This is a genomic window from Nocardia gipuzkoensis (genome assembly GCF_021183645.1).
In the GTDB taxonomy this organism is placed as follows: Bacteria; Actinomycetota; Actinomycetes; order Mycobacteriales; family Mycobacteriaceae; genus Nocardia; species Nocardia abscessus.
On sequence record NZ_CP089225.1, the window covers coordinates 6,115,893 to 6,229,869 of the forward strand.

General features: G+C 69.0%; 105 protein-coding genes and 1 pseudogene (2 of these 106 only partly in view). 50 read left to right on the top strand and 56 right to left on the bottom strand.

Features of this window, described 5'->3' with window-relative positions; all coding sequences use genetic code 11:
- From LTT66_RS27965 to LTT66_RS27985, 5 genes are all read left to right on the top strand, one after another.
- Positions 1–526, top strand: the 3' portion of a protein-coding gene (locus LTT66_RS27965; RefSeq protein ID WP_233061502.1) for a mycofactocin-coupled SDR family oxidoreductase. Its footprint begins 311 nt before the window's first position; only the last 526 of its 837 coding nucleotides appear in the window; its start codon lies off the left edge, out of view; the stop codon is at positions 524–526.
- 107 nt (positions 527–633) lie between these two features.
- A complete protein-coding gene (locus LTT66_RS27970) occupies positions 634–1,524 on the top strand; it encodes an LLM class flavin-dependent oxidoreductase (RefSeq protein WP_233061504.1) in 891 nt (296 codons plus the stop codon).
- 41 nt (positions 1,525–1,565) lie between these two features.
- On the top strand, positions 1,566–2,447 hold the full coding sequence (locus tag LTT66_RS27975) for an acyl-CoA thioesterase (protein WP_233069423.1): 882 nt from the start codon (positions 1,566–1,568) through the stop codon (positions 2,445–2,447).
- Positions 2,448–2,480: 33 nt separating this feature from the next.
- A complete protein-coding gene (locus LTT66_RS27980; protein WP_233061506.1) occupies positions 2,481–2,906 on the top strand; it encodes a DUF427 domain-containing protein in 426 nt (141 codons plus the stop codon).
- Positions 2,907–3,084: 178 nt separating this feature from the next.
- Entirely contained in the window at positions 3,085–4,149 is a 1,065-nt protein-coding gene (locus LTT66_RS27985) for an NAD(P)H-dependent amine dehydrogenase family protein (RefSeq protein WP_233061507.1), read from the top strand.
- A gap of 6 nt (positions 4,150–4,155) precedes the next feature.
- Here LTT66_RS27985 and LTT66_RS27990 read toward each other — a convergent pair whose 3' ends face one another.
- The 5 genes from LTT66_RS27990 to LTT66_RS28010 all read right to left on the bottom strand — a co-directional run bounded on the left by LTT66_RS27990 (position 4,156) and on the right by LTT66_RS28010 (position 8,157).
- Positions 4,156–4,929: a PaaI family thioesterase gene (locus LTT66_RS27990; RefSeq protein ID WP_233061509.1), complete on the bottom strand. Its 774-nt coding sequence runs from the start codon at positions 4,927–4,929 to the stop codon at positions 4,156–4,158.
- A gap of 111 nt (positions 4,930–5,040) precedes the next feature.
- A complete protein-coding gene (locus LTT66_RS27995; RefSeq protein WP_332909643.1) occupies positions 5,041–5,808 on the bottom strand; it encodes an alpha/beta hydrolase in 768 nt (255 codons plus the stop codon).
- 263 nt (positions 5,809–6,071) lie between these two features.
- On the bottom strand, positions 6,072–6,992 hold the full coding sequence (locus LTT66_RS28000) for an LLM class flavin-dependent oxidoreductase (protein WP_233061511.1): 921 nt from the start codon (positions 6,990–6,992) through the stop codon (positions 6,072–6,074).
- A 204-nt stretch (positions 6,993–7,196) separates the two neighbouring features.
- Positions 7,197–7,463, bottom strand: a complete 267-nt coding sequence (locus LTT66_RS28005) for a cold shock domain-containing protein (protein ID WP_269821975.1) — start codon at positions 7,461–7,463, stop codon at positions 7,197–7,199.
- A gap of 274 nt (positions 7,464–7,737) precedes the next feature.
- Positions 7,738–8,157, bottom strand: a complete 420-nt coding sequence (locus LTT66_RS28010; RefSeq protein ID WP_181724646.1) for an Hsp20/alpha crystallin family protein — start codon at positions 8,155–8,157, stop codon at positions 7,738–7,740.
- A 145-nt stretch (positions 8,158–8,302) separates the two neighbouring features.
- Here LTT66_RS28010 and LTT66_RS28015 point away from each other — a divergent pair, with 145 nt between their 5' ends.
- On the top strand, positions 8,303–8,656 hold the full coding sequence (locus LTT66_RS28015; RefSeq protein WP_181724647.1) for a MerR family transcriptional regulator: 354 nt from the start codon (positions 8,303–8,305) through the stop codon (positions 8,654–8,656).
- A gap of 9 nt (positions 8,657–8,665) precedes the next feature.
- Here the strand turns inward: LTT66_RS28015 and LTT66_RS28020 are convergent, their stop codons facing one another.
- From LTT66_RS28020 to LTT66_RS28045, 6 genes are all read right to left on the bottom strand, one after another.
- Complete coding sequence (locus LTT66_RS28020) at positions 8,666–9,157, bottom strand: ATP-binding protein (protein ID WP_233061512.1); 492 nt, start codon at positions 9,155–9,157, stop codon at positions 8,666–8,668.
- Positions 9,158–9,421: 264 nt separating this feature from the next.
- Positions 9,422–9,868: a response regulator gene (locus LTT66_RS28025; RefSeq protein ID WP_043691385.1), complete on the bottom strand. Its 447-nt coding sequence runs from the start codon at positions 9,866–9,868 to the stop codon at positions 9,422–9,424.
- Positions 9,865–11,490, bottom strand: coding sequence for a sensor histidine kinase (locus tag LTT66_RS28030; RefSeq protein ID WP_233061514.1), 1,626 nt, complete (start codon positions 11,488–11,490; stop codon positions 9,865–9,867). Before LTT66_RS28030 ends, LTT66_RS28025 begins: the two co-directional genes overlap by 4 nt.
- Complete coding sequence (locus LTT66_RS28035) at positions 11,487–12,728, bottom strand: PP2C family protein-serine/threonine phosphatase (protein ID WP_408638681.1); 1,242 nt, start codon at positions 12,726–12,728, stop codon at positions 11,487–11,489. Before LTT66_RS28035 ends, LTT66_RS28030 begins: the two co-directional genes overlap by 4 nt.
- A gap of 241 nt (positions 12,729–12,969) precedes the next feature.
- Positions 12,970–13,134 carry a hypothetical protein gene (locus LTT66_RS28040; RefSeq protein WP_233061516.1) on the bottom strand — a complete coding sequence of 55 codons (165 nt, stop codon included), beginning with the start codon at positions 13,132–13,134 and terminating at the stop codon, positions 12,970–12,972.
- Positions 13,135–13,296: 162 nt separating this feature from the next.
- Entirely contained in the window at positions 13,297–14,346 is a 1,050-nt protein-coding gene (locus LTT66_RS28045; RefSeq protein ID WP_233061518.1) for a fused (3R)-hydroxyacyl-ACP dehydratase subunits HadA/HadB, read from the bottom strand.
- Between the two features lie 352 nt (positions 14,347–14,698).
- On the opposite strand from LTT66_RS28045, the gene LTT66_RS28050 reads away from it, so the two are divergent.
- On the top strand, positions 14,699–16,219 hold the full coding sequence (locus tag LTT66_RS28050; protein WP_233061519.1) for a catalase: 1,521 nt from the start codon (positions 14,699–14,701) through the stop codon (positions 16,217–16,219).
- Between the two features lie 635 nt (positions 16,220–16,854).
- Here the strand turns inward: LTT66_RS28050 and LTT66_RS28055 are convergent.
- The 8 genes from LTT66_RS28055 to LTT66_RS28090 all read right to left on the bottom strand — a co-directional run bounded on the left by LTT66_RS28055 (position 16,855) and on the right by LTT66_RS28090 (position 24,999).
- A complete protein-coding gene (locus tag LTT66_RS28055; protein WP_233061521.1) occupies positions 16,855–18,333 on the bottom strand; it encodes a hypothetical protein in 1,479 nt (492 codons plus the stop codon).
- A gap of 207 nt (positions 18,334–18,540) precedes the next feature.
- Positions 18,541–19,395, bottom strand: a complete 855-nt coding sequence (locus tag LTT66_RS28060) for a helix-turn-helix transcriptional regulator (protein WP_233061523.1) — start codon at positions 19,393–19,395, stop codon at positions 18,541–18,543.
- Positions 19,396–19,556: 161 nt separating this feature from the next.
- On the bottom strand, positions 19,557–19,961 hold the full coding sequence (locus tag LTT66_RS28065) for a zinc ribbon domain-containing protein (RefSeq protein ID WP_233061525.1): 405 nt from the start codon (positions 19,959–19,961) through the stop codon (positions 19,557–19,559).
- 317 nt (positions 19,962–20,278) lie between these two features.
- Complete coding sequence (locus LTT66_RS28070; RefSeq protein ID WP_233061527.1) at positions 20,279–20,881, bottom strand: phosphotransferase-like protein; 603 nt, start codon at positions 20,879–20,881, stop codon at positions 20,279–20,281.
- A 139-nt stretch (positions 20,882–21,020) separates the two neighbouring features.
- Positions 21,021–21,773, bottom strand: coding sequence for a 3-oxoacyl-ACP reductase FabG (fabG, locus tag LTT66_RS28075; protein WP_233061529.1), 753 nt, complete (start codon positions 21,771–21,773; stop codon positions 21,021–21,023).
- Between the two features lie 13 nt (positions 21,774–21,786).
- Positions 21,787–22,935, bottom strand: a complete 1,149-nt coding sequence (locus LTT66_RS28080; protein ID WP_233061531.1) for an acyl-CoA dehydrogenase family protein — start codon at positions 22,933–22,935, stop codon at positions 21,787–21,789.
- 302 nt (positions 22,936–23,237) lie between these two features.
- On the bottom strand, positions 23,238–23,858 hold the full coding sequence (locus LTT66_RS28085; protein ID WP_233061532.1) for an HAD family hydrolase: 621 nt from the start codon (positions 23,856–23,858) through the stop codon (positions 23,238–23,240).
- A 190-nt stretch (positions 23,859–24,048) separates the two neighbouring features.
- Positions 24,049–24,999, bottom strand: coding sequence for an Lrp/AsnC family transcriptional regulator (locus LTT66_RS28090; protein WP_233061534.1), 951 nt, complete (start codon positions 24,997–24,999; stop codon positions 24,049–24,051).
- A gap of 85 nt (positions 25,000–25,084) precedes the next feature.
- Here LTT66_RS28090 and LTT66_RS28095 point away from each other — a divergent pair, with 85 nt between their 5' ends.
- A complete protein-coding gene (locus LTT66_RS28095) occupies positions 25,085–25,960 on the top strand; it encodes a VOC family protein (protein WP_233061536.1) in 876 nt (291 codons plus the stop codon).
- A gap of 1 nt (position 25,961) precedes the next feature.
- Here LTT66_RS28095 and LTT66_RS28100 read toward each other — a convergent pair whose 3' ends face one another.
- Complete coding sequence (locus tag LTT66_RS28100; RefSeq protein WP_233061538.1) at positions 25,962–27,377, bottom strand: amino acid permease; 1,416 nt, start codon at positions 27,375–27,377, stop codon at positions 25,962–25,964.
- 133 nt (positions 27,378–27,510) lie between these two features.
- Positions 27,511–28,656 (bottom strand): LLM class flavin-dependent oxidoreductase, encoded by a 1,146-nt coding sequence (locus tag LTT66_RS28105; RefSeq protein WP_233061540.1) that lies wholly within the window; start codon positions 28,654–28,656, stop codon positions 27,511–27,513.
- Positions 28,657–28,994: 338 nt separating this feature from the next.
- On the opposite strand from LTT66_RS28105, the gene LTT66_RS28110 reads away from it, so the two are divergent.
- On the top strand, positions 28,995–30,503 hold the full coding sequence (locus LTT66_RS28110) for a flavin-containing monooxygenase (RefSeq protein WP_233061542.1): 1,509 nt from the start codon (positions 28,995–28,997) through the stop codon (positions 30,501–30,503).
- Positions 30,504–30,558: 55 nt separating this feature from the next.
- Here LTT66_RS28110 and LTT66_RS28115 read toward each other — a convergent pair whose 3' ends face one another.
- The gene (locus LTT66_RS28115; RefSeq protein WP_233061544.1) at positions 30,559–31,167 is read right to left on the bottom strand and encodes a TetR/AcrR family transcriptional regulator; all 609 of its coding nucleotides are present in this window, start codon (positions 31,165–31,167) and stop codon (positions 30,559–30,561) included.
- 35 nt (positions 31,168–31,202) lie between these two features.
- On the opposite strand from LTT66_RS28115, the gene LTT66_RS28120 reads away from it, so the two are divergent.
- Positions 31,203–34,406, top strand: coding sequence for an acetyl-CoA carboxylase family protein (locus LTT66_RS28120; RefSeq protein WP_233061546.1), 3,204 nt, complete (start codon positions 31,203–31,205; stop codon positions 34,404–34,406).
- A gap of 30 nt (positions 34,407–34,436) precedes the next feature.
- On the opposite strand, the gene LTT66_RS28125 is transcribed toward LTT66_RS28120, so the two are convergent.
- Entirely contained in the window at positions 34,437–34,544 is a 108-nt protein-coding gene (locus LTT66_RS28125; RefSeq protein WP_233061548.1) for an SAM-dependent methyltransferase, read from the bottom strand.
- A gap of 1,176 nt (positions 34,545–35,720) precedes the next feature.
- Between LTT66_RS28125 and LTT66_RS28130 the strand changes: the two genes are divergently transcribed.
- From LTT66_RS28130 to LTT66_RS28160, 7 genes are all read left to right on the top strand, one after another.
- On the top strand, positions 35,721–36,149 hold the full coding sequence (locus LTT66_RS28130; protein WP_233061550.1) for a DoxX family protein: 429 nt from the start codon (positions 35,721–35,723) through the stop codon (positions 36,147–36,149).
- A 263-nt stretch (positions 36,150–36,412) separates the two neighbouring features.
- Positions 36,413–36,991, top strand: a complete 579-nt coding sequence (locus LTT66_RS28135; RefSeq protein ID WP_233061552.1) for a TetR/AcrR family transcriptional regulator — start codon at positions 36,413–36,415, stop codon at positions 36,989–36,991.
- Positions 36,992–37,017: 26 nt separating this feature from the next.
- Positions 37,018–37,803 (top strand): pentapeptide repeat-containing protein, encoded by a 786-nt coding sequence (locus LTT66_RS28140; protein WP_233061554.1) that lies wholly within the window; start codon positions 37,018–37,020, stop codon positions 37,801–37,803.
- 186 nt (positions 37,804–37,989) lie between these two features.
- Entirely contained in the window at positions 37,990–39,030 is a 1,041-nt protein-coding gene (locus LTT66_RS28145; protein WP_233061556.1) for an AraC family transcriptional regulator, read from the top strand.
- 268 nt (positions 39,031–39,298) lie between these two features.
- On the top strand, positions 39,299–40,324 hold the full coding sequence (locus tag LTT66_RS28150; RefSeq protein WP_233061558.1) for a PP2C family protein-serine/threonine phosphatase: 1,026 nt from the start codon (positions 39,299–39,301) through the stop codon (positions 40,322–40,324).
- A 35-nt stretch (positions 40,325–40,359) separates the two neighbouring features.
- Complete coding sequence (locus LTT66_RS28155; RefSeq protein WP_043691426.1) at positions 40,360–41,220, top strand: SDR family oxidoreductase; 861 nt, start codon at positions 40,360–40,362, stop codon at positions 41,218–41,220.
- A gap of 79 nt (positions 41,221–41,299) precedes the next feature.
- Positions 41,300–41,827 carry an AAA family ATPase gene (locus LTT66_RS28160; RefSeq protein ID WP_233061560.1) on the top strand — a complete coding sequence of 176 codons (528 nt, stop codon included), beginning with the start codon at positions 41,300–41,302 and terminating at the stop codon, positions 41,825–41,827.
- Positions 41,828–41,857: 30 nt separating this feature from the next.
- Here LTT66_RS28160 and LTT66_RS28165 read toward each other — a convergent pair whose 3' ends face one another.
- The 5 genes from LTT66_RS28165 to LTT66_RS28185 all read right to left on the bottom strand — a co-directional run bounded on the left by LTT66_RS28165 (position 41,858) and on the right by LTT66_RS28185 (position 45,723).
- The gene (locus LTT66_RS28165; protein ID WP_233061562.1) at positions 41,858–43,363 is read right to left on the bottom strand and encodes an FAD-dependent oxidoreductase; all 1,506 of its coding nucleotides are present in this window, start codon (positions 43,361–43,363) and stop codon (positions 41,858–41,860) included.
- Positions 43,364–43,415: 52 nt separating this feature from the next.
- Positions 43,416–44,351, bottom strand: coding sequence for a glycosyltransferase family 9 protein (locus LTT66_RS28170; protein WP_233061564.1), 936 nt, complete (start codon positions 44,349–44,351; stop codon positions 43,416–43,418).
- A gap of 227 nt (positions 44,352–44,578) precedes the next feature.
- The gene (locus tag LTT66_RS28175) at positions 44,579–44,905 is read right to left on the bottom strand and encodes a hypothetical protein (protein WP_233061566.1); all 327 of its coding nucleotides are present in this window, start codon (positions 44,903–44,905) and stop codon (positions 44,579–44,581) included.
- Complete coding sequence (locus tag LTT66_RS28180) at positions 44,902–45,360, bottom strand: hypothetical protein (protein WP_233061568.1); 459 nt, start codon at positions 45,358–45,360, stop codon at positions 44,902–44,904. The genes LTT66_RS28175 and LTT66_RS28180 overlap by 4 nt, the downstream gene beginning before the upstream one ends.
- Before the next feature lie 27 nt (positions 45,361–45,387).
- Entirely contained in the window at positions 45,388–45,723 is a 336-nt protein-coding gene (locus tag LTT66_RS28185) for a hypothetical protein (RefSeq protein WP_233061570.1), read from the bottom strand.
- Between the two features lie 195 nt (positions 45,724–45,918).
- On the opposite strand from LTT66_RS28185, the gene LTT66_RS28190 reads away from it, so the two are divergent.
- A complete protein-coding gene (locus tag LTT66_RS28190; protein ID WP_181725256.1) occupies positions 45,919–46,335 on the top strand; it encodes a CBS domain-containing protein in 417 nt (138 codons plus the stop codon).
- An 11-nt stretch (positions 46,336–46,346) separates the two neighbouring features.
- Here LTT66_RS28190 and LTT66_RS28195 read toward each other — a convergent pair whose 3' ends face one another.
- From LTT66_RS28195 to LTT66_RS28205, 3 genes are read right to left on the bottom strand one after another with little or no spacing between them, the layout of a single operon-like run.
- Positions 46,347–47,066, bottom strand: a complete 720-nt coding sequence (locus tag LTT66_RS28195; RefSeq protein WP_233061572.1) for a metallophosphoesterase family protein — start codon at positions 47,064–47,066, stop codon at positions 46,347–46,349.
- A gap of 5 nt (positions 47,067–47,071) precedes the next feature.
- Entirely contained in the window at positions 47,072–47,341 is a 270-nt protein-coding gene (locus LTT66_RS28200; protein ID WP_181725252.1) for a BON domain-containing protein, read from the bottom strand.
- Positions 47,342–47,905 (bottom strand): nucleotidyltransferase family protein, encoded by a 564-nt coding sequence (locus LTT66_RS28205; protein WP_043691449.1) that lies wholly within the window; start codon positions 47,903–47,905, stop codon positions 47,342–47,344.
- Positions 47,906–48,036: 131 nt separating this feature from the next.
- On the opposite strand from LTT66_RS28205, the gene LTT66_RS28210 reads away from it, so the two are divergent.
- On the top strand, positions 48,037–48,462 hold the full coding sequence (locus tag LTT66_RS28210; RefSeq protein WP_233061574.1) for a ChaB family protein: 426 nt from the start codon (positions 48,037–48,039) through the stop codon (positions 48,460–48,462).
- Positions 48,449–48,955 carry a DUF6328 family protein gene (locus tag LTT66_RS28215; RefSeq protein WP_233061576.1) on the top strand — a complete coding sequence of 169 codons (507 nt, stop codon included), beginning with the start codon at positions 48,449–48,451 and terminating at the stop codon, positions 48,953–48,955. Before LTT66_RS28210 ends, LTT66_RS28215 begins: the two co-directional genes overlap by 14 nt.
- A gap of 1 nt (position 48,956) precedes the next feature.
- Here the strand turns inward: LTT66_RS28215 and LTT66_RS28220 are convergent, their stop codons facing one another.
- The gene (locus LTT66_RS28220; RefSeq protein WP_233061578.1) at positions 48,957–50,168 is read right to left on the bottom strand and encodes a glycosyltransferase; all 1,212 of its coding nucleotides are present in this window, start codon (positions 50,166–50,168) and stop codon (positions 48,957–48,959) included.
- Positions 50,169–50,550: 382 nt separating this feature from the next.
- On the opposite strand from LTT66_RS28220, the gene LTT66_RS28225 reads away from it, so the two are divergent.
- From LTT66_RS28225 to LTT66_RS28240, 4 genes are all read left to right on the top strand, one after another.
- The gene (locus LTT66_RS28225; RefSeq protein ID WP_233061580.1) at positions 50,551–50,964 is read left to right on the top strand and encodes an STAS domain-containing protein; all 414 of its coding nucleotides are present in this window, start codon (positions 50,551–50,553) and stop codon (positions 50,962–50,964) included.
- A gap of 81 nt (positions 50,965–51,045) precedes the next feature.
- A complete protein-coding gene (locus LTT66_RS28230; protein ID WP_408638682.1) occupies positions 51,046–51,729 on the top strand; it encodes a PAS and ANTAR domain-containing protein in 684 nt (227 codons plus the stop codon).
- Between the two features lie 163 nt (positions 51,730–51,892).
- The gene (locus LTT66_RS28235; protein WP_233061582.1) at positions 51,893–52,324 is read left to right on the top strand and encodes an ATP-binding protein; all 432 of its coding nucleotides are present in this window, start codon (positions 51,893–51,895) and stop codon (positions 52,322–52,324) included.
- Positions 52,314–53,099, top strand: a complete 786-nt coding sequence (locus tag LTT66_RS28240) for an RNA polymerase sigma factor SigF (protein ID WP_195102052.1) — start codon at positions 52,314–52,316, stop codon at positions 53,097–53,099. The genes LTT66_RS28235 and LTT66_RS28240 overlap by 11 nt, the downstream gene beginning before the upstream one ends.
- A gap of 10 nt (positions 53,100–53,109) precedes the next feature.
- Here LTT66_RS28240 and LTT66_RS28245 read toward each other — a convergent pair whose 3' ends face one another.
- Complete coding sequence (locus LTT66_RS28245) at positions 53,110–53,400, bottom strand: hypothetical protein (protein ID WP_233061584.1); 291 nt, start codon at positions 53,398–53,400, stop codon at positions 53,110–53,112.
- Positions 53,401–53,608: 208 nt separating this feature from the next.
- Between LTT66_RS28245 and LTT66_RS28250 the strand changes: the two genes are divergently transcribed.
- The 7 genes from LTT66_RS28250 to thpD all read left to right on the top strand — a co-directional run bounded on the left by LTT66_RS28250 (position 53,609) and on the right by thpD (position 59,473).
- Positions 53,609–53,953 carry a hypothetical protein gene (locus tag LTT66_RS28250; protein WP_233061586.1) on the top strand — a complete coding sequence of 115 codons (345 nt, stop codon included), beginning with the start codon at positions 53,609–53,611 and terminating at the stop codon, positions 53,951–53,953.
- 445 nt (positions 53,954–54,398) lie between these two features.
- Positions 54,399–55,109, top strand: coding sequence for a response regulator transcription factor (locus LTT66_RS28255; protein ID WP_233061588.1), 711 nt, complete (start codon positions 54,399–54,401; stop codon positions 55,107–55,109).
- The gene (locus LTT66_RS28260) at positions 55,096–56,205 is read left to right on the top strand and encodes a sensor histidine kinase (RefSeq protein ID WP_233061590.1); all 1,110 of its coding nucleotides are present in this window, start codon (positions 55,096–55,098) and stop codon (positions 56,203–56,205) included. Before LTT66_RS28255 ends, LTT66_RS28260 begins: the two co-directional genes overlap by 14 nt.
- Before the next feature lie 226 nt (positions 56,206–56,431).
- A complete protein-coding gene (ectA, locus tag LTT66_RS28265; RefSeq protein ID WP_228820790.1) occupies positions 56,432–56,890 on the top strand; it encodes a diaminobutyrate acetyltransferase in 459 nt (152 codons plus the stop codon).
- Positions 56,887–58,164, top strand: a complete 1,278-nt coding sequence (ectB, locus tag LTT66_RS28270) for a diaminobutyrate--2-oxoglutarate transaminase (protein WP_233061592.1) — start codon at positions 56,887–56,889, stop codon at positions 58,162–58,164. Before ectA ends, ectB begins: the two co-directional genes overlap by 4 nt.
- Positions 58,161–58,559 carry an ectoine synthase gene (locus tag LTT66_RS28275; RefSeq protein ID WP_233061594.1) on the top strand — a complete coding sequence of 133 codons (399 nt, stop codon included), beginning with the start codon at positions 58,161–58,163 and terminating at the stop codon, positions 58,557–58,559. The genes ectB and LTT66_RS28275 overlap by 4 nt, the downstream gene beginning before the upstream one ends.
- Before the next feature lie 8 nt (positions 58,560–58,567).
- Positions 58,568–59,473, top strand: coding sequence for an ectoine hydroxylase (gene thpD, locus LTT66_RS28280; protein WP_233061596.1), 906 nt, complete (start codon positions 58,568–58,570; stop codon positions 59,471–59,473).
- A gap of 99 nt (positions 59,474–59,572) precedes the next feature.
- Here the strand turns inward: thpD and LTT66_RS28285 are convergent, their stop codons facing one another.
- From LTT66_RS28285 to LTT66_RS28295, 3 genes are all read right to left on the bottom strand, one after another.
- Entirely contained in the window at positions 59,573–60,736 is a 1,164-nt protein-coding gene (locus tag LTT66_RS28285) for a lactate 2-monooxygenase (protein WP_233061598.1), read from the bottom strand.
- 67 nt (positions 60,737–60,803) lie between these two features.
- Complete coding sequence (erm, locus tag LTT66_RS28290; protein WP_233061600.1) at positions 60,804–61,616, bottom strand: 23S ribosomal RNA methyltransferase Erm; 813 nt, start codon at positions 61,614–61,616, stop codon at positions 60,804–60,806.
- Positions 61,617–61,938: 322 nt separating this feature from the next.
- Positions 61,939–64,230 carry a tetratricopeptide repeat protein gene (locus LTT66_RS28295; RefSeq protein ID WP_233061602.1) on the bottom strand — a complete coding sequence of 764 codons (2,292 nt, stop codon included), beginning with the start codon at positions 64,228–64,230 and terminating at the stop codon, positions 61,939–61,941.
- A gap of 345 nt (positions 64,231–64,575) precedes the next feature.
- Here LTT66_RS28295 and LTT66_RS28300 point away from each other — a divergent pair, with 345 nt between their 5' ends.
- Together LTT66_RS28300 and LTT66_RS28305 are read left to right on the top strand one after the other, a co-directional pair.
- Entirely contained in the window at positions 64,576–65,658 is a 1,083-nt protein-coding gene (locus LTT66_RS28300) for an NAD(P)H-dependent amine dehydrogenase family protein (protein ID WP_233061604.1), read from the top strand.
- Complete coding sequence (locus LTT66_RS28305; RefSeq protein ID WP_233061606.1) at positions 65,655–66,146, top strand: carboxymuconolactone decarboxylase family protein; 492 nt, start codon at positions 65,655–65,657, stop codon at positions 66,144–66,146. Before LTT66_RS28300 ends, LTT66_RS28305 begins: the two co-directional genes overlap by 4 nt.
- 16 nt (positions 66,147–66,162) lie before the next feature.
- Here the strand turns inward: LTT66_RS28305 and LTT66_RS28310 are convergent, their stop codons facing one another.
- Positions 66,163–66,870: a hypothetical protein gene (locus tag LTT66_RS28310; protein WP_233061607.1), complete on the bottom strand. Its 708-nt coding sequence runs from the start codon at positions 66,868–66,870 to the stop codon at positions 66,163–66,165.
- Between the two features lie 78 nt (positions 66,871–66,948).
- On the bottom strand, positions 66,949–68,511 hold the full coding sequence (locus tag LTT66_RS28315; RefSeq protein WP_233061609.1) for an amino acid permease: 1,563 nt from the start codon (positions 68,509–68,511) through the stop codon (positions 66,949–66,951).
- Positions 68,512–68,663: 152 nt separating this feature from the next.
- Here LTT66_RS28315 and LTT66_RS28320 point away from each other — a divergent pair, with 152 nt between their 5' ends.
- Entirely contained in the window at positions 68,664–70,037 is a 1,374-nt protein-coding gene (locus LTT66_RS28320; protein ID WP_233061611.1) for an FAD-dependent oxidoreductase, read from the top strand.
- A 6-nt stretch (positions 70,038–70,043) separates the two neighbouring features.
- On the opposite strand, the gene LTT66_RS28325 is transcribed toward LTT66_RS28320, so the two are convergent.
- Together LTT66_RS28325 and LTT66_RS28330 are read right to left on the bottom strand one after the other, a co-directional pair.
- Complete coding sequence (locus tag LTT66_RS28325; RefSeq protein WP_181725176.1) at positions 70,044–70,436, bottom strand: ankyrin repeat domain-containing protein; 393 nt, start codon at positions 70,434–70,436, stop codon at positions 70,044–70,046.
- A gap of 29 nt (positions 70,437–70,465) precedes the next feature.
- A complete protein-coding gene (locus LTT66_RS28330; RefSeq protein WP_233061613.1) occupies positions 70,466–71,092 on the bottom strand; it encodes a UdgX family uracil-DNA binding protein in 627 nt (208 codons plus the stop codon).
- A 165-nt stretch (positions 71,093–71,257) separates the two neighbouring features.
- Between LTT66_RS28330 and LTT66_RS28335 the strand changes: the two genes are divergently transcribed.
- Complete coding sequence (locus tag LTT66_RS28335; RefSeq protein ID WP_233061615.1) at positions 71,258–72,565, top strand: glycosyltransferase 87 family protein; 1,308 nt, start codon at positions 71,258–71,260, stop codon at positions 72,563–72,565.
- Between the two features lie 34 nt (positions 72,566–72,599).
- On the opposite strand, the gene LTT66_RS28340 is transcribed toward LTT66_RS28335, so the two are convergent.
- Both LTT66_RS28340 and LTT66_RS28345 read right to left on the bottom strand, forming a co-directional pair.
- Entirely contained in the window at positions 72,600–73,046 is a 447-nt protein-coding gene (locus LTT66_RS28340) for a nuclear transport factor 2 family protein (RefSeq protein ID WP_233061617.1), read from the bottom strand.
- Between the two features lie 73 nt (positions 73,047–73,119).
- Positions 73,120–73,311 (bottom strand): hypothetical protein, encoded by a 192-nt coding sequence (locus LTT66_RS28345; protein WP_220136093.1) that lies wholly within the window; start codon positions 73,309–73,311, stop codon positions 73,120–73,122.
- A gap of 113 nt (positions 73,312–73,424) precedes the next feature.
- Between LTT66_RS28345 and LTT66_RS28350 the strand changes: the two genes are divergently transcribed.
- Entirely contained in the window at positions 73,425–74,618 is a 1,194-nt protein-coding gene (locus tag LTT66_RS28350) for a GNAT family N-acetyltransferase (protein ID WP_233061620.1), read from the top strand.
- A gap of 59 nt (positions 74,619–74,677) precedes the next feature.
- On the top strand, positions 74,678–75,442 hold the full coding sequence (locus tag LTT66_RS28355; protein ID WP_233061622.1) for a trans-aconitate 2-methyltransferase: 765 nt from the start codon (positions 74,678–74,680) through the stop codon (positions 75,440–75,442).
- Between the two features lie 116 nt (positions 75,443–75,558).
- On the opposite strand, the gene LTT66_RS28360 is transcribed toward LTT66_RS28355, so the two are convergent.
- Positions 75,559–75,843: an ANTAR domain-containing protein gene (locus LTT66_RS28360; protein WP_051169338.1), complete on the bottom strand. Its 285-nt coding sequence runs from the start codon at positions 75,841–75,843 to the stop codon at positions 75,559–75,561.
- Positions 75,844–76,019: 176 nt separating this feature from the next.
- Here LTT66_RS28360 and LTT66_RS28365 point away from each other — a divergent pair, with 176 nt between their 5' ends.
- Entirely contained in the window at positions 76,020–76,301 is a 282-nt protein-coding gene (locus LTT66_RS28365) for a hypothetical protein (protein ID WP_181725188.1), read from the top strand.
- A 63-nt stretch (positions 76,302–76,364) separates the two neighbouring features.
- On the opposite strand, the gene LTT66_RS28370 is transcribed toward LTT66_RS28365, so the two are convergent.
- The 4 genes from LTT66_RS28370 to LTT66_RS28385 all read right to left on the bottom strand — a co-directional run bounded on the left by LTT66_RS28370 (position 76,365) and on the right by LTT66_RS28385 (position 78,530).
- On the bottom strand, positions 76,365–76,565 hold the full coding sequence (locus LTT66_RS28370; protein ID WP_195068397.1) for a hypothetical protein: 201 nt from the start codon (positions 76,563–76,565) through the stop codon (positions 76,365–76,367).
- A 173-nt stretch (positions 76,566–76,738) separates the two neighbouring features.
- Positions 76,739–77,164: a MerR family transcriptional regulator gene (locus LTT66_RS28375; RefSeq protein ID WP_233061623.1), complete on the bottom strand. Its 426-nt coding sequence runs from the start codon at positions 77,162–77,164 to the stop codon at positions 76,739–76,741.
- A 9-nt stretch (positions 77,165–77,173) separates the two neighbouring features.
- Positions 77,174–77,725 (bottom strand): class I SAM-dependent methyltransferase, encoded by a 552-nt coding sequence (locus LTT66_RS28380; RefSeq protein ID WP_233061625.1) that lies wholly within the window; start codon positions 77,723–77,725, stop codon positions 77,174–77,176.
- A 52-nt stretch (positions 77,726–77,777) separates the two neighbouring features.
- The gene (locus LTT66_RS28385) at positions 77,778–78,530 is read right to left on the bottom strand and encodes an SDR family oxidoreductase (RefSeq protein ID WP_233061627.1); all 753 of its coding nucleotides are present in this window, start codon (positions 78,528–78,530) and stop codon (positions 77,778–77,780) included.
- Between the two features lie 894 nt (positions 78,531–79,424).
- On the opposite strand from LTT66_RS28385, the gene LTT66_RS28390 reads away from it, so the two are divergent.
- The 3 genes and pseudogenes from LTT66_RS28390 to LTT66_RS28400 all read left to right on the top strand — a co-directional run.
- Positions 79,425–80,189, top strand: coding sequence for a hypothetical protein (locus tag LTT66_RS28390; protein ID WP_233061629.1), 765 nt, complete (start codon positions 79,425–79,427; stop codon positions 80,187–80,189).
- A gap of 78 nt (positions 80,190–80,267) precedes the next feature.
- Positions 80,268–81,884, top strand: coding sequence for an FAD-dependent monooxygenase (locus LTT66_RS28395; protein WP_233061631.1), 1,617 nt, complete (start codon positions 80,268–80,270; stop codon positions 81,882–81,884).
- Positions 81,885–81,987: 103 nt separating this feature from the next.
- Positions 81,988–82,644, top strand: a pseudogene (locus LTT66_RS28400) (dienelactone hydrolase family protein); the annotation flags it as partial.
- On the opposite strand, the gene LTT66_RS28405 reads toward LTT66_RS28400, so the two are convergent.
- The 3 genes from LTT66_RS28405 to LTT66_RS28415 all read right to left on the bottom strand — a co-directional run bounded on the left by LTT66_RS28405 (position 82,625) and on the right by LTT66_RS28415 (position 85,964).
- Positions 82,625–83,746, bottom strand: a complete 1,122-nt coding sequence (locus tag LTT66_RS28405; RefSeq protein WP_233061633.1) for a CapA family protein — start codon at positions 83,744–83,746, stop codon at positions 82,625–82,627. The pseudogene LTT66_RS28400 and the gene LTT66_RS28405 sit on opposite strands and share 20 nt — an antisense overlap.
- Complete coding sequence (locus tag LTT66_RS28410; protein WP_233061635.1) at positions 83,743–85,236, bottom strand: enoyl-CoA hydratase-related protein; 1,494 nt, start codon at positions 85,234–85,236, stop codon at positions 83,743–83,745. The genes LTT66_RS28405 and LTT66_RS28410 overlap by 4 nt, the downstream gene beginning before the upstream one ends.
- Positions 85,237–85,433: 197 nt before the next feature.
- A complete protein-coding gene (locus tag LTT66_RS28415) occupies positions 85,434–85,964 on the bottom strand; it encodes a hypothetical protein (RefSeq protein WP_157229855.1) in 531 nt (176 codons plus the stop codon).
- Between the two features lie 480 nt (positions 85,965–86,444).
- Between LTT66_RS28415 and LTT66_RS28420 the strand changes: the two genes are divergently transcribed.
- Both LTT66_RS28420 and LTT66_RS28425 read left to right on the top strand, forming a co-directional pair.
- Positions 86,445–87,194, top strand: a complete 750-nt coding sequence (locus LTT66_RS28420) for a TetR/AcrR family transcriptional regulator (RefSeq protein ID WP_233061637.1) — start codon at positions 86,445–86,447, stop codon at positions 87,192–87,194.
- On the top strand, positions 87,109–88,272 hold the full coding sequence (locus LTT66_RS28425) for an oxygenase MpaB family protein (RefSeq protein ID WP_332909696.1): 1,164 nt from the start codon (positions 87,109–87,111) through the stop codon (positions 88,270–88,272). Before LTT66_RS28420 ends, LTT66_RS28425 begins: the two co-directional genes overlap by 86 nt.
- 29 nt (positions 88,273–88,301) lie before the next feature.
- Here LTT66_RS28425 and LTT66_RS28430 read toward each other — a convergent pair whose 3' ends face one another.
- Positions 88,302–89,018, bottom strand: a complete 717-nt coding sequence (locus LTT66_RS28430; RefSeq protein WP_233061639.1) for an oxygen-binding di-iron domain-containing protein — start codon at positions 89,016–89,018, stop codon at positions 88,302–88,304.
- Between the two features lie 376 nt (positions 89,019–89,394).
- Between LTT66_RS28430 and LTT66_RS28435 the strand changes: the two genes are divergently transcribed.
- Together LTT66_RS28435 and LTT66_RS28440 are read left to right on the top strand one after the other, a co-directional pair.
- Entirely contained in the window at positions 89,395–90,171 is a 777-nt protein-coding gene (locus tag LTT66_RS28435) for an MHYT domain-containing protein (protein WP_233061641.1), read from the top strand.
- A gap of 186 nt (positions 90,172–90,357) precedes the next feature.
- On the top strand, positions 90,358–91,326 hold the full coding sequence (locus tag LTT66_RS28440) for a TIGR03557 family F420-dependent LLM class oxidoreductase (protein WP_233061643.1): 969 nt from the start codon (positions 90,358–90,360) through the stop codon (positions 91,324–91,326).
- Between the two features lie 91 nt (positions 91,327–91,417).
- Here LTT66_RS28440 and LTT66_RS28445 read toward each other — a convergent pair whose 3' ends face one another.
- A complete protein-coding gene (locus LTT66_RS28445) occupies positions 91,418–91,876 on the bottom strand; it encodes a MarR family winged helix-turn-helix transcriptional regulator (protein WP_233061645.1) in 459 nt (152 codons plus the stop codon).
- 112 nt (positions 91,877–91,988) lie between these two features.
- Between LTT66_RS28445 and LTT66_RS28450 the strand changes: the two genes are divergently transcribed.
- Positions 91,989–92,639, top strand: coding sequence for a nitroreductase family protein (locus LTT66_RS28450; protein WP_233061647.1), 651 nt, complete (start codon positions 91,989–91,991; stop codon positions 92,637–92,639).
- Positions 92,640–92,654: 15 nt separating this feature from the next.
- Here LTT66_RS28450 and LTT66_RS28455 read toward each other — a convergent pair whose 3' ends face one another.
- The 3 genes from LTT66_RS28455 to LTT66_RS28465 form a co-directional block, all read right to left on the bottom strand.
- Positions 92,655–93,266, bottom strand: coding sequence for a TetR/AcrR family transcriptional regulator (locus tag LTT66_RS28455; RefSeq protein ID WP_233061649.1), 612 nt, complete (start codon positions 93,264–93,266; stop codon positions 92,655–92,657).
- Entirely contained in the window at positions 93,263–94,894 is a 1,632-nt protein-coding gene (locus tag LTT66_RS28460) for an FAD-binding oxidoreductase (RefSeq protein WP_233061651.1), read from the bottom strand. The genes LTT66_RS28455 and LTT66_RS28460 overlap by 4 nt, the downstream gene beginning before the upstream one ends.
- A 109-nt stretch (positions 94,895–95,003) precedes the next feature.
- Positions 95,004–96,086 (bottom strand): cupin domain-containing protein, encoded by a 1,083-nt coding sequence (locus LTT66_RS28465; protein ID WP_408638683.1) that lies wholly within the window; start codon positions 96,084–96,086, stop codon positions 95,004–95,006.
- Positions 96,087–96,392: 306 nt separating this feature from the next.
- Here LTT66_RS28465 and LTT66_RS28470 point away from each other — a divergent pair, with 306 nt between their 5' ends.
- On the top strand, positions 96,393–105,518 hold the full coding sequence (locus LTT66_RS28470) for a non-ribosomal peptide synthetase (protein ID WP_233061655.1): 9,126 nt from the start codon (positions 96,393–96,395) through the stop codon (positions 105,516–105,518).
- Here the strand turns inward: LTT66_RS28470 and LTT66_RS28475 are convergent.
- Positions 105,508–106,644, bottom strand: a complete 1,137-nt coding sequence (locus LTT66_RS28475; protein WP_233061657.1) for an NAD(P)/FAD-dependent oxidoreductase — start codon at positions 106,642–106,644, stop codon at positions 105,508–105,510. The genes LTT66_RS28470 and LTT66_RS28475 overlap by 11 nt on opposite strands.
- Positions 106,645–106,970: 326 nt before the next feature.
- Here LTT66_RS28475 and LTT66_RS28480 point away from each other — a divergent pair, with 326 nt between their 5' ends.
- The 3 genes from LTT66_RS28480 to LTT66_RS28490 form a co-directional block, all read left to right on the top strand.
- A complete protein-coding gene (locus LTT66_RS28480; RefSeq protein ID WP_233061659.1) occupies positions 106,971–108,356 on the top strand; it encodes a wax ester/triacylglycerol synthase family O-acyltransferase in 1,386 nt (461 codons plus the stop codon).
- 153 nt (positions 108,357–108,509) lie between these two features.
- On the top strand, positions 108,510–108,962 hold the full coding sequence (locus LTT66_RS28485; protein ID WP_181720416.1) for a pyridoxamine 5'-phosphate oxidase family protein: 453 nt from the start codon (positions 108,510–108,512) through the stop codon (positions 108,960–108,962).
- 1,358 nt (positions 108,963–110,320) lie between these two features.
- A protein-coding gene (locus LTT66_RS28490) for a non-ribosomal peptide synthetase (protein WP_233061661.1) crosses the window boundary here: on the top strand, positions 110,321–113,977 show its start. Its footprint extends 20,805 nt past the window's final position; 3,657 of the gene's 24,462 nt are visible here — the first part of the coding sequence; its start codon is at positions 110,321–110,323; the stop codon falls past the right edge of the window.

Below are 113,977 nucleotides of genomic sequence, written 5' to 3' on the forward strand. Positions count from 1 at the left end.
GGGTATCGGCAACGAGGGCGGGCAACTGCTCGACCTCGAGGAGAATCTGTGGGACGACATGATCGATGTCAACCTCGGCGGGGTATGGAAGACCGTGAAAGCCGGTGCGCCGCATCTCATCGCCGGTGGACGCGGTGGTTCGATCGTGCTCACCAGCTCCGTCGGCGGGCTCAAGGCGTACCCGAACGTGGGGCACTACGTCGCCGCGAAGCACGGCGTCGTCGGTCTCATGCGGACCTTCGCCGTGGAACTGGGCCAGCACTCGATCCGGGTCAACTCGGTGCATCCGACGCACGTGAACACGCCGATGGTGATGAACGAGGGCACCTACAAGCTGTTCCGTCCGGACCTGGAGAACCCGGGCCCGGCCGATCTCGAGCCGATCTGCCGGATGTTCCACACCCTGCCGATACCGTGGGTGGAGCCGGTCGACATCAGCAACGCGGTGCTCTACCTGGCCTCCGACGAATCCCGTTTCGTCACCGGTGTTCCGCTGCCGATCGACGCGGGCAGCATGCTCAAGTAGGCAGCGGCGGTGTCGCACCGGTTCCCTGGCAAGCGTCCGCAGCCGCTCCAGGAGCCGGTGCTCCGCTGTCACCGAAATCCTCAGCTACGCCCGGGGGCGAGAACGCTATGCGATACGGCCTGTGTGTGCCCTGCCTCGGCGAGTTCGCCGAGCCGCGTCAGGTCGCCGACCTGGCCCGGCGTGCCGAGGAGGCGGGGTGGGACGGGTTCTTCGTCTGGGACCACGTGGTGTTCCCCTACGGCGCCGTCGACGTCGCCGACCCCTGGGTGCTGCTCACGCTGGTCGCCGCCGCGACGGAGCGGATCCGTCTCGGCCCGTTGGTGACTCCGGTCGCCCGCCGCCGTCCCGGCACGCTGGCGCGGCAGACGACCTCGGTGGACCGGCTCTGCGGCGGCCGCCTGGTGCTCGGCGCCGGACTCGGCTTCACGCTGGAAGCCGAGTACGGCACCTGGGGCGAACCGGCCGAGCCGCGTGAGGTGGCCGAACGGCTCGACGAAGGGCTGGCTCTGCTCACCGAACTGTGGTCCGGCGAGAAGGTCGACTTCCACGGCGCGCACCTGTCCGCTACCGGCGTCACGTTTCTGCCGACCCCGGTGCAGCGCCCCCGTCCGCCGATCTGGATCGGCTGCAACTGGCCCAACCGGCTGCCGCTGCGGCGTGCCGCCCGCTGGGACGGCATCGCCCCGATGATCGTCGGCTCCGACGGCTCCTTCGGCCCGACCCCGGAAATCGTCACCGAACTGATCGACGCCCTCGCCGAACATCGCGCGGACGCAACTCCTTTCGATGTCGTCATCACCGGGCGCACGCCCGCCGACCGGCCCGGCACGGCCAGTGCCACGGTCGAAGCCATCGCGGCGGCAGGCGCCACCTGGTGGCTGGAGGGCTTTCATCCCGGCCCGGGGGAGTACGTGCAGGCGCTGCGCCGGGTGACGGCGGGCCCGCCGCGCCGGGGCAGGGCCGCTGGGCCGCGGCGCCGCAGAGAGGGAACGAGATGACGCACACCGAGCACGACCGGATCGTCCTGGGCGCCGACGCGATGAGCGCCACGGAGCAGACCTCCGCGCCCGGTGAGTCCTCCGTGACGCGGATGCTCGAGATCTTCGACGTCGCTCCGGTCGGCGCGAACACCTTCACCGGTAGCAGTGACGGCGGACCGCGCAAGGTGGTCGACGGCACCCAGCTACTCGCCCAATCCGTCGTCGCGGTCGCGAAACGACTGCCCGGCAGATCGATTCGGTCGGCGCACGCCGCCTTCGTCCGGGTCGCGGATCCGGACGAGCCCCTGGAGTTCGTCGTCGACGTGACCCACGAGGGGCGTTCGATAGCCGCCGCGTCGGTGGCGGTGAATCAGCACGGGCGGCGCTGCGCATCGGTCTCCGTCCTGGCCGACACGGCGGCGTCGGACGTCATCCGGCATCACGCGCCGCGCCCGCGAGTAGCCGGGCCTGCCGAGTCGATCCAGGCCGATATGCCGATGGCGGGCCGCGAATTGCGCATCGTCGGCGTCGCCGACGTGAACGATCCCGCGGAGGTCGGCCCGCCCGAGTTGTTCGCCTGGCTGCGCTACGAACCGATTCCGGTCCGCGACGATCTCGCCAAAGCCCTGCTCGCCCACTTCACCGGCCACCTGTCGGTGTCGACGACCATGCGCGCGCACGCCGGCGTCGGCACCAGCCAGGCGCACCACACCATCTCCACGGCGGTCATGACCGTCACGGTGAGCTTCCACGAGCCGGCCGGGTGGGACGGCTGGTTGCTGTATTCCCACGAGAGCACGCAGGTGGGCGCGGGCATGTCCTATGTCCGTGGTCAGGTGCACACCGAGGACGGTCGGCTGATCGCCTCGTTCACGCAGGAGGCGATGATCCGCCCGCTGCGCCGGGAACATTCCGCGATCCCCGCGAACGCGCGGCTATAGGACGACGTGGGTCTTTTGGGAAGGAGTCTTCGGATGGGTGAACAGCGGGCGGCCGCGGACGTCGAGGTCTCCGGCTTCGCGGCCAGACCCGACTATCGCGTCGACATCCACCGCCGCCGCAACCTCGTCACGGCCCGTCTCGGTGACCTGCTCGTCGCCGAGACGACCCGGCCCCTGCTCGTCGACGAACAGGATCACGGGCTCGTGTTCTATTTTCCGCGCGAGGACGTGCGGGTCGCGCTTCGGCGCGACGACGCGCGCAGCAGCCGATGCCCCTTCAAAGGGGAGGCGACCTACTGGCGTTTCGACGGCGACGGCGCTGCGGCGTGCTGGAGCTACGACGACCCGGTCGGCCAAGTGGCGCTTCTGCGCGGGCACGTCGCCTTCTATCAGGACAGGGTGCAGGTCTGCGTCGGTGTGGCGACGCCGGCGGTACTCGGCGTGCCCGCCGCGGTCTAGGACGGCGGTACCCTCCTCTACCGCGTCCTCGCTCGCCGTCCACCGTTGCCGCACGAGGGCGCCGACGGCCTGCTCGACGTCCTACTTCTCGGGCTGGCTCGCGACCGAACTGAAAATCGAATTCTCGAATTCGAGAATTTCGCTTCTGGGAGCGGTCCGGGCCGCCTATGCTGAGCGCGTGCCAAACACAGCTACCTACAGGGTCGTCCAGTGGACGACCGGCAACGTCGGGAAGAGTTCGGTGCGGGCGATCGTGGCGAACCCCCTGCTCGAACTGGTCGGCTGCTACGCGTGGTCGCCGGACAAGGTGGGGCGCGATGTGGGCGAGCTGTGCGGTATCGAACCCCTGGGTGTCACCGCCACCGGCGACGTCGACGCGCTGCTGGCGCTGAAGCCGGACTGCGTGGTCTACAACCCGATGTGGATCGACGTGGACGAGCTGGTCCGCATCCTGTCCGCTGGTGTCGATGTCGTCGCGACCGCTTCGTTCATCACCGGCCACAACCAGGGGGAGGGGCGTGAGCGGATCGCCGAGGCATGCCGCCACGGCGGGTCGACCATGTTCGGTTCGGGCATCAGCCCCGGTTACATCAATCTGCTGGCCATCTTGTCGGCGAGCATCTGCGACCGGGTCGACAAGGTGACCGTCAACGAGGCCGCCGACACCACGTTCTACGACTCGCCGGAGACGGAGAAGCCGGTGGGGTTCGGCGGGCCGATCGACGATCCCGGCCTGCCCGCGATGACCGCACGCGGCACCGGGGTGTTCGGCGAGGCCGTGCGGCTGATCGGCGACGCGCTCGGTGTCGAACTCGACGAGGTGCGCTGCGACGCGGAATACGCGCAGACGACAGCCGATCTGGATCTCGGATCGTGGACCATCCCGGCGGGATGTGTGGCCGGCGTGCGTGCGAGCTGGAAAGGGCGGGTCGGAGACCGGACCCTTGTCGAGATCGACGTCCGCTGGCGCAAAGGGCAGACGCTCGAGCCCGATTGGAAGATCGAGCAGGACGGATGGGTCCTGCAGGTCGACGGGCGCCCGACGGTGAAGAACGTCGTCAGCTTCCTGCCGCCGCCGGATTTCCAGGCCGAGACGATCGCCGATTTCATGACCCTCGGGCACATCATGACCGCGATGCCGGTGATCAACGCCATTCCCGTCGTCGTGGCCGCCGACCCCGGCATCGTGACCTACAACGACCTGCCGCTCACGCTGCCGCGCGGCGTCGCGCGGCAGGGCTGAGGCCGTTCAGCCGCCGAAGGTGCGGGCCGTCGCCAGCGTGGTGAGCCGGTTGGCGTTGCCGCTGTCGCGGAGCTCGACCCGGCCGAGGCCCTCGTGCAGCCGGGCCTGCGCGACCACCGGTCCCACCCGCGCACCGAGCAGATAGCGCAGGCCGAGAGAACTGAGAGTGCCGCCAGGGGCGAGTGAGAGCACGGCCTCCTCGGCGGCCAAGGCGATCAGGCCGCCGTTGATGGTGTCCGAGGCGTTCAGCCCCTGCATCGATCGCGGGAGCACCACCGTGCCCGGCGCGACGCGCTCGCAGCGGGCCCGTTCGGCCAGTGGCATCGGCAGCCGCTCGGCGGTGGCGGGCAGTTCGACGCTCAGCTGCGGCGGCAGCTGCACGTCCGGATCCGGCGCCACCATGAAGGAAGCCGCCCCGAAGGCGATCGGCTCGGCCTCGACGCTGAATTCGAACTCGGCCACGAACACCGAGCGGCCCACCTTCACCGTCCGTCCGACGGCGCGGACCTCGCCCGTTCCGGGGGCGGGGCGGTAGAGGCCGACATCGAGTTCCAGCGTGACCGGCACGCGCGGGCCCATCACGAGCGAGGCGAGGAGGCCGGAAACGGTGTCTGCCCAGGTCGCGAGCACAGACGTGCGCAGCACGGTGGTGCCCGGGACGTGCATCTCGGGCGTGATCTCGGCGCGACCGTGCAGTTCCTCGCCCACCCGGCGGGTCGCGAAGCCCAGTTCGCGCAGGATGCGACCGCGTTCCTCCAGGCTGCTCGGCACGATCGTCACGGTTCCTCCTGCTCGGCGCCTGCGGTCCCGGGCTCGGATGTGCTGCCTCGGACACTCTGCGTGGTAATTCCATTCTCGCATGTGAGAATATCAATTCCGAAGATAGCACGTTCAGGTGCGGCCGAGGCCGTTGAGCGCCTTGTCGAGCGCTGTCATCCGGGCTCGGGCGAAGGCGCGTGCGACCGGCGTCCGATGCTCGATCAGGTCGAAGCCGTGGTAGCCGCCGTGCACTTCGTGCACGGTGCACGGGACACCCGCCTTGCGCAGCCGGTCGGCGTAGGCGATGTTCTCGTCGTGGAACAAATCGTTGGTGCCGACGCCGATCCAGGCCGGCGCTGCCGCTGAGAGATCCTCGTAGCGAGCCGGGGCGGCCAACGGCGGTACCGCGTCGGTGGCGGTCCGGCCGAGATAGGCGCGCCATCCCAAGCGGTTGTTCTGCTGGCTCCACATGCGCAGGCTTCGCGGCGCGATGTCGGTGCGTGCCGCGGTCCGGTCGTCGAGCATCGGGTAGGACAGCGCCTGGAATACCGGGCGGACCTCGGCGCGTTCGACGGACAGCAGCGCCAGGGCGGCGGCCAGGCCCCCGCCCGCGCTCTCCCCGGCGATCGCGACGCGTTCGGCGTCGACGTCGGGTTGCCCGGCGAGCCAGCGCAGCGCGGCGTAGCAGTCTTCGAGGGGCGCCGGATACGGATATCGCGGTGCCAGACGGTATTCCACCGATGCGGCGACGGCGCCGAGCCGCCCCGCCACGTGGCGGCAGAAGCGATCACCGAGCGCGGCCGAGCCGATGACGTATCCGCCGCCGTGAATGAACAGCACCGCGGGTGTCGGGTCGCGCGGCCTGCTGCGGCCGGAACACGCGCACGGAAACATGCGCATCGATCTGCGCGATCGTCCCGCCCGAAGGCCGGCTGTTCCCCGCGAGGCGGGTCAGCCGCCTGGAGAGGGCGAGCGTGCGTGGACCGCCAACGGAACGGGGCAGAAAGCGCGCCATGCGTAAGTCGGGGTGAAATGCGTGCTCGGCAGGCATTTATCGATCCTCCGTTCTGTCCGGGCCGGCGACGGTCGAGTCAGCCGACCGCGGCCGAGGCGTGGAAGGCCGCGCCGACGCCGCCGTCGGTTTCGGCTCGGGAGCGCCGCGCTCACAGCTGTGGCATGACCTCGGCGGCGAAAAGCTCCATCGTCGCGGCGGCCTGTTTCGCACCGGTCATGAACACGAAGGACGAGATGCCTTGCTGCGCTCGTTCACTCAGGCGGTCCACCAGCATGGCGGGCGTGCCGATGTAACCGTCGTCGACGCCGAACGCTTCCGCGGCGAAGCGGTGCCGGATTCGCGAGTGCAGTTCAGGGAGGTCACGCTCGTGCGGGGCCACCGCCAGGACGGCCTGGTGCGATCTGCGGATATCGCCCGGATTCCGGCCCTGGCGTGCGCATTCCGTCTCGAGCACCCCGGTGAGCGCCGTCCAGTCGCGCAGCCCATAGGTGGGGACATTCCATACGTCGGCATAGCGAGCGACCAGCGGAATGGTGTATTTCGGCCCCGCGCCTCCGATGTGGATCGGCGGCCGCGGCTGCTGAATCGGTCGCGGCCGGTTGGGCATGTCGCTCACCTGGTAGTGGCGGCCCCGGAATGTCGTGCGCTCCGAGGCGAACATGCGGGTGATGATCTCGAGCGCTTCACCGAGCCGCTCCGATCGCTCCGCGGCCGAGCCCCAGGGCAAGCCCGCCTGCTGGTGCTCCGCTGGGATCGAACCGCTACCGAGCCCGAATTCGAGCCGGCCCCGGGAGATCACATCGAGTGTGGTGGCCATGCGGCCGAGCAGCACGGGGTGCCGGAAGTTGTTGCACAGGACCAAAGCTCCGACACGCAACGTCGTGGTTTCGGTGAGCAGGGCGGTGGCCGTGGTCCAGGCCTCGAGCGCCGGGTGGTCGGGGAGTCCGGGAGCGTAGAGGTGGTCGAACAACCACAGCGTGTCGAAGCCGGTGCGCTCGGCCGTTCGAGCGAGCCCCGACAACGTCTCGTAGTCCGAGACGATCTGGGGAACGTAGATCCCGAACTCCATCCCGCCGGAAGTTCTGACCCTCCCGGGCGGCGTAACCGGACCAGGGCGCGGCAAGTCCGTCGTCACGCGACCACCTCCGAAGGGATCTTTGGCTACAGATCCGGCCTGGCACCGGACATATATGTCCGGTATAGCACTGTCCGGTAGCGGCCGAGGTCGGCCCCGCGTGATCTCGGCTCGCGTCCGCTCTTCGAGCTGGGTCGCTCAAGCGTTCGGAAGGAGGGGGCGCACCGCTGTGGCCTCGGGGCCCCGCTTGCGCATGGTGGCGCGGAAAAGGACGGGTTGGCCCGCCATCAGTGACTTGTAACCGGTGGTCTCGATGCTGGTGTACTCGACGAAGACCGGCACGGGGTGGTCGTCCGGCTGAAGGAATCCGAAGCCCTTCTCGATGTTGAACCAAGTCACCGTGCCGCGGCGCCAGAAATCCGCCGCGGTGCGGTGATCGGTCCCGGGGCGATGAGGCCGGGTCACGCGGCGCTGCGGTGCATAGGATCGGAATGCATGATCCGGTGCCACCAAGCGTCCAGGGGGCTGGGGTCCGGCCAGACAACCGCTGCTTCGGGCAATACTTCGACTGCGTGCTCGGCGGGTGTGAGCAGAGGGTCGCGTACTTCGGTGGATGCCATGATCGGGTTCTCCATCAGGTGTTCCGTAGCTCGAGAGTAGCCTCTGTGCGGCAACGCCTTACGCGTTCCGGTCAGGAGCGGGCCCGGAACTCCGGGCCCGCCCGGTCGGCGCGGCCTGGTCAGGCGTCGATCGCTTTGTGCCCGTTGCCGCGACCGATCTCGATCTTGCGCGGCTTGGCCTTCTCCGCCACGGGAATCGTCAGGCGGAGGACGCCGTCGGTGTAGTCGGCGCGGATATTGTCGGTGTCGAGGTTCTCGCCCAGGAACAGTTGACGGCTGAACACGCCGCGGGAACGTTCCGCGGCGATCATCTCGCGGCCCGCGTCGAGCTCCGGACGACGCGCACGCACGGTCACCACGTTGCGCTCGATGTCCAGGTCCAGGGACTCGGGGTCGATTCCGGGCAGATCGAACTCGACGACGAACTCCTCGCCCGCGCGCCAGGCATCCATCGGCATCACCGCTGGATGTGCCTTCGTGCCGAACACCTGCTGCGTCAGACGGTCCAGATCGCGGAACGGATCGGTGCGCATCAGCATGGTCGCCACCTCCACCTCACTCCATTCTTAGTAGTAGGGGCTAGATAACCTCTGTCATCTAGTACAGATTTTTTATAGCATCGAGAGAAGTTGAGCGCAAGGCGCTAAACTAGGAAATCTGTTGGACGACGCGAAGTGAGGATGGATGGCGCAGGAGAGGGGCGACTCGGGGCATCTGCCGGATCCCGGCCAGGCCGTGTACGGGATCTCGGTGGCGGCTGGACTGGCGGGAATCGGCGTGCAGACGCTCAGACTGTACGAGCGCCACGGGTTGCTGACTCCCGCGCGCAGCGACGGAGGCACCCGCCGCTACAGCGGCGATGATCTGGCCCGCCTGCGGCGGATCACCGACCTGGTCGCCACCGGCGTGAATCTGGCCGGGATCCGCCGCATTCTCGACTTGGAGGATGCCAATGCCGACCTGCACGCCGACAACAACCGGCTGCAAGCCGACAATGTCCGTCTACGGGACGCGCAGGACAGCCCGTCGGAGTTGTAGGTCCGCCGATCACTCCGTGAAGCGTGTGCGCAGATCCACGACCGTGCCGGAATCGCTGGTGATGACGTCGACCTCTGGAATGAGCGCGCGAATCAGCGGCATGCCGCGCCCGCGCATCGAATCGGCTTGCGGATCGGGTTGTTTCCAACGCCCGCTGTCGGCGATGGTCACCCGGAGTTCGTTTCCGCTGATCGAGGCCCGCAAACGGACCACACCCCCGTCCCCGCGATGACCGTGCTCGACGGCATTGGTACACGCCTCACCGACGGCGAGCAGCACATCGTAGGCCGGACCCGCCGCCATTCCGGAGTCGGTGAGCCATTCCTGGAGCGCGTGCCGGACGGTTGCCAATTGCACGGCCTCGGCGGGGAAATCCAACTCCAGCGGCGCCAGGGCGCTGGGTAGCGGGACCCGGTCGCCCGCGCTCACGAGCGCGTACCAGCCGCCGTAGTCGTCGTGCGTCTCTCGCGGCCCGCGCTTCCCGTCGTCGTGCCGTCCCAAGGGCGTCGATGCGCCGTCACCTCGTTACCTCCCTGTCGGGGATCGGTGCGCTGTATCCGCGCCACGCCGAGCACGCGGGCCGTCGTCGGGCTCGGCTGCCGTGTTCGCCGTGCGTGTGCCATGTTCCCCGAAGCTATACCCAGTCGATCAACCGGCATTCACTTCCGTGGTTCCGCTCGTGGCAACCCCGCCCAGCGTAGCGTTCGGCGATCTCGTAAAGCGCTGTGCCGCAGCCCCGACGACGCGGTGCCGGGCCCGGGGACGCTACTGGCTCTGGCGGGGGAGCCGGACCACCTGGACGAAGAAATCGTCGATCTGCTTGATGGCGGCGACGAACTGGTCGAGGTCGACCGGTTTGGTGACGTAGGCGTTGGCGTGCAGCCGGTAGCTGCGCAGTATGTCCTCTTCGGCCGCGGACGTGGTCAGCACCACCACCGGAATGTGCGACAGATCGGGATCGGCCTTGATCTTCTCCAGCACCTGCCTGCCGTCGTACTTGGGCAGGTTGAGGTCGAGCAGGATCAGGTCCGGTTGGGGCGCGTCCGCGTGCGCCCCTTGGCGGTAGAGGAAGTCGAGGGCCTCCTCGCCGTCCCTGGCCACGTGCAGGTTGTTGCCGATCTTGTTGTCCTCGAACGCCTCTCGCGTCATCAGCTCGTCGCCCGGGTCGTCTTCGACGAGCAGGATGTCGATGGGCCGGCCGGGGTTGGTCATGCGGTGACTCCTTCGTGGGCGGGGGCGTCGGCGGTACGGGCGGTGCTGTCGGCATCGGCGGCGCGCAGCGTGAAGCAGAAGCGGGTGCCCGCGGTGTACTCGGTGTCGATCCAGATCCGGCCGCCGTGGTACTCCACGATCTTCTTGCAGACGGCCAGCCCGATGCCGGTTCCGCTGTACTCCTCCCGATTGTGCAGGCGCTGGAAGATGACGAACACCTTCTCGGCGAATTCGGGTGCGATCCCGATGCCGTTGTCGGAGACCGACAGCAGCCAGCCGCTGCCGTGCTCGGCCAGCTCGCAGGCGATCTCGATCTCCGGGCTGCGGTCGGGCTCGCGGAACTTGACGGCGTTGGCGATCAGGTTCTGCCAGAGCATCGTCAGCAGTGTCGGATCACCGATGATCTCGGGAAGCTCGTCGGGGCGCCGGACGAGCGCGCCGGTGTCGTCGATCGCCGAGGAGAGATTGGTCAGCGCCTTGTCCAGGGTCTGGGTGAGGCCGATCGGGACGTTGCGGTCGGTGATCCGGCCCACGCGGGAGAAGGCGAGCAGATCGTTGATCAGCACCTGCATCCGTTTGGCGCCGTCGACGGCGAAGTCGATGTACTGCTTGCCGCGCTCGTCGAGCTGATCGCCGTACCGCTTCTCCAGCAGCTGGCAGAACGCCGCCACCTTGCGCAGCGGCTCCTGCAGATCGTGCGAGGCGACGTAGGCGAACTGCTCCAGCTCGGTATTGGACCGGCGCAGCTCCTCGGCCTGCAGGTCCAGATCGGTCTTCTGCCCGGCGAGCACGGCTTCCTGAGCACGCGAGGAACTCAGCTCGGCGACGATGCGGCGGCGCATGCCCTCCACCGCGTTCGCGACGCTCGCGAGGTCGGCCGGGCCGTGCGCGTCGATGTGATGATCGAAGTCGCCGCCCGCGACCCGCAACGACGCATCCGTCAGAGAGCCGAGCGGGCGGGCGATCAGGCGCCGGACCAGCACGGTCAGCAGCACGCCGGTCAGCAGGAACGCGATGACCATCCCGGCCAGCACCGCGTCCCGGACCGCGCGGGTGTGCGCGAGCTGATCTTCGTCACGCGTGATGGCCGCCGCGAGGCTGTCGTTCTGGATTTCGAAGCGCGCGCGCAGTTCGTCGAACAGCGGTTTGCCGCGGCTGGGGGCGGCGGGATCGATGCCACGGGCCGAGCCGGAGGCCAACGCCGCGACCAGCGGCTCGGCGTACTCGGTGCGCCACCGCCGCGCGGCGGAGTCCACGGCGTCGAGCTCGTCCAGCAGGGGTTGCCGGTCGGCGAGCAACTCCCGCAGGCGGGCGACCGACTGGGACTCCTCACGGGTACCGTCCCGGTAGGGCTGCAGGAACTGCGGGTCGGCGGTGATCCCGTAGCCGCGCAGACCGGTCTCCTGATCCACCAGTGCGTTCTGCAACCGGTAGGCCTCCGTCGCCGCGGGCATGGACTTGTCCAGCAGCCGATCGGTCACCCGGTTGGTCTGGGCGATCACCTGGGCGCCCGCAACGGTGCCGATGATCACCACCAGCACCATCGCGGCCAACACCAGCTGGAACCAGGCCTGGGCGGTCAACCGCGCGCTCAGGGGCGTCCGGCCGGTCTCGGTGGTCATTGCTTTTCGTCCTCTTCTCGAGCGTCGCGGTTCCACCCCAGATACAGGATCGCGACATCGTCGTCCAAACCACCCGACGCGCTCGCCAGCGACTCGACCCGTCCGATCAGCTCGTCGACGAACCAGTCGGGATCGGCGGCTCGGACGGCGCGCGCGACCTCCATCAGGCCCTGCTCGCCGAGTCGTTCCTGGTCCGTGCCGACTCGCCCCTCGAACAGCCCGTCGGTGAACACCATGAGCCCGGAGCCCAGCGGCAGGTCGAGGTCGTGGACGGGCCACTCGGCGCGTCCGGGAAGGAAGCCGAGCGCGGGCCCGCCGGGGACCTCCACCCAGGTCAGTTCGGTGGCCGAGCGCAACAGCATCCCGGGGTGCCCGGCGCGCAACACCTGCGCGCGTCTCCGGCCGGGATGCAACCTCAGGCTGGTGACCGTCGCGAAGGTCTGCCTGCGGGTGCGCTCGGCCAGGAGGACCTGTTCGAGCAGCCGCAGCTGCCGGTCGCCGGTCACCCCGCTCAGCACCAGGGTGCGCCAGGCCAGGCGCAACGCCACACCGGTAGCCGCCTCGTCCGGCCCGTGTCCGGAGACGTCACCGATGACGGCGTGCACGGTGCCGTCCGCGTCCTGCACCACGTCGTAGAAATCGCCGCCCAGCAGTGAATGCGCCCGGCCGGGACGGTAGCGCGCCACCACGTCGACTACGCGCTGTTCGCGCAGCAGTGGGGTGGGCAGCAGGCCGCGTTCCAGCCGCGCGTTCTCCTGTGCCCGCATGTTGCTCGCCTGCAACGCCGCGCTGGTGCGCTCGGCCTGCTTGCGCTGTATCGCGTAGCGCACCGCGCGCCCGAACAGTTCGGGCTCGACCCGCCCTTTGACCAGGTAGTCCTGAGCTCCCGCCGCGACCGCGGCCAAACCGGTGTGCTCCTGGTCGAGGCCGGTCATCACTACGATCGCGACCTGATCGGTGTGCTGGCGGATGCGCTCCACCGCCTCCAGCCCTTGGGCATCGGGGAGGTGCAGGTCCAGCAGTACGCAATCGGGTTCCGCCGCAGCCAGATGCTCGGCGGCCTCCGCCAGCGACCGCACCCAGTGCAGCCGCAGGCCCGGAGCGCCGTCCAGGACCAGTTCCTCCACCAGCAGTGCGTCCCCGGGATCGTCCTCGATCAGCAGCACCGAAGGTTGCTGCCACGGCCAATCGGCGTTCACGATCACCTCGGGATCGTCGTCCGTCCCGTCACGCCGCACGGGGACCACCGGTCGCGGGTCCAGTCGTGGCGGAGCGAATGGCAGCACTACTGCCGACGTCGGCCGACACCGACAACCCGGTCTCCGATCACCCAGGGGCGGCACGAGCGCACGCCGACTGTCTCAGCGGCCGTTTGCTGGACCGAGAGCCAGCCAAGATCGTATCGGATCTTTTATCCGATCGAGACATGAGGCGTTGACCTGCGTGGAAGGGAAGGACGGCGAACGGTGCCGCCGAGAATCAGACCGAGGTGCCCGTGAGCCGCGCGGTGTCCCGCACGTCCTCCCGCGCCGCGGCGGCGCGGCGCGGGGAGCGAAGTTCCGCCAAGCTGCGTGCGACGACCGTGGCATGGACCGCGATCACGGCAAGGGAAGCCGAGCCGATCACAGCAAGAAGCACAACCACGACAGATACCGGTCCTTTCGGGTGCGAGCGGGCCTGCTGCCCACTCGATCGGGTGCCGAGTTCGCATCCGCCGATCCCGGCGGCCGCGCGCTCCGTACTCCAACGTGCCCCGGCGTCTCCGGACCAAACCCATGATTCCGGTGCCGCGAACAGTTGCTGGGATCACGCGAGGACGACCTCGGCCGTCGCGCGACCGAAGATCCTGCGTCCGTCGTGCTCGGCGGTGATCGCGAGGGTGGCGGTGCGTGTCCGCGCATCCAGGTGTTTCACCCGGCCCGAGAATTCGATGCTGCCGCCGGTCACGCCTACGTGGACGGGATTGGTCAGGCGCACGTTGTAGGAGCGCAGGCCGACGGGGTCGCCCAGCCACGACGTGATCAAGTCCACACTGAGACCGATAGTGTACATGCCCTGGGCGACAACGGTTTCCAGCCCCATCCGCGCGGCCGTCTCGGTACTCCAATGGATGGGATTGGGGTCGCCGGCGACTCCGGCGTAGTTGACCAGGTCGCCCCGGCTCACCGTGAGGGTGCGCGGGGGAAGCTCCGCCCCGGGAGCCACCGCGTCGAACCGGAGCAGCCGCTTGCCCGCCGGTGCGGTGCGCGCCGCGCTCACCGGCTCGGTGTCGTTTCCCACGTATCGCGGCTGCGGCGCCCGGCGAGCCCGCTGTGCTTCCGGGCGCGCGCCGTGCATCACTACCGCGTCGAACCACGGCGGAAGAGCCTCGTCGGACCGTCCGACCAAACTGGTCCGAGAGGTGAGGACGGGCTGATCGTCCTGGTCCAGCATGGTCTGGCGCAAACCGATGAGATCGCCGCCGAACGCGTGCCGGAACGAGTCCAGGCACATCTCGAAGCCGATCCGGTCACCGGCCAGGAGCGGGCGGTGGAATTCGATCATCTGATCGGTTTGAATGGTCCGGCTCAGGTCGTAGCCGGGCAGGATCGTGTCGAACACTTCGGCGTAGGCCAGGTAGCCGGGCACCGCCCCGAAGGTCGGGGGAGCGAGCAGGCCGTCGTAGCCGAGGTCTGCGGCGGCGTCCTCCGACCAGTGCGCGGGATGATGATTGCGCACCGCGCGGGCGTACTCGCGGATCTTCTCGCGACCGACCTCATAGTGATCGCCGCTGCGATACCGGCGCCCGACCATCGAGGCGGGAACCGCGGGATCGGTCACTTCGTTCGCACCCGATGGGGCAGGGATTCTGGACATCGCGGGGGAATCTACCCAACCGAGGCCGGAATTCCGGTCACCCCGCAACGCACGCCGTTTCGCGCCCGACGGCCTCGGCGAACAGGTCGCGTCCGCCCGCCGCTCGAACTGGCGCTGCCCCGGTCAACGGCAGTTTGAGGAGCGGGCCCCTGGGAAGTCGATCGACAGAACCGACGGAACGGCCATCGCGGCATTCGGTCGGCGAGGGCTGCGGCAGTCCGGCTCCAAGAGCCGACCGGCATCAGCGTCCCGCCGACCCCTGAACCATCGCCGCCACGCACCGCGGTACCGCGCCGCCCGTCCCGACGATTGGCCGCCGGGCTTTCGCCCGTGCTCGGAGGAGAGGAGAGAAATGCCTGTTCCGAACTACACCACCGACGACGCCGGAATCCCGGTTCCCAGCGACGAGCATTCGCTGACCGTCGGGCCGGATGGACCGATCCTGCTGCAGGACTGGTATCTCATCGAGAAGATGGCGGCGTTCAACCGCGAACGGGTGCCAGAGCGTCAGCCGCACGCGAAGGGCGGCGGCGCGTTCGGCGTCTTCGAGGTCACCCACGACGTGAGCGCGTACACGATGGCCGACGTGTTCCAGCCGGGCAAGAAGACCGAGATGCTGGCCCGGTTCTCCACCGTGGCGGGCGAGCGCGGCAGCCCGGACACCTGGCGGGATCCGCGCGGGTTCGCCCTGAAGTTCTATACCGAGCAGGGCAATTTCGACATGGTCGCCAACAACACGCCGATCTTCTTCGTCCGCGACCCGATGAAGTTCCAGGATTTCATCCGTTCCCAGAAGCGCCGCGCCGACAACAATCTGCGCGACCACGACATGCAGTGGGACTTCTGGACGCTCTCGCCCGAATCCGCCCACCAGGTGACCTGGTTGATGGGTGACCGCGGCATCCCACGTACCTGGCGGCACATGAACGGCTATTCCAGTCACACCTATATGTGGGTGAACGCCGCCGGGGAACGCTTCTGGGTCAAGTACCACTTCAAGACCGATCAGGGCATCGAGTTCTTCACCCAGCACGAAGGCGATCAGATGGCCTCGATGGACACCGACTACCACACGCGCGACCTGTGGGAGTCGATCGAAGGCGGCAACTATCCGAGCTGGACGCTGAAGATGCAGATCATGCCGTTCGACGAGGCGAAGACCTACCGGTTCAACCCCTTCGACCTCACGAAGGTCTGGCCGCACCGCGACTATCCGCTGATCGACGTCGGCAGGATGACGCTCAACCGCAATCCGGCGGACTACCACACCGAGATCGAGCAGGCGGCGTTCGAGCCGAGCAATTCGGTGCCGGGCACCGGTCCGAGCCCGGACAAGATGCTGATGGCCCGCTGGTTCTCCTACCCCGACGCCCACCGGTACCGCATCGGCGCCAATTACAAGGAGGTGCCGGTCAATACGCCGCACGCCACCACCGTCCGTTCCTACAGCAAGGACGGCGCGCTGCGCCACCACAACCCGGGCGACCCGGTCTATGTGCCGAACTCGAAGGGCGGCCCGCACGCCGATCCCGCCGCCGCGGGCCCGCCCGCGACCTGGTACGCCGACGGCGAGCTCGTGCGCTCGGCGTACACCCTGCACCGCGACGACGACGATTGGGGTCAAGCCGGGACCATGGTCCGCGACGTGCTCGACGACGCGGCGCGCGAGCGGCTGGTGGACAACATTGTCGGACACCTGCTCAACGGTGTCTCCGCGCCCGTGCTGGAGCGAGCGTTCGAGTACTGGCGCAACGTCGACAAGGATCTCGGCGACCGGGTCGAGTCCGGGGTGCGCGCGAAGCAGGACGAACGCGACCCGAAGGCGGCCGCCCAGGCCAATCCGGCTCGCTCGTCGGCGCAGGCCAAAGCCTGATCGACGCCTCCGTCGAGCGTGACGGCGGTCGCTTCGGCGTGCCCGCTTGCCGCCCGGCCCGGCGAGCGGGCACGCCCGTGTGACGTGGCAAGACGGTTTGTGATCGCTTCGTTATCGCCCGTGCGTGTGTCTCGTTCGGGCGTTCCGGTTTCCTGCGGAAGCATGACTGCCGGATCCAGTGGACCGACAGCACCGTGGTGTATCGAATCATTTCGAGGCTCGGTGACGTCCCTGTGGCACCCCATGGGTCGCGCCGGGCCTGCCGACGGAGATCGGAGGACCGCGCCATGGCGTTCGACGCCGATATTCGATCTGATCGACGCTCGCACCGAAGTTCGTGGCGGGCCGTCGCGGCGGGCGCTGTCGCCCTGGCCGTCGCGGCAGCGCTCGGCGCCGCGCCCGCGAGCGCGCACCCCGCGTCGAGCGGGGCACCCGATAGTCCGGCGGAGGTACCCATACCCGGTGGATTCCCGGGCTTCTCCGGAATCCTGCGATTCCTTCCGCCCGCGCCGCCCCAGCCGCAAATGCCGCTCGGCCGACTGATTCCCGATCACGGCCCACGAACCGCTCCGACGGCATAGCGATAGGCGTCCCGCGATCGCGGCCTTGCCTGCGACGTCGACCATCGGCGCCGGTCATGAAACGTTGTGGTCACCATGTCTTCGCGCTACCCACAACGCGCGCCGGGCAACTCGGTTCGACGAGTTCGGCTCGGGCGGCCGCCATCGCTTCGGGACCACTTGGCCGTTGATCAGGCCGTATCGCCGCTGCGGCTGCAGCACGGCGATCCGAGAGGGGTAGTTCTTCGGCACGGCGCGGATCGCGAGGCCGATCGCGCAGCCGACCACGATGGCGAACGCCGCCCATCCCGAACCGGAGACCACGGTAAGGGGGCCCCAGTCGCCGAGATACCGCGGCGGAACCATCGTCCAGTCGAAGGACTCGGTACGAATCGGCGCCACGGTGGACGGCCGCCACAGGACCGCGATCGCCAGGATGCTGCCCGCGGTTCGCGGCCGGATGAAGGCCGCGCAGTATCCCGCGGCGCAGGCGAGCGCGGCCGTGGTGAAGTTGCGCACGCCATCTGCCGGAGCGATGGCGGCGAGTAGCGCGACAGCCGCGAGCAGCCCCGCACCGACCAGCGGATTCGGTAAACGGATTCGAGCAGGCGGCTTCCCCGACCGGGTTCCGGACGGCCGATTCCACCTTCGGATTCCGGCCAGGTAACCCAGCACGATCAGCCCCAGCAGCAGGGGCACGCTCCATGCCGGTCGCGGCCCGTTGCCCACCGCGCTGCCGGTGGCGCTGAGCGCGACCGCGAGATAGACCGCGATCCCGTCCCGGCGCGGCAGCAGCCATGCCGCGACGGTCGCGGCCAGCAGGGTGCACAGTGCCGTCACGAGTAGCTCGACGCCGCCGTCACCGTGGCGGAAGCGCCACTGCACGACGGCCAGTTCCGTCATCACCAGCACGATCGCGGCGATCACCGGACTGAGCGGCAGCTCCGGGTAGATCGGTGCCGGCGTGAACCGTTCTCGCGTGACCAGCTGACACGCCAGGATCAGCACGACCACCGCCGCGAGCAACCAGAGGGGCTGCGTTCCGAATACCGACCACACGTGCGGTTCGGACGTCGCGCGATGCGGATTCCCCAGCAGGCCCGAGGCCTGCGAGAGCGTGATGACGACGAAACCGCCCACGCCGCCCAGCACGAAACCGGTCGCGGGAATGCGGCGGCCGAGCACCGCCACGCCCGTCGCGCCGAGCAGGATTCCACTGCCGATCGCGTCGAGGTATGCCGCGGTCGTCAAGATATCCGGTGAGGCGCTGTGCGCTTCGATGGTGTAGGTGATCAACAGCAGCAGTGTGGCCCCCAGCGCGATCCACCACGCGGTGCGCGAGCGGGCCAGACTGACCGCCACCACGGCCGTGACCGCCGCGACCAGCACCCCGATCGTCGCCTCCCGGGGCACGCTGAGGACCAGTCGGTTGACCTGGTAGGGCGTGCAAAGGCAGGTCCGGTCGTAGCTGACCGGCACGACCAGCAGCAGCCCGGCCACCGCGGTAGCCAGGAACGCCGTTCCGCCCTCGAGCGCTTCACTCCGTCGGGCCACGTCACAGTCGTACCCAGCGAGGACGAACCGAACATCGCGCCCGCGCCCATGCTCTACCGGCCGCAGCGGGACAGCTCGACGCCGAGGGCAAGACCCCGGAACACATGCGGCGATTCCGCATCCAAGGGCGTCCGTGGGAGCTGCGCGGGCGCCCGGCGACGCGGACACGCTGCCGGTGCTGATGGACGGTCCGGTCGAGCGCGGTAGTTACCCGGAGGGCTCCGCCGTGAACCTTTGGGTGCCGGTCACCCGCAACACCTCCAGCGCCGAGGCTTCCCGGCTCCCGGGCGCCGCCGAGTAGACCACGACGGCTTGGTCGGTGTCCGGGACCAGCAAGGTGTCGCAGTCCAGCCGCAGGGATCCGAAATCTGGGTGGTCGATCGTCTTGGTCGCACTGCGCCACTGCCCGGACCGTCGCGCGGTCCACAACTGCTCGAATCGTGGACTGCGCGAACGGAGTTCGGAGACCAAGCGCAGGAGGCCGGGATCATCCGGGTAGCGTGCGCGGGCGCTGCGCAGGCCGGCGACCGAGAAGGACGCGGCGTTGTCCGCTTCGGCGGGCGACATGGCGACCCGGCCCGGCTCGGTGCCGAGGAAACGCTGCCAGATGATGTTGCGCTGGGCGGGCGGCCATGCGGAGAAATCGCCCAGCAGCGCGGCCGCCATCGGATTCCACGCCAGCACATCGGCTTTCGCCGACAGCACCAGCGCGGGCAGGTCCGCCATCCGGTCCAGCAGACGTAAGACGCTCGGCCGCACCACCATATCGATGCGGCCCTGCTGCGGGGGAGCCGCGCCCGCGAACTGGAACAGCAAGGCGCGATCTTCGTCGTTGAGCCGCAGCGCGCGGGCGAGCGCGGCCAGCACCGAGCTGGACGGACGGGGCCCGCGCCCCTGCTCCAAGCGCACGACGTAGTCGACGCTGACCCCGGCCAGCTGGGCGACCTCTTCGCGGCGCAGCCCCGGCACCTGTCTGCGCGGCCCCGCGGGCAGGCCGACATCGCCCGGACGCACTCGGTCGCGTGCCAGTTTGAGCAACGCGGCCAGCTCGGTTCGATCCACATCTCGATAATGCCGCAGGCGGTCGTCGCCGGGCCGGGATCGCTGCTCCCAGGCGCTGACGGCCCTGGTGCCCCGATGCCGGGCACACCTGGCCGGCCGGCGTACCGGCTGACCAGGTTACTGCGGCGCGAACTGCTGTTGGGGAGCGTGGGTTGCCCGGGTCAGCGCTGCTGCCAGTACGCGTTGGGGGTGTGGGTGGGCTGCGGCGAGTGGAAGTTGGGCGCACCGGGCGCGGGCTGCTGCGGCCATGGGGCATCAGGTGCTCCGGCGGTGGGTTGTTGCTGCCATTGGGGGATGGGTGCGCCGGGGGCGGGCTGCTGCCGGTGCGCGTTGGGGCCGCCGGGGGCCGAGTGGCCGGGACTCATCGTCTCGGCGTTGGCGCGGGCGACCAAGCCGGGGACCTGAGGTGCGGCGATCGGTGACGATGCGCCGCACCAGGTGCATTCCAGGTAGTGCTTGGTGCTCAGTGGGAGGAGCGGGATGAAGAACAGCGTGAACTTGGTGACGAGTTTGCGCAGCGCGTGTGCGGCGGGATTGCCGCAGCGGCCGCAGACCGCAGTGATCATGACGAGCGTGTGGATACGCCTCTGCCAGCCGAATATCAGCATGGGAAACCCCCGAAAATAGCGAATCTGATGTCGGTCACAGTAGTAGATCGACCAGACAGCGGCTCGAGTTAACGGACCGGTTACTCGAACATCTGAATGGCGCGTCTCGAATCCTGTTATTCCACCTGGAGTGAGGTGCCCACCGCATTGCTTTCCGATCGCTGTGGCCGACGAGCGGACGCCGGCGGAGTCCGGAAGACGACCGTCGGACATCGCGCCGTCGGCAGCCTGTGGAACTGCCGCGCGACAGAATCGAACTCGGCGAGAGGACGGCGTCACTCGTGCGTGGTCCGCTGTCGTCGCAGTACGGCTCTGGCGAGTTCGGCGGGCGTTCCTGTGGTCGTGTCGACAATCGTGTCGTAGGTGTATCCGTGGTCGTGAACCGTGCGGAAGTGGCCTCGGGCCAGCCCGTTTTCGTTGCGGCGAGTCAGTTCCCGCTGTTGCGCGACGGCCAGTGGGCAGGTGACGTGGACCAGCTGAACGTCCAGGCCGGCCAGCGCATCCATCCAGACCGGCAGTAGATCGGGAGTCAGCAGCATCTCATCGATGACCAGATGGTCACCGCGGTGGGCGAATTCGGCGGCCGCGGCGCACGCGGATAGCAGCATGCGCCGTCCCACGTGGCCGTAGCGGATGACCACGCACGGGTCGCCGTCCACGTCGCAGCTGGTGCGGTCGTACCAGAATCCGTGGCGGCTGAGTGGGCCGTCGCGGCCACCGCCCCAGTTCGGCGGCACCATGCTGAACAGGATGTCGATGCCCCAGTAGACGAACGGGGTGTGGCTCTCGTCCTGGATGGCGCGGGCCAAGGTGGTTTTGCCGGAGCTCGAGGTTCCGTTGAGGAAAATGACTCGGCTGGGGCGTTCTGCGCTGGGCATCCGGCCAGATTATGCGGCCGATCAGGGGTGTGCACTCGGCTGCTCACCAGGTACGCGCGAGGCCGGGCAGCGGGGGCATGGCATCGGCGCGTTGCCGCTGGACCGGGACGGGCGCCTCGGTCCGAGCGGTCGGCGTCGGTCAGCGGGCGCCGCCGTTGACGTACAGGGTCTGGCCGCTGACGTAGCCGGCCTCGTCGCTGGCGAGGAAGGCGATCACCGCGGCGACCTCCTCGGGCTGTCCCACCCGGCCCAGCGGGGTACGTTCCGCGGCGGCCTTCTGGTGGTCCTCGGCGTTCAAGCCGACGCGGTTCGCGGTGGCGGCGGTCATCGCGGTGGCGATATAACCGGGCGCCACCGCGTTGACGGTGACACCGTACGGGCCGAGTTCGAGGGCGAGCGTCGCGGTCAGTCCCTGGATGCCCGCTTTGGCGGCCGCGTAATTGGCCTGGCCGCGATTGCCGAGCGCCGACCGGCTCGACAGCGACACGATCCTGCCGTAACGCTGGGCCACCATGAACCTCTGGGCGACCTGCGCGCAGTGGTAGGCGCCGGTCAGATTCACGGCGAGCACCGCGTGCCAGTCCGGTTCGGACAGGCGGAAGAACAGGTCGTCGCGGGTGATGCCCGCGTTGTTCACCAAGATCTGCGGGCTGCCCAAATCGGTGGCGACGCGGTCGAACGCGGTCTGCACCGATTCGCGCTCGGTGACATCGCAGATGTAACCGCGCGCCACGCCGCCCGCCGCGGTGATCTGCGCGGTGGTCTCGTCCGGAGCGTTGCGGTCCAGTACGGCGACGGCCGCGCCCTCGCGGGCCAGGCGCAGCGCGGTGGCCGCGCCGATACCCTGGGCCGCGCCGGTGACGACGGCGACCCGATCGGTGAAGCGATGCATCGAAATCCTCCGGTCAGAACGCGGCGACGCCGGTGAGGGCGCGGCCGATGAGCAATTTCTGGATCTGGCTCGTCCCCTCGTAGAGGGTCATCACCTTGGCGTCGCGGAGGTACTTGCCGACGGGGAACTCGTCGATGTAGCCGTACCCGCCGAACACCTGCACCGCGCGGTCGGCCGCACGGACCGCGGCCTCGGAAGCGAACAGCTTCGCCTGCGAGGACGCCACGGCGAAGTCCTCGCCGCGGTCGATGAGATCGGCGACCCGCCACACCAGCAGCCGCGCCGCGTCCACATCCAGTGCGATGTCGGCGAGCAGTTCCTGGACGAGCTGGTGTGCCGCGATCGGCTTACCGAATTGTTCGCGCTGGGTGGCGTAGCCCACCGCGGCGTCGAGGCACGCCTTGGCCAAGCCGACACATCCGGCCGCGACCGACATGCGGCCCTTGGCCAGGGCGGCCATCGCCACGGTGAAGCCTTTGCCCTCGGCGTGTAGCCGGGCGCTGTCGGGCACCCGCACCCCGTCGAGCACGAGCTCGGCGGTGGCCTGCCCCCGCAGCCCCAGCTTGCCGTGGATCTCGCGTGCGGTGAATCCCGGCGAGTCGGTCGGCACCAGGAACGCGGTGATGCCCCGGTGTCCTTCGCCGCCGGTGCGCGCGAATACCAGCGCCACCTCGGCCCAGGTGCCATTGGTGATGAACATCTTGGTGCCCGACAGGATCCAGTCCGAGCCGTCGCGCACGGCACGGGTGCGCAACTGTGCGGCGTCGGACCCGGTGCCCGGCTCGGTGAGCGCGAAACAGCCGAGTGCCTCGCCCGCGACGAGCCGCGTGAGCCAGCTCTGCTTCTGCTCCTCGGTGCCGAAGTGGTGAATCGACTTGGCGACCAAGCCCAGGGAGACCGAGACGATGCCGCGCACAGCCGAATCGCCACGCCCCAACTCCTCCAGGACCAGGCAGTAGGTGAGGTGGTCGCCCCCGCTGCCGCCGTACTGCTCGGGAATGGTGAGCCCGAGGAATCCCAGGGCACCGAGGCGGCCGACGATCGCCCGGTCCACGCCTTCCTCGCGGTCCCACCGGGCGGCGTGCGGGGCGACTTCCCGGTCGACGAAATCGGCCGCGAGCTGCCGTGCCGCCGTCTGCTCGTCGGACAGTTCGAGGTTCATGAGCAGTAGGCTAGCGACAGCTAAACTAGCACCGCAAGTTTTGACGGAAGAATGCTGCGGAGCGATCGAGTTCCGCTGCTCGGTTGAGGTGCGTGAAATCTCGGCCGCGACGGCAGGGCGTACTCGAAAAGCCCGCCCGAAATCTCGGGCTCGGGCAAGCGCCCTCCGATCGGATGTGCGGGGTGCCTCGTTCCGGAACGGAGGCGGACACCAGGAATCTCTCGGTTCGACGGCCGATACGGCCAGGTCGACACCGCATTCCGCGCCGGGTGTACGCGCCGCCGAACGGGCTGACGCTGCGGTCAACCGGTGGTGACCGCCCGGAATTCGGTCGCGAGCCAGGCGGGGAACTCGGTGAGGCTCGTGAGCACCACGTCCGCGCCGGCCGCGCGCAGTTCCTCGGCCGTGCACGGCCCGGTGCTGACGCCCACCGCGAACACCTCCGCGGCCCGCGCGCCGTTCATGTCGCCGACGTGGTCGCCGACGAACAGATCCGCGCCCTGTTCGCGCAGCGTCGCCGCCTTGCCCGCCGACCAGAGGTCACCCGCGAGATGGTCCACGCGCCAACCGAGTTCGGCGATGTGCAGCTGAGCCAGCGGGGCGTGCTTGCCGGTGACCACGAGCACCCGTCCGTCGTTGCCCGCGACGGCCGCCAGCGCGGCCTGCGCGCCCGGCATCGGGGGAATGGTCGAGACCAGCGTCGGATAGAGCGCTCGGTAGCGGGTCACCAGGGCGGGAACCAGTTCCTCGGGCGCGCCCGCTTCGACGAGCAAGGTGGCCAGCGGCGGGCCGAGCCGATCGGCGAACGTCGTCCCGCACAGCGGCAGATCGAACTCGGCGCCGAGCAGGTCGATGGCTCGAGCGACACCCGGCCGGGAATCGATCAGCGTCATGTCGAGGTCGAAGCCCACGGTCCAGGTCACCCACACGACCCTAATCGCCTGCGCTCCGGTGCGCCGGGTCGGCTGTTGTGATTCACAACTCCGCGGCGGGAGCATGCGGGCCGATGGACAGCAGGGGGCCGCGGCCGTGATTCACGTGGAACCCAGGTTGCACTCGATGTCGCGAAAGTAGCTGTTGCCCTTCGGATTCGGCAGCGAGTGCAAACGTGCGTCAGGTGCGCCGCGGTGGCGCCGCGCGCTTGGCGTAGCCGCTGATCGGCCCGATCTCCATCCGATCGATCCCGCGCAGCGCGCCGAGCCGCTCGGTGGTGTAGCGGAACAGGGCGTCCGCGTCGCGGCAGACGACGCACGCCAGCAGATTGTGCGGTCCGGTGGTCGCGGCGACGAACGCCGCCTCCGGATCGTCGGCCAGCGCGGTCGCGACGGCGAGCAGATGCGCGGGGGCGACGGTCAGCCACAACAGGCTCTGCACGGTGAACCCGAACAGCGCGGGATCGATCTCGACGTCGAAACCGAGCACCCGGGCGTCGCGCAGTTCCTCGACCCGCCGCCGCACCGCGGATTCCGACCAGCCGACGGTCCGCGCGAGTCGCGGATAGGTCGCCCGCCCATCGGCGGCCAGCGCGGGAATCAGACGCTGATCCAGTTCGCTCGGCGTCACCGGTGCGGGTGGGTCCGCCGCGGGCGCACGCAGGGCCGCGCTCTGCTCGGTGGACAGCGCCGACATCCGGCCCTGCCAGCGACGTTGCATGATGTGCCGCAGCACGCGGTGGGCGTCCACGGTCCCGACGGCCGGGTGGCGGGCGAGTTCGGGCAGGGGAGCGTCGCCGGGGACGCGGAACAAGCAGACCAGTTCGGCGCCACCGGCGATGACCGTCACCCAGGCGGTGTCGGCGCGGCCGGCCAGCGCGCGGGCCAATGCGGCGGTGGCCTCCGGCCGGACCCGCAGGCGGACCAGCCACTCGGCGTGACCGACGCGTCCGGTATCGGCGATCCCGGTGACCCGCAGTCCTCCGGTGTCGAGCAGGCGCCGGTAGCGGCGCGCCAGTGTGCGCTCGGAGACGTCCAGCACCGGTGCGAGCCTGCTGAACGGCGCACGACCGTCGAGCTGCAAGGCGTGCAGCAAACTTCGGTCGATGTCGTCCAAGCTGACCGAATCCACCACGTCAGGGTAGGGCAATGTCGGAATCCGGCGGATCCGCCGTGGTGACGGGCAGGCGCGCCGGGGCCGGACGAGCATCGTCGGCGTGCAGAAACCGATCGACGCCATCCACCACACCGGAATCCTGACTCGTGATCTGGACGGTCTGGAACGCCGCTACCTCGACCTCGGCTTCACCCTCAGTCCCCGCTCCCGGCACCTGCTGAGCGCGCGACCGGGCGAACCGCCCACACCCGGATGCACGGCCAACCGCTGCGCGCTGTTCGGGGGTTCCTACCTCGAACTGCTCGGCATCGTGGACGAGTCCGCGCCGGACCCGTGGCACACCAGGGCGATGGCCGACCAGTACGAGGGCTTCCGCCTGCTCAATTTCGAAACCGTCGACGCGGAGTCGGCGCTGCGGCAGCTCACGGCGGCGGGCGTGCGCGCGACCGGCGTGCTCGACCTGGAGCGCGACGTCGAGACCGAGGACGGCATCCGCACGGTGCGCGCGCGGGCCGTGCACGTCGACCCGGCGTCGACACCGGAGGCGCTGCTGGGCGTCGCGCAACATCTCACCCGCGAATACGTTCACCAGCCGCGCTATCTGTCGCATCCGAACGGCGCCCGCGCCATCGCCGCCGTGCTGATCGTGGTGGACGATGACGCGTTCGACGCGACCGTCGAACGCTACGGTCGCATCCTGGCCGTGGCCGCCGTGCGAAAAGGGCCGCTGACCGTGTTGGAGATGGGCTCGGGACGGCTGGAGCTGGTGCGCGCGTCCCAGGCGGGCGCCGTGTTGCCGGACGAGGCGGCGCCCGCACCGTCCTACCTGGCCGCCATGACCATCGCCGTGCACGATCTGGCCGTCGCGCGCGCGGTCATCGGGAAGGCGGGTGTGCCGGTCCGCGCGACCGACGAGGGCTTCTTCGTTTCCGCGCGGGACGCCTACGGCGCAGGGCTGTTCTTCGTGACGGACTGACTCAGGCAGGAGGCGGGCCGGGGCGGGGTTCGGCGAGGGTGGAGCGCTTGCGGCCGTATCCGAGGTAGACGGCGATACCCACCAGCACCCAGACACCGAACCGCACCCAGGTCAGCGCCTCGAGGGTGGTCGCCAGCAGGACGCAGCCGATCAGCGCGAGGATCGGAACCAGCGGCACGAGCGGAGTGCGGAACGGGCGTTCGCGCTCGGGTTCCACCCGGCGCAGCACCAGCACGCCCACGCATACCACCGCGAACGCCGACAGGGCGCCGATGTTGACCAGTTCGACCACGATATCGATCGGCAGGAGCCCGGCGATGATCGCGCCGATCGCCCCGAGCAGCACCGTCAGCCGCACCGGAGTCGAGCGTTTCCCGGTCGCCGCGAGGCGGTAGGGGAGCAGCCTGTCGCGGCACATCGCGAACATCAATCGAACCTGCGCGTACACGATCAGCAGCAGGCCCTTGGTCAGCGCGACGATCGAGGCGATCACGATGACGTCGCCGATCCATCCGATGCGCACCGCGCCGAACGCGGTCGCGATCGGCGCGCTGTTGTTCAGCGTCGCGAACGGCACCATGCCGGTGAGCACGACGCTGACCAGCGCGTAGAGCGCGGTGGCGATGAGCACCGTGCCGATGATGGCGAACGGGACGTCGCGGCGCGGGTTGCGGGCCTCCTCCGCCGAGGCGGCGACCACGTCGAAACCGAGGAAGGCGAAGAAGGCGATCGCCGCGCCCCCGACTACGCCCCCGACCCCGAACGGGGCGAACGGGGTCCAGTTGTCCACCTCGACGTGCGGTGCGCCGACGGCGATCACCAGCACGAGCACGCCGATGGTCACGCCCACCAGCACTTTGGTGATGCGCGCGGTGAAGGTGACCTCACCGGCCAGCACCGCGACGACGACGGCGACGATCAACACGGCGGGCAGATTCACCACGCCGCCTTCGGCGGGCCCCGCGGCGATTGCGTGCGGAACGGTGAGGCCGAACAGCGAGTCCAGCGCGGACACGGTGGTGCCGGACCAGCCGATCGCCACCGCGGCTCCCGCGATGACGAACTCCAGCAGCAGGTTCCAGCCGACCAGGAACGCCGGTCCTTCGCCGAGGGTCGCGTACGTATAGGTGTAAGCGCTGCCGGAGACCGGCACCATCGCCGCGAGTTCGCTGTAGCACAGCGCCACCAGCACGCACACCGCTCCCGCCAGCGCGAACGACAGCACGATGGCGGGCCCGGCCTTCTCGGCGGCGGCGACGCCGGTGATGACGAAGATTCCCGCACCGACGATGGTGCCGACGCCCATGGCGGTGAGGTCGAGTCGCCCGAGCCTGCGCGCCAGCGTGGGCGCGCCCGCCTCGGTTGTGGCGGTGTCGGGCAGGCGGCGGCGCCATCGCCGGGCTGATGCGGTGGTCATGACTCCCTTACGAGAACGGTCCGTCGGTCGCGGCCCGGTATGCCGAACCGATGGACCATTCTCGCCGCGTAGCCGCGGCTGGGAATAGCTGGGGTGTTGCGGGTGGTGCGTTCCCGCACCGGCCGCGGGTCGCTCAGCTGCTGGGGGACGTGGCGAAGGGCGTGGCGGCGGCGACGCGGGCCACGCGGTGGGGATGCCGCCACAGGCCCTTGCGCTCCAGGATCGGCAGCACGCCTTCGCCGAACCAGTACGCCTCTTCCAGATGGGGGTAGCCGGAGAGGATGAAGTGCTCGATGCCCAGCTCGGCGTATTCGGCCAGCCGATCGGCGACTTCGGCGTGCGAGCCGACCAGCGCGGTGCCCGCGCCACCGCGGACCAGGCCGACGCCCGCCCAGAGGTTGGGCGCGATCTCCAGCCGCTCGGTGCTGCCGCCGTGCAGTTCCGCCATCCGTCGCTGGCCTTCGGATTCGCTGCGCGCCAGACTGGCCTGCACCCGCTCGATGTCGGCGGGATCGATGCCGGCCAGCAGACGATCGGCCTCGGCCCACGCCTGCTCGGAGGTGTCTCGGCTGATCACGTGGATGCGCAGGCCGTAGTCGAGCACGCGCCCGTGGCCGACCGCCAGGTGGCGGATCCACTCCAATTTCCTGCGCACCGCGGGCAGCGGTTCGCCCCAGGTCAGATAGGTGTCGCTGTAGCGGGCCGCGATCGGGCCCGCCGGTTCGGAGGAACCGCCGAAGAACACCGGCGGCACCGGGTCCGGACGGTTGCTCAGCAGTGCCTGCCGCACCCGGATGTGCTCGCCCTCGAAGGTCACCGGCTCGGTGGAGGTCCACAGTTCGCGCACCACGTGCAGGAATTCGCCGGTGCGGGCGTAGCGCTGGGTCTTGTCCAGGAAGTCGCCGTAGGCCTGCTGCTCGTGTGGCTCGCCGCCGGTCACCACGTTGAGCAGCAACCTGCCCCGGGAGTGGCGCTGGAACGTCGCCGCCATCTGCGCCGCGAGCGTCGGGCTGACCAGCCCGGGGCGGAAGGCCACCAGGAACTTCAGCGTCTCGGTGGTCTCGACCATCATCGCGGTGGTCAGCCAGGCGTCCTCGCACCACGCGCCGGTGGGGGTGAGCACGGCCTCGAAGCCGTTGTCCTCGGCCGCGGCGCCGATCTGGTTCAGATACCGCAGGCCGGCCGGGCGGTCACCGGACATGAACGTGCCGTGCCCGCCCGCGACCAGCCCGCGGGAATCGCCGTAGGTGGGGAGGAACCAGTGGAACGACAGACTCATGCGGAGCCAACTCCCTTCCGGAGACCGCGGCCGGGCCACCGTGGTGACCGCCGCGCACGCGAAGCGACCCGAACCGGCTCCCGGTCCGCAGCGATGACGGACACGCGACACCTCGGGGTAGCGGGACAGATCGAGGCGGTGCGCCGTGTGGGCGCGCCGCAGTGATCCATGCTCGGCGCTCGACCGGCCGGGGTCACGGTTTGGAACCAGGCCGGTTTTTATTCGTGCGTCCGTACGTGCCACTATTCGGTGCTAGACGTAACCACGGATAACACGTAATCTGGCCTCAGCACGCACCCCCTCGGTGTGCGAGGCGGACGGACGAAACGAGTACCTCAATGACGCGGCATGTCGACGTACTGATCATCGGCGCTGGGCTGTCCGGAATCGGCATGGCCTGCCATCTCACCAAGGAGCAGACGGGACGCAGCTACGCGATCCTGGAACGCAGGACCGCCATCGGCGGCACATGGGACCTGTTCCGCTACCCCGGCATCCGATCCGACTCGGACATGTACACCTTCGGCTACGGCTTCCGTCCGTGGAACGGCACGAAGGTGCTCGCCGACGGGCCGAACATCCGCCGGTACATCGAGGAGACCGCGGCCGAGTACGGCGTCACCGAGCACATCCGGTTCGGCCGCAAGGTGACCACGGCGCGCTGGTCCAGCGACACGGCCACCTGGACGGTCGAGGCGCTCGACGAACAGACCGGCGAGACCGAGGTCCACACCAGTAATTTCCTGGTCGGCTGCACCGGTTATTACGACTACGACAACGGCTACCGTCCGAAGTTCCCCGGCGAGGAGGACTTCAGCGGGCAGATCGTGCACCCGCAGCACTGGCCCGAAGACCTCGATTACTCCGGCAAGCGAGTGGTGGTGATCGGTTCCGGCGCCACCGCGATCACCCTGATCCCGGCCATGAGCGAGGCGGCCGCGCACGTCACCATGCTGCAGCGCTCTCCGACCTACATCACCGCGCTGCCCGCCGACGACCCGGTCGCGGTGGGGATGAAAGCCGCCAAGGTGCCCGCCAAGCTCGCCTACCGGATCGGGCGGGCGCGCAACATCGCCTTGCAGCGCGCCAGCTTCCAGCTCTCCCGCACCAATCCGGAGGCGGCCAAGAAGCTGCTGCTGGCCGCGGTGCGAATGCAGGTCGGCTCGGGTATCGACATGCGCCACTTCACCCCTTCCTACAACCCGTGGGACCAGCGCCTGTGTGTGGTGCCCAACGGTGACCTGTTCAAGGTCCTGCGCAGTGGCAAGGCGTCCATCGCCACCGACCGCATCGAGACGTTCACCGAGAACGGCATCCGCCTGGCCTCCGGTGCGGAACTGCCCGCTGACCTGGTCATCAGCGCCACCGGTCTGAGCGTGCAGATGCTCGGCGGCATGAGCCTGGAGGTCGACGGCGAGCCGGTGGTCACCCGGGACCGGGTGGTCTACAAGGGCGCGATGCTCGACGGCATACCGAACGCGATGATGGTGCTCGGCTACACCAACGCCTCCTGGACGCTGAAGGCCGACCTCGCGGCCGAGTACTTCTGCCGCGTGCTCAACCACATGAAGGAGAACGGTTTCACCCGGGTCGAGCCGGTGGCCACCGACCGCGATCGCGGTACCGACTCCGTGATGGGCGGCGCGCTGACCTCCGGTTACATCCAGCGCGGCGACGCGGTGATGCCGCGGCAGGGCACCAACGGCCCATGGCAGGTGATCAACAACTACTTCCGCGACCGCAAGCTGCTGCGCAAGGGCGCGCTGGAGGACGGGGTGCTCTCGTTCGGTCGTGCCGTGCAGGCGCCGACCGGCGTACGCCCGCTGGAAGGTTCGCGCAGCGCCTGAGCGCCGCCAGGCGGTTCACCGCGGTGGCACGACGAGTTGCGCGCGTCTTCGTTCGCTACAGACCCAGCAGAGTCTCCGCGACTGTCAGCATGGCGTCGCGGTACTCGGCGCGGCTGGGTGCGTCGGCGTCGCGGCGGGCCAGCACGCCTGCGGTGAGGGCGTAGCCGATGGTTTCCGCGATCACGCGCGGCGCCACCGCCGGGGTGATGCGGCCCGCGTCGAGCTGGCGTTGAAGGTACCGGGTGAAGCGGCGAATCGGGCGCTCGGTGATCTCCGCGGACAGTGCGGCCACCTGGGGGTCCACCGCTCCGCGTTCGTCGATCAGGCGCAGCAGCGGTCCCGCCGTCGCGACCGCGCCGGCGAACGAGTCGATGGTGGCCCGCAACATCGTTCGCGGGTCGTCATCCTCGATACCCGGTTCCTGGGCGGCGAGGAAGTCGTCGCGCACCCGCTCGGCCAGCGCGAAGAAGATCTCTTCCTTCGAGGCGAAGTAGACATACATCGTCGCGCGGGAGACACCCGCCTCCGCGGTGATGGCGGCGACCGTGGTGTTGTCGTAGCCGCGCTCGGCGAACACCCGCGCCGCGGCGTCGAGGAGGTCGCGGTGCCGGGAGGTCTGTGAGCGCTCCCGCGCCGCGCGCACCGACCAGGTGGACTGGGTCACGCCGGTCATCGTCGCGCATATTGACGTTGACGTCAATGTCAACGACACTGGGCGCCATGCAGGTCGTCGTGGTGAACAGGGGAGAAGTGGCGGTTCGCGTGCTGCGCACCGCCCGGGAACGGGGTTGGCGGACCCTGGCGGTGTACACGGCCGAGGAACAGCACGCGCTGCACGTCCGTCTGGCCGACGAGGCCGTGGTGTTGCCGGGCGTCGGAGCCGCCGCCTACCTCGACGTGGCGGCCGTCGTCGCGGCGGCCGGGAAGGCGGCGCCGGGCGCGCTCGTGCATCCGGGCTACGGATTCCTCAGTGAGAGCGCGGAATTCGCGCGCGCGTGCGCGGCGGCCGAGCTGGTGTTCGTCGGTCCGTCACCCGAGGCGCTCGGCGTGTTCGGCGACAAGACCGCGGCCCGCGCGGCGGCCGGGCGCGCGGGGGTCCCGGTGATTCCGGCCACCCGCCGCGGCGCGGGCGCCGCCGAGATCGAGGCGCTGCTCACCGCTCATCCCGACGGGGTGATGGTGAAGGCCACGGCCGGTGGCGGAGGGCGCGGGATGCGGGCGGTGCGCGACGCGGCGTCTCTCGCGGAGGCGTTCGAGCGCTGCCGCGCGGAGGCGCTGGCCGGATTCGGTGACGCGGGGGTCTACGCGGAGGCGCTGGTCACCGCCGCGCGCCACGTGGAAGTGCAGATCGTCGCGGACGGCCGAGCGGCCACGGCCGTCGGTGACCGCGATTGCAGCGTGCAGCGCAGGCAGCAGAAGCTGGTCGAGGTGGCGCCCGCTCCCGAGCTGTCGGCGGCGCTGCGCGAGCGATTGCACGGCTGGGCCGTGCGGGTCGCCGAATCCGTCGGTTGTCGCGGCGTCCTCACCGTCGAGTTCCTGGTGCGCGGCGAGGACGCGTGGTTTCTCGAGGTCAATCCGCGACTGCAGGTCGAACACACTGTCACCGAAGCGGTCACGGGAATCGACCTGGTCGCCGTGCAATGCGATCTCGCCGGTGGCGCGACACTGGCCGATCTGGCGCTGCCCGGCCCCGGGGCCGCACGCGGCTACGCGGTGCAGGCGCGCCTGAACGCCGAAATCCTCACCGCGGGCGGCGAAGTACTGCCCGGCACCGGCACACTGGCTCAGTTCGCCCCGCCGACCGGCAGCGGCGTGCGGGTCGACACGGCCGCGTTCGCCGGGATGCGGCAGGACGCGCGTTTCGATTCTCTGCTGGCGAAGATCATCGCCTCCGGTCCGTCGTATCCGGCCGCGCTGCGCCGGTGTGCGGACGCGCTGGCCGAGACCGTGGTGGCCGGGGTGGACACCAATGCCGCGGTGCTGCGCGCGGTCCTTGCCGAGCTCGCCGATGGTCGCGTCGTGCCGACCACCTGGTTCGAGCGGCACATCGATGAATTGGTCGGGCGTGCCGGGGATTTCCCGAGCCCAGTGTCTGTGTCGCCTATCGCGGAAGGCACCGCGACGGCGGTGACGTTGGCAGACGGCGAACAGGCGGTGCTGTCGCCGATGGGCGGCACGGTGGTCGTCATCGCCGAGCCGGGTGCGATCGTTCCCGCGGGCGGCGAGGTCGCGGTGCTGGAGGCCATGAAGATGCAGCACGTGGTGCGCGCCGAGCAGGACTTGCGGGTGCACCGCCACGTCGTCGCGCCGGGCGCGGTCGTCGATCCACATGCGCCACTGTTGGTCTTCGTCGCCGCCGAACACGACGGAGCGGTCATCGATGAGGTCGCGGTCGACTTGGACGCGATACGCGCCGATCTCGCCGAGGTGCACACCCGTCACCGCGCCGGCCTGGACGAATCCCGGCCGGAGGCGGTCGCGAAGCGGCACCGGCTGGGGCGGCGCACCGCGCGCGAGAACATCGCCGACCTGGTGGATGCGGACAGCTTCGTCGAGTACGGCGCGCTCGCGGTCGCCGCGCAACGACTGCGCCGCAGCCAGGAGGATCTGATCGCGAACACCCCGGCAGACGGGCTGATCGCGGGCGTGGCGACCATCGATGCCGAGCGATTCGGTCCCGACCGATCCCGCGCGGTCGTGCTGTCCTACGACTACACGGTGCTGGCGGGCACCCAGGGCATGCGCAACCACGTGAAGACCGATCGCATGCTCGAACTCGCTCGCGAGCAACGACTTCCGGTGGTCTTCTTCACCGAGGGCGGCGGCGGCAGACCGGGCGACACCGACTACCCCGGCATCTCCGGGCTGGACGTCACCACTTTTCGCGCGATGGGCGCGCTCTCGGGCCGGGTTCCGCTGATCGGCATCGTATCGGGACGTTGCTTCGCGGGTAACGCGGCGCTGCTGGGCATGTGTGACGTCGTGATCGCCACTCCCGACACGAATATCGGCATGGGCGGTCCCGCCATGATCGAGGGCGGCGGGCTCGGCGTGTACGCGCCGGAGGACATCGGGCCGATCGAGGTGCAGCGCCGCAACGGCGTCGTGCACGTGGTCGCGGCGGATGAGGCGGACGCAGTGGCCACCGCCCGCCGCTATCTCGCCTACTTCCAAGGCGCGATCGAGGATTGGGCCGCGCCGGACCCGCGCTCGGCGCGGCACGTGGTCCCGGAGAACCGCCTGCGCGCGTTCGACATCCGCGCCGCGATCGAGTCCGTCGCGGATGTCGGGTCGGTACTCGAGTTGCGCCGGGACTGGGCGGTGGGGATCGTCACCGCACTGATCCGGGTGGAGGGACGACCGTTCGGCTTGATCGCCAACAACTGCCACCACCACGGTGGCGCGATCGACGCTCCCGCCGCGGACAAGCTCAGCATGTTCCTGCGCTTGTGCGACACCCACGGATTGCCGATCGTCTCCTTGTGCGACACACCGGGCTTCATGGTCGGTCCGGACGCGGAAAAGGACGGCACCGTCACGAAATTCAGTCGCCTTTTCATCGACTCGGCTGCGCTCTCGGTCCCGCTGGGAACCGTCATCGTGCGCAAGGGTTACGGTCTCGGCGCTCAGGCCATGGCCGCGGGCTCGTTTCGTGCGCCCCGATTCGTCGTCGCCTGGCCGACCGGCGAAATCGGCGGCATGGGCTTGGAAGGCGCTGTCCGTCTCGGGTTCGCCAAGGAGCTTGCCGCGATCGATGATCCGGTCGAAAGGCAGAAGGCTTTCGACAATCTGGTCCAACTCGCCTACGCCAACGGCAAGGCCCTCACCGCCGCCACCGTGCTCGAAGTCGACGACGTCATCGACCCCGCCGACACCCGCCGCTGGATACGCACCCTGTGCTGACCCGCGACGCGTGTGGGGCGGCTGGGGACGTCAGGGTTTTCGAGCGACCGCGCCGTAAGCCGAGACCGGCCTGACCTCGCCGACCTCGGTCTCGGGCGTGCGCCACCGAGTGATCGGAACGAAGCCCGGCTCGACCATCTCCAACCCTTCGAAGGCGGCCTCGATCCGATCGCGCGGGCGATCATCCGCATCAGCGTCTCGTAGGCCGCGCGTACACCGGCGGCAGTCGGCTGTTCATCGATCGTGCCGCTCGTCCTGACCGGCGAGAACGCGACGTACCGGCTCCCACAGCTCGACGGTTTCGGCGTCGGTATGTCCGGCTTGCCGCGTCGACGTGCGTGTGCGCAGGGCGACCGCAAGGTTCTGGAACGTTTTCGAGCGGGTGGCCGCGCGGTTGCTCGACTGTGCGCTATGACAATGCCTTTGCTCCGCAGCGATCCTCTGAGCCCGCGATGTCATCGCTCCACCGTCCGGCGCTGACGGCACCGATATCCGTTGGTGCCGTTTCGGCCAGTCCGGTTAAGATCATCATTCGCACCCGCGCCCGATCAGGCGCCGTGCCAGGACGGTCCGTCCTCACCACGGGATCGCGGACCGGCGAGCCGGGCAACGCCCGAGGCACATCCACGGCAGAGAGACCTGCCGGAACCAGCCGATGTGTCGTTGCGGGCACGGCTTTCCCCCGATCATCGGCGTCAGCGTGCGCGAAATCCGGATTGCCCCAGCGGCGTCCGCGCGTGGGCAGCCCGCCGATTCGGCGGCGCCGTACATGCCCTGACCGTCACCACCGGCCCGGCGCCCGGTACGTCGCGGATGAGTGTCACGCTGAACGGCGACGACGCGACGACCGCGCGGATCGCCGCCCACCTGACCGCACTCGTGGAGGTCCACGCAATCGTGCACTGAACATCGCTGCCACCGAGATGCCCGGGCCCGCAAGCGCCGACCGGTCACCACGACCCCGTGGGCTGGCGCACGCCGTGCACCGCGCTGCACCACCCGATGCGTCATGGTGGCGACGAGCCGCGGCGGCGATCCTTCGATTGCCATGCCACGCGGCATGTAGCGACCGTTGGATCTGGCTTGGTCGCTGGGTTCCGGGTGCCGCCGGCGGTGGTCGTCTTCGCGCTGATCGTGCTCCTGTAGCTGCCAACCCGACGTCGCAGCCCAATGCGGCGGTGGTGGGCCTGCTTCGTCGTGATGCAGTAGCGGGTCCGAAAATTCTTCGCGGACAGCGATGAGTCTTCGGACGGTGCTCCGTCCTCTCTGTTGAACGCGCTACCAATCCGGCGCGACCGACCAGAAGGACCAGAAATGACCACCGCCAACCCCTCCGCCACCATCTCCACCGACCGTCCGGGCAAAATTCGCAACCGCGTCCTGTGGACCCTGCAGATCGTGCTCGGCCTGTTCTTCATCATCGCCTCCGGCGGGCCGAAGCTCGTGATCCCGAACACCTTGGCGGACAACGCCCCCGAGAATCTGACCATCCCCCTCGGGCTGCTCATCTTCATCGGAGTCGCGGAGGTCGCCGGCGGTATCGGGCTGATGGTGCCACGGCTCAGCGCCCTTGCCGCCGCGGGCCTGTCCGTTCTCACCGTGCTCGCCGCCGGGACGCAGGCTTTCATCGCCGACAAGCCCGTGATGGGGATCTTCCCGCTGGTGCTGGCCGCGATCTTCGCCTGGATCGCCTACGAGCGCCGCGCCACCATCACCGATCTGCGTAATTCGCTGTCGCGATGACCAATCCATGAGCACGACCGGCGATCGGTAGCCGAACCCACCGATCGCCGCTCGTGCGTTCCCGGATCGATCGCCTGTCGGGTTGGCGGCGATCGATCCAGCGGCCATCTGGTCCGCGGCGCCCGGCCCGGGCGCCGCACCAGGTGGCCCGCGTCGCGTCCGGGCGTACATCAGGACGGAGCCGGGCGAGGCAGTTGCTCTCGCGGCATTATTGGCATGCCCACTGAGCAATAATGCCGGTGACTCGACGCCGGAGAGGATCTGTGAGTGCCGACTGGGTGCACCTTCGCGATGCGCGGCAGCAATTGTTCGACGCTGCCGAGCGTGTGCTGCTGCGTGCGGGGCCGAACGGGCTGACCAGCCGGGCGGTGACCGGGGAGGCGGGGTGTGCCAAAGGTGTTCTGCATCGGCATTTCACCGACTTCGACGCTTTTCTTGCCGATCTTGTGCTCGACCGGGCTGCGCGGCTCGAGGCGCGGGGGAGTGCGTTGCGCGCGTGCGCGGGCGCCGGTACGGTGGCCGCCAATCTGAGCGGTGCGTTGATCGATCTGTTGGGGCCGGTGGCGATGGCGATCATTCCGTTGATCACCTTCCGTGACGAGTTGCGGGTACGACTGCGTCGGGCCAGGCCGGGTGGCGGGATGGCGATTCTCGCCGAGGTGACGTCCGCGATCTGCGCGTATTTGACCGATGAGCGGGAATTGGGCCGTATCGCCGCTGATGCCGACCTGGAGTCACTCACTTTGCTGTGCAACGACGACCGGTCTGAGCATCTTCCAGCAACAGCTGCCACTGGGCTTCCCGACCACACCGCCGGTCGAACCCGATCGAGTGTCCGATAGGGCGACTGCCACTGGAACACCTGACGATGAGCGCCACGCAGCAGCGCTACCTGCGCTCCCGCCTGCCCGTGAGCGCCGCCCGATCTCGCCGAAGCGCGGCCGGACCTGTCGTGGCGCACCGCCATACTCGGCGTCGACCGATCTTCGTGGACGAACTGGAGGTGCGCATGGCGCGCGAACTCGACGACCTGCCCTACGCGCGGTATCTGACCGCCCTGGACGGCGATCTCGAGGCGGAAGGCGACTACGACTGCGTCCGGGTGGACGGCGGCGAACTGGACGACCTCGACGTCCGGCACGCGCGATTCAGCGAGTCGGTGTTCACGATGGTCGCGTTCACCCGGGGAAGCCTCCGCTACAGCCGGTTCGCCGACGTATGGCTGCGTCACGTGCGCTGGGTGGGCACCGAACTGGCCGACACAGGATGGATCGACGGCGAGGTGGTGTCGGGGGCGATGTCCGGCGTCGACTTCGCGGGCGCGAACCTGCGACGAGTCCGGTTCGAAGGATGCAAGTTCGACTCGGTCAACTTCCGCGGGGCTCAGCTGCGCGAGGTGTCGTTCGTCGACTGTGTGCTGCGCGATTGCGATTTCGCCGACGCCGCGCTGACCGACATCACGGTGCCCGGCTCGGAATTGCTCCGGCTGTCGTTGCGCCAGGCCCGGCTGGCGAAGGTGGACCTGCGCGGGGCGACCGCGCTCGACTTCACCGAGGGGCTCGACAGCCTGCGCGGTGCGACGATCACCACGTTGCAGCTGCTGGATCTCGCGCCCGCCTTCGCGCGTTCCGTCGGCATCACCGTGCAGGATTGAACCCGGCCCTGGCGTCGTCGAAAAGGGCTCTGTGGCTGGTGCAGCCGCCCACTATCCACGGGCATGAAAAGGACTGTGCGCCAGCGGCTGCCGGAACGCCATTTCGGCGAAGCGCCGATGCGCCGCACACCTGATTGATACATTGCGCCGATACCGCGCAGTACCGCTTCATCGAGGATGCGAGCCATGGTCGATCCGGATTCCCTCCGCAGCACCGTCGGCGTGCGCGCTCTGGTGCGCATCGCCGGAGAGCGGGGCATGGCGCCCGCGGAGTGCCTGGCCGGTACGGCGCTGGCGCCTGCCGAACTGGGTGACCCGTCCGCCGAGATCACCGCGCACGACGAATTGCGGATCGTGCACACGGTGCTCGGCCGCTTCGGCGACGAGCCGGGGCTCGGCTTGGCCGCGGCGGCCCGCCACCACCTGCGCTCGCGCGGGCCGTGGGGGCTCGCGCTGCTGGGCAGCCGGACCCTGCGCGAGCTGATCGAGGTGGGGTTGCGCTGCGTCGGCCGCACGGTGCCGTTCGGGCGGTTGACGGTCGAGGAAGCCGGCGGCGAAGCGCGACTGGTGTTCCAGGACGCCGACATCCCGGCGGGTATGCGGGCCTTCTTCGCCGAAGCGACGCTGGCGGGGCTGCCCGCCTTCGATCGAGAGCTGTTCGCCATAGGCGTCCCGGTGCGACAGGTCAGTTTCCGGCACGCGTCCCCGCGCGACCTCACGCGCTATCGCGACATCTTCGGCGTCGTGCCGGTCTTCGGTGCGCCGGTGAGCGCGGTGGTCTTCGACCGCGGGACGCTGGACCTGCCGCTGCCCCCGGCGAACGACACCGCGCGGGACAACTGCGGGCAACTGTGCCGTGACCTGCTCGACCGGCGCCGGGCGCGCACCGGCGTGGCGGCGTCGGTCCGCGAGCGCCTGGTACGCACTCCCGGTGAGATCCCCGACCAGGCGACGGTGGCCCTGGGGCTGTACATGAGCTCGCGCACGCTCTCGCGGCGACTGCACGAGGAGGGGACATCGTTCCGGGCGCTGCTGGACGAGGTGCGCCAGACCATGTCGGAGGTGTTGCTCGCGCACACCGACATGACCACCGAACAGGTCGCCGCCCGGCTCGGATACGCGGAGGCGGCCTCCTTCATCCGCGCTTTCCGCCGCTGGCAGGGCTGCCCGCCGCAGACGTTCCGCGCACGGGGCAGGCAGGCGCATCGCACACCCGAAATGGTCTGAGCGTTATCGGCGCGGCCGGGCGTACCGCGCCGGCGCGGGCAGACCGTCCGCTATCGTGCGGCCGGGCAGCGGGCGGCTCGATCCAGTACTGGGATCAGAGGCCGGGAATGCTCCCGTACTATCGCGATCGGAGTCGGCCTGCCGGGGAGATGAAGGAGGAGGGTGTGGAAGTTCGCACCAGCAACGAGCCACTGTGGTTACGGTCGGGCCAACGACTTCCGGAGCATACCGCGGGCGCCACCGCGCCGTCGGCCGAGGAAACCGTCCGATGAGCGAGGAGGGCGCCGACCTACGCTGTGCGGGATGCGCGGCGGTCGGACTCGACAGCCGCCGGTGCGCGTCTTGCGATCTCGAACTCGGTTACCGGTACGTGGCGCTGCCCGGGAACGATCCGGCGCCGTGCGCCGACTGCGGGGGAGACCGGTTCCACGACGACGGCCGCTGCGCGCAGTGCGGCCGGTCCCGGACGATGCCGGATCGCTTCGACACCGATCTCGGCGCGGTCGCGGTGCTCACCGATCGTGGCATCGTCCACGCGCGCAACGAGGATGCCGTGGCGGCCGGGGTGCTCGAAGCCGTGGTGCCCGGGGCGCCGAGCACCGTCGTGATCGCGGTGAGCGACGGCGTGTCGACCTCCTCGCGGCCCCAGGTGGCCTCCGGTGCGGCGGTCCGGGCAGGCGTCGGCGCCACCGCCGCCGCGCTCGCCGCCGGACAGCCCGCGGCCGAGGCGATCATGACCGGGCTCGCGGCCGCGGCGCAGGCTGTCCGCGACGTCGACGTGCCCGACGGTCCGGCGCCGTCGTGCACCTACGTGTCCGCCATCGTGTCGCACCACGGCGCCGAGACCGACGTCACCGTGGCCAACGTCGGAGACAGCCGGGCATATTGGCTGCCCGCCGACCAGGGCGGCGAGCCCGCCCAACGGTTGACCGTGGACGACTCGTGGGCGCAGGCGCTGGTCGACGCCGGTGCGATGGACGAGCGCGCCGCGATGGCCGACCCGAGGGCGCACACGCTGATCCGCTGGCTCGGCGCGGACAGCCCGGCGCAGCCCTGGGCGGACAACTGCGTGCGGACGGTGCGCGTCTCGGGACCGGGCATGCTGCTGCTGTGCTCCGACGGACTGTGGAACTATGCGCCCGCCCCGTCCGCGCTGGCCGAGCAGGTGGCGGGTGCGGCTCCCGCGTCGGCGGCCGTCGCACTGGCGGAGTTCGCCTTGCGTTGCGGCGGCGGTGACAACATCACGGTCGCGCTGGCGCCCGTCCCGTGGGAGGGCCGTTCAGCGGTTCCATAGACAGCGATGTTCATGGTTGCGTATGGTCGTCGACTATGACGAAGTTCGCCGGCAAAACTTGCCTGATCACCGGCGCGGCCAGCGGTCTCGGTCGCAGCACGGCGCTCGCGGCCGCGGCCAAGGGCGCCGCGCTCGTGCTGACAGATATCGCCGCCGAGGGTCTGGCACGGACCGCCGCCGACGCGCGCGCCGCCGGCGCGACCGTCCACCTGGCCACGGCGGCCGACGTGAGTGATTACGACCAGGTCGTCGCGCTCGCGGCCGAGGCGCACGACGCGGTGGGCAGCGTCGACATCGTCATGAACGTGGCGGGCATCGCCACCTGGGGCACCGTCGACCGGCTGACCCACAGCCAATGGCGGCGCACCATCGACATCGACCTCATGGGCCCGATCCACGTGATCGAAGCGTTCGTTCCGCCGATGATCGCGGCCGGACGCGGCGGTCACGTGGTGAACGTGTCCTCGGCCGCGGGCTTGTTCGGGTTGCCCTGGCACGCCCCCTACAGCGCGAGCAAGTTCGGCCTGCGCGGAGTGTCGGAGGTACTGCGCTTCGATTTGGCGCGCCACCGCATCGGCGTCAGCCTGGTGTGCCCGGGTGCGATGGCCACGCCCATGGTCGACAGCGTCGACATCGCGGGCGTCGACCGCACGGCCGAGGCGGTACAGCGTGGCATGGCGCTGTTCATGCGGCACGCGGTCACCCCGGAGGCCGCGGCCCGATCGATCGTGCGCGGCGTGGAGCGCAACCGCTACCTGGTCTTCACCTCGCCCGACATCCGTGTCGGCTTCTGGGCGCAGCGGTACTTCCCGCCCGCCTACAACGCCGCGATGCGCGGGTTGAACTGGGCGATGAACCGCTATGTCCAGGAGAAGGCGGGCGCCGCCGCCAGCTGAGCGGCCCGACGTCGGTCGCGCCGGACGGACGGCGGGAAACCATTGGACGCCGCTGTGCGCGCTCGTCATGATCGACGCCATGACATCGGCTGTCTACCTGGTCACCGGCATCCAGGCCGCGGGTAAATCGACCGTCGCCCAGGCTCTGGCCGAACGGCTGCCGCGCTCGGCGCACGTGCGCGGAGACGTGTTCCGCCGATTCGTGGTGCAGGGGCGCGCGGAGATGAGCGCCGTCCCCTCCCCGGACGCGATCGCCCAGTTGCGGTTGCGGCATCGGTTGGCCGCCGCTACGGCCGACACGTACGCCGAGGCGGGGTTCACGACGGTCCTGCAAGACGTCTTCCTCGGCGAATTCCTGCCCTGGACGGCGGATCTGATTCGCACCCGGCCGCTCTATGTCGTCGTGCTGGCGCCGCGCCCGGAGGTGGTCGCCGCACGCGAGGCCGGGCGCGGCAAAGCCGCCTACGACGAATTCACTGTCGCGGCCCTGGACAGGGTGCTGCGCGAAGATACGCCCCGAATCGGTCTGTGGCTCGATACCTCGGAGTTGACGGTGCAGCAGACGGTCGATCGGATTCTCACCGACGCCAGGCCGGTGCGGCACTGAAGCCCCGGTCGCGGTGCGAGCTGGGTGCGGTCACCGGGAATCGCGCGGCACTTGCAGGGGAGTGAGCGAACTGGTGGCCGGGCCTTCGAGCAGTGTGCCGTCGGGGGCGAAGCGCGAACCGTGCAGCGGGCAGTCCCAGGTGCGTTCGGCATCGTTCCAGCTGAGGATGCCGTACAGGTGCGGGCAGACGGCGGAGACCCGGTTGGTGACGCCGTCCACCGTGCACACGGCGGTCGGATGCAGGCCTTCGCGCAGTACCGTGCCGCAGCCTTCGGCGGGAGCGACGCCGTCGTGGTGCGTCGCGACGCGCAACCAGCCCGCCGAAAGCTGTTGCGCCACCGCGCTGTTGGTCTTCGTCACCGCGGGCAGCGCCTTGAGTTCGTCCGGGCGCCAGCTGGCCAGTGCGCCCGCCCAGCGCGGCGGCGCTCCGGTGAGCCGTCCGGCCAGCGCGATGGCCGCGGCGACGCCATTGGTCAGACCCCACTTGGCGTAGCCGGTGGCCAGCTGGATCTCGTGCTGTCCGGGTAGCAGCGGACCCACGTAGGGCAGCTCGGCGACCGGCGAGTAGTCCTGGGCGGACCAGCGGTGCGTCGGCTCGGCGCTGGGGAACCACGTTCGCGCCCAGCTCACCAGGTCTTCCACTTTCTCGCGGGTCGATCCGCCGCGGCCGACGACGTGGCCGTTGCCCCCGACCAGCAGGAGCTCTCCGTCCGGTCCCTCCGCGCGACGCAGGGAGCGGGTAGGGCTGCCGGCACTGATGTACATATCGCGCGGAATCGGCTCGTCGAGGGTGAACGCCGCCAGATAGGAGCGTTGCGGGACGAGGCGGGCGAAGAACCCGCCGCGATCGAGGATGGGTGTGCCGGTGGCCAGCACCACCCGGCGCGCGCCGAGGTCGCCGTGTTCGGTCGAGACGACGAGGTCACCCTGCGCGCCGTGATGCACGCCGCGTACCAGGGTGGATTCGTAGATCGGCGCGCCGTGCGCCTCCACGTCGGCCGCGAGCGCGGCCAGCAGCGCCATCGGGTCGAGCTGCGCCTGATCGGCCAAGCGGACCGCGCCGTGCGCGGGGAAGGGCGCGTCCAGGTCGCGGAGCAGTTCGGTGGGCAGTCCCGCCTTCTGGGTCGCGGCGTACTCGGCGCGCACGGCCGACATCTCGTCGTCGTTCTGCGCGTAGGTCAACGCGGCTACGCGATCGACCGCGACGCCGTGCGCGGCGCAGAAACGCAGCAGCCATTCCTGCCCTTCCCGATTCGCCGCCACATAGTCGCGCAGGACATCGTCGGAATGGTGCCGGGCGATCTGCTGAGCCCGAGTCCCTTGCAGCAGACTGATTTTGCCGGTGGTGGCGCCGGTCGTCCCCGCCCCGACGCGCCTGCCTTCGACGACGGCGACCTCCACGCCCTGCTCGACCAGCAGCAGCGCGGTCACCAGTCCGGTGAGCCCACCGCCGATCACCACCGTGTCGAAGCGCGATCCCGGCGTCAACCGCAACCGCGCCGGGACCTGCGCTTCGTGCAACCATAGGGACGTCATAAGCCCGAGATAGCCGGTCTCGACGAGGTGAAACGCCCGTGCCGCATCCTCGTCACACCCGCACCCGGCCGCTGAGCTGCCGATCCGCCGCGGCGAGCACTTCGGCCGCGCTGATCATCGCCAGGCCGGGCGCGGGAGTGCCCGCCAGTGGATCGCTCACCCGCCCGGCCCAGAGGGCGACATGCGCCTCGCGCTCGGGCGGCGGCCCCCAGATCGCGGGCGAATCTGGGCCGAAGATCAGCACCGATGGGGTGCCGAACGCCGTGGCCAGATGGCCCACACCGGTGTCGCCGCTCAGCACGATAGCCGCGTCGGCCACGGTCACGGCCAGCTGTCGCAGCGTGAGTTCGCCTGCCAGCACACTACTTTCGGGGAGCCCGGCCTGTTCGGCCACATCGCGTGCGAGCGGGCGGTCGGCGGCACTGCCGACGACACGCACCGGGCAGCCCCAGTCGCGCAGGCCGGCCGCCACGGCCGCGAACCGTTCGGCGGGCCAGCGTCGGGCGGGCGCGCCGCCGGGATAGACGACGATGCAGCGGCGCTCGCCGGTGCTCTCCGGTGGCGGGGTGATGTCCAGTCGCGCCGGGTCGGCGGCGATGCCCGCCCACTCCAGCAGCCGGCACCACTTCACGGTCTCGTGCAGGCCGGGCTCCCACCGTGGGCCCGGGAGCTGGGGGAAATCTTTGTGACGATAGGCGATCGTCCGTTCCGGATCGATCGCGAGCAGCGCACCGGTGCTCTCGGCCGCGGCGCTGTGCAGATCGACCGCGAAAGCGGGCGGCGGCGCGTTCCAGCGCAATGCGCCCGCCATCGGTGTGGCGTGCAGGTCATCGACGCAATTCGCCAATTCGATCACCGGCCGTAGCCAGCCGGGTGCGGCGAGGACGAGCCGGTGTCGCGGGTGGGCGTCGTGCAATGCGCGCAGGGCGGGAATCGCGGTCAAAAGCTCCCGCAGCCCATGCGCGCGCAGTGCGAGCGTGACAGTCACGGAATGCCTCCAGATTCGGCGCTGTCGGCACAGACCCCGCCACCGGGTCGACGTCGTCGGCGGCCCGGGGCGGGTGTGCCACAAAGCTTCGAGGTAGACGCGTCTCGAAGCCCGCCGGTCAGTGCGCTCCCCGACGCCGTTGTCGAGGGTTGCGCCGCAGTCCGGCGGCACTCCCACCGGGTTCGGCGCCTGGATGACCACGGTGGGAGTGGTATTTGCGTGGCGCGTTATTTCGGCACGAAAATGCCGGTGAGATCGGCCTTCCTGATCGGGGTGTCCGGGTTGGCCTGTGCCGCGCACATCAGCTTGATCGCCGCGATAGCGGCATCGACGGTCCGCGCGTCGGGCGTCCCGTCGCCTTCACGTTCCTGCTCGAGGAATTTCTCGGTGGTGATGCGCTGCTTGTCGGGATCCTGGGCGACATATTCGTTGCACGGGGTGTCGCCGCCCTTGTTCACGATCTTCTCCGGCTCGTCGCCGCACCCTCCCGCACACACCGCCAGCGCCGCCAGAACGGCGATACCCATCCGGCCGGGCCGGCCCGTGGCGCTCATCGGCCGAACCCCGCCAGCGCCGAGGCCAGATCCGGCACATCGAGCGCCTCGACAGCTTGCTGACGCACGTCGGGGCAGGTCTGCGTGGTGATGGCGTCGATCCTGCCGCGATCGGTGACGACCACATCGTTCAGGCCGCCGTTGCGGGCCGCCCAGTTGTGCACGGTGCCGTTGAACGTCACCTTGGCCACCGTCGCGCCCTGCCCGCGCCAGGTGTCGATATCGGCGCGCATCATGTCGCACAGCTGCTGCGCGTCTTCGGTGGTGATCTGGTCGGTGTTCGGTACCTGCGCGGTGGTCGGGCCCGGCATGGTGATCGAGACGGTCGCCGGCTCGGGCGTCGACGCGCCCGGATCACCATCGTCGCTCGAACATGCCGTGAGCGCCGAACCGGCCGCCAGTGCGCCGACGAGCAGCGCGAGGCGACCGAAGGGCCGGTTGAGCTGGTGTGTCATTCTTTCTCCCTCGTAGTCGACCGCCGATCAGTGACCGGCGGCGTCCCGCAGCCGTTTGCCTTCGCGCACTTTGATTCGGCGGTGCTCGACGACGATCACGACGACGCCCACGAGGATGCAGAGACCGCTGACCACCCCGGCGATCACCGCCCAGCCGGCGAATCCGTACCCGGCGGCGGTGAGCGTGAGCGCGAGGCTCACGATGCCGATGCCGACCAGGATGATCCCGGGCCAGTTGCGGGCGTCTTCGATGGATTCTCCGGCGTGTGAGCGGGAGGTGCGGGTGTCGTCGGGAAACGTGTGGGACCGGTGCTGCTCCCCAGCGCCGGATCCCGCGCTCGACTCGTTCGGTGCTGGCAGCATCGGATGTCCTTTCTCCTGAGCGGCAACGATTTCGGTGCGCGGCAGCCCCCGGTCCCGCAGCGTTCGATTCGGGCCATCCGGGGCGGCCATACCGGACGGATGCCCGCGTTAGCGGATCCGAAACGGGGGTACGACGTGAGCGAGTAGCCCGTTTGGTGGGCGCTCGTAACGGCGAGAAGTCCCAGGAGGACCCCTATGACAACAGCACGGGACATCATGACCCCGAATGTGGAATGCGTTCGGTCCAGCGACACGGTGGTCGCGGCCGCGCAGCGAATGGCGGAGCTGAACGTCGGCGCCTTGCCCATCTGCGGCGAGGACGACAAGTTGAAGGGAATGCTCACCGACCGCGACATCGTCGTCAAAGTGATCGCCCAGCGCAAGGACCCGCTCGGGGTCGACGCGGGCGAGCTCGGCGGAGAGTTGGTCACCGTGGACGCCGACGACGACGTGCGCAAGGTGATGTCGGTGATGTCGCAGCATCAGGTACGCCGCGTGCCGGTGCTGGAGCAGGGCCGGCTGGTCGGCATCATCGCGCAGGCCGACGTGGCGACCATGGTGGACAACACCCAGTCCGGCAGCACGGTGGAGGCCATCTCGACCGACTTCTGAGCTCGGCCTGCTCAGACCGCGGCAGGGTGCAGGTCGTAGACCGCGTACGCCGCACGGATCACCGGCTGGGCGACATTACGCACCCGGATGCCGCCCGGCGTGGTGCCGCGCTCCGCTCCCGCGTGCGCGTGCCCGTGCAACGCCAGGTCGGCGCCGTGCTCATCGATCGCCTCGCCGAGCAGGTAGGAACCGAGGAACGGGTAGATCTCCCTCGGCTCGCCGTGCAAGGTGTCGCTGACCGGGGAGTAGTGCGTGAGCGCGACGGTGACGTCGGTGTCCAATGTCGCCAGCGCCTCGCCGAGCGCGGCGGCCACGTCCACGGTGTGCGCGGCGAATTCTCGCATGATGGGTTCCCCGAAGACGCTCGCGCATTTGCCCGCGAACCCGCCGCCGAAGCCTTTCGTGCCCGCGACCCCGAGCGTGCTCCCGTCGAGGTTCAGGGTCACCGCGGACCCTTCCAGGACCGTGATGCCGTGGTCGTCCAGGACGGTGGCGATCTCCTCTTCGGCGTCGCCGTGGTAGTCGTGATTGCCGAGAACGGCGACGACCGGCACGCCCAACTCGGCGAATTCCGCCGCGACGACCCTCGCTTCGTCGACGGTGCCGTGGCGCGTCAGGTCGCCCGCCAGCAAGAGCGCGTCCGCGCGCGCGGGGAGGTCGTGCAGGGCGGGCCGCCACTGCCCTTGTGAATCCGCGCCTAGATGTACGTCGCCGACCGCGGCTATCCGCATGCCGCTCAACTCCTTTCGGGTCCGTCCTGCTCCATCGTCTCGGTGTCGACGGGCGCCGTGGGACGGGTGACATGGACGTCGTTGTGGATCCGCGCGGACGGAAGCTGCTCCCGCACAATGGTTTCCATCTGCTGTTTACGCTGCTCGCTGCTGACCTCGCCGCCGAGCACCACGACGTCGCCGCGAATGGTCACCTGCACACCGAGTTCGGCGGTGCGAGGGTCCTCGGCGAGCGCCCGGCGCAGTCGGGCGACAAGGTATTGCGGCTGCTCCATCTACTCCACCTTTCCGGTGCGGGTGATGCCGAGATCGTCCAGCAGGCCCATGAAGGCCCGCGCGTAGGGCGAGGCCTTGGTCTGCTCGCGCGCCGACTCCCAGTCCACCTGTTCGCGTAGGTCGCGCGCGATGTGCAGGATCGGGCTCAAATCGAGGCGGTGCGCGTCGAAGACGAGCATCTTGTCCACCATCAGATCGGTACCGCTGATCACCGGAGCCTTGGCGGGCCCGATCCGCATCTCCGTGGCCCGGTCGAGCAGTTCGTCGGTCACGTCGCGATCGTTCGGGCGGTGGATCACGTCGACGAGAATGTCGTCGGCGTAGACCTTGCGCAGCCAGTTCTCCGGCGGGTCGCACACCCGCAGACCCGCGCGGGCCAGTGTCTGGATCGCCCGCGCGCTGTCCTCCGGTTTCACGAAGATGTCGACGTCGTGCTGGGAGGCGGGGCCGCCGCGGGCATAGACCGCGCAGCCGCCCGCCACCGCGAAACGGATGTCCGTCGCGGCCAGTGCGTTCACCGTGCGGGTGAGCGCGTGCAGCAGCTGATCGGTAGTCGCAACCATGCAGCGGTGGTACCCGGCGGACGCCGGGTTAATCGGCGTTTCTCCGGGTATGCGACCGGGTACCGGGGGCTCGCACGCGGCACCGTACCGGGCTTTCGGGCCATCGGCTGCGGGACCGGAAGGAGCGGCTCATGCCCAAGACGACAGCACGCGGTGGAGTCAAGAAATCCGAGTTGCCGAGCACTTTGGAGCGGTCGGAGGAGAAGGCGCAGCGCACCTTCGCCGAGGCGCACGACGCCGCGCTCGAACAGTACGACGGCGACGAGGAACGCGCCCATCGCGTCGCCTACGCCGCACTGAAGCACAGCTACGAGCGGGTCGGCGACCGTTGGGAGCCCAAGCCCAGCCGTGGCCCCTCCGACGAACGCGCCGAACAGGGCGGCCCGAACTCGCGGGGGGAGACCGCCGAAGGCGTGGATGCCAACGCTTCGAAGGAGCATCTGCTGGGCATCGCCCGGCGGCTGGCGATTTCCGGGCGCTCACGGATGACCAAGGACGAACTGGTCGAGGCGATCGAGAAACGCAATCGCCAGGAGGCAGCGCGTGCCCGAGAATGACGACGCCTGGGCGCGCCGCGAGCGTGGCGAGACCGAACTCGAACGACTCGACCGGAATTGGGGCAGTCTGGTCCAGGAACTGCGGGTGGTGCAGACCGGTGTGCAGTTCCTGTTCGGGGCGTTGCTGATCCTGCCGTTCCAGGCGTCGTTCGGCACACTGTCACCGGGGATGCGGGCCCTGTACATAGCCACCCTGGCCGCTGTGGTCGGGGCGACGGTGTTCTTGATCGCGCCGGTGTCCTGGCATCGGATCCTGTTCCGCCGGCATCGCCTGGGCAACGTCGTCGCCGCGGCGCACCGCTGTGCGATGGCAGGCGTCGCGCTGCTGGGGCTGGCGTTGATCGGTGCGGTGGTTCTTGTGGTGGACTACGTGACCGGGGCGGCCGCCGCGGTGGTGACCGGCGTGGTCACCGTTGCGCTGTTCGTCTCGACCTGGCTCGTCGCGCCGTGGCGCTGGCGCCGCGCGTCGGAGAAGGACGTCGACCGCTGCTGACTCACCGGGCCCAGGACACGACCTCTCCCGCGCGGGCGGGAGCACCGCGGTGGTAGGCGCTGAGCGTTTCGGTCGCCACCCGGTCCCACGAATTCCGGCTAGCGGCTCGCTGATAGCCCGCGGCGCCCCATGTTTCGCGCAACGTCGAGTCGGTGAGCAGCGGGCGCACCGCCCGTGCGATCGCGTCGGGTTCGGGCGGGGAGGCGAACCGCCCGGTGACGCCGTCGACCACCGTGTCCAGCAGACCGCCGACCGCGGTGGCGACCACCGGCTTCCCGCACGCCATCGCCTCCAGCGCCACCCGGCCCGATGTCTCGTACCAGGGTGTGCAGAGCACGACGTCGGCGGAGCGGTACAGCCGCGGCAGCATCGGCCGCGATACCGATCCGGCCAGCCGAAGTCGTTCGCGCACACCGTGATCCGAGGCGATACGGCGCAGCCTGCGGCCTTCGGCGTCGTCTTCGTCATCGGCGGCGGGACCGCCCGCGATCACCAGCTCGGTGTCCGGGAGGTCCGGCAGCGCCTTGATGACCGGGTCGAATCCGCTGCGCCGCACCAACTCTCCCGCCGCGACCAATCGGTAGGTGGCATGCCGGTCGGCGGCGGCGCCCTCCGGGGTGAACGTGGTGAGATCCACCCCGCACGGCACCATCGAGATGCGGAATCGCGGCACCCCCATCCTGGCCAGCTCCGCTACCTCCTCGGAGGAGGTCGCCACGACGTGCGCCGCTCGCGTCGCGATGAGCCGCTCGAACCGGATGCGCGAGCGAGGGCTCGGGTCGGCGAGACCTTCGCAGCGTCGCTGCACGGTGCCGAGCCCGTGGAAGGTGAGCACCACCGGGATGCCGTGCGCGCGTGACGCCAGCTCGGCCGCGAGCCCGGACTTCCAGTAGTGCGCGTGCACGAGGTCCGGTTGCTCGGCGTTCCAGTGCCGCCGCAGGAAGGTGCCGAAGTCGCCGAGATAGGGCAGTGTCCGATCGATGGGCAGCGGAGTCGGCGGTCCGGCTTGGACGTGCACTACCCGGTAGCCGCCCTCGGCGATCAGCTCGGTGGGTGCGCGCGGACCGGTGCGGCGGGTATAGACCGTCACCTCGTGCCCGCGCCGCGCATACGCCGCGGACAGTTCGGCCACATACCGGCCCCGGCCGCGCCCATCGGCGGGACCTTCTTCGGCGAGCGGGCTGGCGTCTTCGGAAACCATGGCAATCTTCACCGGGTGCTCCGTTCTCGTCGCGGGCGCGCGAATCCGCGCGGCTGCCCTACGACCGGCATCGCGTGACGTTCGGGATAGATGTTCGGGGTATGCCCCGGGGCGGCCCGATGAAACCCCACTTCAGCGGCCATATCACCAGCCGAACGGTCGGTTCGTACCGGTGGGCGCAGCGTCCGGCGGCGGTCACGTTCTCCTACCGAACGCTGTCGATCGCGGGTCGGCCGTGCCACACTGTAGGGAGGTTGAGATCACAGCCGACCCCGGTTCGACGCATTCGGCGCAGCCGGTCGATGGGACGGCACGGCAACCGATTCGCGTTCGCGCCGCCCCTCGCCCCGAAGCGCCGCCGAGGACTGGATACCCCCTACACGGGAGGTTCGACTTGTCTGCCATTTCTCTGCTACGGGAGCACGCGGAGGGCGTGCATCTCAATGGTTCGGGACCGGGACGTCGTAGGGACAGCCGGTTGTGGGCACAGCGGGTGGACCGCCGCCGCGAATGCGTGGTGGTTCGAGTCGAAGGCGAGTTGGACGCCGCCGTGTCGGCCGAGTTCTTCGAGACGGTCGACCGTGCGTTGCAGTCCCCGTGCGATGCCGTGGTGATCGATCTGCGGGCGGCGAGGTTCATGAGCCTGCGCGCTGCCGTGCGGCTCGGCGCGCTGCGCAGGGACGGGGTCGGCCGTCCGGATCTGCGCATCGTCGCGGGCGGGTCGGGAGTGGAGCGGGCACTCGAGGTGACCGGCGTGCGGTCGTTGTTCTCCAGTTACTCCTCCATGCGGACCGCCCTCGACGCCTGAGCGGGCGCCGCCGCGGAGCCTGCCGGTGCGACCCGACCCGATCCGGTCACATCAGGTGCACCGGCATCGGATACTTCAGCGGTGAGTGATAGTAGGTCGGTGCAGCCTGAGGACGCTCTCGCGCTGGACCAGGTGATCGGCAAGGGAACACCGCAGAGTGTCGGCAGTTTCCGATTCTGGTTCGCCGATCAGCGCTGGGAATGGTCGGATGAGGTCGCGTCGATGCACGGCTACACACCGGGGACCGTGACGCCGACCACGGAGTTGCTGCTGCGGCACAAACACCCGGAGGATCGTGACGCGGTGGCCAGCGCCTTGGCGCGATCGGTCGCGGACGAGGAACCGTTCTCCAGCCGACATCGCATCATCGACACCACGGGCATCGTGCGCCACGTGATCCTGGTCGCCGATCGGTTGGCCGACGAGTCCGGTGCGGTGGTCGGCACCTCCGGGTACTACGTCGACGTCACCGAGACCCTCGAGGAGCACCGGCAAGAGACGCTCGACGGCGCCCTGCCCGAGCTCTACGCCGCCAGGGCGGTGATCGAACAGGCGAAGGGGGCGCTCATGCTGGTCTACGGCATCGGTCCCGAGCAGGCGTTCCGGGTGCTGAGCTGGCGATCGCAGGAAACCAACGTCAAATTGCGCACCCTGGCCGCGCGTCTGGTGGCCGATCTGCGGGGCCTCGCGGGCATCACGCCGGGTCTGCGGACCGAGTTCGATCATTTGCTGCTCACCGCCCACGAGCGCATCGACGGCGTCTGACGGGCGTTTCGATCCGCCTGCGGCGGGTACGTCCTCGACGAGGAACGGGCGGTCATTCTGCTCCACCGTCCGCGGCGTCGGCGGTGTTCCGGTGGCTCAGCAGAACCCGCAGCGGTATCCAGGCCACAGGGCATTGGCTGCGAGGACAAGGTGGTGATGGGCAATGGGGGAGTGGACTTTCCGATCCTCTACCGAGACGACGACAGTCGGGGTACGGGTGCCCGCCCGGCTGGAGCAGTTGACCATGCTGCGCGCGCTCGCGGAGACCGTTGCCCTCATCGCCGACTTCGCCTTGGACGAGGTGACCGACATCCGGCTCGCGCTCGACGAGGTGGCGACCTCGCTCATCGTGGACGCGGCCGCCGGTTCGATGATCGACTGCGAGTTCACCTACGACACGGACAAGATGTTCGTGCACGTGTCCTCGGTGGCGGCGACCGATTCGGTGGTCGGCCGAGCCGGCTTCGGCTGGCACATCGTGCGGACCTTGACCGACTCGATCGCCGCGGCTCAGGGTTCCTACGACAGCGTGCTGGGCGGATATCCGACCGTGATCGACTTCAGCTGGGTGCGGGGGGCGCCGAATGGCAGGTGAGCCGAGGTCGCGCGGGGACACCTACGACAACATCGAGCCGCTGTTCGAGAAGATCGCCGCTCTGGACCCGGACGATCCGCGCCGCGAGCCGATGCGCCAGCAGCTGATCGAACGCTGTCTTCCGCTGGCCGAGCACATCGCCCGCAAGTTCGCCGGGCGCGGCGAGAACTTCGACGACCTGCTGCAGGTCGCACGCCTGGGATTGGTGCAGGCGGCCGACCGCTTCGACGTCGCGCGTGGGTCGTCGTTCCTGTCCTTCGCGGTGCCCACCATCATGGGGGAGGTCAGGCGGCATTTCCGGGACAACACCTGGGCCGTGCGGGTGCCGCGCCGGACGAAGGAGATCCAGCTGAGCATCGGCCCCACCGTCGAAACGCTGTCGCAGCGGCTGGGCCGGATGCCGCGAGCCAGGGAGATCGCGGCGGCGCTGGACGTCGATCTGGTCGAAGTGACCCAGGCTCTGATCGCGGGCAACGCCTACCAGTCGTCCTCCATCGACGCGGTCGCAGGCGCGGACGTCGAGAGCGCTCCGCAGCCGCTGCTGGACAGCCTCGGGATCGAGGAGACCTCCTATCACTTGGTCGAAGACGTCATGGCGGTGAAACCGCTGCTCGGGGAGCTTCCCGAGCGGGAGCGTCAAGTACTGATCATGCGATTTTTCGAGTCGTTGACCCAGAACCAGATCGCCGAGCGGCTCGGCGTGTCCCAGATGCATGTCTCGCGCATCCTGTCCAGGACGTTGAACTCGCTGCGCGAGCAAGCGCTGCGGGACTGAGCGTCGGTCGCTACACCGGATTCGGCGGCGCCGGGTCCGGCGACGGACCGGGCAGCCCGGGGTCCGGCGACGGGCTGCCCGGGTCCGGCACCGGGGGCGTCGGCGACGGACCGGGCGGTCGCGGCGCGGGGCCGGGGACCGGCGGCAGCGGATGCGGATCGGGTTCCGGCGGAACGGGATTCGGATCCGGAATAGGGTCCGGCTCGGGAATCGGCGGTACCGGGTCCGGTTCGGGAATCGGCGGCACCGGGTCCGGTTCGGGTGTGGGTGGGACCGCTTGCGCCGCGTTGACGCTGGACATGCGAACTCCTCCTCATGGTCGGCGATCGCCGTGCGCCGCGGCGAAACCCGCGCGTCCGGCCGATCATCGGGCGGTTACCCATCGATCGCCGGACGAACCGGGCCGCGCCGGTGCGGTGCCCGGTCCGGCCGACCAGTTTGCGGATCATGTCCCACGGGTAGTCAGACAGGAGCCGGAGAACAGATGCCGATGGCTCGAGGAGCTCGTCATGACCGACCAGCGCCCACTACGCACCCGGAATCCGCGGTTCGGGCCGGGTGGTGCAGCGCCGACCCAGGCCGAGGGGATTTCCGTCACCAGGAATCACGACGTCATCCGTCGCTGGGCCGAGCAGCGCGGCGCCCGGCCCGCGACCGTGCCGGGCAGCGAGTACAACGGACGGCTCGGGGTGCTGCGCTTCGACTTCCCCGGGTACGGGGGCGCCGTTCTGCGCAGGGTGGGATGGGACGAGTGGTTCGCCACGTTCGACGACAGGAAGCTGCGTTTCTGGTACCAGGAGCCGAGCTCCGACCGTCCGCCGAGCAACTTCAACCGCTTGGAGCCGCCGCGATAGCCGGTGGACCGCTGGAACGGGCGTGAGGCCGGTCACCGCCGCGTGTTCGTGACCGGAACATGCGAAGTATGTGATGCAGAGCACTAATTCGCGGTGACCTTCGCTATCGGCCCCGTGGTCGACGCGCGCGCAGGGGTATTCGGCGGTGCGATCGAAAAGCTTTGTCGCTGAGGTAGTTTCGCGCCTAAGTGCTCCTTCGGCGGGTTTGCCTGTTGCCGGAATGGTGGGTGGGGCTGGTCCCCCCTGTGTCCTACCGAGGCGTCCGTGCGTATAGCGTCGAGAGAAGAACGAAGGGGCCCGCATCGGTCTGCCGGACGTTTACCGGCCGCGGACACGGGTACTCCCAGCCGAGCAAGGTTGCTCGAAAAGCGGAAGGTCGCGTCGGTATGGGGATGCGGTTGTCCGCATCGTGACGCGCTTCCGCATGTCTGCAAGGGATAAGGTCTTGAGCGCAAACCTGATGATCGTGGAAGACGACGACCGGGTCCGTGGTGCGTTGCGGCTCGCCATGGAGGACGAGGGTTACGACGTCGACGAGGCGGAGGAAGCCGAGGACGCGCTCACGCATCTGCGCAGTAATGGTGTTCCCGACGTGATGATCGTCGATCTGATGCTCGGTGGCATGGACGGATTCGAGTGTATTCGCGAGATCCGCCGCGACCATGATGTTCCGATCATCGTGGTCAGCGCCCGCGACGACACACACGACGTAGTGGCCGCGCTGGAGGCCGGCGCCGACGATTTCGTCACCAAGCCCTTCGAGATCAAAGAGATCACCGCCCGTATGCGCGCGGTGCGCAGGCGCTCCCGCCCCACCGCCGAACGGGAATCGCCGCAGGAAATGGTGCTCGAAGCCGATGAAACGGCGCCGCTGGTGCTCGCCCAGGACAGCGGTGTCGTTCGCCGCGGTGGCGAGGAGATCCGGCTCACGCTCACCGAATTCCGCTTGCTGTGTGAGCTGGCCGAATCGCCGGGACGGGTGCTCAGCCGCACGGTATTGCTCGAACGGGTATGGGACCGTGGTTTTTTCGGCGACGAGCGCATCGTGGACGTGCACATGCGCCGGTTGCGCACGAAGATCGAACGGGATCCGTCCGATCCGCGCATCGTGGTGACGGTGCGCGGGCTCGGCTATCGCCTCGATGTGCGGCGCTGAGCGCTGCCTCGACGCCCAACGCTGGAGTCCGAACGCCTGGAGTCTGCGCGGCCGGGTGACCGCCGTTTTCGCGACGATCGCCGCGCTGATGTCGCTGGTGCTGGTCGTCTCGGTGTTCGTGATCAGCCGCGGCTACCTGGAGGCGCAACGAGCGAACGCGGGCACCGAGTCGCCCGCCGATCTCAACGCCGATCTCGATCTGCTGCGCAACGTGCTGATCGGTTGCGCCGCCGTGGTCACCCTGATCGGGGCGGCGGTCGGCTGGTGGGCGAGCAGGCGGGTGCTCACCCCGTTGCACCAGCTCGCGGGCGCCGCCGCCCGGATCGCCTCCGGTGACCTCGGCCTGCGGCTGCCCGCGACCGCGGACCAGGACCTCGCCATCACCGTCGAGTCGTTCAACACCATGGTGGACTCGCTGCAACGGCGCATAGAGCGCGAACACCGGCTCTTCGGTGACGTCAGCCATGAGCTGCGCACCCCGCTGACCACGCTGATGGCGAGCGTGGACGTGCTCAACCGGCATCGCGGCGATCTGCCGGAACGTTCGCAGCGGGCGCTCGGCCTGGTCACCGCCGAGGTGGAGCACCTGCGCAAGCTGCTGGACGATCTGCTCGCGCTGGCCCGGGTGGAAGCGGGTATGCACCACGGCGACGCCGAGCCGCTGTCGGTGCGCGACCTGCTGGTGCACACCCTGGCCGACCGGCGCTACCCCGGCGAGCTGCTCACGGTGCGTCAGGACGTGACCGTGCGCGGCCGCAAGGTGGAGCTGGAACGTGCGGTGGCCAACCTGCTGCACAACGCCGACCGCCACGGCGGCGGTGTGGTCGCGGTCACCGTCGACCGCGACGGCACCGACGCCGTACTCACCGTCGACGACGCGGGCCCCGGCGTGGCGCCCGCGGACCGCGCCCGGATCTTCGAACGATTCGCGACCGCCCGCAGCGGCCGCCGCTCGCCCGATGGCACGGGCATCGGTCTGGCGCTGGTCGCCGAGACGGTCGCCACCCACGGCGGCCGCGTGGACTGCGCCGACCGGCCGGGCGGGGGCGCGCGATTCGTCGTGCGGTTGCCCCGGCTCGGCGACATCCATCCGTAATACGACCGTAAAGAAGTCGACTGGTTCACCTCAAAGTCGCTTCGTAAGCCTGGATAAGTACTGCTGACCGACGAGGAGTTGTATGTCACTGCCAACCCTGTCCCCAGCGGAGATCGAGCGATCGCGCGTCGACAACGCCGCGGCCGCCCTGGGAGCCACCCCGAGCCGGAAAGACACCGGACGGGCCGTGGTCCTGCGCACGCCCCGGTTGGGCGACGGCGCTCCGATGTGGCGAATCGCCAAGGATTCCGCGGTGCTCGACGTCAATTCGAGCTACGCCTACCTGATGTGGTGCCGGGATTTCGCCGGAACCTCGGTGGTCGCCGAATCGGACGGCCGCGTCGTGGGATACGTGATCGGATTCGTCCGCCCGCAGGCCCCCGACACCGTCTTCGTCTGGCAGATCGCGGTGGACCGTGCGCAGCGTGGCCGCGGCATCGCCGCCGAGCTGCTGCATACGTTGCTCAACAGTGTTGCCGCGCAGGGCGTTTCGGTGCTCGAGACGACGATCTCGCCGGACAACGCCGCTTCCGTCGCGCTGTTCACGTCGGTGGCGAAGGAGAGGGACGCGGATCTGACCAAGCGCCCCTTGTTCGACGCCGGCGTCTTCCCCGACAACCACGCACCCGAAGACCTGTATCGCATCGCCCCGACCGCCCGCACCACCGAGGAGGATCACCGATGATCAACGCCGACACCACTGTTTTCGAGAGCCTGGAGTCGAACGTGCGCGGTTACTGCCGCGCCTGGCCCACCGTGTTCACCACCGCGAAGGGCAGCTGGCTGCGCGACGAGGAAGGCAAGGACTACCTGGACTTCTTCGCGGGCGCGGGCGCGCTGAACTACGGCCACAACAACGACGTGCTCAAGCGCTCGCTGCTGGACTACATCGCGAGCGACGGCATCACGCACGGCCTGGACATGTCCACCCCGGCCAAGCGGGAACTGCTGGAGACGTTGCGCGACACCGTCTTCCTTCCGCGCGGGCTGGACTACAAGGTCCAGTTCCCCGGCCCGACCGGCGCCAACGCGGTCGAGGCGGCGCTCAAGCTGGCCCGCAAGATCACCGGCCGGGAAACGATCGTCAGCTTCACCAATGCCTTCCACGGCATGACCCTCGGCGCGCTGTCGGTGACCGGAAACGCGGCCAAGCGCGCGGGCGCGGGTGTGCCGCTGGTGCACGCCGCGCACATGCCCTACGACGGCTATTTCGACGGCACCACCGCCGACTTCCAGTGGATGGAGAAGGTGCTCGACGACACTTCGTCGGGCTTCGACCGCCCCGCCGCGGTGATCGTGGAGACCGTGCAGGGTGAAGGCGGCGTCAACGTAGCCCGCGCCGAGTGGCTGCGCCACCTCGCCGGTCTGTGCGCGGAGCGGGACATCCTGCTGATCGTGGACGACGTGCAGATGGGCTGCGGGCGCACCGGACCCTTCTTCTCCTTCGAGGTCGCGGGCATCACGCCCGACATCGTGACGCTGTCGAAGTCGATCGGCGGCTACGGCCTGCCGATGGCGCTGGTGCTGTTCAAGCCGGAGCTGGACGAGTGGTCGCCGGGCGAGCACAACGGCACCTTCCGCGGCAACAACCCGGCATTCGTCACCGCCACGACCGCGCTGCGCCACTACTGGTCCGACGGCGCACTGCAGACCGCGACCCTGGCCAAGGGTGAGAAGATCGCGCGCACTCTGGGTGAGCTGGCCGGATACTTCCCCGGTATCTCGACCCGTGGACGCGGCTTGGTGCACGGCGTCGTGTTCGACGACCCCTCGCAGGCGGGCAAGGTCTGCCAGATCGCCTTCGAGCGCGGCCTGCTGGTGGAGACCTCCGGTTCCACCGACGAGGTGGTGAAGCTGCTGCCGCCGCTCACGGTCACCGAGCAGGAGCTCGACCAGGGTCTGCACATCCTCTCCGGCGCCGTCGAGTCGGTGTGCGGCGGAATGGGGGCGATCGCATGATCGTGCGCACGACCGCGGAGATCACCGGCACCGAGCGTGACGTGGCGGGCGCGGGCTGGCGCAGCAAGCGCATCGTTCTCGGTGGCGACGGCGTCGGCTTCTCCTTCCACGAGACCACCATTGACGCGGGCACGGTGCACGAGTTCCACTATGTGCACCACGTGGAAGCGGTGTGGCTCATCGAAGGCGAGGGCACTCTCACCGATCTGGACAACGGCGTCACCTACGAGCTCACGCCCGGCTCGATGTATCTGCTCGACGGACATGAACGTCACCGCCTGGAGGTGCGCACCACGATGCGGATGATGTGCGTGTTCAACCCGCCGGTGACCGGGCAGGAGGTTCACGACAGTAACGGCGTCTACCCGCTGGTCGCCGCGACGATCGGAGGTTGAGAACACCAATGGTTCTGCAGCACACCGAAACCCCGCCCGAGACGGCTCGCTACGATCGCTACCCGACCCGTCTCGGCGCGCCCGCTCCGCACTTGGAGCGTGCCGACCCCGCGGTGTGGGGGGAGGTCGAGAGCCCGGAGCTCGCCTCGTTCGACGCCGACGGGTTCGCCATCCTCGACCAGCTGCTCACGCCCGACGAAGTGACCGAATTCAGCGGCGAGATCAGCAGGCTCGCCAGCGACCCGGCTCTGCGTGAGGACGACCGGGTCATCGTGGAGAAGTCGTCGAACCGGGTGCGCTCGGTCTTCGAAGTGCACAAGCTGAGCGAGGCGATCGCCGACCTGGTGCGTCAGCCGCGGGTGCTCCAGCTGGCCGAGCAGGTGCTGGGATCGCCGGTGTACGTGCACCAGAGCCGGGTGAACTACATGCCCGGCTTCCGCGGCACCGGCTTCTACTGGCACTCCGATTTCGAGACCTGGCACGCCGAGGACGGCATGCCTGCGCCGCGTGCGGTGAGTCTGTCGATCGCGCTGACCGACAACTACCCGATCAACGGCAGTCTCATGGTGATGCCGGGCTCGCACCACACCTTCGTGCCGTGCCTGGGCAGCACCCCGGCGGAGCACTATCGGGAGTCGTTGCAGGAGCAGGAGATCGGCGTGCCGACGACCGACGACATCACCGCGCTGGCGAACCGCTACGGGATCAGCCAGTTCACCGGCCGGGCCGGCTCGGCGCTGCTGTTCGACTCCAACCTGATGCACGGGTCGTCGAACAACATCACGCCGTTCCCGCGATCGAACATCTTCGTGGTGTTCAACAGCGTGCACAACACGCTCGTCGAACCGTTCGCCGCGCCCGCGCCGCGACCGGGCTACATCGGCAGCCGCGACTTCACGCCGCTGTCGGCCTGATTCAGAGCCGCCCCGCGCGTGCGGCTCGCCCCGACGGTGGGGCGCGCCGCACGCGCGGGGCGTTTCGCAGGGCATGCGGCCCCGACCATAGGTACCGGGTCACGGGACGCGCCGGATCGCCTCCGGAGTGAGGTCGGCGATGGTCGGGTACCCGTCCACCGCCATGAGCAGGTCGGCCTCGGCCAGCAGCGAACGCAGCACGTGCACGAGGCCGTCGACACCGCCGAGGGCGAGCCCGTACGGATAGGGGCGGCCGATACCCACGGCCGTCGCGCCGAGGGCCAGCGCTTTGACGATATCGGCTCCGGTGCGGACGCCGGAGTCGAACAGCACGGGCAGGCCGTCGGCCGCCGCCACCACCTCCGGCAGATGCTCGATCGCCGGGATGCCGCCGTTGGCCTGCCTGCCGCCGTGATTCGAGCAGTAGATGCCGTCGACGCCCGCGTCCTTGGCCCGCCGCGCGTCGTCGGGATGACAGATGCCCTTGAGCACGAGCGGCAGGTCGGTCAACGACCGCAGCCAGGCCAGGTCGTCCCAGGTCAGCGCATTGCCGAACAGTGAGATCCAGGTCAGGATGGCGGTTTTCGGGTCCTGCTCGGGCGGGCTGGGCAGCAAGGCGCGGAACACCGGATCGCTGAAGTAGTTGGCCAGGCAGTGCCCGCGCAGCTGCGGGAAGTTGGACGTCGCCAGATCGCGCGGTCGCCAGCCGGGCACCCAGGTGTCCAGGGTGACCACGATGGCCTTGAAACCCGCGGCCTCCGCCCGGCGGACCAGGCTCTGCGCCAGATCCCGGTTGGTCGGGGTGTAGAGCTGGAACATGCCGGGGGTGTCCCCGAACTCCGCCGCCACGTCCTCCAGCGGATCGACGGTGAGAGTGGAGGCGACCATCGGGACGCCGGTGCGCGCGGCGGCCTTCGCGGTGGCGATGTCGCCGTGCCCGTCCTGGGCGCACAGTCCGATCACGCCGACCGGGGCCAGGAAGATCGGTGTCGGCAGCGCCATCCCGAACAGCTCGATCGAAAGGTCGCGCGTTTTGCTCGCGCACAGCATGCGGGGGATCAGGCCCAGTTTCTCGAAAGCCGTCACATTGGCACGCTGGGTGAGTTCGTCGCCCGCACCGCCCGCCACATACGACCAGATGCCCGGCGGCAGTGCCGCCCGGGCCTTCGCCTCCAGGTCGGCGTACGTCATCGGAAGATCGGGCAGCACACCCCCGAGCCCCTGGAAATAGATCTCGTTCTGGTAGTCGCCGAAGTTGGTCACGCTGCTCCTGTCCACGTCTCGATGCATGAATGTATCCGATACGTTCTTGTAGGGATCTCGCTTCCGGTCAGGCGCGCAGCGCGCGATACAGGGTCAACCAGCGATCCGGGGAGACCAGCCCGACCGGCTGTTCGAGTGGTATCCCGGCCAGTGCGCAGGCACTGCGCACGGTTCGGCCCGGGAACTCTCGACGCAACGACGCCGCGACGCTGCCCCCGACGCCGGAGAAACCCAGCTCGACCACCTGGCGGTAGTCAGCGATCCGCTCGCGCGGCAGCAGCGCGACGGGCCGGTTGCGCAGCCGCAGGACGGCGGCGTCGACCTGGGGCACCGGATGGAAGCTGTGCCTGCCGACGCGCGCTCCGAGTTCGATCGCCGTCGTGGGCCAGTGGCCGACGGTGAGCTTGGTCCACCGGCCGTAGGCGCCGGAGTGCTTGCGGGCGAACTCGAGCTGGGTGAGCAGGGTGGCGCAGGTGAGTGCTCGCGCCGCCAGGCACCAGCGCACGATGTCGGTCGTGATGGCGAACGGCACGTTGGCCACGACCGCGAACGGCTCACGTGGCGGACGCACGGTACGGAAGTCCTGGTGGTACAAGCGGATCCGGGGATCATCGGCGTATCGGCGGCGCAGTAGGGTCGCGTAGCGCCGGTCCTTCTCATAGGCGCGCACCCGGCCTGCCGTGCCGAGCAGTTGCCTGGTCAGCATGCCGTCACCGGGGCCGATCTCGAGGACGAGGTCGTCGCCGGTGACGCCGGAGGTGCGCACGATCAACCGGGCGGCGCGGGCATCGGTGAGGAAATTCTGCGACAGCCGCTTGCGCGTGGTCGTGGCGTGGCCGTCGTTGCCGCGGGCATGCGGAACAGAACGATGACGGGACATGGGTGTCCTCCGAACGGAGTGGTCGAATCAGGAAGGTTGATTCGCCCGGACCCATGCCAGGGCACGAAAAGTCCGGCGGCCTATCGACCGCCGACGTGGATTCCGATCGAATGGATCAGCAGATCGGAGCGTTACGGTGCGCCGGCAGAGCCCGGGCCTCCGTACGCAGCCGGATGTAGTACGCGCCGACCGCGCACGCTCCGTTCACACCAGGACTGCCACACATACCCCGCAACGTACGACATTCGCGCAGTCGGGCACCACTTCTTTTCCGGTGAGGTGAGTGATCCCGGGGCGCTTACCGGAATCTGCTGCACCGAGTTCAGCGCGACGTCGACTGGCCGACTACGTCCGGGTCCTGCTGTTCCGCGGCGTAGGTTCGCCAGGACTTGGCTTCCGCGTGCTTGCCCAGCTGATCGAGCAGATCGGCGAGTTCGGCGATGGCGCGCGGTTCGCGGCGGTCGGCGGCGGTGCGCCACCAGGATTCGGCCCCGACCGGATCGCCGCGCCGCAGTCGCACCCTGCCCAGTTCGTACGCGGCGCCCGCGTGCCCCGCCTCGGAGGCTTGGGCCCAGAGACCGCATGCCTGTTCTTCCTCGCCGCGCCGGTACATCGCGACGCCGAGGTCGTAGAGCGCGCCGCGGTAGCCAGGGTCGCCCGACTGCCCCGGCGTGGTCTTCCGCGGCGAGGCATCAGCTGTCGCAGGTCGTTCCCCGGGCTGCGTCAGCCCGTCCGGTGCCTGCGCCGTGCCGCGAACCCGAGTGCTCGACGCGGCAACCGTCGTACTCTCCGCGGAACGGGTGCTCGTGAACGGCGAGCCCGCCGCATCTCCCGCGGGCGGCGCGTGCGGTACCTGTGGGATGGGGGACGAGTCGACCCCCTGCACGGTGTGCGGCTCCGCTGCCGGAGCGCCGGAAGGCGTGGTCCGAGTCTGGGCGGGGGCGTGCGTGACTGGGGGTTCGAATGCGGGGTATGAGTCCCCGGTGGTCCACGGGTTCGTGGTCGATGGGTTGGAACCGGTGTGCGGACCATCGGCGGTGGGTCGGCCGGTGGCGGAATTCGGAAAAGGCGGTGCGGCCTGTGATTCTGCTGGTGAAGGGCCGGAATCGGGTGGCGAAGTCTGTGCCGGGGCAGGCGTGACCGGGGGTTCGAATGCGGGGTATGAGTCCCCGGTGGTCCACGGGTTCGTGGTCGATGGGTTGGAACCGGTGTGCGGACCATCGGCGGTGGGACGGCCGGTGGCGGGGTTCGGAGAAACCGGTGCGGAGGGTACTGCTGTAGGCGGAGGGCTTGGATCGTGCCGCGCGGTCTGTGCGGGGCCCGGGGCGGTCGTGCCCGCGGGGTCGAAAGCGCGGTACGAGTCTCCGGTGGTCCAGGGATTCGGGACGAGCGGGCCGGAACCGGTGTGCGGGCCGCCTGGTGCGGGTCGGGGGGCGGGGGAGGGCGGAAGATCCGGTGCGGGCTGCGGATTTCCGATCAGCAGCCCGGCTGTGTGGCGTGCGGGGTCTTCAGGGGGATGCGTGTGCGCCACCGGAGGGCCGAAGGCGCCGTAAGGGTCCGCTGGGGTTCTACCGCTCGCGCCCCGGGGATCGTGCACTGCCCGCTGCGCAGATGGTTCGGCCCGCGCGTGCGGTACCAGCAGGCCGGGTGCCGAGTTCGCGCCATCTGTTTCGGGCAGGATGCCGGTGGCGGGTGGGGCGCCGCCTATGACGCCTGCGACCGGCGGTTCGACCGATCGGCTCGGCGTGGGATGCCCGTGGTGCGGCGGCGTTCCCGGAGCCGGAACGTCCAGCGGGGATTCGGGAGTTTCCGGAGTGGATCGTCCGGCGCGGGACGACTGCATGTTCCCGAAGAGGCTGCCCGAGCGCCGGAGCTGGCCGGCCTCCGGCGCATGCCCGTTCGCGGGCCGGTGGCCGTTCGGCGCCACCGGCGGCTCGGGGGCGGGCGGCTCGATACGAGCCGCCGGTCCGGACGAGGCGGGCGCGGCATCGATTCGCGGAACCGGCATGGTGGGCGCGGTGGGCGGACCCGCCGAGAAGGTGGGCGAGGCCATCCCCATCGGGGACGTCGCGAGCGCGGCGGGCGCCGACGGCTCCGCCGCGGCAGCCGAGGCAGCGGTGGATATTTCCACGACCAGATTCGCGAAGTTCGGCGGGCCTTCGCCGATGCTGCACCACAGGACGACGCGACCGTTGGGCCGGTGCTCCACGACGATGCCGTAATTACCCGCCCAGGACTTCTGCGTGCCGAATTCGTCCACCCACACCGGGGTCAGGGTCACCAGGGTCGCCGCGGCGGTCGGCGTGACATCGAAGCTGACCCCCGCGGCCAGCGCGTCGCTCCACGCGTCGACTCCGGCGAGCGAACGTCCGTGCAGGTCGAGATAGCCGTCGACGACCGAGAGCCCCATGCCGAGCCCTCGCAGTCCGGCGGGCGGCGCCGCGGAGATCATTGTCAAGGTGACGGTGGTGGGCGCCGGGCCGACCTGCTCGGTGTACATCGGGTAGACCATGCTGCCGTGCCAGACGATCGGGTCCGCACTCTGGTAGCGCGCGGCCAGCGGCAGCTCTTCGGGCGTATTCCGGGCAGCCCACGACGAATACCGCTCGTTCACTGTCGCGCGCCTGCCTTTCCACCCGATCCCGACCACCGCCCCCGCGCCGGGCGGCCGGGTATACCGTACTCGCCGCGAACCAGGACCGCGCCGCGATCCCCTGGCGGTCGGTATGCCCCTTGCCCCAACGCTACCGGGGAGTTCACCCCATTTCCCAATGGTGCGCAGCGGCGTGTCCGGCTCCGTTGTCGGCACGGAATCGACTACGCGGCGTCCGTCTCCCGCGGGGACTCGATCCACCGGCTGGCGCGCGGTGTATTCGGTGCGACCGAGCCGCTCGCGTGCTTGCGGACTTGCTTTCGCCGAATCCGCCATTGCCGACCAAGCGCTTGCTACGCTCGATCGATGATCTCCACGGTGGTCTGGGGCACCGGCAATGTCGGCCGCGCGGCCATCCGGGCCGTCGACGCCCATCCGGCGCTGCGCCTGACCGGGGTGCTGGTGCACGATCCGGAGAAGGTCGGCCGCGACGCGGGGGAACTCGGCGGACTCGGTCGAGAACTCGGCGTCGCCGCCACCGGCGACATCGGCGGAGTTCTCGGTGCGCGCCCGGAGGCGGTGGTCTACGCGGCCTCCGGCGATATCCGCCCCGACGACGCGCTCGCCGATATCGTGCGCGCACTGCGCGCGGGCGCGGTGGTCGTCACCCCGGCCCTCTACGCGCTCTACGACCCCCGCAACGCGCCGCCGGAGATACGGGACCCGGTGCTGGCCGCGATCGCCGATGGCGGCGGGTCGCTGTTCGTCTCCGGCATCGACCCCGGGTGGGGTAACGACGTGCTGCCCCTGCTGATCAGCGGGCTCGGCAGCACGGTGGAGACGATCCGCTGCCAGGAGATCTTCGACTACTCCACCTACGACCAGCCCGATTCGGTGCGCTATCTGGTCGGCATGGGCCAGCCGATGGACTACCAGCCCCCGATGCTCGCGCCGTCGGTGCCGACCATGGTGTGGGGCGGTCAGATCCGGCTCATGGCGCGGGCGCTGGGCGTCGAACTCGACGAGATCCGCGAGACGCTGGACCGGCGCGCCCTGGACACCACCGTCGCCACGGCGTCGATGGGCGAGTTCGCGGCGGGCACCCAGGGCGCCGTGCGCTTCGAGGTTCAAGGCATCGTCGAAGGGCAGCCGCGCCTCGTCATCGAGCACGTCACCCGCATCCATCCGTCCTGTGCCCCCGACTGGCCTACGCCGGCCGACGGCGGCGCCGGTGCGCACCGGGTGATCATCGAGGGCCACCCGCGTATCGAAGTGACCGTCGAGGCCACCGACGAGGAAGGCAACCGCTCCGCGGGCGGCAACGCCACGGCCGTCGGCCGCCTCGTCGGCGCCATCGACTGGCTGATGGCCGCGAAACCCGGACTCTACGACGCACTGGACATCCCCTTGCGTCCCGCGGTCGGCAAACTCGGAAGGAAGCATCCATGATCATCGACATCCCCGAGGGGAAGGATCCGATCGGCTACGTGTGGGGCGAAATGGTCCCCGGAATCGGCGTCGCCGCCTCGAATTTCTCGCTGTCGGTGTACTCGCACAGCACGCTCGGTCTCCGCGAATTCGAGGCGGCCAGGCTGCGCATCGCGCAGCTCAACGGCTGCCTGTTCTGCATGGACTGGCGCACCGAACGCGACGGGGCGAAGGTCGAGCCCGAATTCGCCGACGCCGTCACCAACTGGCGCACCACCGACGCCTTCGACGAACGCACCCGGCTCGCCGCCGAATACGCCGAACGCTACGCCACCGATCACCACAATCTCGACGAGGAATTCTGGGGCCGGATGTTCGCCCGGTACAGCCAAGCGGAAGTGGTCGAGTTGAGCATGAGCATCGGCTCATGGCTCGCTTTCGGACGCCTGAACCACGTCCTCGGCTTGGATTCGGTCTGCGTACTGCCGAGTCATTCCACCGGCGGTTAGCACCTCGCCCCGGCGGTCACGCCGGAATTCGCGACACCCACGCGGGCTGCCCATCGACCAGGCCCAGTTCGAACTGCTCGGGAGCGTCGAGCACGGCGCCGAGTTGGCGCAGCGCTTGATCCGCTGAGATCTCCGCGGGAAAACGGATGTATTCGAGAGTGGCGCCGGATATCCGGGCCCGGAACCGGTACCGGAATTCGACCTGGCCCGCGTAGGTCAGCGCGATGCGGCCCTGCCAGTCGATGTCGTGCCTGCCGTCGGCGCGCCGGGTGAAGAACACTTCCTGGTCGGCGACCGAGTCGTGTCCGAGCAGATAGATGTTGAACGCCAGGAATTCGACGTCGTCGGCGTGGGCCAACGGTAGCGGATCGACCGTGAGACGTTGCGGCTGCTCGGATTTCAGCAGAAACGGACGGCCCGGCGCCGCGGCGCGCAATCCGGTGGCGTCGTCCTCGCCCCAGTACGTGGACGACAGGGTGCAGCTGTGATAGTTCTGCCAGACGATCGGCGACAGCCAGCTTTCGCCGTCCTGCTCGTCGCTGTCGGGATCGCGTTCGGCGTTGTATGCCGCCGACCGCAGATGCAGATCGAACCACAGGCTGCCGACCTGGTCCATGCGGCCGGTCCACGCGAACTCTTCGATCGCGTGCCCCTCCGGCCACGGATTTCCCGGGAAAACGATTCTCCCAGCCGGCGTAAAACGCACCAGGTCGGTCCTTTCCATGCCGACACACCCTAGCGACCGAGACCGACAAACTCGACATGCCAGATCCGGGAAGCCGCGTGCGGCCCGGCTTGCGCCTCAGGCGTTGGCCGGCGCTTCCTCCTCCGGCTGGTCGGCGGGCGGCTCCTCCACCGTGCGCTTGGGCCCGGTGAACCACCTGCGGGCCGACGCCAGCCACCAGATACCGATAGCGCCCACCACGCCGACCAAGGTGATCGGCGCGTAATTAACGGTGTTCCAGGTGAACTCGCTGTGCCACGGGTACCCGCGAGCGTCGGTGGGCAGGATGAACAGGAAGCTGATCAGCGCGATCCAGATCAGCGCGACCACGCCGACCGGGCGGTACCACGCCCCCAGCCGCCACGGGCCGGTGCGGAATCGAGCCCCGTGGCGCTGGCGCAACAGGATCGGGATGCCATAGGCGATGTAGAGCCCGATCGTCGCGACCGAGGTGGCCGCCGCGTAGGCCGTCGGGGCGTTCGCCGGCGGCACCAGCATCGAGGGAATCAGCAGCACGAAGGCGAAGAACGAGATGAACAGCACCGCGTTCACCGGCACCTTCCGCGCGGAAAGCCGCGACCAGAACTGAGAACCCGGCACCGCCCCGTCGCGGGCGAACGCGAACAGCATCCGGGAGGCCGAGGTCACCGAGGCGTACCCGCAGAACAGTTGCGCGACCGCCGCGATGATCAGCAGCAGTCCCGACCAGAACCCGCTCAGCGAGTTCTCCAGGATGTAGATCACCGGGTATCCGCTGTTCTTCTCCGGATCCAGCGCGTCGTCCAGATTCGGAATGGCGAAGGTCACCGCCATGATGAGCAGATACCCGGCGATCGCCGAGACGATGATGGTGTTGATGATGCCTTTGGCCGCCATCCGGGACGCGTCGTGCGTTTCCTCCGACATATGGGCCGACGCGTCGTAGCCGGTGAACGTGTACTGCGCGTGCAGCAGCCCGAGCAGGAAACTGAACGCCACCCCGCCGAATCCGATCGCGCTGTTGTCGACCGTCTCGGTGAAAACGAATTCGGCGCTCTGGTGGTGGCGCGCACCGAACCCGAGCACGACCACGAAGATCGCCACACCGCCGACGTGCCACCACGCGGACACGTTGTTGATCACCGCCGACAGGTGCGGGCCGAGCACGTTCAGCACGGCGTGCAGGACCAGGATCGCGGCGAACACCAGGAAGATCGCGGTGCGGTCGGTGCCGATGTCGATTCCGACGACGTTCAGCACGACCGTGGTGAAGATGGCCGCGCCGTAATCGATCGCCGCGGTGACGGCGATCTGTCCGATCAGGTTGAACCATCCGGTGAACCAGCCCCATACCGGTCCGCCCAATTCGGCGGCCCACCAGTACAGCCCTCCCGAGGTTGGGTAGGCGGAGGCCAATTCCGCCATGGCGAGCCCTATCAACAGGACCATGACCGAGACCAGGGGCCACCCCCAAGCCATCGTGATCGGTCCGCCGTTGGCCAAACCGATGCCGTAACTGGCCAATCCACCGGTGAGGATGGACACGATGGTGAAGCTGATGGCGAAATTGGAGAATCCGGACCAGGATCTGGCCAGTTCCTGTTTGTAGCCCAGTTCGGCGAGCCGACGTTCGTCGTCGGAAGGTGATCGGGTCTCGGTCATATCGTGCTCCCGGGTCAAAACGCTGCCCTCATACCGCGTTTGCCAGACGTTCAGTGTGAAGTACCGATCGGTCAACCGCACGGCAACCAGCAAATCCGCGAAACGGCGGCCCCGGCGCCCGTGCGGCCGACGCCGAACGTAGCGTGAGAACCATGAGCCAGCGACTGGTGGTCATCGGTGGTGACGCCACGGGGATGTCGGCCGCCTCGCAGGCGCGCCGGATGCGGGACGCGAGCGCGTTGGAGATCGTCGTCTTCGAACGCGGCCGGTTCACCTCGTACTCGGCCTGCGGCATTCCCTACTGGGTCGGCGGGCAGGTCACCGACCGGGACGCTCTCATCGCCCGCACGCCGGAGGAGCACCGCTCCCGCGATATCGACCTGCGCCTGCACACCGAGGTGATCGAGATCGATGTCGACGGCGCCCGAGTGTGCTACCGCGACCGAGAATCCGGCGCACCGGCATGGCTGCCCTACGACCACCTGGTGATCGCCACGGGCGCCCGCCCGCTCCGCCCTTCCCTGCCCGGCGTCGACGCGAACGGTGTGCACGGCGTGCAGACCCTCGACGACGGGCAGGCGTTGCTCGAGACGCTGGAGCAGGCGCGCGGCAACCGCGCCGTGGTCGTCGGCGCCGGCTACATCGGCGTGGAGATGGCCGAGGCCCTGATCCGGCGCGGCTACGACGTCACGATGGTCAACCGCGGCGCCGAACCGATGTCCACGCTCGATCCGGACATGGGCGCCTTGGTCCGCGAGGCCATGTGCGGAATGGGCATCAAGGTGGTCGGCGACGCGGAAGTGTCCGAGATCCGGACCGGTGAGGACGGCCGGGTCGCCGCGGTCGTCACCGACACCGCGGAATACCCCGCGGACGTCGTGGTGCTCGGCATCGGGGTGCGACCGGAGACCGATCTGGCCCGCGCCGCCGGTCTGCCGCTCGGGCAGCACGGCGGGCTGCGGACCGATCAGGCCATGCGGGTACGGGGGCACGAGAACATCTGGGCGGGCGGCGATTGCGTGGAGGTGCTCGACCTGGTCTCCGGCCGCGAACGCCACATTCCGCTGGGCACGCACGCCAACAAGCACGGTCAGATCATCGGAGCGAACATCGGCGGGGGATACGCGGTCTTCCCGGGCGTCGTCGGCACCGCGGTCAGCAAAGTGTGTGAACTCGAAGTGGCGCGAACGGGTCTGCGCGAGAAGGACGCTCGGGCGGCGGGCCTGCAATACGTGACCGTCACCGTCGAATCCACCAATCGCGCGGGCTACTACCCGGACGCGGCGCCGATGACGGTGAAGATACTCGCCGAGCGTTTCACCGGCCGCTTGCTCGGCGCCCAGATCGTGGGGCAGGAAGGGGCGGGCAAAAGGGTGGACATCGCGGCGGTCGCGCTGACCGCCCGGATGACCGTCGAGCAGATGACGATGCTCGACCTGGGTTATGCGCCGCCGTTCTCCCCGGTGTGGGACCCGGTTCTGGTGGCCGCGCGCAAGGCCGTCACCGCGGTGCGCGAGCGCGGGTGACCGCGCTCAGGCGTCGAAGAGTTCGAGCAGTTCGGTCTTGCCGAACATGACCGCGGCGGTGCGGGCCGAGGGGGTGCCCGCGTCGGGATCGGCGCCCGCCGCCGCGAGCTGTCGCACGATGCCGGTCTCGCCCTTGAAGACCGCCCCCGCCAGCGGGGTCTGGCCCTTGTCGTTGGCGCGGTTCGGATCGGCCGAGCGCTTCAGCAGCGCCGCCACGGCATCGGCGTGCCCGTGGTAGGCCGCGAGCATGAGCAGCGTGTCGCCCGCGTCGTTGGTGAGGTCGACCGGCACGCCCGCGTCCACGTAGGCGGCCAAGCTCGCGGTGTCCCCGCGCCGCGCGAAGTCGAAGACCTTGGTGGCCAGCTCGATCAGTTCCGGGTCGATCTCGTCAGCGCTCATCCGTTCACTCCTATCACGAGATCGCGAAATCAGCGTTCGGCGGGCTTTCCCAGTTGTTCCCGCACGATGCGCAGATCGGCGACGAATGCCTCGTAGGCCGCGGTCCGGTCGGGCGCGCGCAACACCGATGACGGGTGCACCGTGGCGATCACGCGGAAGTCCGCCGTATCGATGACCTCACCGCGGCGCTCGCTGACCTTGAACGACGGGCCGAGCACCGCCTGCGCGCCGATCGCGCCGAGACACACCACCAACCGCGGCCGCAGCAGATCGAGTTCGGCGTGCAACCACGCCGAGCAGGCGATCACCTCGGTGCGGCCCGGCTGCTTGTGAATCCGTCGCTTGCCGCGCTCCACGAATTTGAAGTGCTTCACCGCGTTGGTCACGTAGACCGTGTCGCGGTCGATGCCGACGTCCGCCAGCGCGCGGTCGAGCAGGCGTCCGGCCGGACCGACGAACGGCTCACCCAGGACGTCCTCCTGACCGCCGGGTTGCTCGCCGATCAGCACCACGTCCGCGTCCGGGGGACCGGCGCCGAACACCGTCTGCGTGGCGTGGCGGTAGAGATCGCAGCCGTGACAGCCACAGGCCGCTTGCCGCAGGTGCGCCAGGTCCGCGTCCTCGGGTACGAACATCGCGGCGCCGGGTGCCTTCATCGCGGTTCGCCTCCTGCCTCGACGGGGCCGCGACTGCCGTTCGCCGCCTCCTGCGGTGCCTGCTGCTGGTGGCGGCTTACCCGTTTCCGCCGCGCTCACGCCACCGACGCCGATCTGCCTCCCACATGCTGAAGGAGCGGACCGAGGTCGGTATAGTCGCCGCGGATGAGTAGTGTCACCGCCACCGCCGCAACGCCGATGTCCCAGCACCGTCGACTCGGGCGTGTGGTGCGGCTGGCACCGGTCCTCTCGATCGCGTTCTCCGCGTTCTGTCTCCTGACACCGGTCTGGCCGTTCCACGAGATCACCGGCGGGTTCATCGACCTGCAGGTGTATCGGCTGGGCGTGGACGCCATGCGGCAGGGCGCCGACATGTACGGGCAACTACCGCAGACCACGATCGGGGCGGGCCTGCCGTTCATCTACCCGCCGTTCGCCGCGCTCGCGCTCGGCCCCTTCGCGATGCTGCCGTGGGATGTGGCCGCGCTGAGCTTCTTCGTCTCCTCGGTGGCCGCGCTCGCCCTGACGCTCTATCTGGTGGCGCGGCGAGTCTGGCCGGACGAGGCGCAGCGGCGGCTGGCGGTCTGGGCCACCGCATGTGCCACCCCGCTGGGGCTACTGCTGGAACCGATTCACTCCACGCTGGACTTCGGTCAGGTCAACCTGCTGCTCATGGCGCTGGTCGCCGCTGATTGCCTCACTCACAAGCCCCGCTGGCCCCGGGGGATGCTGATCGGCATCGCCGCCGCGATCAAGCTGACGCCCGCGGCCTTCGTGCTCTACTTCCTGGTCCGCCGGGACTACCGCGCGGCCGCTACCGCGGCGGTCACCGGTGCGGCCGCGACGGCGCTGGGTTTCGCGGTCCTGCCCAAAGAGTCCGTCAAGTATTGGTTCGGCGGGCTCGGCAACGTGTCCGGGCTGAGCGGCTCGGCATTCCACACCAACCAGTCGATTCAAGCGGTGTTCGCTCGATTCGAAGTGCCAGAGCCCGCGTTCACCGTCATCTGGCTGGTGCTCGGCGCGTTGGTGCTCGCGCTGGTCGTCACGGCGATGCGCCGGGCCGCGGACCTCCCCGCGCTCGCGCTGGCCCTCAACGCCGTCTTCACGCTGCTGGTCTCGCCGATCTCCTGGTCGCACCACTGGGTGTGGATCGCGCCCGCCTTGTTCGCCGTCGTCGGTTACGCGACCCGCCTGCCCGGCAGGCGGGCGATCGGCTGGTGGGTGACCTTCGTGGTGACCGCGGCGGTGTTCGTCATCGGCCCGCACAACTGGCTGCCCGACGGCGAGCATCGTGAGACCGCGTGGACGCCTTGGCAGCATTTCATCGGCAACACCTACATCTGGTTCAGCGTGGTGCTGGTCATGCTGTTCCTGGTCACCAGCAGGCGGTCGGTCACGAAGCGCGCCGACTACGCACAGGTCGATCCGGCACACCCGGCGGAGGCGGAGACCTCGGCGCTGTCGGCGCGCTGAGGCGCAAGCGGTAGGGCGGCAACCTCCGGCCGCTTCAGCTGGTGCCGGGTGCGGACGGCGCGACGAAAAGGAAGCTCTTCTCCTCGACGCGCGACTTGATACGCCACTGTCCGTCGACACGGACGAACGTGTCCAGGTACCAAAGGCCGCAGAACATCATCGTGGGCGGTCCGTCGCCGCCCGGCACCATCATCGGGTTGTGGCACATCGTCCGCCCGGTGGCCGTGTCGCCGTCGATCGCGATGGATGAGTTGCTGATCAGGTGCTGGAATGCCGGGAAGTTCGGTAGCACCGAGGCGAGGAATGCCTTCGTCGCCGCCAGATCGCCTACCGAGCCACCCATGGCCGAGTAGTCGATGTGCGCGTCGGAGGTGAACACCTCGTCCAGCAGGTCCCACTGTCGAGTGTCGACCGCGTGCGAATAGCGCACCATCAGGTCTTCGATCTCGAGTCGATCCGAAATCTCCTGCAACGACAGCATGTCTGCCTCCGATTGACGTCGATACCCGATAGATGCCACCAGGGTTCGGCGTACGAGGCAAGATCCGCGCGGGTCAGGTCCGATGCGGCAAGATGTTCAGAACCAGTGTGAGCCCCGCCACGATGCTCACACACGCCACCACGGTGGCGAACACGGACTGCGTGATCGTGGCGATGCCTATCGAAAAGGCAAGGCACGTGGCCAAAGCAAGCGCGCCGGTTCCCGGTTCCACACCGGCGATCCGGGTTGGTCGGTGATCCGTCATAGCTATGTGATACCCAACGCGGGCCGTTACGAAACCGTGATAGGCAGCCGGGTTTCCGGCCCGGGCGTGTCCGCAGGTCACAGCGTCGCGTACCGGTCGGGCAGGATCGGGCCATGACCGTCGTAGTGCAAACCCTGCTCACCGAAGACGACCTACGTTCCGCCATGGCCCTTTTCCGCACCGCGATGGTGGGCTTGCCGCCGATCACCCCGACCGCGGAGCTGTCGGAGCCGGGCCGCGCACTCGGCGCCTACATCGAGGGGGAACTGATCGGAACGGCCGAGTCGTACACCAGCTGGCTGGTGGTGCCCGGCGGTACGCGCGTGCCGCATGCGGCGGTCACCCATGTGGGAGTGCTGCCGACCCACACGCGCCGCGGCGTGCTCACGGCGTTGCTGCACCGCCAGCTCGCGGACATCGCCGAGCGCGGCGAAGCGGTCGCCACGTTGCGCGCCTCCGAGGGCGGCATCTACGCACGATTCGGCTACGGCATCGCCAGTTCCTTCGCGCGGGTGGAGTTGCAGCGCCGCCGAGCCCGGCTGCGGGAGACCGTGGCGGCAGCCGGTCCCGTGCGTTTCGTCGACGGCGTCGCGGCATGGAAGTTGCTTCCGCAGATCTACGCGACGGCGGACATCTCCTGGACCGGTGCGGTGGACCGACCGGAATACTGGTGGCGGCTGCAGGAATTGCTCAGCACGGCGCCGAGCTACTGCCTGGTCCACGGCCCGGCCGGCGCCGAGGACGGCTTCGCCCGCTACCAACCGGTCGACCCGGCGAGCTGGCTGTCCCGGCCGGAAAAGCAAGTGGTGGTCAACGATTTCGTGGCCGCGACGCCCACGGCGTATCGCGGACTGATCCGCCAATTGCTCTCGATCGACTTGGTCGAGACCTTCGTGTTCCCGTTCGTCGCCCTCGACAGCCCGCTACGGCACCTGCTCACCGACGAGCGTGCGGCGCAAGTGGTGTCGACTCGGGACGAGACCTGGTTGCGCCTGGTCGATGTCACACAAGCGCTGGCGCGGCGGGCTTATCGGGAGGCGGCCGCGGTCGTGGTGGAAGTGGTCGATCCGCTCCTGGCCGCGAACTCCGGCCGATACCGCATCGCGGTCGACGGTGTGCGACGAGTGCGGGAGACGGCGGAGGTCACCGTCGGTGTAGCCGACCTCGCGGCCGTCTATCTCGGCGGAACCACTTGGCGAGCATTGGCTTTCGCGGGACGTGTGGACGAGCATCGCCCAGGGGCGGTCGCCGCCGCGGACGCGCTGTTCACCACCGACGGGTTGCCGTTCTCGGGAACCTTCTTCTGAGCACAGCCACCGGAGTACAGTACGTACGTACGGTTTGGTATCGACTCTCGGAGCGGCCGATGTGGGATCCCCAGCAGTACCTCGCGTTCGACGACCATCGGTCCCGTCCCTTCTTCGACCTGATGACCAGGGTCACGGCGACCGAGCCCAGGGAGGTGGTCGACCTGGGCTGTGGACCCGGGCATCTCACCGCGGTCCTGGCGCGGCGTTGGCCCGGGGCGAGCGTGCGAGCCATCGACTCGTCCCCGGAGATGGTCGCGTCGGCGCGGGACCGCGGCATCGACGCGACGATCGGGGCGGTGCAGGAATGGCGGCCGAGCGCGGAGACCGACGTCGTGGTCTGCAATGCCGTCCTCCACTGGGTGCCCGGGCATCCCGGCCTGCTGTCGGAGTGGATGCGGCAACTGCCTACGGGCGCGTTCCTGGCCGTCCAGGTACCGGGCAACTTCGACGCGCCGTCCCACCGGGCGATCCGGCAGGTGGCCGCGCGGGACGAGTGGCGCGACCGGCTCGGCCGGGCGGGCATACTCGAACCGCGGGCGGTGCTCGATCCCGCGGGATACGCCGACCTGCTCGCCGCTTCGGGCGGGGCTGTCGATGCCTGGGAAACGACCTACTTGCAGCGCTTGACCGGTGACGATCCGGTGCTGGAATGGGTGACCGGCACCGCGCTGCGACCCGTGCGCGGCGCTCTCGACGACGCGCAGTGGCAGGAGTTCACCGCTCAGCTCGCCCCGCTGCTGCGCGCCGCCTACCCCCGGCGCGCCGACGGCACCACCTGGCTGCCGTTCCGGCGGGTGTTCGCCGTCGGCCGGAAGCGGTAGCGCACGCGTTCGCCCGGTGCGGACAATCACAGGACAACCAGCTGTCCGAGGCCCGGGCCGGCGCCCCGGGCGTCGCCGGACCGAACGTCCGGCGCCTTCCGCCGGTCGGCGGGTTGTCACCGGGCTTGCTCGTGCGCCGTCGACAGCAGCCGCGTGACGCGGGTGCGCAGCTCTCCGGGTACCGCCCGCACGCCGATCGACGGCAGCTCGGCGGCCACGTTGGCGGCGAGCACCCGCAGTTTGGTGTTGGTTTCCTGGGATCGGACGCGCAGCAGCGTGAACGCTTCGTCGGCGTCTACCCCGTAGACCAGCATCACCGCGCCTTTGGCTTGCTCGATCACCGCCCGCGCGGCTACCGGATCGAGGTCGCTCGCCGCTGTGCCGTCGCCGTGGTAGCTCACACCCCCGCACTACCCGGCCTCGGCGATTCGACACCGATTGCGGCAGACCAGCCGAGGCCGGCGGATGTCCTCGCCCGGCGGGAGGGGGTTGACTGTGATCGCCGGGATCGCGATACTTCGAACGTCATAGCGATTGCGTATAACTTGTCCTGCGGAAACGCGACGGAGACAGATCAATGACGATCCATACTGCAGTCGAAGCGATTCTCCTGGCCCAGGTGGAAGATCCCGTCCCCGAGGCTCCCCCGAACTCGGAGAAAATCCTCCAGCTGTTCCGGTATTTCACCTGGTTCGTGATTCTCTCCGGTGTCACCGGCATCGCCTATGCGGGCGGGAAATTCGCCTGGGAGAAGTGGAACGGCGGTCCACTCGCGTCGGCGAAAATGGTCGCGGGTGGCATGCTCGGCGGCGTCATCGCCACCAGCGCGGGGACGATCATGAACGCGCTGATCGGTTGATCCGGTCGGCGGGGGCCGGTGCGTCCGCGCCGACCTCCGGTACGTCCGGGTCGGCCCTCGCCGCTAGTCGGTAACCTCCAGTTCGACCAATTGGCCCGGGGTGAAAGATTTCTCGCGTCGGTTGGTCTCCACGCCGAAGACCGCGACCACGAGGTCGCCACCCGGCTGGACCACTCCGGCTTGCGTGAGGGTGCCGTAACCGACGACGGATTCGCCGACATGATCGGCGAGTTCCACCGCCGGGATTCGAATTGTTCTGCCCACGGGGCACCTCTATCGGGTCGAAGTGTCACGGTCTGCTGTGTCACTGTTCGCAGAACTCGATCCTAATCCGCGATAGCAGGCGCGGTACCCCCCTCCTGCCGCGCGAACCCTTCGTGGCGCCGGAGGTGTCACAAACTCCACCGTCAGGACGGAATTCTCTGTGCCATAACGATTTACCTTCGTGGCCTCGACCAATTCGTGACCACGGCGAGCGCGCCGGAGACCTTGGCCCGGAAGTGCGGGCACTCGCGGAAGTCCTCGGCGTCGCAGTCGAGCGCGTGCGAAATGGTCTCCAGCGCGGCGGTGTCCCGGCTGATCCGGTGCGCGAGCTGGTCGCGGTGCGCGCGCAGCAGCTCGCGGCGCGCGGTGCGGTCGGACGCCTCGGCGAACAGCGCGGCGAGTTCGTCCAGCGACAGGCCGACCTGCTTGCCGAACAGGATCATGGCCACGATCTCCGCGTCGTCGTCGTGATACCGGCGATGCCCCGCACCGTCGCGCCGCGGCGCGAGCAGTCCGACGTCCTCCCAGTGTCGCAGCACATGAGTGGCCAGACCGAACCGCGCCGCGAGCTCACCGATCGACATCTCGCCGCCCGCCATACCCGCACTCTAGGCGGCGCTGGCGGTGAGCCGCGCATACAGCCCGACCGGATGCCGCCGCGGGCGTACCGGCTCCCGCCGCACCGTCGCCGCCTCGAAGGAACGGCGCAACGCGTCGAGCGCGGCCGCCGCGCGCACGAATCGGAAGTCGTAGATCGCCACGGCTCCGCCGGGACGCAGCACGCGCGCCAGCTCCGCGATCGCGCGGTCGACCTGCGGCCACTCGTGCATGCTCAGGCTCGAGACGACCAGGTCGAAGCTGTCGTCGGGGTAGGGGAGAGCGCCGACATCGCCGACCGAGAGCTCGGCCGCACCGGACAGCGCGGCCTCCGCGAGATCGATCATGTGCGGTGACAGGTCGACGCCATGCAGCCGCAGATCGTCTCGCCGAGAAGCCAACTGCGCCAGCAACTTTCCCGGTCCCGCTCCGACGTCGAGCACCCACGCGCCCGGCTGGGCGGCCGCGTCGATGTCGGTGGCGATGTGTCGGTACAGGCCGCCGAGCAGACGAGTCGCCCGCTGGTCGTAGCCTCGGCTCTGCTTTTCTCCGAACGTGGTCATGGTTGCCTCTCCTCGTGGTGCGCTCAGCTTGCGAGTTGAGGTCGACCTGAAGTCAAGCGGGAAATTTCTGGTCGAGCCACTGCCCGAATGTCGGCCCGGCGATGACCGCGCCGGGTCCCGGCAGGAGGGCGCCACCGGCCTGCAATTCGTGATTCGGGTCGTCGGTGTCGACGATCTCTTCCACCCGAGCCGGTTCGCCCCGTCGCGCCGCCACTTCGGCCGCGGCCGCGGCCAGGTCGAATTCTTCCGGCCCGGCGATTTCGGCCGACTCCGGCGCGGACGGCGAGACGGCCGAGTCGGCCAGGTGTTCGGCGACCGTGCGGGCGGCGACGAGCCGCGCCCGATACTTCGGGACATATGCGGTGTCGCCGCGGGTCGTCCAGTCGAGCATCATCTCGGTGAATTCGTGGAACTGGGCCGCCCGCAGGATGCGCACGGGCACCGGACCTCGGCGGTAGGCGTGCTCTTGGGCGAGTTTCCCGGCGTAGTGCCCCGCGGTGAATCGGTCGATGCCGATGATGGAGATCAAGGCGATCCGCCGCACCCCGGCAGCGGCTGCCTCGCGTTGCACATTCCGCGCGACGGTGCGGAAGAAGTCGGTCACCGCTTCGGTGTCGGTGGTCGTCGCGTTCACCGCGTCCACCACGGCATCCGCGCCGGCCAGCGCTTGCGCCAAGCCGTCGCCGGTGTAGACGTCCACACCGGTCGATCTAGTGATCGCGACGACGTCGTGGCCCCGGCTCTCCAGTACGTCGATCACGTCCCGGCCGATCAGCCCACTTGCTCCGATGACTGCTACTCGCATGGCAACCTTCCTCTACTCACTGGTCCGGTGAGTAGACGAAGCGGCCACGGCCGGTGTGACAGGACCGGGTTCCGATCACAGCCGCGCCGCATCGGTCGATCCACGCTCGGCGGCAGCTGCTCGGGTCGTGCCCCTCAGAGGTCGGTTTCGAGTGCGCGACGGCGACAAGCCCGGCACGCCGCGGACTCGGAGGAAAACTCGGCACAGATAGGTGCGGCCGCCCTCGATCGGTGCGGCCGCACTGTCGGGCTCAGATGCACCAGACGGCGCTTCCGAGCGGAATGCAAAGAACGACCGAGCCCCACACCGGTGTCGCCGCGTCCGATGGCGTTTCGGCGGAAACGGCGGGAGCCGCGATGACACCCACGGACAGGGCCATTGCGGTCGCGGCGAGGATTTTCGTGATTCTGCTGGACATTTGTACATCCTTCGATTCGGGTGAATTTATCTCTGCTTATGGATTTCATAGTTCACCCATAGGGCGGTGAACGCCAGGCAAAGAAATGTGAAGGTCCCCGGTATTGCGTAACGGGGAGATCACCGAGGGTGCTTTTTCCAGGGCATAGACGTCGGATCGGGGGGTGAAACATACCGTAAGTTTTCTTGTCCCCCCGCTCACTACCAGAATTCGCGGTTCGAACGATGCCGGGTCTTCTTTCTCCGATCGAGACCCGGTTTCGTATGGTACGGGCAGGGCGCTACCGTATGCTGCCGCCGCGCCGCCGCCGAACACCTTTCGGATCGACCGCCACCACTGGGCGGTAACGGTGATCGTTACGTCCGAGGAAGACCGTCGAGCGGCCGCCGGACTCGCTGTGATCCGCTACCGGACACTTCCCACTGGAGGTGAGCTTTGCCCGAATTGGGGCAGTGGTCCGGCCCTAAACTGAGCGAATGGTGCAGCCAACGCCCTGGCAGTCGAACAAAACTGGAGACGGCGGGTCCGCCCAGCAGGATCAGGCGGTGGGCGGCATCGCACCGGGTAGCCCCCAGGCAATTCGGGCCGCACTGCGTGGGTATTGGGGCTATGTGTGGGCCGCCGTCGGTAGTCTCGTGACGCTCGTGTTGCTGTTCCAGCCCTGGATCACCGCCGCGGGCGCCGACGGCAGGGTCAGCACCACCGCGTTCGGCCGGATGGAAATCACCACGCGGTTCCTGAACGCCTGGTCGTCCTCGAGGCCGCGCACGCCCCACGTCACCGGCTTCTGGGCCCTGCTCGCCTGCGCCGCTATCGTCATCGCGATCTTGGCGATCGTGATCAACTTGCGCCTGCGCATCGATGCACTCAGTCGACTGGCGACGATAGCGACCCTGGTCACCTCGCTGTTCGTGCTGTTCACCGTGCTCTACATCAACAGCAAGGGCCCGGAGTTGAAGGCGATGGTGGGACGCAGTTCGGATCTGGGCGGACAGGTCGGATCGCTCATCAACTGGGCCTTCGGCAACGGCAGACTCGTCGTGCCGGGCGTTGGGCAGGTCGCGTATACGTCCGCGGGTCTCACGCCTTGGGCGCTGCTCGCCGGTGCGACGTCGCTCGCCTCGTCCGTCGCCGCCGTCACGCAGTGGATCCGCAACAGGTCCGGCGGTCTGTTCCAGCTGCCGTGGCGCATCAACGTCGTGTCGTCGAAGCGGCCCGCCGACACCGACGACGCGGACTGATCCGCCGGCTGCGCCGGGGCGGGCCGGAGTAGACTCGCCCGAATCACCGTATGAGTACGCAGTCCGAGGCGGTATCGCATGGTCGGCACAGAGGTACTCATCGCGGGCGCGGGCCCGGTCGGACTGACCGCGGCGATCGAGTTGGCCCGGCGCGGTGTCTCCTGCCGGATCGTGGACGCGCTGCTCGAACCGCCCCGCTATGCGAAGGCCGTGGGAATCCAGCCGCGAACGCTGGAGGTGTTCGAAGGTCTGGGCGTACTGCGCCGGATCCTCGACTCGGCAATCCAGTTGCGCGGCCAGCTGGTCTATGTCAACGGCGCCGAGGTGGCCCGGACGGAACTGACGCTGCCCGCTGACGTGCCCTACGGATTCGTCGGGCTACCGCAGTACGTGACCGAGCGAATACTCCGGGAGCGTTTGGCCGAAACCGGCACCCGGATCGAACGCGCCACCGAACTCACGACGTTCGACCAGGACGACAATGGCGTGCGTGCCGTGCTCACCGCCGCGGACGGCGAGCACACCGTCGACGCGCAGTTCCTCATCGGCTGCGACGGCGCGCACAGCATCGTCCGCAAGACACTGGGTCTGTCCTTCGAGGGGGCGGCGTTCACCGAGCAGTACATGCTCGGCGATGTCGAACTCGATTGGGCGCTGCCGCGCGGCTACGGCCTCCGATCGATGCGTCGAACCGAGGACGGCACCGACGACTTGCTGGTGTGCATACCGCTGCCGGGACGTGGCCGCTATCGGGTGTCGATGCTGGTCCCCGACGAACTCCTCAGCGCGGGAACGACCGGCCCCGACAAGCTCGGGCCCGGGTTCGAACGCGGACCGGGGCCGCAGCTGGGACATATCCAGCAGGTCCTCGATCGCCTCGCGCCCGAGCCGGTCACCGCGTCGAACCTGCGGTGGTCGTCGGTCTTCCGGATCGGTCACCGGATCGTCGATTCGTACTCGCGCGGAAGGGTCTTCGTGGCCGGCGACGCGGCGCACATCCACCCGCCCACCGGTGCGCAAGGAATGAACACCGGTATCCAGGACGCGCACAACCTCGCGTGGAAGCTCGCACTGGCGATCAGCGGCGACAGTGCGTCCCACCTGCTGGACAGTTACGACGCCGAACGCAGGCCGGTCGGCGCGGAGGTGGTCGGGCGGACCGTGCGCAGTGCCGGAGAGGGCATCGGGGCCGGCGAATCGGACCCCGATCTCGTCATCCGGCGTGCGGCCCAGCTGCTGATCGACTATGGCGACAGCCCGATCGTCGCCCGCACGCCCGACGGCGCGCCGGGTCCGTCGGCAGGAGTGCGGGCTCCCGATGCCACCGGCTTGAGCCGGGGCGCGGTCACCTTCCCGATCCGCCTGTTCTCTTTGCTCGGGCGGACCAACCACACCCTGCTCCTTTACGCCGACGCCACCACCCCAACCGACATCGGGGTACTGGAGGAGCTCGCCGATACGGCACGGCGGAGGGCGCACAGACGGCTGGACGTGTACCTTCTCACCGCACCCGGCGCCAGGGTCGATGAGACGCTGCTACCGGTCGTCCGGGATGGTGACGGCAATTTCGCCAAGGCTTACGGCGCCACCGGCGGAGCCGTCTATGTGGTGCGTCCCGATGGCTACCTCGGCTATGTACGGCACCGAGCCGCCGCGAACGACCTGGCATCGTACCTGGCCACCACCTTCCGCTGAACCGCGTGCGGCCGGCCCCAGCCGCACCGCGATCCGATCCCCTTGCGCATTCCGGACCTGATCGGGTACGCCGGATAGCAGGAGGTGTTCGATGCCGTCCGCACCCCGGTCCCCGACGCGGACCGAAGAGGTCACCGTGCCAGCGGAACGCACCCGGCTGGCCGGGGTCCTGGCTGTGCCACCGGACCGTACCGCCGTGATCGCCTTCGCACACGGCAGCGGCAGCGGCAGGCGCAGCCCGAGGAACCGGTTCGTCGCCGAGGTTCTCAACCGTGCGGGGTTCGCGACGATGCTGGTCGATCTGCTGACCCTCGAGGAGGAGAGCGACCGCGCGCACGTCTTCGACATCCCGCTGCTCGCGCGTCGCCTGGTCGAGGTGACGCACTGGCTGCGGACGCGGCCGGAACTCGGCGGGCTGCCCACCGGATATTTCGGGGCGAGCACCGGCGCGGGCGCCGCACTGTGGGCGGCGACCGAGCCGGGTACCGAGATCGCGGCGGTGGTCTCGCGGGGCGGTCGGCCCGACCTTGCCGGGCCGCGGTTGAGTTCGGTCCACGCACCGACACTGCTCATCGTGGGCGGTGCCGACAGATGGGTGCTCGGGGTCAACCGGGAAGCTCAGCTACGGATGCCATGTCCGAGCGAACTCGACATCGTCCCCGGCGCGACCCACCTGTTCGAGGAGGCCGGCGCGCTCGAACAGGTCGCCGATCTGGCCGCCCAGTGGTTCCACCGCCATCTCACCGCCGTGCCGCACTGAACACCACCGGCAGATCGTCGGGTCGAGGAGCGACTCGGGTGCCGAAGTCCCGGCTGATGTCCTCGATCTTCTCGCAGAGCCAGCGGGATTCGCTGCGCGGAGCCCACTCCAGACGCATGTGCCGCTCCCGCAGCGGAATCAGCCGGACTTCCGCCGAGCCGGGATCGATGCACACCAGGTACAGCGGATGCAGATCGGTGTGGTACCGCTCGTGGCCGCGGATGCCTTCGTAGTCGTCGATGACGTCGCCGCAGCCGTACAGGATCGGTTTGCCGCGGTAGATCTCGATCGGACGTGGATGATGCGCGGAGTGCCCGTGCACCAGATCGACTCCGGCGTCGATCAATCGGTGCGCGAACTGCGTTTCGGTGCGCGCGACTTCGTAGCCCCAGTTCGGCCCCCAATGCACCGAGACGATGCCGATATCGTTGTCGCGCTTGTGCGCCGACATCTCGGCCGCGACCTCCTCGGCCGCCGCGGCGCCGGGCGAGTAGCCCACCCGCCACAGCCCCGGCCTGCCGCGCCGTGCCGACCATGCCTCCGGAACCCCGCTCGAACCGGCCGCGACGGAGAGGATCACCACACGGCGCCCGTCGGCGAGTTCCACTGTGGCAGGGGCGCGCGCACTCGTGAGGTCGGCCCCGGCGCCGGCATGGTCGATGCCGGCGGTGTCGAGCGCGGCGAGCGTGTCGGCCATCCCGGGAAGACCGAAATCGAGGATGTGATTGTTGGCCAGCGCGCAGACGACCGGTGCGATCGCGGTCAGCGCGGGCACGTTGTCCGGATGCATTCGGTAATGGATGCCTTTAGCGGGAGCGAACGCGCCGTCGGCGGTGATCGAAGTCTCCAAATTGAGCAACCGCACCTCGGGGTCGATCCGGGCGAGGATCGGCAGGACATCGCCCCACAGTTGCCGGTAATCGACCGGATGGGTGAATTCGCCGTACGCGCGTTCGGCCAGATCGACGTAGGTTCGCGCGTCGTTGACATATCGTTCGCGCAGCCTCGGATCACCGGGATGCGGCAGAATCTGGTCCACACCTCGACCCAGCATGACGTCGCCGCCCAGCAGCACCGTCGCCATATATCCATTGTCGATCATCGGGGCGACAATGTGAATGTTCCGGTCGCCGGCGAACGCCACGAACTCTTGAAAACGAACTCGTGCCGCCTGCGGCGGAATTCGTTCTGATCACGGAAGATGTCCCGGGCCATGCGGCGCAGTTCGGCGCTTTCGAACGCGGTCAGGTCGATCGACCGCGTCTGCTTCGCGGCCATGATCGCCGCCCACCTGGCCGGGTGGGCGCATTCGACGGCCAGCTCCGTCAGCCACGTGCCGAACTGCCCGTTCGGCACCACGGCATCGATCATTCCGAGGTCGGCGGCGCCTGCCGCGTCGACGGGCCGGCATTCGTCCAGCAGGCGCTGCGCGGCTTCGGCACCGACCCGCCGCGGCAGGGTGTAGGTGTGGAATTCCGAGCCGGACAATCCGATCGTCCGGTAGTGCGGGTTGAACACCACTCGTTCCGCGGCGACGACCAGATCGGCGGTCAACGCGAGCATGACCCCGCCCGCCCCGGCGCTTCCGCTGACCGCGGCCACCGTGACCTGTGTGGAACAGGTCAGCATCGCCCGGCACACGTTGTTGATCGCCAGCAGGTTCCGCCACGCCGAGCCCTCGGGATCGTCGGACAGTTCCACCGCGTTCAGGTCGATGCCATTGCAGAAATACGGGCCGTCGTTCGCGAGCACGAGCACCTTGGTGTTCTGCGCCGCCGCATAGCCGAACGCGGCGAGCAATCGGTCGCACTGCCCGGTGCCCATGGCGCCGTTGTAGAAGTCGATGTCGAGGAAGCCGATTTCGGCCGAGCGCCGGTACCGGATCTCCCCGGGTGTCCCGCCCTTCGCGCGCGGCACCGCCTCGACCGGAAATCCCGCCGCGGCCAGGACCGGCACGGCCGGTCCTTTGCACGGCGGCCGGTCGCCGGTGAGGGCTTCGAGGCGGCCGATCCAGATACCGGCGTCGCCGCAGGCGACCTCGACGGCGTGGTGGCGGCGGCGCAGCGCGGTGCCGGGCGCCGCCCGAGGGGCGTCCTGTCCGCGGCAGGCGTCGTAGACCAGCATCGGCACGTTCCCGATGGTCGCCGACGCCCCGGGTGAGCCGTCACCCGCGTGAATGCGGCTCAGGATCGTGTCGGCGTCGTCGTTCCAGCGAATCTCGCGGTCGCGACGGTACATCGCGGGTCGGGTCCGCGCGTGTGCGACGGATCGAGGCAGCACGTCTTGCGGTGTGGGGGAGCAGGCCGGGTCGGCGGCCTTGTCCAGCGCTTCGAGCAGGCATTCGATCGCGGCGTCCGCGACCACCGTGTTGTAGACGGCGGATTTGCGTTCCGCGGGCAACGGGAACGTCCGCGTGCACCAGATGGGGCCTGCGTCCATTTCCTCGACGGCGGTCAGCGCCGTGACGCCCCACAGGGGTTCGCGCTCGCTGACCGCCCAGTCCAAGGCATGCGGGCCACGGTCGCCGACGGGCCCGGGATGGACGACGATGCACGTCCACCTCTCATGGACGTCGGCGGGAATCTTCGTCATCAGATACGGGCAGACGACGATGTCGAAGTCGTTCGTTCCGACCGCGGCGCGGATATCCGCTGCACAGCGTACGATTTCGGTCCGCGTGCGGCGTCCGGATCGGCGTATCGCGAGTGCGGCCCGTTGTGTCAGCCCGTTGTTCGCACTGGCGAGAACGAGCACGCGCTGTGTCATGGCCGGTTCTCTCGCCGACCGTGTCACCTGCTGGACATGGACAGCAATTGTTGCGGGTCGTCGGCGTAGACGGTGGCGATGATGTTCGCTCGCGCGGCGAGATCGCGGGCGAGGTCACGAATCTCGTCCGACGCTGTCGGGTCGGCATCGACACCGATCAGCAGATCACGGGTGTGGATCGCCGTCGCCTGCGCGCAGCGTCGCAGGCGGGCTTTCGCCACGGTATCGAGCGCGACCGGGCTCAGATAGCGCTGAATGTGCTCACCGCGGTCGGTGATCTGGTTGACGACCGATTCGGTCGCCGCGTCGGTGAGCCAACGTTCCGCGTCGGCGGTGATCTCGAAGACGAGATCGTGGTCTCGGATATCGGTGGGATTCCCGGAGGTGGTCAGCAGGGCCATGCTCGCGCGCCCGATCGCGAGGAACCCGCTCATCGCGTGGGCGAGTTGGACGTTCGGGTTTGCTGTCGGCAACTGATGGAGGCGTTGCCCGACGACGGTGACCCAGCAGGCGAGGTGTTCGGCTCCGGTATCGATCGACGTCATTGTCGGCATAGCGCGACCATACGCCGTGACCCGCGCGAGACAAACGAAGAAACGCTAGAAGTTCGCCAGATGTCGCGAATCGCGGTCGCGAGAGATGCGGGCCGAGCCTGCGGTCTCTGGTTCCGCCGCCACGGCGGTGCATCGGCCGATGTCTCGATCGTCTCGTTCGTGCCGTGCTCGGGCAGTACTCGCAGGAATTTTCGCGGGGTGGGCTTTCGTGCCTGCGTGCGCCTTCTGACCATGGCGGGGCAGGTGAGACGTCCGCTCACCGGCCTCGATTGCGGTAACTGTGACTGTGCCGCCGATCCCGAAAGGTGCGGCGACGCTGCGGAAATCGCATGTGCACGTGCATTTCCGGCATGAGTTGCCTTGGCCGCTACGGCACTTCGAGGAATGGCTCTGCGGACCCGCCGAGCGAGCCGGTGGGCCGCGAGGACGAGTCGACGCTGAGGGGTTGATTCAATGTAACATTCTAACTATCTTTGATGCATGAACTCCGGCCGGGACGCAGTCGACGAGAAGATCATGGACGCGGCCCTCGACCGGATCCTGCAGGTCGGGATCCGGCGCAGCAGCCTGGACGACATCGCGAAACGCTCCGGAGTCAACCGGGTCACCATCTATCGCCGTTTCGCCGGTAAGGAGAACCTGGTCGACGCCGTGCTGGAACGGGAGACTCAGCGCATGTTGGCCGAGGTCACGGCGATCGTGGTGACCTCGGCCGAGATCGACGTCCGGATCGAGGAGACGGTGCTGCATGTGCTGCGGCAGACGCGGATGCATCAGCTGGTCGGACGGCTGCTGACCGTCGCACCGGAAGAGGCCCTGGCCTTCTACACCGTGCGCGGGGCCCAGATGGTGTCGCTGGGCATCCGCTACATCGCCGGGCTGCTCGAACGCGCTCAGGAGTTGGAACTCATCGCCCGCTACGACGCCCTGCCGGTCGCGGAAATGATCGCGCGACTGGCCCATTCGGTCATGTTGACGCCCACCGCGTGCGTCGACTTCGCCGCGGACGACGCGACGCGCGAATTCGTCCGTGCCGCCATCGTTCCGATGGTGAAGCACGGGATCAGTGCAGGCTCGAAGGAGAGCAACGATGAACAAGCCACTTCCGCTGCGCCACCCCGACGCGCCGCGCAGGGTTCCCGGACTGCGACCCTTCGCACTGCTGCTGGGACTGGACAAGCCGGCGCCGGAGCAATGGCGAGATCTGGGCGAGGCGCTGCTCATCGGTGACCAGCCGATGGACGACCTGGTGGAGTGGATGTACCGGGAAGGCATGGGCCGCACTCGTCCCCTGTTCGAGCGGGCGCTGCGCGAGGGCATCGACAACGTGCCGGACGCTCCGGAGCCGTTGCGGGCCTTCTTCGTCCAGGTGGAGACTCCGCCCGAATGGCTGGACCGGGAGAAGCTCGCGCGTGCGGAGCGGGTGTTCCGCTGCGGCGGTGCCGACGGGATCTACATCGCGCGTGACGTTTCCTTCCTCGGCGGCTACCTCGCCTCGGGCTTCAACAAGACGTTGCTCCGCACGGGCGCGCTCGAGAAAGGGCCTGCCAAGCGATTCGCCGAAACGCTGCAGTGGGCGCTCGACGTCACCTCCGAGGGCGGGATGTCGCCACTGGGCCGCGGCTATCGGTCGACGATCCACGTGCGGCTGATCCACGCTCTGGTGCGCCGCCACGTGGCGGCGATGCCGGACTGGCGCGAGGACGAATGGGGGGTGCCGATCAATCAGACCGACATGGCCGCGACATTGGTCGGAGCCTTGATCGCTCCTTTTGTCGGCGGCCTGGCGATGGGGTTGTTCTCGACTCCCCGTGAACTGGACTCGGCCGCTCACCTCGCCCGCTACGTCGGGTGGTTGATCGGTGTCGAGGACCGGTTCCTGCCCAACGGATTCCGGGACTCCGTCCGCATTCTGTACCACAGTCTCACCGCCATCACGAACCCCGACGAGACCACACCGCAACTCGCCGTTCCGATGGCGGACGATCCGCTCCGCTGGCACTACCGGAACCTGCCCGCGCTGCGTGGGCGCATCGCGCGGGCCCAGCATCTGTCCATCGCGAGCGCCTTCCTCGGGCCGTCCGCTATGCGCGAGCTCGGCCTGCCCGCCTACATGCCGCCGTGGTATCCGATGCTGCGCATCCCGGTGAATATCGTCCGTAGTGCGCTGGCCCGGGTTCTGCCGGGCGGTCTCGAGCGTGCCACGGTACGGGGACGCCGGGAGCAGGAAGCGTTCCTGCGGACCCTCGTCGGGACCGAAACGGCCGTCATCGGCGCGTCCGCGCAGCACGTCGGCCACGCCGCCTGAGGCCACCGCAGCTGCGGGCGGGGAGCCGATCAGGCGTCCAGGCGGGCCTGGTAATCCCGGGCGAGATCGCGGAGTGCCGTAGCCCCGTCTCCGGCGAAGCTCGAACCGTGCATGATCGCCAACGTGGTGGGCGCCAACTCCGCCAGCCGGTTCAGGGTGGCGGGCACGGCGGGGCCCAGCGACGTGGCATGGAAGACGTCCTCCGCGACGCCTGCCTGCTCCACCAGATCCGAGGCGGTCAGCGCTGGTCCGTTGCCCATCTGGGTCATCAGGTCACCGCAGAGCAGCACGCCGGTGGTCTCCTCGTAGAGCACTCGCGCCTCCCAGTTGTGCGGCGCGTGCGGGGTGTCCAGGTGCCGCACGCGCCGACCGCCGAGATCGATCACCTCGCCGTCGGCGAGCCTGCGCGGTTGCCGGTCGGCCAGATCGTCGATCGAGACCAGGCACCCGAGGAGGCCATGCGCCACCTGTGCGTGCGGTGCGGCAGCGAGGAAGAGGTTCATCGCGCCGCATTCGTCCGCTTCCACATGCCCGAACGTGATCCAGCGCAACCGTTCCACCGGCATGATCCGCGCGATCTGTGCGGACACCACGGGGAACAGCGCCCGCATGCCGGTGTGGAACAGCAACGGCTCCTCGGCCGCGACCAGGAACTGGTTGAAGGTGAAGCCGGCAGGGCCGACCTCCGGAATGAAGGTCGAGATGCGGTAGATCTTCTCGGCTATCTCGTCGGTACGGGTGTCCATGAGGAGTCAATTCGCTGGTCGAAACGGTTTTCCTCATTCTCGTACCCTCGTTGGACTTCCACACAGCGAATTCGCAGTTTCCGCGGGCGGAGCGCAGGAGCTCGGTACCGCGCCGTGGTCGCGCGCGGAGGGTCTATGCCGCAGCGCCGCGTAAGCCAGTAGCTAGCTGTCGAGGGTTCGGGTTGCGAGGGCTGGAGGCGCAGGCTGAAAGGTGTGCGGTTCACTCTTCTTCTGGCATATATCCCGCTATCCGGGACTCATCCTATGATTATAAAAAGGATAGTAGTACTCTAAACTATCTACCTGCAGTTTCACTATGTGAGATTCGTGCATCGTCTCGGCGACGGTCCGAATCTAGCCAGCGAGGGAGTGTCGCGTGCTGGAAATCGATCACTTCAGCCACGGGTGGCTCACACCCATCGTCGCCTATCTCATGTCGTTCACCGGGTCATTGCTCGGACTGCGGTGCATGGCCAGATCCCGCACCGGTTCCGCACGCGATGGCTGGCTGCTCGCCGCGGCTGTCGCCATCGGCGGCACCGGAATCTGGGTCATGCACTTCATCGCGATGCTCGGGTTCGCCATCGACGGCGCTTCCATCCGGTACGACGTCCCGGTCACGTTGATCAGCGCGCTGATCGCCATCGCGGTGGTGTGGATCGGGCTGCGCATCGCCCACCAGCGGGCGCTGGGAACGCTGGCGCTGTTCGCCGGGGGCGGGGTCACCGGCCTCGGCGTCGGCGCGATGCACTACTCGGGCATGTACGCGATGAAATCGAACGCCACGATCGGCTACGACGGACGGATCGTCGCTCTGTCGATGGCGATCGCTGTGGTCGCCGCGACCGCCGCTCTGTGGTTCACCCTGCACGTCCGTGGCACGCTCGCCACCGTCGGCGCGGCGCTGGTCATGGGTGTCGCGGTCTCCGGCATGCACTACACGGGCATGTTCGCCATGCACGTGCACGAGACCGGGCACATGCATCCGCCGTCCGGAGCCGGCGCTACGCAATTGCTGACCCCGCTGATCGTGAGTATCAGCCTGGTGACCGTGCTGCTGCTCTTGCATCTCGGCGTCACGGAGGTCGACGACGAGAACACCTATGTTCCGCGAGGCCGGCATGCTTCCAGCTACTGGCCGACTCGTGACTGAGCGGACCATGCGGCGTCCTCTCGCCGACGAAGTTCCGACCGTGCCCGGCTGACGGGGCAGCCGCTGCTGCGGGCGGCCGCACGGCGGCACGGACGCGCGGGGAAGTTTTCGCTGCCGGATGCCGGGTACGCGCGCCGAGAGCCGGTTTCACGAGGCGACCGGCCGCTGTCGAACCAGGAGGTGGCGATGCGTATCGGGTACAAACTGGCAGCCGAGGCCTTCGGTCCGAAGGAGCTTGTCCGCCAAGCGATTCGGGCCGAAGAAGCCGGATTCGACTTCGTCGAGATCAGCGACCACTTCCATCCCTGGCTGGACAACCAGGGGCATTCGCCGTTCGCCTGGACCGTGCTCGGAGCCATCGCGGCGAAGACCGAGCGGATCGAACTCGCCACCGGAGTGACCTGCCCCATCCTGCGATACCACCCCGCGATCATCGCGCAGGCGGCGGCTACTCTCGCGATCTTGTCCGACGACCGTTTCACCCTCGGCGTCGGTTCGGGCGAGCGGCTCAACGAGCATGTCGTCGGCCGGGAGTTTCCGCCCGTGCGCATCCGGCAGCGGATGCTGCGCGAAGCGCTCGAGATCATTCGCCTGCTCTGGAGCGGCGGCTACCACTCCTACGACGGCGAGTTCCTGACCGTCTCCGAAGCTCGGGTTTTCGATCTGCCCGGCACGCTTCCGCCGATCGTGGTCGCCGGGGGCGGGCCGGAGGCGGCGCGGATCGCCGCCGAACTCGGTGACGGCCTGTTCGCCACCGAACCGAAGGCCGAGCTCGTCGATCGCTATCGCGCGGCGGGCGGCGCGGGCCCGCGTTACGCGGAGGTCGGCATGGCGTGGGCACCGGACGAGGAGACGGCCGCGAAGGCGGTGCTCGATACGACGCGCTGGGCGGTCACGGGGTGGAAGGTGATGAGCGAATTGCCGAACCCGGTGAACTTCGCCGCGGCGACCACCACCGTGCGCCTGGAAGACATCCTCGACAACTTCGCCTGCGGTCCGGACCCGGCCCGCTACCTCGACGCCGCGAAGCAGTACACCGACGCGGGCTTCGACCATCTCGTGATGCAGAACGCGGGCCCCGACCCGGATGGCTTCCTGGACTTCTACCGCAGGGAACTCGACAAGCCCCTCCGCGCCCTCACGCCGAGCGCCTGAGCGCGAAAGGTCGAACGGTGGGGCAGGGCGCCGCGCCCGACACCCTGCCGGTCGCGAGCCGCGATTCGGCAAGCCAAGTGCCCGGGCGCACTCAGCCGCCGGGGAGGAGCTTGCGGAGCAACTCGGTGAGCTGCGTCCGCTCGTCTGGTTCGAGGGCGGCGAAGGTCCGGTCCAGAAACTGGGGAATCCCCTTCTCGGCGTCGGCGACGGCCCGCCTTCCGGTCCTGGTGATCGTCACGGCGTAGGCGCGCCGATCGGCGGGATCGCGCTCGCGCCGAACGTAACCCGACGCCTCCAGATCGTCGGCGATGCCGACCATCACGCTGCGATCGATACGCAGTTCCTCGCTGAGCACCCGCTGCGAGCACGGGCCGACATCGGCCAGCATCTTCAGCACCAGGTGCTGGCCGACGCCCAAGCCCTGTTCCTGTGCGTGGGCCTCGGCCGCGCGAGCGACGATGGACGAAACCCGGCACAGGGCGATATCCGGACGCTCCGTGGCGAGTCTCGGAAGATAGTCCGCCTTCGAGTGCTCGGTCCTGGTCGGCATTCGCTCAGCATAGCGGCTCGTCTGCGGTCAGATCGTTTGACGACAGATGATTTACGCCCGTACTGTCGCAGATGATCTGCTCGCCAACTATCTCCAGAGAGATGGATGGCACATGATGTCACTCAACCTGTCCGCGGATGAAGTCCTGTCCACCACGCGGGCCGTGCGCAAACGGCTCGATTTCGGCAAGCCCGTACCGCGCGAGCTGATCGAAGAATGTGTCGACCTGGCCACCCAGGCGCCGACCGGACGAAACCGGCAGCGGTGGCACTTTCTGGTCGTCACCGACGACGCGCGGCGCGAGGTCGTCGCCGATATCTTCCGCCGCGCCGTCCACGCCGCGGGCGCACAGCCGCTCACCACCGCCGACGTGCGTCGCATGTCTGCTCATCCCTCGTCCATGCGCCGGATCGGCGCGGGGTTCGAGTATCTCTACGACAACATCCACCGAGTGCCCGCGTTCGTGATTCCCGCCGTCGAAGGCCGCACCGACCGCGCGGGCGTTCTCGAACAGTCCATGACCTGGGGGTCGATCCTGCCCGCGGTCTGGAGTTTCATGCTCGCCGCCCGCGCTCGTGGGCTCGGCACGGTGTGGACCACCGCGCACGCGCCGCTGGAACGGGAACTCGCCGCCGTGCTCGGCGTGCCTTACGAAAAGGTCATGCTGGCGGCGTTCATCCCGCTTGCGTTCACCATCGGCACCGACTTCCGGCCCGCGAAACGCGTCGACCGCGAACAGGTCCTGCACTGGGACAAGTGGTGACCACCGCCCGGACGGTCAGGCTTGCTGGGTGGCCGTGCCGCGGATCGTGGTGAGCAGGCGCAGGCAGCGTTCGGTCATGGCCTCGGGGGTGTGGCCGGGATGGTCGCTCCACCAGGAGATGGTGGTCGACACGATGTTGAACCATAGTGTGAGCAGCAGCGAGTGATCCTCGGCGTCGGCGTTGCCGGCATCGGCCAGTACCTGCGACACACCTGCCGAGCCCATGCCGTTCAAGGTGTCCTGGTATTCCCGGGCCACCGCGTGGGCCGCACTCTGCCGGGGGAGTGTGGCGTCGTAGATGATCTTCCAGTTCTGTGTGCGCCCGTCCAGTGCGTGAAAGATGCCGGTCAGCGTCGCGAGCGCCCGGTCGTGCGCACCGTGGGCGAACTGAGCGGCCGCGACCGCGTCGACGAGGCTCTTTCCGGCGCGGTGCACGCAGGCCGCGTGCAATCCGTCGCGGGAGCCGAAGTAGGCGTATACGAGTGGCTTGGAGACGCCCGCGGCAGAGGCGATCTCGGCGACGGAAGCCTTGGCGTAACCGCGTTCGCCGAACTCGGTGGTGGCGACGTCGAGCAGCTGCTCCTCGCGCTGCTCTCGCGGCACGCCCTTGGTGCCCGGCCTGCTCACGGAGCCTCCGGGGTGGGCGGGTGCGGGGTCGGGTCGATCAGCACGCCGGGATTGAGGATTCCCGCGGGATCGAGTGCCGATTTGGCCGCCCGCAGCGCCGCGGCGAAGGGTTCGGGGCGCTGGCGGTCGTACCAGGGGCGGTGGTCGCGGCCGACGGCATGATGGTGCGTGATGGTCGCGCCACCGACATGGAGCGCTTCCGATACGGCGGTCTTGATCTCGTCCCATTGCTCGACGCTGCGTCCCCAGCGGCCCGCGGCGTAGATGCCGAAATACGGCGCGGGGCCGTCGGGGTAGACGTGGGTGAAACGGCAGGTGAGCACACCGGTGACACCGGCGGATCGGAATGCGGCCGTGGTCGCTTCCTGCACCGCCGCGCGCAGGGCCTCGAAACGATCCCAGGTGCAGGCGGTCTCGAAAGTCTCCACGATCATGGACTGGGCCGCGAGCGCGTCGCGCTGGTACGGCATACGGAGGAACGACGAGCGCCACGTGTCGGCGGCGCCCGTGCGCGCCGAGTCCTCGGCCGAGTCGGTGGTGCGAACGCCGTCCGGGATCGTGCCGCCGTAGTCGCGGCAGATCCGCACCGCCCGGCGCATCGGTTCATCGACGGGGTGGTCGGCGGATTCGAATCCGAGGACCAGCACCCCACCGGCCGCGTTGGCGCCCGCGTTGATGAACGCCTCCACCGGATCCAGCAGCCGGCAGTTGGCTGGATACAGCGCCGACTGGGCGATGGCGCGCGTCGCGGCCACGGCCGCGCCGTCATCGTCGAACACCACCGACGCTCCGGACCGCCAGCGCGGACGATCCTGCACGCGCATCCACGCCTCGGTGATGACGCCGAGGATGCCCTCCGACCCGAGGAACATCCGGTCCGGCGATGGCCCCGCACCCGACGCGGGCAGCCTGCGGGATTCGCTGATCCCGGCCGGTGTGACCACCCGCATCGATTCGACCAGGTCATCGATGTGGGTGTAGACGGTCGCGAAGTGGCCGCCCGCCCGGGTGGCCAGCCACCCGCCGAGCGTCGAGAACTCGAACGACTGCGGAAAGTGCCGCAGCGTCAGATCATCCGGCCGCAGTGCCGCTTCCAGGGCCGGGCCGAGGATGCCCGCTTGGATCCGCGCCGCCCGGCTGGTGCGGTCGAGTTCGAGAAGCTCACCCAGGCGGCTCGTGTCCAGCGCCACGGACCCGGCGTAGGCGTCGGCGCATCGGGGTTCGACACCGCCCACCACCGATGTTCCGCCGCCGAACGGCACCACGGCGACGCCCGCGCTCGCGCACCAGTCCAGGATGTCGACCACGTCCTGCTCGGTACGCGGCCGCACTACTTGATCGGGTACGTGGTCCACCCGGCCGAGCAGGTTGCGCACCACGTCACGAAACGCCTGCCCGTGGCCGTGAGCGACGCGATCCACGAGGTCTTCCGAGGCCAGGCCGGCCAGCGTATCCGGCATCCGCACGCGTGGCACGGGCACGTTCAACGACTTCGGATCCGGCGCCTCGTGCACCGTCAAGTCGGCTTCCGGGAGCAGGGCCGCTACGCGATCGGTCAGCGCCGCACGCTCGGCGCCGGTCACCGCGTCCTCCTGATTGCCCCATCCCCACCACGACCTCGTCGCCATCACCCGGCTCCATTCCGACAACTGAATTGACCCGAGAGTAAATTACCTGTGGGTCAATTGCCAGCGGCGCCGGAGTTTCGCGTGCAGGTATGTGGTGAGGCGGCCGCCGCTACGGCGCGAGTGCGTTGTTCCGGGTGACGATCAACGGGTCCGTGGCGGTGAAGGGCAAGTCGGGGAGTGCGTCGAGGGCGACGCCGAATGTCGCCGCGAGCACTTTGCGGGAGTAAGCGCTCATCGAGGCGCGATAGCCGATGTCCGCGGGTGTGGGTTGGTCGAAGAAGATCAGCAGGTGGATCTCCGGCGAATCGACGACTTCGATGTGGTGCGGATAGGCGCGGGGCACGAAGTACACCTCGCCTTCGTGCACGGTGTAGGTGTCCAACGTGCCGTCCGGGTCCATGATCGTCATCCGCGCCGAGCCTCGGTGGACGTAACCCATTTCGGCGGTCACGGGGTGCCAATGCGGTTCGCGCATCCCGTCTTCCCGGACCCGTAGGGAGTACATCGAGATGTCGTGCAGCGCGGGCCAGAACTGGGCGCGAGCGGTGCGCGCCGAACCGACCGGCGAGTCCACCGGCGCTGGCATCGCCTCGAGCGCGAAGTGGTGTGGGTCGCCGAAATGCGCGGTGGGCGGGATGTCGGGCTCGCCGTCGCGTTCCACGACGAGCTTGGCGGTGGTGTCGCGCCGGATCTTCGCCCAGTCCTCGGCGGCCAGGTCGTAGGTGTTGCCGAGGACCGAATCGGTCATCGCGCCCAGAGCGGCGCTGAATCCGAAGTCCTCGGGGCGTTCGTGGCGGAAAGCCAGGATGAACTCCGCTTCGCTGTCGCCGACGTTCTCCACGTGGTGCAGCGCTCCGGAATCGATGTGGAACATCTCGCCCGCGCGCACCAGGAACGAGGAGAATCGGCTGCCGTCGTCCAGGACCGAGACCAATGCCAGCCCGGCGGTGCAGTAGGTGAGTTCGGTCGCGTTGGCATGCCAGTGCGGTTCGCGGACAGCGCCCGGTGCGAGCGTCAGGCGTTTGATCGAGAGCCCGCTGAGGATCGGGAAGCTGTCGGCGGTGAGCCTGGTGAGTGAGCCGAGTTCGCTGCGATAGATCTCTTCGCCCTTCCGCAGAGAGGCGACATGAATCGATGGACTTCGCACGGTTCCTCCTCGCTCACGGTCAAAGGATCGTTCCGGTTCGATCATGCCGGTATCGCTGCGCGATCCAGGTGGGAAACCCGTAGTCGGCAGGCGCGGGGTGCGCGCACAGATAGTGATATTAGTCACATCGATTCCGTACAGGAATGAATGTTCTTCACATCACACCATGTCATAGCCCAAAGTGTGCCGGGGTACCCCTATGAACTTTCCCAACCTCCGCGCGCCGATCCGATCGGGGTTCGCTAAGGTCCGATCTGCACGCTCGGGTCATGGTTCACGCATTTGAGGCATTGCTTCTGGCTCCATAGCCAGGGCGGCTGATGATCGACCAGAGAGTGAACTCGCCACCGCATGACCCCGACACGCCGTTCCGCACGTCGCGCCCATCATTCACGAGCCCGCAACCTGTTCCCGCAGTTGTTGGCCGCAGCGGTCGACACAGCCTTCGACTCGGCCGCCGTCCGGTACAATCCGACGGGCGATCCTGCTGATCAGCGCGAACTCAGCTATCGAGAGCTGGACGAGACGTCCTCGCGATGGGCCCGCTATCTGATCGGCTCGGGTGTGGGGCCGGGCGACTGCGTCGCGGTAGCCATCACCCGCTCGGTGGAGTCGGTGCTGGCGGTCTGGGCGGTCGCGAAGACCGGCGCCGCATACGTACCCGTCGATCCCGCCTACCCGGCCGATCGCATCGCGCACATGACCGCGGACTCCGGCTCCGTCCTCGGGCTCACCGTCTCGGCGCATCGGGAGGCACTGACCAGCACCGGGATCGAGTGGATCGAACTCGACGCCCCGGCGCACCGGGAGCAGGTCGCCGCCCAGCCCGGCCATTCGGTCTGCTACCTGGATCGGCTGCGTCCGCTGACCGAACAGCACCTCGCCTACGTGATCTACACCTCCGGCTCGACGGGCAAGCCAAAAGGCGTCGCCGTTACCCATGGCGGCCTCGCGAGCCTGGTCGAACACGAGATCGCCGCCCGCGCGGTCACCCGGGAGTCGCGTGTCACGCATCTGTGCACACCGAGCTTCGATTTCTCGGTGATCGAGATGCTGCTGGCCTTCTCGGCGGGCGCGACACTGGTCGTCGCGCCGCCCGCGGTGTTCGGCGGCGTCGAGCTGGCGGATCTGCTGCGGCGTGAGTGTGTCACGCATCTGTGCATCACCCCGGGCGCGCTGGAGTCGATCGATCCGGCCGGACTCGACGACCTGCGGGCCGTCTTGTGCGGCGGGGAGCGCGTCGGTCCCGAGCTGGTAGCCAGGTGGGCGGCCGGTGACCGGTCCTTCTACATCGTGTACGGCCCCACCGAGACCACCATCTTCGCCACCGGAACCGAGGCGCTCCGCGCGGGCGGCCCGACCCATATCGGCACGCCGGTGCCCGCGCTGGGCGTCCATGTGCTCGACGCGCGGCTACGGATGGTGCCCACGGGCGTGATCGGCGAGCTGTACCTCTCCGGGCCGGCGCTGGCCCAGGGATACCTCGGACGGCCTGAGCTGACCGCCGACCGGTTCGTCGCCAATCCGTTCGCGGCAGGCCCCGGTGCCCGCATGTATCGCACCGGCGATCTGGTCCGGCGCACCGCGGCCGGACTGCTGGAATATCACGGCCGGGTGGACTTCCAGGTCAAGATCCGAGGGCTGCGGATCGAACTCGATGAGATCGATAACGCGCTGACCGCTCATCCCGACGTCGACTATGCCGCGACGCTGGGCACGACGCTGCCGTCCGGCGGCCGGGCACTGGTGTCCTACGTGCTGCCGCGCGTGGCGCCGACCTCGGCCGGAAGCCGCGGCCGGGTGGCGCTCGACACCGGCGAACTCGCCGACTTGCTCGCGAAAACCCTTCCGGCGTACATGATTCCGACTTCGATCACGGTGCTCGACGAACTACCGCTGACGCCGGTCGGCAAATTGGACCGAGCCGCCCTCCCGGCACCCGTGCTCACCACCCGGCGGTTCCGCGCGCCCGCGACGCCGACCGAGTGCGTGGTCGCCGACATCTTCACCGCGCTGCTCGTGCCGGACGGCGGCGCGGGCCGAGTGGGCGCGAACGACGACTTCTTCGAACTCGGCGGCAACTCGCTGATCGCCACGCAAGCCGCGGCTCGGCTCGGCGCCGCGCTGGGTGTCCGGGTGCCGGTCGCGCTGCTGTTCGAGTCCTCGGTGGTGGCGAAATTGGCCGCACGCCTGAACGAACTGACCCGGGCGTCCCACCCCGCACCGCGACCGGTGGCGCGACCGGATCGGGTGCCGCTGTCGTACGCACAGCGGCGGATGTGGTTCCTGAATCGGTTCGACCCGGCCGCGGCGAGCAACAACATTCCACTGGCCGTGCGGCTGAGCGGGCCGCTGGACGTGCGGGCGCTGCGCGCCGCTGTGCGGGACCTGGTCGAGCGGCACGAAGTGCTGCGGACCAGCTATCCCGAGTGCGACGGCACGGGCATCCAGCGAGTGCACGCCATGTCGGATCCGGTCGCGATACCCGAGCTGCCGGTCCTCGACGTCACCGAAGCCGAGATTCCCGAGCGCACGGTGGCCACCGTGGTCGAGGGTTTCGACGTCACGGCGGCGCCGCCGATCCGGTTGCGCCTGCTGCGCTCGAACGAGACCGAGCACGTCCTCGTGGCCGTGGTCCACCACATCGCCGCGGACGGCTCCTCCATGGGCCCGTTGACCGCCGACCTGATGACCGCCTATTCGGCCAGGGTCGCCGGATGTGCTCCGAGCTGGGCGCCGCTGCCCGTGCAGTACGCGGACTACACCCTGTGGCAGCGCGAGATGCTCGGCGAGGAAAGCGATTCGACCTCGACGCTCGCCCGCCAGATCGGATTCTGGCGAGAACGACTGGCGGACCTGCCGCAACGGCTGGATCTACCCGCCGACCGGCCCCGCCCCGCGGTGTTCTCCGGCCGCGGCGCCACCCACGAATTCAAGATCGACGCGCCGGTGCACGCGGCGCTGCATCGCCTGGCCCAGCGCCACGACGCGACGCTGTTCATGGTCGCGCACGCCGCGTACGCCGTCCTGCTCGCCAGGCTGTCGAACACCCGCGACATCACCATCGGCACACCCGTGGCCGGCCGCGGCGAAGCCACGGTGGACGGCCTGATCGGCATGTTCGTCAACACCCTCGCGCTGCGCAGCGAGATCGACCCCGGGCATACCTTCGCCGAGCTGCTCGATCAGGTGCGCAGCCGCGACATCGAGGCGTTCGGCCATGCCGACCTGCCGTTCGAACGCCTGGTGGAGTTGCTGGACCCGGTGCGCTCCGGCGCGCATCACCCGCTGTTCCAGACGATGCTGACTTTCCAGAACTTCGCGCCGACGACGCTGGAACTGCCCGCGCTGCTCGTCTCCGCACTCGACTTCGCGCTGCCCTTGGCGAAATTCGATCTCGAGCTGACCATGGTGCCGCACGAGGACCAGCGGACACCGCTGGGCATCTCGGCGGCGTTCACCTACTCCACCGACCTGTTCGATGAGGCGACGGTCGCCGGCTTCGCCCGGCGATTGTGCGCGATCCTCGCGGCCGTCGTCGACGCGGTGGATCGCCCGGTGGGCGAGATCGACCTGCTCGATGCCGCGGAGCGCACCGCGATCCTGGTGCACTGGAACGACACCGGGCACCCCCTCCCCGCCGGTCTGGTACTCGACGGCTACCGGCGCGCGGTGGCGCGGCATCCGGACCGCATCGCGGTCGCCTTCGCCGACCGGCAGCTGACCTACCGCGAGTTCGATGAGCGGGTCAACCGGCTCGCCCGGCTGCTCATCGCCCGCGGCGTCGGTGCGGAATCGCTGGTGGGACTGGCGGTTCGGCGTTCGCTGGATCTGGTGGTCGGCATGTACGCCGTCCTCACCGCCGGTGGCGCGTACGTGCCGCTGGACCCGGATCATCCCGCCGAGCGGATCGCACACGTTCTCGACCTCGCCCGTCCGGTCTGCGTGCTGACCAGGGCCGCCGACGCGGTGCCGATGCCCGGTCAGGTCGCCGCCCTGCAGCTGGACACGCTCGCAACCGATCGGTATTCGGGCGCACCGATTCGCTCCGGGGAACTGCCGCGGCCGGTGCTGCCGGAGCATCCGGCGTATGTGATCTTCACGTCGGGCTCGACCGGGCGCCCGAAAGGTGTGGCGGTCGCCCACAAGGCGATCGACAACCAGATCGAATGGATGCTCGCCCAGTACCCCATGGGCCCGGGCGATGTGTATCTGCAGAAGACGGCGACCACCTTCGACGTCTCGCTGTGGGGCTACCTGATGCCGCTGCGGGCGGGCGCGAAGCTCGTCGTGGCGGACCACGACGGGCACCGCGACGCGGCCTACCTCGCCGCGACCATTGCCGCCCACCGGGTCACCGTCACCGACTTCGTTCCCTCGATGCTGACGGTTTTCGCCGCGCACGCGGCGGCGGAAAGCCTGGCAACGTTGCGGACGGTACTCGTCATCGGCGAGGCACTGCCGCCGGAGACCGTGCGCGCGCTGCGCGCGGTCACCGACGCGCAGGTGCACAACCTGTACGGACCCACCGAGGCCGCGGTCTCGGTGACCTACTGGCCCGCCGGGACGGCGGAGGGGTCGACCGTGCCGATCGGCCGTCCGCAGTGGAATACCCAGGTCTACGTGCTGGATTCGCGCCTTCGGCCGGTGCCCGCGGGGGTGCCGGGCGAGCTGTACCTGGCCGGAGACCAGCTCGCCCGCGGATATGTGCGGCAGGCGGCGCAGACCGCGGGCCGCTTCGTCGCGAACCCTTTCGACCACGGAACGAGGATGTACCGTACCGGCGACCTGGCGATCTGGCGTGCGCCCGATACGAAACAGCCCGAGCGACTGGAATTCCTCGGACGCACCGATTTCCAGGTGAAGTTCCGCGGCCAGCGGATCGAACTCGGTGAGATCGAGACCGCGTTGCTGGCGCGGCCGTCGGTGGGCCAAGCGGTCGCGGCGGTAGTGCCCTCCCCGGCGGGGGAGCGGCTGGTGGCCTACGTGGTTCCGCGCCCAGGGCAGGTCATGGACCGCGGGGAGATCTCGGCCGGGCTCGCGACGGTCCTGCCCGGATACATGATCCCGTCCGCGCTGGTCGAGCTACCCGCGCTGCCGCTGAACGCCAGCGGCAAGCTCGACCGCAAGGCGCTGCCCGAGCCGGTCGTCGAGGCCGGAAAGTTCCGGGCTGCTCGCAATCCCGTCGAACGGGCGGTCGCCGGAGTGTTCGCCGATCTGCTCGGCGTCGAGCGGGCCGGAATCGACGACGACTTCTTCGCTCTCGGCGGCAATTCGCTGCTCGCGACCCGAGCCGTCGCGCGGGTCAACGAGGCGCTGGAGTCGCGGATCACCGTGCGCGACCTGTTCGAGGCGCCCCTGGTGTCCGCACTCGCCGCGCGGGTGGTCAGCGGCAATGCCGACCCCGCTCGTCCGCCCTTGGTCCGGTCGCGACGGCCGGATCGCATCCCGCTCTCGCTCGCACAGCAGCGGATGTGGTTGCTCAACCGCATCGAGCCGGAGTCTCCCGCGTACAACCTGCCCTTCGCCATCCGGTTGACCGGCCGCCTCGACCTGCCCGCGCTGCGCCACGCGGTCGCCGACGTCCTCGAACGGCACGAGGTGCTGCGCACCCGCTACCCGGTCGACGCCGAGGGGCAGCCATATCAGGAGGTCCTGTCGACGAGCACGGTCCTTCCCGACGGGCTCGCGGTCGAGGACCACGGCGCCGAGGTCGCGGAAACGGTGAACGGGCTGATGTCCGCGGGCTTCGACGTGACCGCGGCCGCGCCCATCCGCCTACGGCTGTTCGCCTCCGGCGAGGATCACCTGCTCGTCATCGTGACCCACCATATCTCGGCGGACGGGGCGTCGCTCGCGCCGCTGGCGCGCGATCTGGTGACCGCCTATGTCGCCCGCCGTGACGGCAGTGCGCCGGACTGGAGGCCGCTGCCGGTCCAGTACGCTGATTTCGCGCTCTGGCAGCATGCCGTCATCGGCCGCGACGACGCCGACGGTTCGGTTGCCGCGCGACAACTGTCGTACTGGCACGACCAGCTGGCCGGTCTCACCGGACCGCTGGAGCTGCCTACCGATCGCCCGCGTTCCTCGACTCCCTCGACCCGTGGCGCGGCGATCGGCTACACCATCCCGGCGCAGGTGCACCGACGTCTGACCGCGATCGCCCGCGCGCACAACGCGACGTTGTTCATGGTGGTGCACGCGGCACTCGCCACGCTGGTCGGGCGCCTGTGCGGCGCCACGGACGTCGTGATCGGCACCCCGGTCGCCGGGCGCGGCGAACGCGCGCTGGACGACCTGGTCGGGATGTTCGTCAACACGTTGGCTCTGCGCGTCGAGGTCGACCCGGGCGCGACGTTCGACGACCTGGTGGAACGATCCCGGGAAACGGCCCTCTCGGCGTTCGCCAACGCCGACCTGCCCTTCGAACGCGTGCTGGAGGAGGCCGACCCCGCACGCACCGGGACGCGCAACTCGCTCCTTCCGGTGATGCTGTCGTTCCAGAACATCGAGCAGCCCGCGCTGGAGCTGCCGGATCTGACCGTCACAGCTGCCGACAGTGGCGAGATCACGGCGAAATTCGATCTGCAAGTCGTCATCGAGCCACAGCCCGGCGACGAGGACGGCCCGGCGGGAATGGCCGTCACGTTCACCTACGCCACCGAACTCTTCGAGGAGGCGAGTGTCCGGGCCTTCGGGCGACGATTCGAGCGCATCGTGTCCGCGGTGGCGGCCGATCCCTCGATGCGGGTATGGGACATCGACATTCTCGATGCGGAGGAAAACCTTCCCGCGGTCTCGCCCGCGCGCCGGAACTGGGTGCCGCCGTTCGATATCGTGGCCGCGCACGAGGCGACGCTGCCGGAGTTGATCGCCGAGCAGGCTCGGCGCAGACCGGATGCGGCGGCCGTCCGCTTCGGCGGCGCCACGCTGAGCTTCGAGGCGTTGCTCCGGCGCGCCAACCGCATCGCCCGTGCGCTGATCGCGGCCGGAGCGGGGCCGGAAACCGTTGTGGCCGTCGCGGTCTCGCGCACCGAGGAGTTGCCTGCGGCGCTGCTCGGTGTACTCGCGGCCGGTGCCGCCTACCTGCCCATCGATCTCACCTACCCGGCGCAGCGGCTGGCCTTCGTGCTCGCCGACGCGGCGCCGGTGTGCGTGCTGACCACCGCTGCCGAGCGGCCCGCCATCCCGGACGCCGAACTGCCCACGGTCTTGCTGGAGCAGATCTCGCAGTTCGCCGACGACCCGGTCACCGATGCCGACCGGGTGGCGCCGCTGCTTGCGGACAACCTCGCCTACGTCATCTACACCTCCGGCTCGACGGGTGTGCCGAAGGGCGTCGGCGTGACGCACCGCAACGTGCTGGAGCTGTTCGCCGGTGCGCAGCCGCTGTTCGGATTCGGCGAGCGCGACGTCTGGACGCTGTTCCACTCCTTCGCCTTCGACTTCTCGGTGTGGGAACTGTGGTGCGCGCTCGGCACCGGCGGCACCGTCGTCGTGGTCGGCTACGCGACATCGCGCTCACCGGAGCTGTTGCGCGAGTTGCTGATTCGAGAACGGGTGACGGTGCTGAACCAGACGCCGTCGGCGTTCTGTCAACTCGTCGAAGCGGACCGCGACGCCTCGGCCGCACCAGGGGAATTCGCGCTGCGGTATGTGATCTTCGGCGGTGAGGCGTTGGATCTGCGGCACCTGCGACGCTGGTACGAGCGTTATCCGGGGGAGGCGCCGCGATTGGTCAATATGTACGGCATCACCGAGACCACCGTGCACGTCTCTTTCCTGGAGGTCGGCGCGCATCTGATGGACAGCCCGGTCAGCCTCATCGGCCGCGCGCTACCCGGGCTGGACGCCCACGTGCTCGACTGCCGTCTGAGCCCGGCGCCGTTCGGCACTCCCGGTGAGATCTATGTCGCGGGCGGTCAGCTGTCCCGCGGCTACACGGGACGGCCCGGCCTCACCGCGACGCGGTTCGTCGCGAATCCCTTCGGGCCGCCCGGTTCCCGGATGTACCGCTCGGGCGACATCGCGCGCTGGGGCCGGTGCGATGGCGAGGCGGGGCTCGTCTACGCCGGGCGCGGCGACCAGCAGGTGCAACTGCGCGGTTTCCGGATCGAGCTCGGTGAAATCGAATCGGCGCTGGTGCGGTGCCCTGGCGTGAGCCGGGCAATCGCGCTGGTCCGCCCCGATCCCACACTCGGGGACCAGCTCGTCGGCTACGTGCTACCCGAGCCGGGTGCCCGGCCGGACCCGGCTCGGCTGCGCACCCAGGTGGCCGAACACTTGACCGGCTACATGGTGCCCGCCGCGATCATGGTGATCGACGCCATCCCCTTGACTCCCAACGGCAAGCTCGACCGGCGCGCCCTACCGGCACCCGAATTCCGCGCGCGGGAGTTCCGGGCGCCCGCCACCCCGGTCGAGGCGACCGTCGCCGCCGCTTTCGCCGCGGTGCTCGGGGCCGAGCGCTTCGGCATGGACGACAACTTCTTCGAACACGGCGGAAACTCCCTGCTCGCCGCCAAGCTGACCCTGCGATTGTCGTCCGGCCTCGGCACTCGGATTCCGGTGATGCGGGTGTTCACCGCCCCCACGCCCGCGGAGCTGGTCGCCGACCTGGCCCGCCGTGCGGGCGGCACGGTCGAGACCGAAGCGGCCTTCGACATGCTGCTGCCGTTGCGTCCCGGAGGTTCGGCCGCGCCGCTGTTCTGCGTCCACCCCGTGTCGGGGATCTCCTGGTCCTACGCGGGTCTGGCCGCCTACCTCGACCCGGACCGGCCCATCTACGGGCTGCAGACGCCCGTGCTGGCGGGCGACGAGGCGATGCCGGGTTCGATCGAGGAATGGGCGCAGCGCTACCTGGAGCTGATCCGCTCGCAGCAGCCGAGGGGTCCCTATCATCTGCTCGGTTGGTCGTTCGGCGGCGTCATCGCGCACGAGATGGCGGTCCAATTGCAGCGCGCGGGCGAGCAGGTCGAGTTGCTCGCGGTGATGGACAGCTACATGGCCGATCCACCGGATACGCCGCCCGATGACGCGGGCCAGGTGCCGGTGGCCGAACTGATCGGCGGCTTGCTCGGGGAGCAAGCAGGCGACCTGGGCAATGTCGCGGAGGTGGACTGGACCGCGCTACCCGGGAAGATGGCCGAACTCCCGGAGCCGTTCGCCTCGTTCGGCGCCGATCGCGTCAGCCGGATCCTCGACGCGGCCGTGCACTCGGTGGCGCTGCGCGGCGCCTACGAGCCGCCCGTCTACCGCGGCGACGTCATCTATTTCACCGCCGCACTCGACGATCCGACCGGGTGCGTCGGCGCGTCCATCTGGAGCCGGGTCGTCGACGGCCGGGTACACAACCACGCCGTGTCGACGACGCATTGGCGCATGACCGTCGCGTCCGGGCTGGCCCAGATCGCCGACGTGCTGACGCGGGCATGGCGTTCGGGCGAGCCGGGCGGGGACTGCCCGGTCAGCCGGTGAACCAGCGGCGCAGCCGGGCCTCGGCGGCGGCGGCCTTCTCCCGGGCCAGCTCCGGCGACGGCGGAGTGAACGGCGCGACCGGCGCGGGACCGGAGAGGAAATCGGCATCGACCTTGCCGACCAGCCCGCCTCCGAACTCGATATGGCACGCGCCCCGGCCGCGGTACCGCTGCGGCGGCGTCGATCCGCGCAGCTCGGCTTCGATGGCCGCGGCGGCTGTGCGGGCGGCGTCCTCGGCGAACACGCCCGCACGCGGGACCGGGGCGTCGGCGCAGTCGCCGATGGCGTAAACGCCCGGGTACGGCGTGCCGAGGGTGTGCGGATCGACGGCGACCCAGCCGTCGGTCCCGCCCTGGGTCAGGCCCGATGCCTCGACGACCGCGGGCACCCGGTGCTTCGGCACTCCGATGAACAGGTCGTAGGGGAGATCGCCGGTCCCGGTGCTCGCCACGTGGCGGCTCGGGTCGAGTGCGTGAACGAGGCGTCCGGGAGCGTAGGCGATGCCGCGGCGGGTCAGTGCGTCGACGATGGCCTCGGAGGTATCCGGGGAGACCGGAATCGGCGAGGCCATCGGGGTGACGACCTGGATTCGGGTGCGGTGACCGATCCCGCGCCGGGTGAACATCTCGTGTAGCAGCATCGCGCCTTCGTAGGGGGCGGGCGGGCACTTGAAGGGAACGCCCAGGACCGCGACGATCACGTCTTCGCCGTCGAAGCCGCCGAGGCGGTCACGCAATCGGCGGGCGCCGTCGATCGAGTAGTACTCATGGCCGTCTTCGACGAAACCGGGGGTCGCGTCCGGGTCGTAGTCGGCGCCGAGCGCGACGACGAGAATGTCCGGTTCGTACTCGGAGCGGTCGGTGCGGACGCGGCGGGTCCGCGGGTCGATCTCGGTGACCTCCTCCTGCCGGAATTCGACGCGCGGATGCGCCAAGCGGGCGTACGGCACGCGTACGGCCTCCGGAGGTACGTCTCGGCACAGGATGTCCAGTTTGGCGAAGCCGAAAGTGAAGGAGTCGTTGCGGTCGATGACGACGATACGGAGTTCGTCGGCCGGCGAACCCGACAGGCGGGTGGCCAGCTCCAGTCCTCCGAACCCCGCACCGAGAATGAGTACGGTTCGCATACGTAGATTCTTCCCCCGCGGTGGCGGGTGTGCAGGAGAACGAGCGATGTGCTCCGGTGCGGAAGTCACGGGGTCCCTGCGCACGTCCCGTGGCCGGAGTGCCCTGCATTCGGTGACCTTCGGCCATCATCTACGCCGAGGGATCGCGCGATGCTGAAGGGACGAACCGAGTAGACCCTGTTCCGCACGCTCCGTGCCGGTCGCCGCCGAGGCACCGGATCCGGCGGATCGATGCCGAACAGGTGATCGGGGTGTTGCGATGTGCGTCGCACGGGCTGTGGGCTCGGCGGGCGTCGGGCATCGACCACCCGGAATGAGCATGCCCCATGACAGAACTACGGCCCCTCGATTCGGGCTTTATGGAACTAGAGGACGCGGACCGGCACATCAGTCTCGGGATCGGTGCGGTGGCGATCCTCTCCGGCTCTCCGCCGAGCAGGGACGAGTTCACCGGCGTACTCGCCAGGGGTGTGCAGCGGAACGCGCGCCTGCGCCAGAAGGTGCGGCGAGCGCCGCTCGATCTGGTGACTCCGGTGTGGGAACACGACCCGAATTTCGATCTCGCACACCACATCCGGTGGACCGCGCTGCCCACGCCGGGCGACGAGTCCGCGCTGTGCGAACTGGTGGCGAGCGAACTGGAGGAGCGGCTCGATCGCGACCATCCGCTGTGGCAGTGCGTCGTCGTCGAACATCTCGCCGGGGACCGCTGGGCGCTGCTCGTCAAAGCGCATCACAGCCTGGTGGACGGCGTGTCCGGAATCTCGGTATTCCGGCATCTCTGCGATGCGGTGCCGGAGGAGCCGGAGAAGGCCGCGCCGGAGCCGCGAAGCCGCGCCGAGCCGCGAAGCCGGGTCGAGCCGCAATGGCTCGACTTGGTTCGAGAGGTGACGCGGCTGCCCTTTAGCGTGCCACGCTCCGTGATCGGGATGGCGCGCGGCTTGGCGCCACTCGCGACGGCCGCCATGTCGCCCGCCACCGAGTGCTCGCTCAACGGCCCCATCGGACGGCAGCGCCGGTACGTCGTGGCTCGGGCCGCCCTGTCGGACGTCCACGAGATCGGCGCCGCGTTCGGCGCCACCGTCAACGACGTCGTCCTGGCCGCGGTCGCCGCCGCCTACCGCGACCTGCTGATCGGCCGGAACGAACGGCCCGCCCCGGACGCGCTGCGCATCCTCGTTCCCGTCTCGATGCGCTCGGACGAGGCGAAAAACTCGCTGGACAACCGCGTTTCGGCAATGCTGCCGTTCCTGCCGATCGATGTCAGCGACCCGGTCGAGCGGCTGGACACGATTCGGCAGCGGATGGCGCGACACAAGTCGGGAGGCGAGGCGCAAGCGGAGAATTCGGTGCTCGGGCTGGCGGGCCGGTTGCCGTTCGCGCCCATGGCGTGGAGTCTCCGCCTGCTGGCCCGGTTTCCGCAGCGAACCGTCGGCGCGCTGGTGACCAACGTGCCCGGCCCGCGCGACCAGCTGTCCGTCCGGGGGCGCGAGGTGTTGGAACTGCTGCCCGCCACGCCGATCGCGATGCGGTTGCGCACCGGGGTCGCGATTCTCAGCTATGCGGGCCACCTGACGTTCGGCATCACCGGAGACTACGACACCGCGCCCGACATCGCGGTGCTCGCCGAAGGCATCGAGCGGGAGATCCGGCGACTGCGCGAGCACGCCGCGATCCGGAGACCGGCGCGCCCGGAGGTGAGCGGATCGTGACAGGCGTGTGCGAGGAACGACGGATCGAGGACTTTCTGCCCTGTCCGACAGCGCACCTCGGTGATGGGATGGGAGGCCGCAGTGTCGAGTGAAGACCGGAAAGCGAGGACATTGCCAGGTGGTTTCGCGCGCAATGTGCCCCGGCACGAGATCATGATCGCATCGAACGGCCGCATCGCGGACAACGGCGTCCCGAGCCGCACGCTCGTCGAACTCGGCCGCGAGGAGGCGTTGCGGCTGCTGGCGAGTGTGGCCTACGGGCGGGTGGTGTTCACCCGCGATGCGCTGCCCGCGATCCGCCCGGTCAATCATTTCGTCGACGGCGGGGCGGTCGTGGTGCGTACCCGGGTCACCTCGCGGCTCACCGACACCATCCGTGCCGATCCGTGCGTCGTCGTGGCCTACGAGGCCGACGATATCGACCCGGTCAGCCATGTCGGCTGGTCGGTTGTCGTGACCGGCCTCGCCCGCACCGTCACCGACCCCGAACGGGTCGCCCGCTACGCGGAACTGTTGCGACCGTGGGCAGACGGCGTCATGGACACCGTCGTCGCCATCGAGCCCACGATCGTCACCGGTTTCCGGCTCGTCGAGCAACCGCGCTAGGCCGCGGCGGGGCCGGGTGGCCGTACTCCGCTCAGCTGTCCGGGCAGGCGTCAATGGGCCTTCACCACAGGCGGTTACCCTCCATGGCGCACTTCTGCACGGTCTCGCCATGGCGATCGGACATTCGGGGTGCGGAATGCGACCGGCGGTCGTCTCGGTATGCCTATCGGCGGAGAGTGATCGTCCTCGGCAAGCCGAGTGCCGGTGCTATCCACCTCCGGCGTATTTACCGAACCATCGTCCCTGAAAATTTCGCGCACGTATCGCGTGATTCGTCCGCACGCGAGTTCCGTTGCGCGAATACGGCAATCCATGGTGACAGCTCCGTGATCGGCACGGCTGCGACGCCGTTTTTGTTCGCGCGGCGGTGCGCGTCCTCGGCGCGTGGCGGTGGGACTGCTCGGCGGCATGGATCGCGGTCTGACCGGGCGGATACCCTCGGTGGCCGCGGCGGGCCGTCGGTCTGCTTCCTCGTCGCGAGGTGATCGCACGCGCTGAAAATCCGGTGGTTCGGCGGCGTCGTCGGGGGATGGCCGCGACGGCCGTTGCGGTGCGACGAGAAATCGGAGACGACAGAGAAGTGATTCTGTTCGGAACTATGTGATCGTAATCGAACCTTCCGGCATACGCATTCGTGCCGAGCGTGTGTATTGAATCGAAGATTATCTTGTACGAGTAGGGGTGGTGTCCTGAGGTGCGCGGCCGACGGTGGATATATTAATTTGCCAAAATATTGCTCTTATCATTATTCCTTTAGTTGTGCGCATCAGGTGTTACGGGTGTGGGGCGCAGGCCCTCCCGGAGTGCCGCCGCGGCGGCGATGGCCGTCCCGCCTTGATTCCGGCCTCGATCCGGCATGTACGATGCCCGATCGCGGGTGTTTCTCATCGGATCGGACCGCCTGGCAACAGGCACTTCCCCAGGCGATGGTGTGCTCGGCGGTCGCCGCCGCGCGGTGGCGGCGGACCCGTATTGCTCGAAACGAGATTGGAAACGCCCGGCTTCCGTGCGGAGTCGGAAGGGTTTGATACCACTAGACTGAGCCGGACTGCTGTCAGATAGCTTGTCCCACCTGAGTGTCGCTGCTTCACCGCAGGTTCAAAAGTTCTGTTTTCAGATTTTTAGACGACTGGAAATGCCGACAAACGGGAGGTGTGGGAGTCGCCGTAGATGTCCGATTCGGATGCTGGACACCGGCGGATCGAGCTACACGCGAAACCTGAACGGTGCGGCGCGGAGCAGGGGTTGCGCCGCTTCTGAGTAGACGAAGTGCAGATAAGAGCCAGATTTCGGATGCGGTGGGCCGACGTCCTTCCGTCGTGCCTTCGCGCGTCCGGGTATGAATAAGGGGTCATGCGATGAATCTGAAGTCAGACGGAACCGCCGACGGCGATCTGGGGCTGATTCCGCTCTCGAGTGCGCAGTACGGCATGTGGCTCGCGGACCATGTGCCCGGTGGACCGGCTGTCAACATCGCACACTGCGTCGAGATCGAGGGCCCGGTGGACCACGACGCGTTCACACGGGCGGTGAACGACGGCGGGCACGAAACCGAGTCCCTTGTGGTGCGCGTGGTCGAATCCGACGGCCGGCCCTATCAATTCGTCGACCGCAGCATCCTCTACGACGAGCCGGTGCTGGATTTCAGCGACGCGGACGATCCGGTGGCGGCGGCGATGGAATGGATGCGCCGCGACTACAACACCAAGGCGGTCGACCTCAGCCGTGACCGGCTCACCGAGACGAGGCTCATCCGGGTCGGCGAGGACCACTACTTCTGGTACGGCCGCGCGCACCATCTGGTGATCGATGGGTACGGCGCGTTCAACAGCCTGAACCGGATGGCCGAGCACTACAACGCCCTGCTGGAGGGCAGGCCCCCGACGCGACTGGACGCGGCGAGCCTGCACGACATCGTCGAAGCGGAGCGCGCGTATCGCGCCAGCTCGCGGTACGAGGCGGACAGAACATACTGGCTGAACAAGGTTTCCGACCTGCCGAAGCCGGTCAGCCTGTCCGGCCGCACGGCCCGTTCCGGCAAGGTCGACCGCGTGGCCGGTTTGCAGCTGCCCGCATACCTGTCCGACCGGCTCGACCGCTTCGCCGACGAGGTGAACGCCTCCGCCGCGCAGGTGGTGATCGCGGCGTTCGCCGCCTTCCTGGCCCGGATGACCGGCACCGAGGAGGTCGCGCTGTCGCTGCCGGTGACCGCGCGCGTGACCAAGCGCCTGCGCAACGCCGCCGCGATGCTGGCGAACATGGTGCCGATCCGCTTCACCGTGCACCACTCGACCACCGTGGAGGAACTGGTCCGCGCCTCGGTGTCCGAACTCGTTTCGGCCATGCGCCACCAGCTGTACCGGTTCGAGGATCTGCGCCGCGACTCGGCCGCGATCGACCCGTCCGCGAACTCGTTCGGCCCGATCGTGAACATCCTGTTCTTCGACTCGGAGATCCGCCTCGGCTCGGCCGTCGGCCGCTACCGCGCACTGACCTCCGGCGCACTCGACGACCTGCAGCTGAACCTGTACCGCTCGGGCGCGGACGCGCCGCTGCTCATCGAGTTGCACGGCAATCCGAATCTCTACGGGCAGGACGAACTCGGCTCCCACGCCGACCGATTCCTCGACTTCCTGCACCGGATGATGGATGCGCCCCTGGACACCCGGATCGGTGAGATCCAGCTCGTCGGACCCGCCGAGGAACTGCGCATCGTCGAGGAACTCGCGGGCCACGACGGCGAGACTTCCTCCGTCACACTGGTGGACCTGCTGACGCGACAGGCGGGGGCCACCCCGTCCGCGGTGGCCGTCACCTCGGACGCCACCGCACTCACCTACCGTGAACTCGACGAACGCTCCAACCGGTTCGCCCGCAGGCTCATCGCGCTCGGTGCAGGGCCGGAATCGCTGGTGGCCATCGCGATGCCCCGCGACGCCGATCTGATCGTCGCGGTGCTCGGCGTGCTGAAATCGGGCGCCGGATATCTTCCGCTGGACACGGCCCACCCGGCCGACCGGCTCGAATACGTACTGGGCGACGCGAACCCGATCGCGGTGGTCACCAAGCGCGGCATGCGCGAGCAGATCCCGGGCGATCCCGGCCGCGTCGTGCTGTTCGACGACGTCCTCGCCGCCGAGCAAGCCGCCGACCCGATCACCGATGCCGATCGGACCGGCTTGCTGCGTGCCGACCACCTCGCCTACGTCATCTACACCTCCGGATCGACCGGACGGCCGAAGGGCGTCTCGATCACCCATCGTGCCGTGTCCACCTATCTGGTGAACTCGTGTGCCGAGATCGGCATCCGATCCGACGACGTCTGGACGCTGTTCCACTCCTTCGCCTTCGACTACTCGGTGTGGGAGATCTTCGGTGCGCTGGTCACCGGCGGCCGGATCGTCGTGGTGGACAGCCTCACCGCCCGGTCGCCGGACGACGTGGTGCGCCTGGCGGCCCGCGAGCGGGTCACGGTCTTCAGTCAGACGCCGTCGGCGTTCTACCAGTTCGCGGCCGCGCGGCAACGGTACGCGCACGCCGGGGAGCCCGAAGGCGAGCTGTCGCTGCGGCTGGTCATCCTGTCGGGCGAAGCGCTCGACCCGGCCGGGCTGGCCGCGTGGTACGAACACCACCCGAATCTGCCGGTGCTGGCCAACAGTTACGGCATCACCGAGACCACCGTCTTCGTCACCTACACCGACCTCACACCGGAGGTCGCCGTTCCGGGCGCACCCAGCACGGTCGGTCCCGCGTTGCCGGGCTTGCGCACCTACGTCCTGGACGAGCGGTTGCGTCCATGCCCGCTCGGCGCCTGGGGCGAGATCTACGTCGCGGGAACGCAACTCGCTCGTGGCTACCTCCATCGACCGGCGCTGAGCGCGGGGCGCTTCGTCGCGAACCCGTTCGGCAAGCCGGGGGAGCGCCTCTACCGCAGCGGGGACGTGGCGCGCTGGAATCACCAGGGCGAGCTGGAATATCGCGGTCGCGCCGACCAACAGGTGCAGTTGCGCGGGTTCCGGATCGAGCTGGACGAGATCCGTAACGCGCTGCTGACCCATGACAGTGTCGCGGCGACGGTCGTCGTCGTGCATCTGCCCGGTACGGAGGCGGCCCGGCTCGTCGGATACGTCGTCCCCGCGGTCGGGGCCGCCTGCGAGGCCGACGCCCTGCGCACCCACGTCGGCAGGATGCTGCCCGAATACATGGTGCCGTCGAGCATCGTGGTGATCGACGCGGTGCCGCTGACCGTGAACGGCAAAGTGGACTACCGGGCACTGCCCGCGCCGGCCTTCGATTCGGCCGCGGCGTACGTCGCGCCGCGCACGGTCGCCGAGGAGTCGATCGCCGACGTCTTCGCGGAGGTTCTCGGCATCGACCGGGTGGGCGTGCTGGACAGCTTCTTCGAACTCGGCGGCAACTCGATCACCGCGACGAGCGCGGCCGTGCGTGTCGCAGAAGTGACCCGATGCGACGTGTCGGTTCGCGACCTTTTCGTCAAGCAGACCGTCGCCGAACTCGCCGCGCATCTCGAGGACGCGCACCGCTCCGGCAGGCCCGTGCTGCGGGCCGCGCCCAGACCCGATCCCATTCCGCTTGCGCCGGCGCAGAACAGGATGTGGCTGGTCAACCAGACCGACCCGACCTCGGCGGCCTACAACATTCCGCTCATCGTGCAGCTGACCGGACGGCTCAACGCGGCGGCGCTGCGCGCCGCGCTGACCGACGTGATCGACCGGCACGAATCGCTGCGCACCGTGTACCCGGCCGTGAACGGCGAAGGAACGCAGGTCGTGCTGTCGGCCGAAGAGGTCGTCGCCGGTCTGGACCTGACGCCGCGGCCGACCGACCCGGACGAGATCGAGCAGCGGATTCGCGAGCTGGCGTCGGTCGGAACCGATCTGCGCGAACGCGCCCCGATCCAAGTGGCCCTGCTCGCGACGGCCGACCGCAAGCGGCATGTCCTGGCCGTCGTCCTGCACCACATCTGCTGCGACGGATCCTCGCTGCGGCCCCTC

Excerpts from the sequence above, each read along its gene's own strand:
- LTT66_RS27970 (WP_233061504.1), top strand. The coding sequence starts at position 634 with ATGCGATACGGCCTGTGTGTGCCCTGCCTCGGCGAGTTCGCCGAGCCG.
- LTT66_RS27975 (WP_233069423.1), top strand. The coding sequence starts at position 1,566 with ATGAGCGCCACGGAGCAGACCTCCGCGCCCGGTGAGTCCTCCGTGACG.
- LTT66_RS27980 (WP_233061506.1), top strand. The coding sequence starts at position 2,481 with ATGGGTGAACAGCGGGCGGCCGCGGACGTCGAGGTCTCCGGCTTCGCG.
- LTT66_RS27995 (WP_332909643.1), bottom strand. The coding sequence starts at position 5,808 with ATGCGCATGTTTCCGTGCGCGTGTTCCGGCCGCAGCAGGCCGCGCGAC.
- LTT66_RS28000 (WP_233061511.1), bottom strand. The coding sequence starts at position 6,992 with ATGGAGTTCGGGATCTACGTTCCCCAGATCGTCTCGGACTACGAGACG.
- LTT66_RS28010 (WP_181724646.1), bottom strand. The coding sequence starts at position 8,157 with ATGCTGATGCGCACCGATCCGTTCCGCGATCTGGACCGTCTGACGCAG.
- LTT66_RS28015 (WP_181724647.1), top strand. The coding sequence starts at position 8,303 with ATGGCGCAGGAGAGGGGCGACTCGGGGCATCTGCCGGATCCCGGCCAG.
- LTT66_RS28025 (WP_043691385.1), bottom strand. The coding sequence starts at position 9,868 with ATGACCAACCCCGGCCGGCCCATCGACATCCTGCTCGTCGAAGACGAC.
- LTT66_RS28030 (WP_233061514.1), bottom strand. The coding sequence starts at position 11,490 with ATGACCACCGAGACCGGCCGGACGCCCCTGAGCGCGCGGTTGACCGCC.
- LTT66_RS28045 (WP_233061518.1), bottom strand. The coding sequence starts at position 14,346 with ATGTCCAGAATCCCTGCCCCATCGGGTGCGAACGAAGTGACCGATCCC.
- LTT66_RS28050 (WP_233061519.1), top strand. The coding sequence starts at position 14,699 with ATGCCTGTTCCGAACTACACCACCGACGACGCCGGAATCCCGGTTCCC.
- LTT66_RS28065 (WP_233061525.1), bottom strand. The coding sequence starts at position 19,961 with ATGATCACTGCGGTCTGCGGCCGCTGCGGCAATCCCGCCGCACACGCG.
- LTT66_RS28070 (WP_233061527.1), bottom strand. The coding sequence starts at position 20,881 with ATGCCCAGCGCAGAACGCCCCAGCCGAGTCATTTTCCTCAACGGAACC.
- fabG (WP_233061529.1), bottom strand. The coding sequence starts at position 21,773 with ATGCATCGCTTCACCGATCGGGTCGCCGTCGTCACCGGCGCGGCCCAG.
- LTT66_RS28080 (WP_233061531.1), bottom strand. The coding sequence starts at position 22,935 with ATGAACCTCGAACTGTCCGACGAGCAGACGGCGGCACGGCAGCTCGCG.
- LTT66_RS28100 (WP_233061538.1), bottom strand. The coding sequence starts at position 27,377 with ATGACCACCGCATCAGCCCGGCGATGGCGCCGCCGCCTGCCCGACACC.
- LTT66_RS28105 (WP_233061540.1), bottom strand. The coding sequence starts at position 28,656 with ATGAGTCTGTCGTTCCACTGGTTCCTCCCCACCTACGGCGATTCCCGC.
- LTT66_RS28110 (WP_233061542.1), top strand. The coding sequence starts at position 28,995 with ATGACGCGGCATGTCGACGTACTGATCATCGGCGCTGGGCTGTCCGGA.
- LTT66_RS28120 (WP_233061546.1), top strand. The coding sequence starts at position 31,203 with ATGTCAACGACACTGGGCGCCATGCAGGTCGTCGTGGTGAACAGGGGA.
- LTT66_RS28125 (WP_233061548.1), bottom strand. The coding sequence starts at position 34,544 with ATGGTCGAGCCGGGCTTCGTTCCGATCACTCGGTGGCGCACGCCCGAG.
- LTT66_RS28130 (WP_233061550.1), top strand. The coding sequence starts at position 35,721 with ATGACCACCGCCAACCCCTCCGCCACCATCTCCACCGACCGTCCGGGC.
- LTT66_RS28140 (WP_233061554.1), top strand. The coding sequence starts at position 37,018 with ATGAGCGCCACGCAGCAGCGCTACCTGCGCTCCCGCCTGCCCGTGAGC.
- LTT66_RS28145 (WP_233061556.1), top strand. The coding sequence starts at position 37,990 with ATGGTCGATCCGGATTCCCTCCGCAGCACCGTCGGCGTGCGCGCTCTG.
- LTT66_RS28150 (WP_233061558.1), top strand. The coding sequence starts at position 39,299 with ATGAGCGAGGAGGGCGCCGACCTACGCTGTGCGGGATGCGCGGCGGTC.
- LTT66_RS28155 (WP_043691426.1), top strand. The coding sequence starts at position 40,360 with ATGACGAAGTTCGCCGGCAAAACTTGCCTGATCACCGGCGCGGCCAGC.
- LTT66_RS28160 (WP_233061560.1), top strand. The coding sequence starts at position 41,300 with ATGACATCGGCTGTCTACCTGGTCACCGGCATCCAGGCCGCGGGTAAA.
- LTT66_RS28165 (WP_233061562.1), bottom strand. The coding sequence starts at position 43,363 with ATGACGTCCCTATGGTTGCACGAAGCGCAGGTCCCGGCGCGGTTGCGG.
- LTT66_RS28175 (WP_233061566.1), bottom strand. The coding sequence starts at position 44,905 with ATGAGCGCCACGGGCCGGCCCGGCCGGATGGGTATCGCCGTTCTGGCG.
- LTT66_RS28180 (WP_233061568.1), bottom strand. The coding sequence starts at position 45,360 with ATGACACACCAGCTCAACCGGCCCTTCGGTCGCCTCGCGCTGCTCGTC.
- LTT66_RS28185 (WP_233061570.1), bottom strand. The coding sequence starts at position 45,723 with ATGCTGCCAGCACCGAACGAGTCGAGCGCGGGATCCGGCGCTGGGGAG.
- LTT66_RS28190 (WP_181725256.1), top strand. The coding sequence starts at position 45,919 with ATGACAACAGCACGGGACATCATGACCCCGAATGTGGAATGCGTTCGG.
- LTT66_RS28195 (WP_233061572.1), bottom strand. The coding sequence starts at position 47,066 with ATGCGGATAGCCGCGGTCGGCGACGTACATCTAGGCGCGGATTCACAA.
- LTT66_RS28200 (WP_181725252.1), bottom strand. The coding sequence starts at position 47,341 with ATGGAGCAGCCGCAATACCTTGTCGCCCGACTGCGCCGGGCGCTCGCC.
- LTT66_RS28205 (WP_043691449.1), bottom strand. The coding sequence starts at position 47,905 with ATGGTTGCGACTACCGATCAGCTGCTGCACGCGCTCACCCGCACGGTG.
- LTT66_RS28210 (WP_233061574.1), top strand. The coding sequence starts at position 48,037 with ATGCCCAAGACGACAGCACGCGGTGGAGTCAAGAAATCCGAGTTGCCG.
- LTT66_RS28235 (WP_233061582.1), top strand. The coding sequence starts at position 51,893 with ATGGGGGAGTGGACTTTCCGATCCTCTACCGAGACGACGACAGTCGGG.
- LTT66_RS28240 (WP_195102052.1), top strand. The coding sequence starts at position 52,314 with ATGGCAGGTGAGCCGAGGTCGCGCGGGGACACCTACGACAACATCGAG.
- LTT66_RS28245 (WP_233061584.1), bottom strand. The coding sequence starts at position 53,400 with ATGTCCAGCGTCAACGCGGCGCAAGCGGTCCCACCCACACCCGAACCG.
- LTT66_RS28250 (WP_233061586.1), top strand. The coding sequence starts at position 53,609 with ATGACCGACCAGCGCCCACTACGCACCCGGAATCCGCGGTTCGGGCCG.
- LTT66_RS28260 (WP_233061590.1), top strand. The coding sequence starts at position 55,096 with ATGTGCGGCGCTGAGCGCTGCCTCGACGCCCAACGCTGGAGTCCGAAC.
- ectA (WP_228820790.1), top strand. The coding sequence starts at position 56,432 with ATGTGGCGAATCGCCAAGGATTCCGCGGTGCTCGACGTCAATTCGAGC.
- ectB (WP_233061592.1), top strand. The coding sequence starts at position 56,887 with ATGATCAACGCCGACACCACTGTTTTCGAGAGCCTGGAGTCGAACGTG.
- LTT66_RS28275 (WP_233061594.1), top strand. The coding sequence starts at position 58,161 with ATGATCGTGCGCACGACCGCGGAGATCACCGGCACCGAGCGTGACGTG.
- thpD (WP_233061596.1), top strand. The coding sequence starts at position 58,568 with ATGGTTCTGCAGCACACCGAAACCCCGCCCGAGACGGCTCGCTACGAT.
- erm (WP_233061600.1), bottom strand. The coding sequence starts at position 61,616 with ATGTCCCGTCATCGTTCTGTTCCGCATGCCCGCGGCAACGACGGCCAC.
- LTT66_RS28300 (WP_233061604.1), top strand. The coding sequence starts at position 64,576 with ATGATCTCCACGGTGGTCTGGGGCACCGGCAATGTCGGCCGCGCGGCC.
- LTT66_RS28305 (WP_233061606.1), top strand. The coding sequence starts at position 65,655 with ATGATCATCGACATCCCCGAGGGGAAGGATCCGATCGGCTACGTGTGG.
- LTT66_RS28310 (WP_233061607.1), bottom strand. The coding sequence starts at position 66,870 with ATGGAAAGGACCGACCTGGTGCGTTTTACGCCGGCTGGGAGAATCGTT.
- LTT66_RS28315 (WP_233061609.1), bottom strand. The coding sequence starts at position 68,511 with ATGACCGAGACCCGATCACCTTCCGACGACGAACGTCGGCTCGCCGAA.
- LTT66_RS28320 (WP_233061611.1), top strand. The coding sequence starts at position 68,664 with ATGAGCCAGCGACTGGTGGTCATCGGTGGTGACGCCACGGGGATGTCG.
- LTT66_RS28325 (WP_181725176.1), bottom strand. The coding sequence starts at position 70,436 with ATGAGCGCTGACGAGATCGACCCGGAACTGATCGAGCTGGCCACCAAG.
- LTT66_RS28330 (WP_233061613.1), bottom strand. The coding sequence starts at position 71,092 with ATGAAGGCACCCGGCGCCGCGATGTTCGTACCCGAGGACGCGGACCTG.
- LTT66_RS28335 (WP_233061615.1), top strand. The coding sequence starts at position 71,258 with ATGAGTAGTGTCACCGCCACCGCCGCAACGCCGATGTCCCAGCACCGT.
- LTT66_RS28340 (WP_233061617.1), bottom strand. The coding sequence starts at position 73,046 with ATGCTGTCGTTGCAGGAGATTTCGGATCGACTCGAGATCGAAGACCTG.
- LTT66_RS28345 (WP_220136093.1), bottom strand. The coding sequence starts at position 73,311 with ATGACGGATCACCGACCAACCCGGATCGCCGGTGTGGAACCGGGAACC.
- LTT66_RS28350 (WP_233061620.1), top strand. The coding sequence starts at position 73,425 with ATGACCGTCGTAGTGCAAACCCTGCTCACCGAAGACGACCTACGTTCC.
- LTT66_RS28355 (WP_233061622.1), top strand. The coding sequence starts at position 74,678 with ATGTGGGATCCCCAGCAGTACCTCGCGTTCGACGACCATCGGTCCCGT.
- LTT66_RS28365 (WP_181725188.1), top strand. The coding sequence starts at position 76,020 with ATGACGATCCATACTGCAGTCGAAGCGATTCTCCTGGCCCAGGTGGAA.
- LTT66_RS28375 (WP_233061623.1), bottom strand. The coding sequence starts at position 77,164 with ATGGCGGGCGGCGAGATGTCGATCGGTGAGCTCGCGGCGCGGTTCGGT.
- LTT66_RS28380 (WP_233061625.1), bottom strand. The coding sequence starts at position 77,725 with ATGACCACGTTCGGAGAAAAGCAGAGCCGAGGCTACGACCAGCGGGCG.
- LTT66_RS28385 (WP_233061627.1), bottom strand. The coding sequence starts at position 78,530 with ATGCGAGTAGCAGTCATCGGAGCAAGTGGGCTGATCGGCCGGGACGTG.
- LTT66_RS28390 (WP_233061629.1), top strand. The coding sequence starts at position 79,425 with ATGGTGCAGCCAACGCCCTGGCAGTCGAACAAAACTGGAGACGGCGGG.
- LTT66_RS28395 (WP_233061631.1), top strand. The coding sequence starts at position 80,268 with ATGGTCGGCACAGAGGTACTCATCGCGGGCGCGGGCCCGGTCGGACTG.
- LTT66_RS28405 (WP_233061633.1), bottom strand. The coding sequence starts at position 83,746 with ATGATCGACAATGGATATATGGCGACGGTGCTGCTGGGCGGCGACGTC.
- LTT66_RS28410 (WP_233061635.1), bottom strand. The coding sequence starts at position 85,236 with ATGACGAAGATTCCCGCCGACGTCCATGAGAGGTGGACGTGCATCGTC.
- LTT66_RS28415 (WP_157229855.1), bottom strand. The coding sequence starts at position 85,964 with ATGCCGACAATGACGTCGATCGATACCGGAGCCGAACACCTCGCCTGC.
- LTT66_RS28420 (WP_233061637.1), top strand. The coding sequence starts at position 86,445 with ATGAACTCCGGCCGGGACGCAGTCGACGAGAAGATCATGGACGCGGCC.
- LTT66_RS28430 (WP_233061639.1), bottom strand. The coding sequence starts at position 89,018 with ATGGACACCCGTACCGACGAGATAGCCGAGAAGATCTACCGCATCTCG.
- LTT66_RS28440 (WP_233061643.1), top strand. The coding sequence starts at position 90,358 with ATGCGTATCGGGTACAAACTGGCAGCCGAGGCCTTCGGTCCGAAGGAG.
- LTT66_RS28445 (WP_233061645.1), bottom strand. The coding sequence starts at position 91,876 with ATGCCGACCAGGACCGAGCACTCGAAGGCGGACTATCTTCCGAGACTC.
- LTT66_RS28450 (WP_233061647.1), top strand. The coding sequence starts at position 91,989 with ATGATGTCACTCAACCTGTCCGCGGATGAAGTCCTGTCCACCACGCGG.
- LTT66_RS28460 (WP_233061651.1), bottom strand. The coding sequence starts at position 94,894 with ATGGCGACGAGGTCGTGGTGGGGATGGGGCAATCAGGAGGACGCGGTG.
- LTT66_RS28465 (WP_408638683.1), bottom strand. The coding sequence starts at position 96,086 with ATGATCGAACCGGAACGATCCTTTGACCGTGAGCGAGGAGGAACCGTG.
- LTT66_RS28470 (WP_233061655.1), top strand. The coding sequence starts at position 96,393 with ATGACCCCGACACGCCGTTCCGCACGTCGCGCCCATCATTCACGAGCC.
- LTT66_RS28475 (WP_233061657.1), bottom strand. The coding sequence starts at position 106,644 with ATGCGAACCGTACTCATTCTCGGTGCGGGGTTCGGAGGACTGGAGCTG.
- LTT66_RS28480 (WP_233061659.1), top strand. The coding sequence starts at position 106,971 with ATGACAGAACTACGGCCCCTCGATTCGGGCTTTATGGAACTAGAGGAC.
- LTT66_RS28485 (WP_181720416.1), top strand. The coding sequence starts at position 108,510 with ATGATCGCATCGAACGGCCGCATCGCGGACAACGGCGTCCCGAGCCGC.